The sequence below is a fragment of the Dawidia cretensis genome, assembly GCF_018598175.1.
GTDB classification, from domain to species: Bacteria; Bacteroidota; Bacteroidia; order Cytophagales; family Cyclobacteriaceae; genus Ohtaekwangia; species Ohtaekwangia cretensis.
The window spans coordinates 288,358-403,700 of sequence record NZ_JAHESE010000001.1 but is presented as its reverse complement, the minus strand read 5'-3'; the positions used below and the strand labels follow the sequence as shown (position 1 = coordinate 403,700).

Sequence of the window (115,343 nt, the reverse complement as noted above, 5' to 3'; positions counted from 1 at the left end):
GAGATTAAAACCAATCCGGCGATTGATGCGCGTGAGTACGGTGGGTCGGTTGCGCGATAACTCCTCGAATACGTCGTTATTTTCAAAATAGTCCCAGCTGTCGAAACCCACGTACGGTTCGAGGTACAACGGCGTAGGAAAGTCTATTCGTACTTTGGCTACGCCCGATTTATAAAAGCTGCCGGTTTGAAAGGACAGGTAATAATGCTGCAGGGTGTTGGCAAAGTGATAGAAGTTAAGCCCTACAAATACATTGCTGATATCACGCGAGGCAATGACGCCGCCGAAGTCTACCTGGAAATTATGCTGCGGCCGACGTGATAATTGCAGCGAGAAGGCGCGCCGTGTGCTATCGTATAGAATGGTAGGGTGTGCGTTGGAGAAGAAGTCTTCGGCCACCAGGCGGAAGTATCCTCGTTTAATATCGCTGTAGGGATAAAGCCGCTCTTCACCCGGGTGTGTGTTGAAGAGGCGTCGGATGTATTGACGGCGCTTCGAGTTATATCCTTTAAACACCAGCCCGTCAAACAGCATGGGCGGGTTCTTATCATTAAAGGCATTGCGCTTAACCGCGATGGTATCGCATGGTACGCGGCGGGCGATCTTGCCTTTGACCTCTTCCAGTTGTCGCAGTGTTTGCCGGTAGCCGCTATCGATCAGGCTTTTTGCGCGGGTAAAGTCGAATGCCGTGTAGCCATTCAGGTTGGGCTGGATAAAGACGCCGTGCTCATCAATCTTTTTTGGATCGGTCTTGTCCATGAGCATGTATAGCAGGGACTTGGATATGAGCTTGTCATCGTCTTTGTACGGATAGCCTTCGAAGACCTTTGACGAAACGTTCACGCCGATGATCACGTCGGGGTTGTGGAACTCACGCTGGGCGACATCAACAGGGAAGTTGTTGTAGATACCGCCATCAAAGAGGTATTTGCCATCCACCCGAATGGGTGTATAAAAGAATGGTACCGTTTGGGTAGCGCGGAGCGCGTCGCTCATGGAGCCTTTCGAGAGGATCACTTCGGTTTGTGTGAAGATGTCGGCGGCGACGACCCGTAGCGGTACAAAGAGGCGGTCGAAGTTATTGCCGGCAATGGCTGAGGCCTGGGCGGTTCGTTCGGTCAGGGCAAAGTTGAGCGATACGTCCCGGGCCAGACTGGAGTTGAGCTGAAAGTTAAAGGTGGAGTCGAGGCCGAGGTTGACCTTGAGGAAAGAGGGAGTGACGTCGTGTTGGTGGTAGAAATAGTTGAAGCCTTGCTCGGGCGTGCCGTTGACCCAGCCCATAAACTGGTCGGAGAGGATCATGGCCTCGATTTGGTCGGGGCTCATACCGGCTGCGTAGCAGCCGCCAATGATGCCGCCCATGGAGGTGCCGACAATGTAGTCTACGGGGATGTCATTTTCTTCGAGCGCCTTCAGCACGCCGATGTGGGCAATGCCTTTTGCGCCGCCGCCGCTGAGCACTAAACCAACCCTCTGCGCGTTGGCCAGCGCCGGTAACAAAAGCAGAAGGAGCAGGAAGCAGCGCGTCATTAAAAGCAACAAGACCTTTTCACTGGCAAATAACGTCAGAGAAAAGGTCTCGGATTCTACCGAAGTAGAAAATAATTAAAGCGCTGCGATCGGCTCTTGCTTGTTTTGGTCCGGGAACGGAATTGCCTGCAGGCGGCTTGTGAGGTCTTGTTTAACGGTTTCGAACTGCGCCACGTATTCTTTCTTCACAGGTTCAGACGGCGGCAGGTCAATCTTGAGAGCGTCTACCTGTACGCCGTTTTTCCAGAAGCGGTAGCACAGGTGCGGACCAGTAGCCAGGCCCGTGCTTCCTACGTACCCAATGGTTTGGCCTTGACGCACCCGCGTGCCGGCACGTACGCCATCAGCAATGCGTGACATGTGCAGGTATTGAGTGGTATAGGTGCCGTTGTGACGGATCTTTACATAGTTGCCGTTGTTTGATTTGTATTGGGCTTCCTCGATCGTGCCGTCGCCCACCGAACGGATGGGTGTGCCGGTGGGGGCTGCGAAGTCAGTGCCGAGGTGGGCTTTCCAGCGTTTTTGAACGGGGTGGAAGCGGCTCATGGTGTAGCGTGAGCTGATGCGGGTAAATTCGATGGGGTATTTCAGCAGAGCCTTGCGCAGGCTTTTGCCATCCTGGTCGAAGAAGTCGACGCCATCGCCCTGGTCGAGCGGAAAGGCATAGTATGGGCTGCCGACATGCTCAAAGTAAATGGCTTTGATCTTGTCGATGCTGACGGTCACGCCTTCCACCTGGCTTTCTTCGTAGATCAATTTGAACTTGTCGCCTTTCTGGAGGCGGGCAAAATCTACCTGCCAGGCAAAAATATCGACAAACTTGTTGGTCAGCTCGTGGCTGATGCCGAGCTCTTCAATGGTTTCTGACAGGTTGGAGCGAATCTCGCCGGCAATGCCTTTCTCTACCGTTACCACGTCGCGTTTGCATACGTCGATGGTCAGGGAGTCGCCAAAGCGGAAGACGATGTAATCGATGGGGTTCGGCTCATACACGAAGGCTTGCGCCGTCTTCAGGGAGTCCTGGTTGCAGATGAGCGTATACTTTTTGTTCGGAACGATCTTGCGTACGTCGAAGATGTTGCGCGATACTTGTGATACCTGGTGGATCAGGCGGGCGGGAACGTTGTACTCGAGGAGGATGTCGCCGAGGCGCTCATTGCGTTTGATTTTGTCTTCGATGACGAGGAAGTCATCTACGACCATGCCGTACAATACGCTGGGCTCGTTCAGCTTCAGCGAGAAGTTACCGACGGAATCTGCTGCGTTGTCCTGATAGGCGAGGCCCGGCAGGTAATAGCGATTGAAAGCTACGGCAGCGACGATGAGCATCACGATTCCAAAGAATCCTAACCAGCGTTTTTGCATGTTCTTAAAAAGTTTTAAGCCGTCCACGGGTGACGGGGGGTTTTTAAAAAATGAAGCAGTAAAGATAGTCAGTTCAAAAAATAGAATGGAGCTCGTGTACCAAAACCGCTAAGATGTAAATATAACACGCAGGGTCGACAAGGCAAACAAAAATGTTGTGGGATAAACGCCACATCCGTTAAAGTGCACGTGGGGAGGGGTTACCTAATTTTTGGCCAGGGCACTGTTCCCTCCCTATACTATAGTGGAGAGAACAGTACCCGCCCTGGTCAATTGTTCTTTTTGAATTGGTCGAAGCGACTTTCGACGGTCCTTTTGGGGAAGACGTTATTGGCTGTCTCTACATCCGCCAACTCTGCATTGGGGTCAAGTAAGATATTGACTACTTCCTTTTCTTTTACAAATACCTTGCTTACCTCACTCTCGTTGGTGCGCCAAATTTCTGCCGGCAGGCGCTCGATCTCTTTCGAGCCGTCCTTGAATGTCCATTCGATTACGACGGGCGACACGAGGCCGCCTACATTCCTGAGGCGGACCTGGTATAGGTTCTTACCGTCTACTTGCTTCCGGATGTCGGCGTCGTTCAGGTTGCCACGGAACTCGCCATAGGCTTTGGGATCCGTGTTGAGTATGGTAAACTCTTGCGGGCCGCCGCTGAAGTCGGTGCCATTGTTTGTCTGCTGTGATGTCGAGAGGTCACCCTTTTTTGTGCGGGGTGTTTTCTTTTCCGGGTCTACTTGCAGGCTCTTTACGCGGAACCACTTCACATCGTCCACGGCAAGGTCGACGTTGTCGGTGGAATAGAACCAGCCTCTCCAGAACCAGTCGAGGTCTACTGCTGAGGCGTCTTCCATCGAGCGGAAGAAGTCGCCGGGTTTGGGATGTTTGAAGGCCCAGCGCTGGGCATATTCCTTAAAGGCTTTGTCGAAAAGCTCAGGGCCCATGACGGTTTCGCGGAGCAGGGTCAACGCGGCGGAAGGCTTGGTATAGCCATTGGCGCCAAATTCGCTCGGGCGCTGGTCGTCGCTGTTCGCCATAATGGGTCGCATTTGGCTCTTTTCGCCTTTCATAAAAGGAACGATGCCTTTGGGTGTGCCGTGGCTTTCGAACAGATCGGGGTACCGGGTGCGAATGGTTTCTTTTTCCAGGAAGGTGTTGAGACCTTCGTCCATCCAGGTCCACTGACGCTCGTCTGAGTTCACGATCATCGGGAAGAAGTTGTGGCCCACTTCGTGTACCACCACGCTTACCATGCCTTCCAGCTTTTGTTTGGAGTAGGTGCCGTCTTTGTTCGGGCGGCCGTAGTTAAAGCAGATCATGGGATACTCCATGCCCTGGTTCGCTGCGTGTACAGAATAGGCTACCGGATACGGGAAGTTAAAGGTGCGCTCGGAGTATAGCTCCAGGGCGTTCCTGATCGCTTTGGTCGATTCTTTTCCCCACAGCGGGTTGCCTTCCTTGGGATACAGTGACATCGCTATTGGCGTTTTGTCACCGATCTTTACGGCCTGGGCATCCCAAATGAATTTACGGGACGATGCAAACGCGAAGTCGCGAACGTTCTCTGCGGCAAATTCCCAGGTGGCCTTTTTCTCGGAGTGGGTCTTTTCTTTTTGGGTGGCCTCCTCTTGTGTTACGATGACGACGGGTTTGTCGAAGGTTTTCTTAGCACGTTCGTAACGCTCTAATTGATCTTTTGTCAGCACTTCGCGGGCGTTCTGGATGGTACCGGTGGCGCCTACAATGTGGTCGGCCGGTACGGTGATGCGGACGCGGTAGTTACCAAAGACCAGGGCAAACTCGCCCTGGCCGAGGAACTGTTTGTTTTGCCACCCTTCGTAGTCGTCGAACACACACATGCGCGGGAACCACTGCGCAAAGGTATAGACGTAGTTGCCGTCGTCGGGAAAGTATTCATAGCCGCCACGCTCGCCAAAGATCTGGCGGTTGTATTCGGTGTAGCTCCACGCGATGGAGAACGTATACTTCTCACCGCTTTTGAGGGGGGCAGGCAGGTCTACGCGCATCATGGTATTGTTGACGACGTAGGGCAATGCCTTGCCAGCAGCGTCTTTTATATACTTAATGGTATAGCCGCCTTTGTAGTCGGAGGTTTTTACGCCGGCCATTCCCGAAAAGAAACCTGCGGGTACGGAGTCGCGTACCGCGCCGGTGCGGGTTTGATTTGTGATGCTGTTATCGGCCAGGATGTTCTGGTCGAGCTGCAGCCACAGGAAGCCCAACGCTTCGGGCGAGTTGTTGTGATATGTAATGGTCTCCGTGCCGGTTAGCAATTGCGTCTTGTCATTGACTTCTACGTCAATGGTGTAGTCTGCCTGTTGTTGCCAGTAGCTGGTGCCGGGGGCACCGGAGCCTGTACGATAGCTGTTCGGTGTCGGCAACAGGTTATCCAGCTGCTCGAATTTGCCTTTCCAGCCGGCCGGCTGATTTTGAGCCGATGCGTAGCCTACTATCAATAGCAGGGCAAGCGCGGTTAATACACGCGTGGTCATGTTTCCCACCTTTATTTATTTGGTCTTCTTTTTAAACTCCTCAAACTTCGAGGGTGTCTGTGTTTTGGGGAACACGTTGTCTTGTGTATTGATGTCCGTGAGTTCTTTTTGCGGATCGAGTACGATGCCTGTCACTTCTTTGTCTTTCACAAACACCTTGGTCACCTTCGTTTCGTTCGTTCGCCAGATCTCGGCGGGCAGCCGTTCGATCTCTTTCGAGCCGTCTTTGTAGGTCCACTCGATCACCACGGGCATTACCATTCCACCTTTGTTGCGGAGGCTTACCTCGTAGATGTTTTTGTCTTGCAGTTTAGCCATGACAGCCTTGTCGTCAATCTGACTTCTGAATTCGCCATACATGCGCGGGTCGGTGTTGGTGAGCGAGAACGGCTCGGCGCCGCTGCTGAAGCTCTGATATTTCTCTTCGTTCTGGGCCAGGTCGCCGGGCCTGGTCTTCACGTTTTTCTTTTCCGGGTCGACTTCGTCCTTGCGCATTTTGAACCACTTCACCTGCTCGATGGATTGGTCTACTACGTCTGTTGAATAGAACCAGCCTCTCCAGAACCAGTCGAGGTCTACGGCAGAAGCGTCTTCCAGTGTGCGGAAGAAGTCGGCCGGCTTGGGATGTTTGAAGGCCCAGCGTTGTGCATATTCTTTAAAGGCTCTGTCAAAGAGCTCGCGGCCCATGATGGTTTCGCGCAGCATGAAGAGGCCGGTGCCGGCTTTTGCATATTGTTCGGCACCAAACTGAATGACCTGCTCGGAGTTCACCATCAGCGGACGCATGTTGCCGGGGTCGCCTTTCATGTAGGGCACCAGGGCGGCGGGTTTGCCGCGGTCGAAGTCGATGTCGGGGTAGCGTTCGATCTCTGTGACAAGCTGCACAAAGGTGTTTACACCTTCGTCCATCCACGTGGTCTGGCGCTCGTCGTTGTTGATGATCATCGGGAAGAAGTTGTGGCCCACTTCGTGTACCACGACACCGACCATGCCTTTGCGCACGGCCGCGCTATACGTGCCGTCTTTTGCCGGGCGGCCGTAGTTGAAGCAGATCATGGGGTATTCCATGCCCTGGGCGGCGGCGTGCACCGATATAGCGACCGGGTACGGGTAGTCGATGGTCATGCGGGAGTATACTTCCAGCGCATTTTTAACGGCGTTGGTTGATTCTTTTTCCCACAGGGGGTTGCCTTCTTTTGGATAGAACGACATGGCCAGGGGTGTGTAATTGCCGATCTTCACGGCCTGGGCATCCCAGATGAACTTACGGGAGGTAGCAAAGGCAAAATCGCGTACGTTCTCGGCGTGGAATTCCCACGTCTTTTTCTCTTTTACTTTGGTCTTCTCGCGTTGTACGGCTTCGTCTTGTGTGGCAATGATTACCGGTTTGTCGAACGTGGTTTTGGCTTTTTGCCAGCGCTCCAGCTGGGCTTTGCTCAATACCGCGTCAGCGTTTTTCAGCTGGCCCGTAGCGCCTACGATGTGGTCGGCAGGAACGGTGATCTTTACTTTATAGTCGCCGAAGGTCAACGCGAACTCGCCCTGGCCGAGAAATTGTTTGTTTTGCCAGCCTTCGTAGTCGTCGTATACGCACATGCGTGGGTACCACTGGGCGATTACATATGAGTAGTTGCCATCTTCGGGGAAGTATTCAAACTGTGTACGTTCGCGGAAGCGGATGCCGTCGTTGATGTTGTAGCCCCAGTCAATGGAGAAGGTAAATTTCTGACCTGGTGCGAGGGCCTGGGGCAGGTCGATGCGCATCATGGTATAATTGATCATGTGCGGCAGTGTTTTGCCGGCAGCATCTTTTACGGATTTGATCTTAAAGCCACCATCGAACTCATAGAGGTCCAGGTTTGCAGCCGCCGTGCGGGTATCGACGGAGTCTTTAATGGTGCCACCTTTTGTCTTCTGCGTCATGTTGCCGTCGGCCAGTTTGTTTTGGTCGAGCTGCAGCCACAGGTACTTCAACGCGTCGGGCGAGTTGTTGGTGTAGGTAATGGTTTCATTGCCGGTTACGCTTTGGTTGTCGTCGTTTAGTTCGACGTTGATGACGTAGTCGGCTTTTTGTTGCCAGTATTTGGGGCCGGGAGCACCCGAGCCTGAGCGGTATTCGTTGGGGGTTGGCAGGAGCTGGTCCAGCTGCTCGAACTTGCCTTTCCATTTGGGAGCGTCCTGCGCCTGGAGTCTTGTTAGGACCAGGAGGGCAAGGCAGGACAAGCTTAGGATACGTGTCATATTAGGTTTTTTGAGTTAGTCAATCCAATAGCCAATAGGCTTTCTCTTTCATGAGCATTAGCGCGATGCCGGCGATGGCCGAAGAAATTATCATTTTCCAATCGCGACGGTTCACGCTAAATAAATCTACCATAATAAAGGCGGCCACCAGAAAGATGACAACGATAATTATCTGGCCAACCTCCAAGCCCAGATTAAAGGCTAATAGTTGGGATACGATCCGCTCGTCTTTGCCAAGGATGCCCCGCAGGTAGTTTGAAAATCCAAGGCCATGAACCAGGCCAAAGATTGCGGCAAACAGGTAGTTTAGCTGCAGCGGGCCGGTGCTTAGATTTTCTTCATCTTTGAACAGGTTCGAGACCGCCGTGATGAAGATGGTAAGTGGAATGAGAAATTCGATCAGTTCGGGTTTCACCGTGACGATGTCGAGCACCGACAGCGCCAGCGTGATGGAGTGGCCGATCGTAAAAGCTGTTACCAGTACAAGAATCTGGCGCCAGTCGCGCATGAGATACAAAGCACACAAGGACACGACGAACAAAATGTGGTCATAGCCGTCTTTGTAGTCCAAAATATGGTCCCTGCCAATCTCGAAATAAACTCTAAACTCACTCATCGTTTGTGATAAAGGGGCACAATTATAGGGGATAAGTTTGAATTGTGCATCGTCCGGATGAATTGCACGGAGCACGGCTACCTGAATATGGGGGGCGAAATAGGGTTTTTATGGAGGCTTGCTATGGGGTGATGTATGTCTGGGATAGCTGAAGTACGGCTTTGGTAGGGGTTTGATACGGGTAATCCATAGGTTTGGGGTAGGTGTTGGATGGGGTTGGAATGGGTTTGCTATGGCTTATTCTGTGTTACGACGTGACCTCGATGGCAGTCTGAAGACTGCCATTAGACAGGTCACAAGTCACCCTCCCTTCGGTCGGAAGACCTTGCGCCAGCACCCGTTGTCAACCCATCGTGCCAACAACGGGTCGGCTTCTTCAATCGCCGATCTGCCTCCCGGCCTTTTGTTTCTTATTCGTTATTTTTGGCCTTTTAAAAAGTGCGCGGATGGTTTCAAGTGTTCTTTCTTTTGTTCAATGGGTGCTGCTGGTTGTTATGGCGCATCCGTTGCATGTGTCGGTGACGGAGGTGGCGTTTGATGAGAAGGACAAGGCACTGGAGATTATGATGCGGGTTTTTGTTGATGACCTGGAGGTGGTTATGCGCAACCGGCTTAAACAGCCGGAGCTGGACATTACGGTGCCGAAGGGTATTACGGTGGACGAGATGATGGGACCGTATCTGGCGGAGCATTTTAAAATTCAGCTTGACGGTAAGGCGCAGAAGGTTAAATACCTGGGTCACGAAAAGGAAGGCGAGGCGTTTATTTTTTATGTGGAGGTAAGCCCGGTGAAACGGTGGAATAAAATTCAGGTAACGAATTCCATCATTATGGAGACTTACCGCGACCAGTCCAATTTGGTGCATGTTACGGTGCAGGGCAAGGTGAAGAGCCTGCGACTGACGGGTGACGAGTCGACCGGACAACTGGATTTTTAGACGACAGTAGCATAACACTGAATATTTTACACGGATTATGAGGAGCGCATTGATTGGCTTGTTTGCCGCCTTGATTTTTTTGAGTGGTTGTAGTGACAAGGAACGCGAAGAAGGCTGTGTTTTTGAGCCCAATCTCGCGGGCGAAGGTGTGGCCATCACGTTCGATCAATTACAAGATGCACTGGTGCAGGTGAAAAGCAAGGAGGAGCTGGTGGCGCTGCTCTCGCGTGAGCCGTTGGTGCGCGATTATATGTTCCGGCGCACGGAGTATCCCGACGACTCGGTCTTTATCAATGAGCTGTACGCGCGGTTCACTAATCCACACCTGGATACGCTGGCCCTCGAGGTTAAGCGGGTGTTTGGCGATGGCAGTGCGTTACGCAAAAGTTTTGAAGATGCCTTTGCACACATTCAATATTATTATCCTGGCTTTAAGGCGCCGAAGGTCAAGACGCTGATCTCGGGCCTCGATACGGACTTGCTTGTGTCGGATACACTCATTCTTGTCAGCCTCGACTTTTACCTTGGTGCGGGCGCCAAGTACCGGCCCAAAACGTACGATTACCTGCTGCGCAAATACGATCCGGACGATATTGTTCCTTCGTGCCTGTTGATGTTTGGCATCAGCGACCAGTTTAACAAAACCTCTTTGCAAGACAAGACCGTGCTGGCCGACATGATTGCTTACGGTAAGTCGTTTTATTTTGCCAAACACATGATGCCGTGTTTGCCCGACAGCACGTTGATCTGGTACACGCCAGCGGAGATCAATGGGTCGCGTGCGCACGAGGACCTGATTTGGGCGCGGTTTATTGAAAGCAAGGTGCTGTATGAAACCAGTTACGTGGTGAAGAAGGACTATCTCGGCGAACGGCCGATCACCGTACAGGTGGGTGAGAAATGCCCGGGCCGCATTGGCCAGTGGGTGGGTTGGCGCATTGTCAACAGCTATATGAAAGCCCACGCTGACAAGACCCTGCCGCAGCTTATGGCGACGGAAGATGCTCAGCAGCTTTTCAAGGAGTCGCGGTACCGTCCTCAATAGAGGGTTGGGAAAACAGGGGGAAAAAAATATCTTTGGGGCCTCAAATCTAAATCTACAGAACTATGCGTCAGAAAATCGTAGCCGGCAACTGGAAAATGAACAAGACTCTTGAAGAAGCAAACATTCTTGCTTCCGAGGTAACGGGTATGGTGGCAGACGAAGTTAAAGGTGATGCGAAAGTGATTTTTTGCGTGCCCTTCCCCTATTTGCTGCCGATCAAAAATCAGTTGGGTAACAACACACGTATTTTTGTAGGCGCACAAAACTGTAGCGAGCACGAGTCGGGTGCGTATACCGGCGAGGTGTCGGCACCGATGCTCAAGTCAATGGGTATCCCCTATGTTATCCTGGGTCATAGCGAGCGCCGTCAATACTTTGGCGAAGACGGCAAGTTGCTGGCGAAGAAAGTGGACGTAGCGTTGAAGCACGGTTTGTCGCCTATCTTCTGCTGCGGTGAGCCACTGGAGGTGCGCGAGGCGAACACGCATGAAGCGCTGGTGAAGAAGCAAGTAGAAGAAAGCCTGTTCCACCTCGATGCTGACGCGTTGAAGAAAGTGGTGGTTGCTTACGAGCCTGTATGGGCTATCGGCACCGGTAAAACAGCTTCTGCGCAACAGGCACAAGATATGCACGCGGTAATCCGCACGCATCTGGCCAGCAAATACGGTCAGGCTGTAGCCGATACCATCATTATCTTATATGGTGGTAGCGTAAACGCTGCCAACGCTAAAGAGCTTTTCTCCTGTCCCGATGTAGACGGTGGCCTTGTAGGTGGCGCATCTCTCAAGTCGCGCGACTTCACGGAAGTGATCAAAGGAGCTTAAGCAGTTTTCATTCGATTTCCATTCGTTACGCATGTACTACTCGCGCTTTCAGGTGACCTGTGCTCCGGAATATTCGGAGATCCTCATGGCTGAGATGGCGGAGGCAGGCTTTGATTCTTTTCTCGAGACCGACACTGGTTTCGAGGCGTATGTTACGTTAGAGAATTACGATAAAGAAAAACTGGAAGAGATCAAGACGCGCTACGGCGCGCAGACGCCGCTTACTTTCGAACAAGATAAGATCGAGAAGCGTAACTGGAACGAAGAGTGGGAACAGAGCTATCAGCCCATTATCGTCGACAACCGTTGCCTTATACGCGCAGCGTTCCATGCACCCGATGCGGCGTATCCATACGAGATTGTCATTACTCCCAAAATGTCGTTTGGCACGGGCCACCATCAGACCACGTACCTGATGGTGAAGAGCCAGCTGGACATGGACCATCGCGACAAGCGCGTGATGGACGCCGGCTGTGGCACGGCGATCCTGTCGATTATGGCGTGTAAGCTAGGCGCGACTTCGGTGGAGGCATTCGACATTGACGAGTGGAGTGTCATCAACGGTCAGGAGAATATCGAGGTGAACGGTTGCACGGGCATTCATCTTCAGCAGGGTAAGTTTGAGGATTTGCAGCCGCAGGGGCCGTTCGACATCATTCTGGCCAATATCAACAAAAACGTATTACTCCAAGAAATTAAATATTACCAGGGCTGCCTGGCGCCCGGTGGCCTGCTGCTGTTAAGTGGCTTTTACACGCACGACATTGCCGACATTGCCGAAGAGGCGGGCCGTTATGGCCTACGTCCGGTGCGTGATGATGCGCGTGAGTCGTGGGCAGCGGTACTTTTTAAGAAGGAAGCAAGCGTCGGCCAGTAGCTTGCGCCATTGCCACATCCTTTCTATCTTTAATTCCGGCGTGAGATTTTTTAGCGTGAATGACCTGCTGGGTCAGAAATTTAAATAAACGTCAACATGCGAATCGCTGTTCATGGGAAGGAGTTTAATCGTCAGTCAGCGCCTTTTATTGCCCGTATTTTTGAGATCCTTCAGCAGCAGAAAGTTGAGATCTGGGTTTCGGCCAGGTTCGGTTCGTATCTAAAGACAGCGGCTTTTAAGAAGATAAAGATCAAAAAGACATTCAACCCGGACGACTCGCTGAAGGGCGTGGATGTGTTTATCAGTGTAGGGGGCGATGGCACACTTCTTGAAGCCGTTACGCACATTGCGAAGCAGAAGATTCCTGTGCTGGGGATTAACACGGGTCGGCTAGGGTTTCTGGCGACCATCAGCAAGGAGGAAACCGAACAGGCTTTACTGCAGGTTTGCCAGGGCGCTTATACCACCGAAGCCCGTTCTATGCTGAAGCTCGACACGAACTCAGATGCCTTTGGCAAGCAGAATTTCGCATTAAATGATTTTACGCTGGTGAAAAAGGACACGTCGTCGATGATCACGATTCATACCTACATCGACGGTGAGTTCCTGAACACGTATTGGGCTGACGGCATTATTGTGTCGACTCCCACGGGTTCTACAGGCTATTCCCTGAGCTGCGGGGGGCCGTTGATTTTTCCCAGATCTGGAAATTTTGTTATCACTCCGGTAAGTCCGCACAATTTGACTGTGCGGCCGATCGTGGTTCCCGACACGTCGGAAATCACGTTTCGTGTGGAAGGTCGGAGTAAAAAATTTCTGGTTTCGTTGGATTCGCGTGTGGCGTCGGTCGATGCTTCGGCGGTGATGAAGGTATCGAAATCGGATTATGTTGTGCATTTGGTTCAATTGGAAGGGCAACATTACTTCCGTACCCTTCGCCATAAGTTGAACTGGGGCCTGGACATCCGTAATTGAAATTTTAGTAGTTTTGTAATTCTCTGATCTATAGAAGCTTATTTTTACCAACATGAGGAAGCTAATCTTTGCCGTACTCGCTTTTGTTCTTCTGGCTGCGAATGCAGAAGAGGCCGTCGCCCAAATGAACAGAAGATCCATCAAACGCAACAACAAACGTATGATGAGCTACCGCGGCAGAAAATCTTCCTTTGAGAAGACCAAGTCGTACAACATGGTGTCTGTATCGCTTAACGGGCTGAACTATTATGGTGACCTTGCACCGACACCCAAGCGTCTTAGCACCGATATCAGGTTTACACGCCCGGGCCTTGGTATTTCGTTTGGTCACCGCTTTGGTCCGCGGTACACGTTGACAGCTTCGTTCATGTATGGCACGCTGCGAGGTGATGATGTTGAATCTGCTGATCCCGGGGATTTCGATAACGGTATCTTCCGCTATTTCCGCAACTTGTCTTTCCGCAACCGCATTAAAGAACTTTCGGTTGTGGCCAGCATCGACCTTTTTCCGAACAACGACACGTACATCAGCCGCGTGCGTTGGACGCCGTACGTGTTTGCCGGTGTGGCAGTATTCCACCACAATCCGCAGGCGAAAGCTCCTGCGTTCGACATCGATGGCAATCCGCTGCCGGAGGCCGGTAAATGGGTAGACTTGCAACCGCTCGGTACAGAAGGACAACACTCCACGCTGCCGGATTCGGCGGTTAACTATGGCATAAAACCTTATAAGAAAATTCAGATCGCCATACCAATGGGCCTGGGTGCACGTTTTAGATTGAACCAGCTCATGGATCTTTCGGTAGAGCTCGGGTTCCGCTACCTGTTTACGGACTACATCGACGATGTAAGCCAGCACTATGTGGACCTGGGGGTGTTTGGTAACAACGAGCTGGCCAAAGTGATGTCGTATCGCTCCAACGAGCTCTTCCCACAAGGGTTCGAACCGAATCCACCGTATGTCAGCCCGATTGACGGGCGCACATATCAGGTGCTGGATGGCTACGGTCGCGAGAATCCGGAGAACCTTCGCGGGAACAAGAAGGACAACGATTTTTTCATGGTGACGACGGTTAAACTTACTTATATACTAGGCAAAACATTTCACAGGGCTAAATTCAGATGATCCGTTATACGTTGACAAGGCTGTCTTTTGGGGTTATAATCTTTCTGTTGTCATGGGATTGGGCGCACGCCCAACGCTCGGAAGTGGGGTTCGGCATTGGCACGTTTAATTACACGGGAGACCTCGTACACAATTATAATTTTAAATATTCGCGTCCGGCGGCAACGGTCTTTTACCGTTCCAACCTCAGCAACGTGGTGAGCTTTCGCACCAGTCTGACTGGCGGCCAGCTCAGCGCCTCTGAAAAACCGCTCGATGCTTTTGCTCAGCAGCGGGATGCTTCGTTCGACATCTTTTTGATGGAAGTGTCGACGGTGTTGGAATATCACTTCCTTGACTGGCGCGACTCCAAGCGCTTTGTGCGGTTGAACCCTTACCTGTTTGGCGGCGTGGGGCTGTTTGGTATTTCGGGCAATGGAGAAAAGACCGAAGAATACAGCAATGTGCAAGTGTCCATACCGTTTGGGCTGGGCGTAAAATATGTGTACAACCCCAAGTGGTATTTCGGTCTGGAGCTTGGCGTGCGCAAGACTTTCTTTGATAACCTCGACAATATTTCGGGTGGCGACCTTCGTTACAAGAATTATCAATACGGCAATCCGAACGACAACGATACTTTCTACTACCTGGGAATTAGTCTGACACGGACTTTTTACGAAATTCCCTGCCCCAGAAGCCCTTATAAATAGTCCTTCTGTCGCTTTTCTTTTAACCCATACGGCTTTTTACTACTTTTGACCTCTTGTGGCTTCTCTAAAGGAACATATAGATTTAAATAATCTTCCCCAGCACCTTGCAATCATCATGGATGGCAATGGCCGATGGGCTAAAAAGAAGGGCGCTATGCGCATTTTCGGGCATCGCAATGCCATCCAGGCTGTAAAAGATGTGACGGAAGGTTGTGCTGAGCTCGGGGTAAAATATCTGACGCTGTACGCCTTTTCGACCGAGAACTGGACGCGTCCGAAGGCCGAGGTAGATGGTTTGATGGAGCTTTTGGTTAGCACCATCAAGGGCGAGATAAAAACCTTAATGGACAACAAGGTTCGGCTGACGACGATCGGCGAGACGTCGCAACTGCCTCCGGACTGTCAGAACAACCTGGCCTGGGCTATGAACCAGACCAAAAATAATACAGGGCTTACCCTGATCCTGGCGTTGAGCTATGGCGGCCGCCGGGAGATTATAAATGCAGTGAAGCAGCTGGCGGCAGAGGTCAAGAGCGGGAAAATGGCGCCGGAGGAAATAAATGAGCAGGTCCTTGAGAACTATTTGCAGACTTCGGGCATCCCAGACCCAGAGCTGTTGATCCGCACCAGTGGTGAAATGCGCGTGAGCAATTTCCTACTGTGGCAGATTGCTTACACCGAGCTTTTTATCACACCCACACTTTGGCCCGATTTCCGCAGGGAACACCTGTATGAGGCCATTTGGTCGTATCAGCAGCGCGAACGAAGATTTGGAAAAACTAGCGAACAATTGAATCCCGTAAGTTGATGAAGAAAGTTTTATTCCTGGTGATCCTTTTGGGTTTCACAGTTGATACATGGGCTCAATTCAGACGAAATCGCGAACGTTCCGGGGCTGGCGCTGAAAATAACCTGAACTACGCCAACCCGGCGGAGTATACTATTGCGGGCATTGAAGTGACCGGCTTGAACATCCTGGACAAAAATGCCATGGTGTCGCTGACGGGTCTGAAGGTGGGCGATAAGATTAAGATTCCGGGTGATGCTATCACGACGGCCATTCGCAGCCTGTGGAAACACGGTTTGGTGGGCGATGTTACCATCAAGGTAGACCGTATTGAAGGCGAAAACGTGTACCTCAACATTGTGCTGGCCGAGCGACCCCGCCTGACCAGTTTTTACTTTACCGGCATTTCCAAGTCACAAGAGAGCGGTCTGAAAGAAGACCTGACACTTATACGCGGTAAGATTGTAAACGACGCCATGGTGCGTAACACCGAACTGGCCGTTAAGAAATACTTTGTCAAGAAAGGCTTCCTCAATACGGAAGTAAAGATCACCCAGGATGCAGACACATTGCGCGATGGGATCATCATGCGGATCGCGGTTAATCCAAAATCGAAGGTGAAGATCAACCATATTGCGTTTACCGGTAATGAGAACATCGACGACGCCAAGCTCAAGAAGAAAATGAAGGGCACGCATGAGCGTCCCCGTTTTGCGTTGCACCGTACGCTGCTGAAAGAGATCGCGGGCATCAAGCCGAAAGAGTTTATGGACTCCAGCTACAAAGTGAGCTGGAAAGAAGCGAAGGAGTTTCTGAACAACAACGTTAAGCTGAATATTTTCAGCAGCTCGAAGTTTATTCAGAGCGACTATGAAGACGACAAGAAGGCTGTGGTCGCCTACTTCAATACAAAGGGTTATCGCGATGCGGAGATTGTGAGTGATACGGTCTATGCACACGACGGTCGCACGATCAACATCGACCTGCAGATATATGAAGGTCCCAAGTACTACTTCCGCAACATCATCTGGACGGGTAATTATATCTATACCGATAAACAGCTCGGCGCGGTTCTCGGCATCAGCAAAGGCGATGTCTATAATAAAGAGATGATCGATAAAAAGCTTCAGTTCAATCCGAAAGGGATGGACATTAGCGGTCTGTACATGGACGATGGTTATCTGTTCTTCCGGATTAACCCCGTGGAGGTAGCGGTAGAGGGTGACTCGATCGACGTAGAGATGCGCATCTTCGAAGGTGAGCAGGCTACGATCAACGAAGTGACGATCGCCGGTAATGAGCGTACGAGCGACCACGTAATCCGCCGCGAGCTAAGCACTATTCCCGGTCAGAAATTCAGACGTTCGGATATCATCCGCACGCAGCAGAAGCTGGGTCAGCTTGGTTATTTTGCGCCTGACAAGATCGGCCAGAACCTGGTGCCGAATCCGGCGAACGGAACGGTGGACATTCAATGGACTGTCGAGGAGCAATCAAACGACCAGGTGGAGCTCTCCGGTGGTTGGGGTGGTTATTATGGCTTCGTGGGTACGCTGGGTCTGACCTTCAACAACTTTTCATTGCGGAACATACCGCACTTTGAACACTGGCGTCCGCTGCCGGTGGGTGATGGTCAGCGTCTGTCGTTGCGTGCGCAGGCCAACGGCCGTTCTTTCCAAAGCTATAGTTTCTCGTTTACCGAGCCCTGGCTGGGTGGCCGCAAGCCGCACTCGCTGTCGGTGAGCTTTAACAGCTCGTTCCAGCGTTACCCGTATGGTATCACGACCAGCGACAACGACTCGCGTCTGCAAGTGCACAGCGTGACGGTGGGTCTGGGCCGTTTGCTGGAGTGGCCTGACAACTACTTTACACTGACAAACTCGGTGTCATACCTGCGTTATATTCTGCAAAACTGGAACTCCGGTCTGGGGTATACGGACGGTGTTTCCAACAGCTTTACGTTCAACACCACGCTGGCGCGTAACAGCATCGACAATCCGATGTACCCAGCGCAAGGTTCAACCATTTCGTTGAGTGTTACGCTGACACCGCCGTTCTCGCTGTGGCGCGACATCAACTACTCGACGGCCGAGCCGGCTGTAAAATATCAATGGATTGAATATCACAAGTGGATGTTCGATGCGAAGTATTACCTGCCGCTGGACAACAAGAAAAAACTTGTGCTGGAGGCGAAGGCGCACTTTGGCTTCATTGGCAAATACACCGACAAGGCGGGTATTGGACCGTTCGAGCGATTCTACCTCGGTGGCGATGGTTTGGCGGGTGGTTTCAACTCGTTCCTGTTAGGTCAGGAAGTGATCGGTCTGCGCGGCTACCAGAACAACTCCATTACGCCTCCGTACTACGACCAGAGCCTGAACAGTGGCCAGGGTGTGCTGGCGGGGGGTATTGTATACGACAAACTTGGTCTTGAATTGCGTTATCCGGTAACGACAGGCAATGCCGCCACGATTTATGGTTTTGTCTTCACAGAAGCGGGTAATAACTGGAACAATTACGATGATTTTAATCCGTTTAACCTGTATAAATCTGCCGGGTTTGGTGCCCGGATCTTTATGCCGGCATTTGGGTTGATTGGCTTGAACTGGGGGTATGGTTTCGATCCGGTGCCGTTAAATGGAAGAGGGCCTGTTAGCGGGTCACAATTCCACTTTACTATCGGTCAGCAACTCAGATAATTATGCGGGTCTATATTATTACGATATTTTTTCTCATTTTCGGCCTGAATTTTGTCAACGCTCAGAGGTTCGGATACATTGACACGAACTACATCCTGGAGAAAATGCCTGATTATAAAAAGGCTCAGGATGAGATCAGCCAGTTATCGGTCGCCTGGGAAAAGGAGATCGCAGACATGGACAAAAAGATCCAGGCCATGTACAGCGCTCTTCAGGCGGAGCAAGTGCTGCTGACGGACGCTATGCGGAAGGAGCGGACAGATGAAATTCACAAGAAAGAAGTTGAGCTAAAGGACTACCAGAAGAAGGTGTTTGGATTTGGCGGCTTGTTCTTCCTGAAAAAACAGGAGTTGACGAAGCCAATCCAGGACAAGGTGTGGGATGCGGTAGACAAAGTCGCCAAGCAAAAGAACCTGCATATTGTCTTTGACAAGGCGGGCGAGCTGACGATGATCTACACCGACCCGCGGTACGACTATACCGACTTCGTATTGGATGAGCTTGGGTTAGGTGACCCGAATGATGAGATTAAAAACTAAAAATTGAATACCGTAATGAGAAAACTCGTTTTACTTGTGGTGCTGGGAATGACAGCTGCTGTCGCTCATGCACAGGCTCCTGTGAAGGTCGGCTATGCAGATGTAGACTACATATTTGCCCAAATGCCGGAGTCCAAGCAGGTCGATGCCGAACTGAAGTCGCTGCAGACACAGCTCAAAAATCAAAGTGATACCAAGGTACAGGAGTTTCAAAAGAAACTGGCCGACTACCAAGCCAATATCAATACCATGCTGGAGCCTGTGCGTGTAAACACAGAGCGCGAACTGCAACAGCTGCAACAAAACATTGAGAAGTTCCAACAGGATGCTCAAACTACTATTCAAAATAAACAGACCCAGCTGATGGATCCTATTTACAAGAAGGTAGGCAAGAACATCGAAGAGACTGCAAAGGAGAATGGCTTTTCGTTCATTCTGAACCAGCAGATCGGCGGCCTGGACGTGATTCTGTATGGTGACGAGAAGATGGATATCTCTGACCTGGTGTTGAAGAAAATGGGTGTAACGCCGAAGCCGGCGACTACTACTGCGCCTGCTACAACAACGCCTGCACCAAAGAAATAATATTTGCGTTTGCGCGCAAAAAGAAAGAGCCTCTCATGTTTGTGAGAGGCTCTTTCTTTTTCTATTGGCAACGCTTCGAGGTGCTGCGCCGCATTGTCTATTATGAGACTTTATTGTTTCGAACGCGTGTTTTGAACTTATCGAGCTGCATGCGCAGGGCGTCTGCGGCTAATCCGGCAGCGGCTTCAAATGATTTTGCCTTTTCTGTGGCGAAGAGCATATTACCGGGTACACGCAGCTTGATCTCTACTGTTTTGTTCTCAGCACCTTCATTATTCAGTCGGAGGAACACCTCACCATCCACCAGGCGATCATAAAATGTATCGAGCTTGTCGAGCTTTTTCTGGATGAAGTTGATCAGCTTGCGATCAGCGTCGAAATGGATGGAATGAACTTGTAACTTCATAATTGTTGAATTTTAAAGTGAACAATAGAATTATGCCGGTTTTTTGAAAGTCCGGAGCTTTCGGTAAGTAATTATGCTGTCATGCGTGGGTGGTTATAGTCATACAGAGTAGAGTATAATGATGGTGGGATGCGGCCTTACGCCTTAGGGTGCGCCAGGTCGAATGCCTTCTTAAGCTTCTCGATGGAATTGTGAGTATATACCTGTGTTGCTGCGAGGCTACTGTGGCCGAGCAGATCCTTTACGGCGTTTATTTCAGCGCCCTTGTTTAACAGGTGGGTGGCATAGGTGTGACGCAACACGTGCGGGCTTTTTCGTTCGGCTGTAGAGATTTGCAGATGTGTCTTCACAATGCGATAGATCATCATTGGGTAACAGGGCTCGCCAGAATCTGTTACGAGTAACAGGCCGTGTCCGCTATTTTCAACTTCCCGGTTTCTCACGTTCTTATAGTCTTCTATTATTGAAACGAGGTTCTGCGAAAATGGGATGATTCTTTCCTTGTTTCTTTTTCCCAGGACTTTTACAGTCCTGTTTATCAGGTCGATTTGATTTTCGCGCAGGTTGAGTAATTCGGACAAACGCATACCTGTACCGTAGAAAAGCTCGAGGATAAGCTTTGTGCGCTGACCGTCTAGTGTATCTTCAAATACCTTGTTGTCGAGCACGCGCACCATGTCGGCTTCTTTCACAAACGAGGGAATACGTTTGGGTGTCTTCAGTGGCTTGATCTTGACGGTAGGATCTTTTTTGATGACCTCGCGGCGCATGAGGAATTTGTAGAATGAGCGGAGGCATGCAATCTTGCGGTTGACGGATGTAGCGCCGAGGCCATCTTCCACCAGCTGGACAATCCAGTAGCGAAGCTCATTGTAGTCTGCATTTTCGGCGGCTGTACCGGGAAAGGTTGTTTCGAGAAATCCTAAGAATTGAGCGAGGTCGCTTTCATACGCCAGGATTGTGTTAGCACTGAGCCTTTTCTCGGATTGAAGATATGTAAGAAAGGATTGTACCATGCTGCCTCACCAAGTCTCGCTACTTGCCGGTGTAGAAGCAATGTAAAAAAAATAATCCCCATAAGCACGGGCCTATGGGGAATGTTTATGCAATGGGGATACTTTGTGGACAACTAATTATCCACAGAATCCCGGTAAGAGCTCTAGAAGCGGAATTAACCGTTAGTTTCCAGCAGTCGTTGCTGTTCTCTGTATGCAGCACGGATGATTTGATTCCGGCGACGAACAGAGGGTTTCTCAAAAGATGTGCGGGCACGCAGTTCTTTCAAAACGCCTGTTTTCTCAAATTTCTTCTTGAAGCGCTTCAGTGCCTTGTCGATTGACTCGTTTTCTTTTACGTTGATAATAAGCATATTCCTTATTTAGGGCTGCAAATATAGGTGAAACACACTGACTATCCAAGCGTTACTTCAAAAGTGCCCGCGAAATGACCAGTTTTTGAATTTCAGATGTTCCTTCGCCGATGGTGCACAGCTTGGCGTCGCGGTAGAATTTCTCCACTGGGAAGTCTTTGATGTAGCCATACCCGCCAAAGATCTGCACGGCGTCGTTGGCAACCTCTACCGCGATTTCCGACGAATATAGCTTCGCCATGGCCGATTCTTTGGTCACTGGCTTGTGGTTGTTCTTCAGGTCGCCGGCGCGGAAAGTGAGCAGGCGCGCCGCTTCTACTTTTGTGGCCATGTCGGCCAGTTTAAAGGAAATGCCCTGGAAGCTGGAGATTGGCTGATCGAACTGTTTACGCTCCTGCGAATATTTCAGCGCCGCTTTAAATGCGCCTGTGGCAATGCCGACGCCCAATGCAGCAATGGAAATACGGCCGCCGTCGAGAATTTTAAGTGACTGCACAAAGCCGTCACCTTCCTTTCCCAGCATCTGGGACTTGTGTATACGGCAGTCTGTGAAGATGAGCTCGGCTGTTTCCGAGGCACGCATGCCCAATTTGTTTTCTTTTTTGCCTGATGTAAAACCGGGCGTACCTTTCTCGAGTATGAAGGCGCTCATGCCGTGTGCATCGCCTACGTCGCCAGTGCGCACGATCACCACGGCAACATTGCCCGTGCGGCCGTGGGTAATAAAGTTTTTGGCGCCGTTCAGGACGTAGTAGTCGCCGTCGCGCACGGCGGTCGTGCGCATGTTGCCGGCGTCAGAGCCCGTGTTGGGTTCGGTCAGGCCCCACGCACCGATCCACTCGCCCGAGGCAAGCTGGGGCAGGTATTTGCGTTTTTGCTCTTCGTTGCCGAATTGCAAAATGTGGTTTGTACATAAGGAATTGTGTGCCGCCAGTGACAGGCCTATCGAGCCATCTATGCTGGCGATCTCAATAATGGCGGTGATGTATTCCGTGTAGGTTAGTCCGGCTCCGCCGTATTCTTCCGGCACGAGCACGCCCATGAGCCCCAGGGCGCCCATTTTACGAAAGATGTCGATGGGAAACTCCTGGCTTTCGTCCCAGGTCATGATGTGAGGTACGATCTCACGTTGGGCGAAGTCGCGTGCCATCTGCGCGATCATTTTTTGATTTTCAGATTCGCTAAAATCTAACAACCGATGGTTCTCTGTAAGCACATCCATAACAATGTCGTTTTTGAGGGTTAAGAGGACTAAGGTAAGAAGAAGAAGGGAATTAGCAAACGAATGTTAGGTTGTGAAAATAAGGTACAAAGAATTTGCGGTGCCGGAAAGTCTTAGTAAATGACTAAATCCGTCTAAAAGTTATATTTTCGCAGATTGTAAAACCCATAATCAATGAAAATAGCTGTAGTTGGCACTGGTTACGTTGGTCTCGTAACCGGAACTTGTTTTGCTGAAACCGGGAACACGGTGACGTGTGTGGACATCGACAAAGAGAAGGTTAAAAAGCTTCAGAATGGTACCATTACCATCTACGAGCCGGGCCTGGAACAACTCTTTGAGAGAAACATTAAGCAGGAAAGATTGTCTTTCACCACCGATCTGGCGGAAGGCATCAAAGATGCGAAGATCATTTTCCTGGCGCTCCCTACGCCTCCGGGCGAGGATGGTTCTGCTGACCTGAAGTATATTCTGAAGGTAGCAGATGATTTAGGACCGTTGCTGTCCGATTATACTGTGATTGTCGACAAGAGCACAGTGCCTGTTGGTACGGCCGACAAGGTGCACGCGAAGATCGCGGCTCATGCAAAGGTCGATTTCGATGTGGTATCAAATCCTGAGTTCTTGCGTGAAGGTGTGGCGGTAGAAGACTTCATGAAGCCCGACCGCGTGGTGATCGGTACAACGTCGCCTCGTGCGCGGAAGATCATGGAGACACTGTATGCGCCGTATGTACGTCAAGGCAATCCGATCATCTTTATGGATGAGCGTTCGGCCGAGCTGACGAAGTATGCTGCAAACGCTTTCCTGGCGACGAAGATTACGTTCATGAATGAGATTGCCAATGTGTGCGAGCTCGTGGGCGCGGACGTTGACGCCGTGCGCAAAGGTGTTGGTACCGATAGCCGTATTGGTAAGCGTTTTCTCTTTCCGGGTATTGGTTACGGTGGTAGCTGTTTCCCGAAAGATGTGCAGGCACTTGCCAAGTCGGCGCAAGATGCGCAGTATGACTTCCGTATTTTGCGTTCGGTGATGGATGTGAACGAAGATCAAAAGACTCGTCTCATCGCCCGTGTAAAAGAGCATTTCAAAGGCCATCTGAAAGGCAAGAGCATTGCGTTCTGGGGTCTGTCTTTCAAACCGCACACCGACGATATCCGCGAGGCGCCGGCACTGTATAACATCGAAGCATTGCTTCAAGAAGGTGTAACGGTTCGTGCGCACGATCCGGAAGCGATCGAAAACGTAAGACGTATTATGGGTGATAAGATCCAATACTTTGAAACGCCTTACGATGCCGCTGAAGGCGCTGACGCGATCTTCATTTCGACCGAGTGGCCTGAGTTCCGTACACCGGACTTCGAGAAGCTCAATACTATTTTAAAAGGTAAAGTCATTTTTGACGGCCGTAACCTGTACGACCTTGATTTGATGAAAGATCAGGGCTATGCATATTTCAGCATCGGAAGGGAGGTCATCAATGGCAAATAAGGGACGCGTACTCGTTACCGGCGGCGCTGGATTTTTAGGATCACACTTGTGCGACCGCTTTATTAAAGAAGGCTATAGTGTTGTAGCGATGGACAACCTGATCACGGGTGACCTGCGCAACATCGAGCATCTTTTCAAGCACGAGGATTTTGAGTTCTATAACCACGACGTGTCTACGTTCGTACACGTGCCCGGCGACTTGCAATATATTCTTCACTTTGCTTCACCGGCCAGCCCGATTGATTATTTAAAGATACCTATTCAGACCTTGAAGGTAGGCTCTCTGGGGATCCACAATCTGTTGGGCCTTGCCCGCGCGAAGAAGGCCCGGATTCTGATCGCGTCTACGTCGGAAGTATACGGTGACCCGTTGGTTCACCCGCAGGTGGAAGAGTACTATGGTAACGTAAACCCCATCGGTCCACGCGGCGTGTACGACGAGGCAAAGCGTTTCCAGGAAGCTATCACCATGGCGTACCATACGTATCACAAAGTGGATACGCGCATTGTGCGTATTTTCAATACCTATGGTCCGCGCATGCGCCTGAATGACGGTCGTGTATTGCCCGCATTCATTGGCCAGGCACTCCGTGGTGAGGATCTGACAGTATTTGGCGACGGTAGCCAGACGCGTTCGTTCTGCTACGTAGACGACCAGGTAGAGGGTATCTATCGCCTGCTCATGTCCGACTATAACCTGCCAGTGAACATCGGTAACCCGGATGAGATCACTATCGGTATGTTTGCCGAAGAGATCGTGAAGCTGACCGGTACCAAGCAGAAGGTTATATACAAGCCGCTGCCGCAAGATGATCCGAAGCAACGCCAGCCGAACACTACCAAAGCCCGTGAGATTTTGGGCTGGGAGGCGAAGGTGTCGCGTGCCGAAGGTCTGAAGATTACGTATGAGTACTTCAAGTCACTTCCGCAGGAAGTGCTGTACCAACGCGATCACAAGAATTTCGAGAAATATATTCGATAGTATTCCTGGCGATGTCTATACAGAAACTTCTGATCACCGGTGGGGCCGGCTTTATTGGTTCGCATGTCGTGCGCTTGTTTGTAAACAAGTATCCGGAGCGAACTATTATCAACCTGGATAAGCTGACTTATGCGGGCAACCTGGAGAACCTGAAGGATGTCGAAGGAAAACCGAATTACCATTTTGTTAAAGGCGATATTTTAGACAATGCTTTCCTGGTGGAGCTTTTTAAAGAACATGCCATTGAAGGCGTGATCCACCTGGCGGCGGAGTCGCATGTAGACCGCTCGTTGCACAACCCCGGGGAGTTTGCGCATACCAACATTGTGGGTACGCTAAACTTATTGCAGGTGGCCCACGGCGCCTGGAAAGGTGCCGCCGGCAGGCGGCGGTTTTACCATATCTCTACCGATGAGGTATATGGAACGGCCGATCAAGGAGAGTTCTTCACAGAAGAGACTCCCCTTGATCCCCGGTCGCCATATTCGGCCTCCAAGGCCAGTAGTGATCACTTCGTTAGTGCCTATCATCACAGCTTTGGCCTGCCGACATTGATCAGCCGTTGCTCGAACAATTATGGCCCGTTCCACTTTCCGGAAAAGCTTATTCCGCTGATGATTCACAACATCCTCAACAGTAAACCGCTGCCGGTGTATGGTAAGGGTGAGAACATTCGCGATTGGTTGTTTGTAGAGGACCATGCGCGAGCGATCGAGGCAATCTTTAAAAAAGGGAAAGTTGGCGAGGTGTATAACATTGGCGGCAACAACGAGTGGAAAAACATCGACCTGGTAAATCTGCTTTGTCGTATTCTGGACAAGAAGCTGGGCCGGGCCGACGGTACGTCGGAAAAGCTGATTGCTTTTGTAACAGACCGGCCGGGACACGACCTTCGCTATGCTATTGATGCGTCGAAGCTCATCAGTGAAACCGGTTGGCGACCCAGTGTTACCTTTGAGGAGGGCCTGGAGCAAACCGTTGACTGGTATCTAAACAATCCGGAATGGTTACAACATGTCACTTCGGGCGATTACCTGAAGTACTATAGCGATATGTACGGCAAGCGTATTTAGCAACCAAACCAAGAAAGCGCATGAAGGGCATTATTCTGGCCGGAGGATCGGGAACGCGGCTGCATCCGCTCACCCTGGCAGTGAGCAAGCAGCTCATGCCGGTGTACGATAAGCCGATGATCTATTACCCCTTGTCAGTGCTGATGATGGCCGGGGTTCAAGACATTCTAGTCATCTCCACTCCGCACGATATGCCTATGTTTCAGAAGCTGCTGGGCGACGGTACGCAGTTGGGATGTTCCTTCACGTATGCCGTGCAGCCTTCGCCGGATGGCCTTGCGCAGGCTTTTATTATTGGCGAGTCCTTTATTGGCAAGGACACAGTAGCCCTTATTTTAGGCGATAATATCTTTTACGGTTCGGGCATGCAGCGCCTGCTGCAGTCGCACCGCGACCCACAGGGCGGCGTGATCTTCGCGTATCATGTGACGGACCCGGAGCGGTATGGCGTTGTAGAATTTGACGCCAATAAAAATGCCATTTCGATTGAAGAGAAGCCCAAACAGCCGAAGTCTAACTATGCGGTGCCGGGCTTGTATTTTTATGATAACGATGTGGTAGAAATTGCCAGGAGTCTCAAGCCGAGTCCCCGGGGCGAGCTGGAGATCACCGATGTGAACAACACCTATCTCAAGCGCGGCAAGCTGACGGTGGCGCCGATGAGCCGCGGCACGGCGTGGCTGGATACCGGCACGTTTGATTCGCTTATGCAGGCTTCTAATTTTGTACAGACCATTGAGCAACGCCAGGGTCTGAAGATCGGTTGTATCGAGGAGGTGGCGTATCGCATGGGGTATATTACCAAAGAAGCCTTGCTGGCATTGGCTAAGCCTCTTGAAAAAAGTGGTTATGGCACGTATTTGAAAAATCTGCCCACGTATCTCTAGCGCCCCATGACGTTACGAGAGGCCTTTACGGACGCAGTACAACGCTATGGCAGTGATCGTACCGTGGCGGATGCCCTCTGGCAGGAGGCGATGCGGCATTATCAGTCGCGCGGGCGTACCTACCACACGCTGGCGCACCTGGAACAAGTGTACCGCGTGCTGATTCCTGTACAAGACCGCATAGACGATTGGGACAGCGTACTCTTTGCCATTTTGTATCACGACTATATTTACGATGTGTACCGGCACGACAATGAAGAGAAAAGCGCCGACTTTGCCCGGGAGCGATTGGCCCGGTTGAATTTTCCACCCGAGCGTATTGCGCTTTGTGCCGACATGATCGTAGCGACCAAAGGCCATGTGGCAGCCGATGTAAGCGATATTAATTATTTTACCGACGCCGATCTTTGCATCCTCGGTACCGACGGGCCCACCTACTCGGGCTACGCGATCGCGGTGCGGCAGGAGTATTCTATTTATCCTGATATGTTATACCGCCCGGGGCGGCGGAAGGTATTAGAGCGTTTCCTGAAAATGGACCGTCTCTTTAAGACTGTCGAGTTCTACGAGCAATACGAAGCTCAGGCCCGGATCAACCTGGCGCGCGAGCTGGGTGGCGGAATTGTGTATTGATTTGGGTGCTGTCGGGAATTTTTTAGCACTAAATCTGTTTATTTAACTGTTGATCCTTCCGGAAGACCTCAGGCCTCGAAAAAAGTATTTCTTCAAAAAGGCCCGTTTTTAATCATTTTCAAAGAATTTTGCTATAAAAGTAAAAAATCATACTTTTGCGAAAGTTTCTGAGTATTCTTTTGGAGGGGACCGGTTAGTCCCCTCTTTGTTTATAGAATATTTTTCAAATGGATATAGCGGAAGAGATCAAGCGGATTGCCACATCGAAGTTGACGGATTCAAACCAGTTTGTCGTCGATGTTATTGTTTCTTCCAAACGCGGTCCCCGCAAGGTGCTCGTGCTTCTGGACGGCGACAATGGCATCAGTATCGATGCCTGTGCTGAACTCAGCCGTGCGCTGGCGCAAGATCTTGACGAGGTGTCCTGGCTGGAAGAAGCTTACACGCTGGAAGTGTCGACACCTGGTGTTGATCATCCGCTTAAGTTGCAGCGTCAGTATCCGAAGCATATCGGGCGTTCGCTGCGCGTGAAGCTGGCCGACAAGACCGTAGAGGGGAAGCTGGTGGCGATCGAGGGCGAGAAGATGACGCTGGCGGAGGAGACGGGAAGCGGCAAAAAGAAGGTAGTAACGAACATAGACATCGTCTTTTCCGAAATAGAAAAAGCTTTGGTGTTAGTTAGTTTTAAATAAGACAAAACCATGGATGCACATGAATTAATTCAGTCGTTTGCTGAATTTGCAAAGCAAAAGAACATCGACCGGCCCACCATGATCCGGATCCTGGAAGATGTATTCCGGAACATGATCCGTAAGAGATATGAGTCGGATGAGAATTTTGACATCATCATCAATGCGGACAAGGGCGATCTCGAGATTTACCGTGTCCGGGAAATCGTCGAAGACGACTCGGAAGACATCTGGGATTTTGACAAGATAAGTCTCTCAGATGCTCACAAGATCGAACCCGATTTTGAAGTGGGTGAAGAAGTTTCTGAGCAGGTGTACATTGAGGACTTCGGTCGTCGCGCTGTGACCACGGCCCGACAGACGCTGATCCAGAAGGTGAAGGATCTTGAAAAAGATATCCTTTTCCAAAAGTACAAAGACCTGGTGGGCGAGATCATTGCCGGCGAGGTCTACCAGGTTTTGAGCAAAGAGGTACTGTTGACTGACGCCGAGAGCAACGAGATCGCGATTCCGCGTGGCGAGCAGATTCAGAAAGACCGTTACCGCAAGGGCGAGAACGTACGCGCCATTGTGCACAAAGTAGACATGGTTAACGGTAATCCGAAAATCATCCTGTCGCGTACTTCTCCGGTGTTCCTGGAGCGTTTGTTCGAGCAGGAAGTTCCGGAAGTTTACGACGGTCTGATCACCATTAAAAAAGTTGTACGCGAGCCAGGCGAGCGTGCCAAGGTAGCGGTAGAGTCTTACGACGACCGGATCGATCCTGTAGGCGCTTGCGTGGGTATGAAGGGATCGCGGATTCACGCGATCGTGCGCGAGCTGCAGAACGAAAACATCGACGTGATCAACTTTACTGAAAACCTGGAGTTGTATATCCAGCGGGCACTGAGCCCCGCGAAGATTTCATCGATCAAGGTGGACAAGGATCACGGCCGGGTGTCGGTATACCTGAAGCCCGACCAGGTTTCTCTGGCCATCGGTAAGGGTGGTTTGAACATCAAGCTGGCAAGCCGACTGGTAGGATATGAAATTGACGTATTCCGCGAACTGGCGGAAGGTCAGGTAGAAGAAGACGTTGACCTGGACGAGTTCTCAGACGAGATCGAGAGCTGGGTAATCGACGAGCTGAACCGTATTGGTCTCGATACGGCAAAGAGCGTACTGGCACTCTCAAAAGACGAGCTGGTTAGACGCACCGACCTGGAAGAAGAGACCGTAGAAGGAGTTTTAAGCATTCTGAGACGTGAGTTTGAATGATGTTGCTGCGGAGCGCCCCTGCGTTTTTCATGAATGTAGGGAGTAGTCTGTGAACAATGCGTTAAATTACGCCCGAATGCCACTTTAGATTTTAAAGTCTTTAAAAAACAGGGATATTTGAATATGGCGGAAGAAAAGTTGATTAGGTTGAGTCAGGCAGCGAGGAAGCTTAATGTTGGCCACAACACCATTTTGGATTTCCTCGGAAAGAAGGGTTTTTCCATCGAGAATAACCCTAATGCTAAGCTTACGCCTGAGCAATTCAATCTTTTGTCCAAGGAGTTTGCCTCTTCGGCCACCGACAAGCTTGAAGCTTCCAGTCTTTCCATTGGGGTGAAGCATGTCGATAATGCGCAAGCAGAGAAAGATGCTGTTAAGAAGCGTAGCGAAGAAGAAGAGCGCATTATGATTAAGAACCTCGGCTCAAAAAATGAGGTGAAAGCCAAAGAAGAGCCGAAAACGGAAAAGGTTACGAGCGACAAGCCGAAGCTGGAAGGCATTAAGGTGGTTGGCAAGATCGACCTGGAGAAAAAGCCTGCTACTAAAGAGCCTGAAGAGAAACCGGTCGTTGAACCTGTCAAAGAGGTTGTGACTCCTCCGGTAGCCGAAGTTGAGAAGCCAAAGGTGGTAGAAACGCCGAAGGTGGAAGAGAAGCCTGTCGTAAAAGAAACAGTGGCAGAAGAGGCGCCGAAGAAAGTTGTCGAGGTTGAAAAACCAGTAGTGCCTGTAGCAGAAGTAGCGCCGCCGGTAGTAGTAACACCCGTGCAGACAACACCTCCTGTGGTTGTGCCGCCGGTTGTTGAAAAGCAACCAGAGCCGCAACAAGCACCAGAATCCGAAGTTATCAAGGCACGTGCAGACCGGTTGAAAGGCCTGAAAGTGGTCGATAAGATCGAGCTGCCGGTAGATAAGAAGAAAGATGCCCCTGTGGCATCGTCTGACACGAAGGATGATCGCAAGGGCAAACGTCCGCGCAAGCGTATTGCGACCGATGAAAAAGGTCCAGGCCAGCAACAAGGTCAGGGACAAGGCCAGGGTGGTGGTGTACGTCCACAGCAAGGTGGTGGACCACGTCCCCATCAACAAGGTGGTGGCGGTCCACGTCCTCACCAGGCGGCAGGCGCCGGCCGCGGTCCGCACCCCGCACGCGTTCAGAAAGAAGAGCCTTCGGAAAAAGAAATCCAAGATCAAATCCGCGCTACGCTGGCCAAGCTGAGCGGTGGTAATAAGAAAACCAACAGCGCGAAGTATCGTCGTGAAAAACGGCAGGCGAACTCCGATGCGCAAGAGCAGCAAATGCTGCAAGACATGGAGGCATCGAAGACGCTGCGCGTGACCGAGTTTATCTCGGCAAACGATTTGGCGTCGATGATGAACGTGTCTGTGAACGAAGTCATTTCGACTTGCTTGAGCCTGGGTATGTTCGTGTCGATCAACCAGCGTTTGGATGCTGAAGCGATCACGGTTATCACCGATGAATTTGGTTACGCTGTACAGTTTACTTCTGCGGAAGAAGAGCTGGAAGTGGAGCAAGAAAATGAGCCGGAAGAAAACCTGGAGCCGCGTGCGCCGATCGTTACGATCATGGGTCACGTCGATCACGGTAAGACTTCGTTGCTGGATTACATCCGCAATACTAAGGTTACAGCTTCGGAAGCAGGTGGTATCACGCAGCACATTGGTGCCTATGATGTAACGACCAAGAGCGGTAACAAAATCGCGTTCCTCGATACACCGGGTCACGAAGCGTTTACTGCGATGCGTGCACGGGGTGCCAAGCTGACAGACATTGCTATCATTGTGGTGGCGGCCGACGACGATGTCATGCCGCAAACAAAAGAGGCGATCAACCACGCACAGGTGGCGGGTGTACCTATTGTTATCGCGATCAATAAAATTGATAAACCTACCGCTAACCCCGACAGGATCCGCGAGGGACTCTCGAAGATCAACGTGTTGGTGGAAGAGTGGGGTGGTAAATATCAAAGCCAGGAGATCTCGGCGAAATCCGGTAAGGGTATCGACGACCTGCTGGAGAAAGTACTGCTCGAAGCAGAGATTTTGAACCTGAAGGCAAACCCTAATAGACATGCTACGGGTTCTATTATCGAGGCTTCGCTTGACAAGGGACGTGGTTATGTAGCGACCCTGATGGTACAAACCGGTAAGCTGCAAGTCGGTGACATTGTATTGGCCGGTGCAAACTACGGTCGTGTAAAAGCAATGTTCGATGACACGGGTAAAAAAGTGGCGACGGCCGGACCTTCTACACCGGTGGTATTGCTCGGTCTCGATGGTGCGCCGCAGGCGGGTGAGAAGTTTTCTGTTATGGAAACTGACCGTGAAGCCCGCGAACTTGCTGCCAAGCGCAGCCAGCTGTTACGCGAGCAGAGCATTCGTACGAAGAAACACATTACACTGGACGAGATCGGTCGTCGTCTCGCGATCGGAAGCTTCAAACAACTGAACGTGATCGTAAAAGGCGACGTGGACGGTTCTGTGGAAGCACTCTCCGACTCGTTGTTGAAACTGTCAACGCCGGAAATTCAGGTGGCGATCATCCACCGCGGTGTGGGTCAGATCTCCGAATCCGATGTATTGCTCGCATCGGCTTCCGATGCCATTATCGTCGCGTTCCAGGTGCGTCCTTCGGGAGCGGCCAAACGCCTGGCAGAGAACGAAGAAATCGAAATCCGTCATTATTCGATCATCTACGATGCTATCAACGATGTGAAGGCTGCCATGGAAGGTATGTTGGCGCCCGAAACTGAAGAAATTATCGTGGGCAACGCAGAGGTTCGCGAAGTATTCAAGATCTCGAAGATCGGTACGATCGCAGGCTGTATGGTTACCGATGGTTCGATCAAACGGAGCAACCCGATACGCCTCATCCGCGATGGTATTGTGACCTATGCCGGCAAGCTCCACTCGCTCAAGCGTCATAAAGATGATGCCAGCGAGGTACGCTCAGGCTTTGACTGCGGTATTGGTATCGACGGCTTTAACGACATCCTGGAAGGCGATGTAATTGAAAGCTACGAGCAACGCGAAGTGAAGCGCACGCTGAAATAGAATGTTAACAACGCGTGGGCAGTCGTAAGAAGCCTATGAAAATATGAAGAAGCCTGATCCTTTTCGATCAGGCTTTTTTTTCGAAGCCGTGTGAAGGGAATAACAGTTTAGTTGAATGGAGTTTGTCGAGCAATACTGGGTTTACGGGTTGGGCTTTTTTGCCCAGTCGCTGTTCGGGTGCAGGCAGTTGGTGCAGCTTTTCTATTCTGAAAAGCAAGGGCGCGTGGTATCGCCTACACTCTTCTGGCAGCTTAGCTTGTTGGGCTCTTTTCTCTTTTTAATATACGGCATCATTCGCGACGACGCGGTTATTATTCTTGGCCAGACCTTATCGTATTTCATTTATATCCGCAATCTGCAGTTGAAAGATAACTGGAAGGTCATGCCCGTTGTGCTTAGGTTCTTTTTGATCATGCTGCCCATCTTTACACTAGTATGGGTGTTGGTTGTGTCGGAGGAGGCGATGACCAGCCTCATGACGAAGACGGACTTTACACACCCGCTGCTGATCTTAGGTGCAATCGGTCAATTGTTGTTGAATCTGCGGTTTGTATACCAGTGGTATTATTCCGAGAAGTATAAACAGTCTATTTTACCGTTGGGCTTCTGGATCATTAGTCTGGTAGCCTCCGTCATGATTATTCTCTATGCGGCCTATCGCATACCAATCGATCCCGTGCTGTTGATAGCGCAGAGCATGGGCATTTTTGTGTATGTACGAAATATCATTCTTCACGGTCGTGCTAAAGCGCGGGCACATGTTACTCCCTAATGGCAAACAGCAACGATTATACTTCGCTTCTTACACCTGCCGTTCAGGAGTTTATTCGTGCGCATGAGCACGATGATGAACGACAGCTTGTATTAAGACACAAGGAGATTGAGGGCGTGCCGGCGGCGCGCTTGGCTGAACAGATTGCCGCGCGCAGGAAGGCGAAGGATAAGTTGCCGACATATTATCAGACGGAGGGCATTGTATATCCTCCCGGGATTAACCTGGAACAGTCTTCTTCCGAACAGACGGCGCGCTACAAACAGACCATCCTTCAACTGGAAGAAGTGAGAACAATAGGGGCCATCGATCTTACCGAGGGTTTTGGTATCGATACATTTTTTCTCAGTCGGTCCTTTGTGGTAGTGAGTGCAGTCGAACCGGATGAGTCACTACAAGCGATCGCGCGGCACAATCACAAACGCTTAGGTGCGAAAAATATCCATTATTATAACAGAACGGCCGAAGCATTCCTGGCGAATAGCATGGGGCTTACCAACCTTATCTACATCGATCCATCGCGCCGTGCAGGGTCGCAGAAGGTGTTTAAACTAAGCGACTGTGTGCCCAACGTGGTGGCATTGCAAGGGCCGATCTTTAAAATGTCAAGGGACTTGTTGGTAAAGGCGTCGCCCCTGTTAGACATACAACAGGGACTGAAAGAGTTGTCGTTTGTAACGACCGTTTACATTGTGGCGGTGAACAATGAGTGTAAAGAGCTGTTATTTTTTTGTCGCCAGAATTACACGGGTGTGCCTTCGATCGTCGCCGTCAATTTGAAGCACGACGTGACGGAGACCTTTCCTTTTACCTTGCCAGAGGAACAACATGCGGAAGTGATCGACACATCGCCCGCGACATACTTGTATGAGCCCAATGCGGCAATATTGAAAGCTGGGGCCTTTAAGCTTATAGCCAGTCGGTATGGCGTATCGAAAATACAGATTAATACACACGTTTATACCAGCGACACGCTTGTGGAAGATTTTCCGGGACGCGTGTTTAAAGTGGAGGCTTTTGTGAAAAGCGATGCCAAAGAGGTGTTACCTTTCTTCCCCGACGGCAAAGGGAATGTTATCACTCGGAACTATCCGTTAGCAGCAGAGGCGTTAAAAAAGAAGGTAGGATTGCAAGACGGTGGCGATAAATATCTGTTGGCTTTCTCTGGCGCGGGAAGAAAGTTTCTGGCGGTTGCCACGCGTATGAAATAGCGATTAATTTTGAGGGTTAATAAGTACTATGGTTCAATCGGGAACAGTCATTTTAAAGAAAGGAAAAGAGCACTCCATCGAGCGGTATCACCCCTGGATCTTTTCCGGCGCGATACAAGAATCTACCGGTTCACTGACGGACGGCTGTTGGGTGGAAGTGTTGAGCTATAAAAGCAAACGGCTTGGTTTTGGCCACTATCAGAAGGGCAGTATCATGGTGCGTATGCTACAGTTTGGTCCTGATGAGCTGGGTGAGCATTTCTGGGAGAACAAATTCCGCCAGGCGTTGCAGCTGCGGAAAAGCGCGGGGCTGCCGACGGAGGCAACCAATGCCTTTCGGCTGATACATGGCGAGGGCGATGGCCTGCCGGGCCTCATCGTTGATTATTATGATGGTGTAGCTATTGTTCAGGCGCACGATGCCGGCATGCACGAAGATCGCCACCGCATTGCGGAGGCGCTGCTAAAAGCACTAGGCTCAGGGTTGCAGACCGTGTATTACAAGAGCCATGGCACGTTGCCTGGAAAGCTGCGCGACGAACATCATAACGAGTACCTGTCGGGTATGAGCGCCGTGCCGCATATTGTTGTCGAGCACGGGAAGAAATTTTATATTGATTGGGAAGAGGGTCAGAAGACCGGATTCTTTTTAGATCAGCGTGAGAACCGCCGGCTCCTGGGAGAGTTCAGCGCCGGTAAGACTGTATTAAATACATTCTGTTATACGGGGGGCTTTTCGGTGTATGCGCTGGAGGCAGGCGCACACGTGGTGCACTCCGTCGATGCTTCGGAGAAGGCTATTCAGTTGACGCGGAAAAATTTGGAGCTTAACGGCTTTGATGCGGAGAAGCATGCTTGCTATGCCATCGACACGTTTGATTTTCTGGCGGACAAACATCATGCGTACGATGTCATTGTACTGGATCCGCCGGCGTTTGCCAAACATCGCGATGCGCGCCACCAGGCTGTGCGTGGTTATCAACGGTTGAATGCAGAGGCGATGAAAGTGATTCGCCCGGGTGGTGTCATCTTTACCTTCTCCTGCTCGCAGGTTGTCGACCGGCAACTCTTCTACGATACCATTGTGTCGGCGGCCATACAGGCCGGACGCCAGATAAAGGTATTGCATCATTTGTCACAACCGGCTGACCATCCGGTTTCGATCTTCCATCCGGAGGGTGAGTATCTTAAGGGATTGGTGTTGTTTGTGGAGTAGCGGGGAAACAGAGTGAGTGTGAGAGCGGGAGCGACCATGCTCACTCTGTTTTTCTTTGTGCAGCTTTAAATATCGCAGAGCTTTACGGCAGCGGCTAGTGATGTCATGGGGTCTTTGGCAGGGATGAATTCCTGTGCAACAAACCCTTTGAAGCCGGTGGCGGCAATGGCCCGCATAATGGCCGGGTAATACAACTCCTGCGACTCGTCTATCTCGTGGCGGCCGGGTACCCCACCCGTGTGATAGTGGCCGATATATTTTTTGTGTTTATTGATGGTGGCAATCACATCCCCTTCCATGATCTGCATGTGGTAGATGTCGTATAGTAACTGGAAGTTATCCATGCCGGTCTTTTCGGCCAGCTTTACTCCCCACTCGGTGTGGTCGCACTGGTAGTCCTTGTGATCTACTTTGCTATTCAACAGTTCCATGCAGAGTGTGATGTTGTGTTTCGCGGCCAGCTTTAGTACAGGCTCGAGTCCGCGGGCGCAGTTTTCCAGTCCCTGTTCGTCCGTCAGTCCGTTACGATTGCCGCTAAAACAAATGACATTCTTGAGGCCGGCGTCGGCTGCTTTGGGAATGTTCAGGGTGTAGTCTTTGAGCAGCTGCGCATGCAGCGAAGGGTCGTTAAATCCTTTTGTCAGGCCAATGGGGCTGCCGTAGGCCATGGCGCACGTCAGGCCATGTTTCAGAGCAATGGGCCACTGCTCGGCGTTGAGGAGCTCGACCGATTTTATGCCCATGGCTTTCGCGGCTTTGACAAGGTCTTCCAGGGGCATGCCGTTGTAGCACCACTGGCATACGGAATGGTTGATGTTTCCTTTCATGGGTATGGGTTCAAGGGGTTGAGCAGACGATCCGAATGCCGGCAGCGCGAGCGACCCGATCCCTGCCACGGCCATGGTTTTTAATGCTTCTTTACGGTTCATGGTTGTAGGATAAGATATACGATTTACTACTTTACGTTTGAAAACCCAATGCCTGTGCCAAAAATGGAACGAGTTCCGGAAACGTTATTTTAACGGCGGCCATGCCGGCAGATTAATGGTTTGTATTTAAAAGAATGGCCCTAACTTGCACGCTGCTTAGAAGACTATGATCCGAGTATACACCCTTCGACAAGGAAAGCTGGAGCAGCATAAAAATCTGCCGCACGAGGAGATCATGAAGTTGTCCAATATCATTTGGATAGACTTGCAATCTCCGTCGCAACAGGAGAAGGTCTTTGTGGAGCGTAATTTTAAGATCGAGTTCTTTACCCACCAGGAGGCACAGGAGATCGAAAGCAGCTCGCGGTTTCTCGAAACGGAAGAAACCATTGAAATTAACCTGGGCTTCATCTCCAGTGACGTGGAGCTTTCGGTGCAGAACGTCACATTCATTTTAAAGGGGAATATTCTCTTTACCTATCGCCAGGGCGATCTCAAGACATTTGCGGAAGCGGTACGCAAGCTGAAGTCCATGAACGCCGAAACCAAAGAGCACGGCCTGGATATTTTCCTGACAATCTTAGAGAGTCGTATCGACAGCGACGCCGACTTGATCGAAAACATCAATCGACGAGTCAATGCCATCAGCAAGGAGCTTATTGCCCGCGAGTCGCTGAAGGAGGATATGCTGCTGAACATTGCCCAGTTGCAAGAGAACACCATGCTGCTACACGAAACCATTACGGAAAAGCAGCGGGTGGTAAGCTCACTCATTCGTATCCCGGAATTCAACAAGATTGAGAACGAGCGCTTGAAAGTAATTATCAAGGATATTGGCTCGCTGCTGCAGCACGCGCAGTTCAGCTCCGAGCGTCTCGAATACTTGCAGAATACTTTCCTGGGTCTTGTCAACATCGAGCAGAACACGGTCATTAAGATCTTTACGGTGGTGACGGTTGTGTTTATGCCGCCCACGCTCATTGCGAGCATTTATGGCATGAACTTTAAAGTTATGCCCGAGCTTGGGTGGACTGGCGGCTATCCCCTAGCCATTGCGTTGATGATCTTCTCATCGCTCGGCTTCCTTTGGTATTTTAAACGCAAGAAATGGCTGTAAGCCGGCACCGATCTGTATGCAGGAACTGAAGCATATTGCCATTTGTGGTAACATCGGGTGTGGCAAGACCACCCTGTCCCAAAAACTCGCACGACACTATGGATGGGAAGCGCTACTTGAATCAGTGGAAGACAACCCCTATTTGCGCGACTTTTACGGCGATATGCCACGGTGGGCGTTTCATGTACAAATCTATTTCCTGACAAGCCGCTTCAAGCAAGTAGCCCGGATACGCGCCAGTGAGAAGATCACGGTACAAGACCGCACCATCTACGAAGACGCCTATATATTTGCGGCGAACCTGCGCCGCAGTGGCTTTATGTCGGAGCGTGACTATGCCTGCTACCTGGACACCTTTCAGTCGATGATCGCGTTTGTGCAGCCGCCTGATTTGCTGATCTATTTAAGGGCCGACATTCCCAAGCTGGTGCGTCAAATCGAAAAGCGGGGTCGTGATTATGAATATTCCATCCGACTTGACTATCTGAAGAATCTCAACACACATTACGAAAACTGGATTCAACACTACAAGCCGGGCCGTTTACTAATAATCGATGTGAACGAGCTGGACTTTGTTGAACGTGTAGAGGATTTTTCTTTTATCGTCAATAAGATCGATCTTGAGCTGAACAGCTTATTTCATGTTTGATGCCCATACCCGGTATGATCTCTCTTTTTTCATTTGAGCTATCGGTTGCCGATCTTTTTATATTTTTCCTGGTAGCGATCTTTATTGGGATGTCCAAGGCAGGCGTGCATGGTATGGGAATGATGGCGGTACCGTTGCTGGCATCGGTGTTTGGCGGTCAGCTTTCCAGCGGTATTATGCTACCTATTCTTTGTATGGCGGATATCCTGGGCGTGTTATACTATCATCGTCATGCCGAGTGGAAATACTTACGCAAGCTTTTTCCCTGGGCGGTAGTAGGGACCATCCTTGGCACGATTGTCGGCAAAAGTATACCTGACGATGTATTCCGGCTGATCATGGCAGTGATCATTATTCTGACGGTGATCATCATGATCTGGTTGGAGTACGGGCGGAAGGAAGATGTTCCGGATAGTTCCTGGTTTGCTGGATTGGCAGGCACGACGGGTGGGTTTACGTCGATGGTGGGAAACCTGGCCGGTTCTGTTATGGCAATATACTTTCTCTCCATGCGTCTACCCAAGAATTCATTCATCGGTACGACGGCGTGGTTCTTTATGGTCATGAATTGTTTTAAGATCCCCTTTCATGTATGGAGCTGGCATACGATTACCTGGAATAGCATCTTGCTTGATCTCATCGCGCTGCCGGCGATTGCCGTGGGCGCATATATTGGTATCGTCATTGTAAAGCATTTAAAAGATAAAACGTACCGTTGGTTTATTAAGGCCATGACAGTGCTGGCGGCGGTGCTTATGCTATTGCGCTAGCCGTTTCCCTGGAGCCCGCCCGTGTGGATCGCGAGGATTCTGCTGCCGCGCGCGAAGTAGCCTTGTTGAACGAGATCATAAATACCCCATATCATCTTTCCAGTATAAACGAAATCGAGCGGGATGTTGTGTTTAGCCTGGAAGCTTTTTATAAATGCAATCAGCGTATCATTCTTTTTTGCATAGCCACCCATGTGGTATTGATCATTGATGTGCCAAGGGCGTGCAGGTTGATCGGTGTTCAGTAACGTCGTTACATCCTCTGTGAGGAAGCTTCCTTTGAGCGCTGAAAATCCGATGATCTCTCCGTAAGCAGCGCCTTGTATAATTCCTGCTATTGTACCGCCGGTTCCTACGGCGAGGCATATATAGTCGAAAGGCTCGACGGGGAATGTCGTTGCAAATTCGCGTGTGCCTTTTATGGCGAGTGCGTTGGTGCCGCCTTCGGGGATAGTATAGAACTTGCCGAACTGTTTCTGCAGTGTTTTCAGAAAACCCTCTTCCGTCTTTTGACGATATTCTTCCCGGCTACTGTAGTGCATATGCATGCCCATGGCTTGCGCAAATGCCAGGGTGGGATTAAGCGGTGTAGTTTCTTCGCCGCGCACAACGCCTATGCTTTTCAGCCCCAGTGCATGTGCGGCGGCAGCGGTAGCGTAGAGATGATTCGAGTAAGCACCGCCGAACGTAAGCACGGTGTTATGTCCTTGTTGTTGTGCGGCTTCCAAGTTGTATTTTAACTTCCACCATTTGTTGCCGGAGATGTGTGGGTGGTTTAGGTCTTCGCGCTTTATGTGGAGCGTGACGTCGGCGGCGGCCAGCGTGTCGTCGTAGATTGGGATGACGGGAGTAGAATGATACGTTAGCAAGCCGAGGAATTTGAGCGAAAATAAGCAATTGGAGAAAGCGGGGCAGGATAATTTATTCTAATGAAATTAGTTGACAATACTAATTAAATTAGATAACTATGTGGTGTTGGTTACGGGTTATCAGAAAGGAGGACGAGCATGGATGACGAGTATTTCAAAGGCCGGGGTGCACAAATCAGAACAGGTAATAAATTTCTGAAGGCTCAGTATGTCACGGACCACGTGGAGGGATTGGACGAGCCGCTGATGGAGGCGCCCACCACGCAGGTGTTCTTTGAGACGTCAAAGACCATTGTGAACAAGGTGACCAGTCCGGATCTGGGCATGATGTATTCAACCAATCCCTACCAGGGATGTGAGCACGGTTGTATCTATTGTTATGCGCGCAATACGCACGAGTATTGGGGCTTTAGTGCAGGAATTGATTTTGAAAGCAAGATCATTGTAAAGAAGAATGCTCCGCAATTGTTGGAGAAAATGTTGTTGAGTCCGACATGGCAGGCTGTGCCGATCAGTGTATCGGGTAATACGGATTGTTATCAGCCGCTCGAGCGTAAGATGGAAATTACGCGCAATATGTTAAAGGTATTTGCGCGCTACCGCCATCCGTTGGGAATGATTACAAAGAACGGGTTGATACTACGCGATTTGGATTTACTAAAAGATCTGGCGCAAGATAACCTGGTGCATGTATACATTTCTATTACTACGCTGGACGAGAAATTGCGCAGTGTGATGGAACCGCGTACGGCAAGCGCGATCAAGCGGCTCAAGACTGTGGAAGTATTGGCGAAGGCGGGGATACCGGTCGGGGTTATGAATGCACCCATTATACCGGGCTTGAATCATCATGAAATTCCGCAGGTACTAAAAGCAGCAAGTGAACACGGTGCATTGAGCGCGGGGATGACCGTCGTGCGGCTGAATGGTTCGATCGGTCAGATCTTTGAAGACTGGTTGCGTAAGAATTTTCCAGATCGTTTCGAGAAGGTGTGGCATCAAATCTGTGAGATGCATGGCGGCAAAGTGAACGATTCAAACTTTGGACGACGTATGACTGGCGAGGGAAATTTTGCACAGGTTATACATCAATTGTTTCGGGCATCGAAAAAGAAGTATTTCGGAGACAAAACGATGCCGCCAATCGATCTGACAAAGTTTAGGAAGGGTGGGAATTTGAGTTTGTTTTGATTGGGATATTCCGGAAGGATATACAGTGTATTCTTTCAAGAGAATGAGAAATGGTAGAGATTGTGATATGGTTTAAGTGTCGTAGTCCTGAATGTCGGGGCGAGGAGACAGGGAAAAATGGAAATAGTTAGGCGTGAGGTGGTATAGTTCAGGTGTTGCGTGATGGGCTTGCGGTCGGAGACACCTGGGCACGGCGTGGCGGTTCCGAGAGGTCGGGACTAAACGGAAAGTTTCGGTGATGGGGAATGGTGTGTGTTGGGTAGAGAGAAACTCTCTTGTGAGCTGGTTCAGATGTTGTGCGGTGGAAATATGGAGGAGACATCTGAACGGAGCATGACGGTTCTATTTTATAGGACCGTGGAGGAAGCTAATAGGATAAGTAATCGCGTGTTTGAGCGGAAGCAAGTTTTCTCCTAAACAAAAAGCTCCTCCCTTCGAAAGAAAGGAGGAGCTTTTCTTTTACAGCCTTTGCTGCGGGTTATTTCTTTGCGTAGTGTTTGTAGAACGCCACAATGGTTTCAATCCCTACCAGGAAGTTGTTCACTCCATAGTGTTCATTGGGTGAATGCAGTGCATCGGTGTCGAGTCCGAATCCCATCAATACTGTATCAAGTCCCAGCTCTTTTTTGAACAGTGCCACGATCGGGATACTTCCACCATCGCGTGTCGGGATGGGACTCTTACCAAATACTTCTTCAAAAGCTTTGCTTGCGGCACGGTATGCGTCCGAGTTTGTAGGCGTTACCGCGGGCTCGCCGCCGTGATGTGCCATTACTTTAACCTTTACGTACGGTGGAGCGATTGCTTTGAAGTGGTTTGTGAAGAGCTCCGTAATTTCGGCGCTGACCTGATTTGGTACCAGTCGCATGGAAATCTTGGCGCTTGCCTTTGACGGCAACACAGTCTTAGCCCCTTCACCGGTGTAGCCGCCCCAGATGCCATTGACATCCAATGTGGGTCTTACGCCGGTGCGCTCGAGTGTGGTATATCCTTTTTCGCCTTTGATCTCGTCGATGCCCAATTCCTTTTTGTAGTCGTCCAGGCTGAACGGCGCTTTATTGAGGTCTGTGCGTTCGGCTGCGGTGAGCTCGGCAACTTTATCGTAGAAGCCGGGAATGGTCACCTTGCCGTCTTTGTCGTGCAACGAGTCGATCATGTTGCAGAGCACGTTGATGGGGTTGGCAACGGCACCGCCATACACACCCGAGTGCAGGTCGCGGTTGGGGCCGGTTACTTCCACCTCCATGTAGCTCAGGCCGCGCAGGCCGGTTGTGATGGAGGGGTGCTCCAGGGAGATGAGGGCTGTGTCGGAGATCAGGATGACGTCGGACTTGAGCTTGGCTTTGTTTGCTTTTACAAAGTCGCCGAGGTTGTCGGAACCAACTTCTTCTTCGCCTTCTACCATAAACTTGATGTTGCATGGCAGCAGGTTCAGTTTCATCATGGCCTCGAAGGCTTTCACGTGCATGTATACCTGACCTTTGTCGTCGCAGGCGCCGCGCGCGTAGATCTTTTCGTTGCGGATGACCGGTTCAAAGGGGGGTGTATCCCACAGGTTGAGCGGGTCGGGCGGCTGCACATCGTAGTGGCCGTACACCAGTACCGTTGGCAACGAGGGGTCTATCAGTTTTTCGGCGTATACAATGGGGTGACCCTTTGTTTCGTTGATCTCCACGTTGTCTACGCCCGCGGCTGTGAATTTTTCTTTTAAAAACTCGGCCGCTTTTCGTACGTCTTGCTTGTGTTTGCTGTCGGCACTGACAGAAGGAATGCGTAGCCAGTCGAATAGCTCGGAGAGAAATCTATCCTTGTTGGCGGTAATAAATTCTTTTGTTGTCATGTTGGGTTAGTTGACTGCTGCAAACTTAACCCTTGCGTCGGATTGTCGCGCATTTTTCCTTTAAAAAACAACCAATTCAACGTCTCGCGGATTGGAGAGGTACGAATTAACAACGTTTTGTACAATCGGTGTTTCGGGGCTTACCCGTACGTAGGTGCGCGCGGATTCAAAATCAGTGATGGCTACGTCGCGGCCGAAATAGCCAAAGCCACAATACACACCTTTGTCTACCAGCACAAGCGACTGTTCTTCTATATTGCGACCTCTGCCAATAAGTGCTACGCTGCTGCCTGAAGCTTTAAAGGATACAACGGCTTGCGTTAAGCGATTGTTATAGTCTGCTGCACCTTCGACTCCTTCGCAGGCACCGCGACATTCGCCTGTCTGATGGGCGAAGCAGAGTCCCTTTGCGATCTGTAGTCCGGAAAGCTTGGGGCAGAGCTCAAATTCGCGTACTTTCTCCCACAGAAAATTCCAGGCGTCGCTTTTGTTGCCAAAACGGATCAGCGGAAAAGTGCCTTTGGTAATAATGTTTGCTGTAAATCGAAGGTATCCGTTGCGATCTTCGTAGCTGAAAAGGCCCCACTCTTCTACTTTCTGTTTTTGTGCCTGGTTATACTTTGGCCACAGGCGGCGAATTTCCTGCGACTCCAGAATGAGGGCAATCAATTCGTTGCCGGTAAGCTCGAAGGTAACATGGTGTATTTCGTTCCGGATCTTCGAGCGGCTCCACTCACGGGCGTCGCCGGAAAAGTGTCCGGCAATACGTTTCTTGATGTTGATGGCTTTGCCGACATAGATCACTTGTCCGCGTGCGTTCAGAAAATAATATACACCCGGTAGCGATGGTAATTTGTCAAACTCTTCTTTTGGCAGGTTGGGCGGCAAAATGGTTTCGCCTGAATTTTTCTTAAGCGCCTTTAGGATATGGCCTTCACGATCGCGCTCCAGCAGCTCGTGAAAGATCTTCACGGTGGCATGTGCGTCGCCGTCTGCGCGGTGGCGGTTTTCAATTTGTATGCCGAGGCTTTCGGCCAGGCTACCTAAACTGTACGAGCGCAATCCCGGTACGATCTTACGACTCAAGCGCACGGTGCACAGTTTGCGTGGTTGCCAGTTCACACCGACCATCTCAAATTCCTGTTTGATGAATGAATAGTCGAAGTGCGCATTGTGTGCGATAAATACGCGTCCGTCGAGTTTCGCGAACACCTCTTCGGCAATTTCTTCAAACGAAGGCGCATCCATCACCATTTCTGTGGTGATGCCGGTAAGGCCTGTGATATAGTATGGAATTTCGCGGCCCGGGTTTACCAGTGACCGGTAGCTGTCCGTAATGCGAATGCCGTCGTGGTGATAAATCGCGATCTCGGTAATGCGATGACTCGCCGCAAATCCTCCCGTCGTTTCGATGTCAACAATCGCGTACATGTTCAAATTTAGAGTTTGACATCTAAAGGTAAAAGCAGAACTTCAACCAAATTTTTGAAGCCCTAAAATGAACGGAATCATCGGTTTTTTGTTGAGCGGACTGGCAGTTTTAATTGGTGCGTACCTGTTGCCAGGTGTGCACGTAGATCATTATGGGTACGCGCTGCTGGTCGCCGTCGTGCTGGCGCTGGTGAACGCTATCGTAAAACCCATTCTGGTTGTGTTCACAATACCTGTCACTGTCTTTACACTGGGGCTTTTTCTGTTGGTGATCAATGCGCTCATGATCCAGCTGGTAGACTTCCTGACACCCGGCTTTCGCGTCGATGGTTTTTGGTGGGCGCTTGCGTTTAGCCTTCTACTTTCCCTGATCAACAGCATCCTGGGTGACCTGAGCAAGGAAAAAAAAGATCGCCGTTAGGCTTGTAATGGCTTGGTGCTCAGGCCCGATCCAACATGTTTTACAACTGGCACTGCGTTTGCATTTGTAGGGTCAAGGGGTTTACCTCCGAGATTAAAAACGAGTACTTATGAAAACGACGATCTTTTTACGCGCAGCATCGATAGCGTTGTTGGCCGGTTCCAGTGTAGGCGTATATGCACAAGGTAATCGTGGCGGCCATCATCATGGTGAGCATCATCATCACGACAAGCACCCTGTGCACCATCACAACCGTCACTGCGGCCACGAGGTGCGCGTCGTCCATCACCATCACCATGCGCCGGTCGAGCGTCGTGTTGTTTATCACCATCCCCGCCCGGTGCGGTATGTCTACTACCAGGACTATAACGTATATTATGATTACCAACGCCAGGTATATATATCGTTTGGCGGCAGAAACTGGAACGTAAGCGCGGGTTTACCGGTGGCCATGCGTCACGTAGATGTACACCACGCTACCCGTGTGGAAGTAGACGAGTACTATGACGATGATTTCAATACGTACCTCGATACGAACAGACCTGGTGGCCGTGTTTATGTGAGACGTTAATACACCGTAGTGTGGGGTATATGGGGACGTTGGCCGAAAGAAAGTGAAAAGATATCTCACACTGCCTACAACTTTCCAGACACTTGTTGTGTCTTCAGATGCAAACCCTTCCGCATACATTCATGAAAAAGAAGATCTTACTGATTGTGGGCATCGTTGTCGCTATTGTCATAGGTCTTTACTCCGGTCTGTTGGCTTGGCCCTGATGGCTATTTAAGCTTCTCGCGAAGAAAATCAGCGGTAAAGCCCTTTCCTTTTTTCACCATGTCCTCTGGTGTGCCTTCAAACATCAGGGTGCCTCCTTTCTTTTCGCCACCTTCCGGGCCCAGATCAATGATCCAGTCCGCGCATTTGATGACTTCAAGGTTGTGCTCAATGACGATAACGCTATGGCCAATGTCTACCAGGGCGTTGATCGCTTTCAGCAGCTTGGCAATGTCGTGGAAGTGTAAGCCGGTAGTCGGCTCATCAAAGATGAAGAGGATGTGACCTTCGGTCGAGTTCTTGCCCAGGAAGGACGCAAGCTTCACGCGTTGTGCTTCACCCCCACTCAACGAGTTGGAAGACTGACCCAGCTTGACATACCCCAAGCCTACATCAAATAGCGGAAAGATCTTGTCATGGACGGCTTTCTTGTCCTGGAAGAATGTCAGAGCATCTTCCACCGTCATATCCAGGATGTCGGCAATGTTCTTGCCATTGTATTCCACTTCCAGGACTTCTTGCTTGAAGCGTTTGCCGTGGCAGCTTTCGCATTTCAGGAAGATGTCGGCCATGAACTGCATTTCTACCCGAATCTCGCCTTCACCCTCGCAGGTGTCGCAGCGCCCGCCCTCTACGTTAAAGGAAAAATGCGCGGGCTTGTAGGCGCGTTGTTTGGAGAGCGCTTGCTCCGCAAACAAATTACGGATGGCGTCGTAGGCTTTTACGTAGCTGATCGGGTTCGACCGCGACGACTTGCCAATGGGGTTTTGATCCACAAATTCCACCTGCGTGATCTTGCTAAACTCGCCTTCGATCTTATCGTATTTGCCCGGTGTTTCTGATACGGAGCCACTCAAACGACCCAGCACGGGGTACAAGATCTTTTTGATCAGGGTAGATTTTCCCGAGCCGCTTACACCAGTAACGACGGTCAATGCCGCCAGCGGGAATTTCACCGTCAGGTTCTTGAGATTGTTTTCACGCGCGCCAAAAACCGTTACGGAGTCTTTCCATTTGCGACGCATTTTGGGCGTCGCAATTTCTTCGCGGCCGGAGAGGTAGTCCGTTGTATGTGAGCGCACTTTGCCATTGAGATCTTTTAACGTGCCCTGGAAGACGAGCTCGCCGCCGTGGCTTCCTGCGTCGGGACCGATGTCGATGATCTGGTCGGCTGCGCGCATAATCTCTTCTTCGTGCTCTACAACGATCACCGTGTTGCCCAGGTCGCGTAGGGTTTTTAGTACCTGGATCATGCGATCGGTGTCTTTGGGATGCAGACCGATGCTGGGTTCGTCGAGTATGTACATCGAGCCCACCAGCGCGCTACCTAATGACGTCGCCAGCTTGATGCGTTGGTATTCACCACCAGACAATGTAGAGGTGATCCGGTTCAGGTTTAAGTATCCCAGGCCGACCTTCGTCAGATATTCCAGGCGTGATTTTATTTCAGTCAGGATGCGATCTGAAACCTTTTGGTCGTGTACCGGCAGTTTCAGGTTGTTGAAGAAGACCAGTGCGTCTTCAATCGGTAGCAGCACGATGTCTGTAATGGATGTGTCAGCAATCCGCACGTATTGTGCATCTTTCCGCAGGCGTGTGCCTTTGCAGTCGGGGCAGTTGGTGCGGCCGCGGTAACGCGACAGTAGCACGCGATATTGAATCTTGTGTGTTTTCGACTCCAGGTAGCGGAAGAATTCGTGAATGCCCGAGAAGTGACTGTTGCCATTCCACAACACTTCTTGCTGTGCTTTTGTGAGCTCGTTGTAGGGACGGTGAATGGGGAAGTCGAACTTGATGCCATTTTTGACCAGCGGCTTTTGCCATTCGCCCATCGTTTCACTTCGCCATGGGGCAATGGCACCTTCGTACACCGACAGTGATTTGTCGGGAACAACCAGGTCTTCGTCAATGCCGAGCACTTTGCCAAACCCTTCGCAGGTCTGACAGGCACCGTAGGGGTTGTTGAAGCTAAAGAAGTTGATTGACGGCTCGGTGAAGGTCATGCCGTCCAGTTCAAAGCGGTCGGAGAAGTGCGTTTTTTTCGATCCCTCTGCATAGATAATGCAGTCGCCTTCGCCTTCAAAAAAGGCTGTTTGCACGGAGTCGGACAGGCGGAACGTGGTGTCTTCGTCATCCGGCTGTACGCTGGCGCGGTCGATCAGAATTTCAATCTCGCCCGTAATCTTAGCCGCCTTGGCGGGTGCTTTTTTCTTGCCTTCTGGTACTGGGGGCGTAAGAACCTCTTCAATGAATTTCATCTCGCCGTCTACCAATATGCGGGCAAAGCCTTTGCTGAGCAGCAGATTGAGCTCGTCGTGAAGCTTCCGTCCTTTTTTGATCAGCAGTGGGCAGGCAACCATGACACGGGTGCCCTGGGGCAGGCCGTTGATATAATCCACGGCGGTGCTGACCGTGTCGCGCTTCACCTCTTTGCCGCTCACGGGCGAATAGGTTTTGCCGATGCGGGCGAACAGCAGCTTGAGGTAGTCGTAAATTTCGGTGGAGGTGCCGACAGTGGACCGGGGGTTGCGGGTGTTGACCTTTTGCTCAATGGCAATGGCAGGTGAAACGCCCTTGATGTAATCCACTTCGGGTTTTTCCATCCGGCCCAGGAACTGGCGTGCGTATGAGCTGAGGCTTTCTACGTACATACGCTGTCCTTCGGCGAAGAGGGTGTCAAACGCAAGCGATGATTTTCCGGAGCCGGAAAGGCCTGTAATGACCACCAACTTGTTGCGGGGAATGGCGACGCTAAGATTCTTGAGGTTGTTTACCCGTGCACGTTTGATAATGATGTATTCGCGGGGGTCGAGGTCTTCGATTTGTTTTTCGGTTGCAGTCAGTGCCTGGCTCAAAGTTTCGTCTTTAAGGTGTCAAAGTAATCAATCTATCCAAAAAACAAACACCATCCGTGGGGATGGTGTTCCGGTCTTTGTGCAATATTTTTTAATCAGCCGATCAGGCATCAAAATCAGGATCGTAGCTGGCTTCCCGTCGTTTGCCGCCACCTTCTTCGTCATAGTCGTCGTCATTGCTGGCGCCGCTGCTGCTCTCGAAGTCGTCTTCATTGTTGTTGAAGTCGCTGCCGGCATCGTCAGAATTATCGAATTCTTTTTCCGTTTTGGATGATTCGACATCGTATTCACCTTCACTGTTCTTCGTGACGGGCACTTTGATCAGGTAGGTAGAATCCTCAGTTTCCAGCGGAAATACGAAGATAGGCTCTTTCTTCGCATTGGTGATGCGGGTGATGCTCGCTTCGTATCCGTTCGGATATTGCTCATGAATTAAATCCTTCAAATCTTCTGAAAGATTTTCAAGGCTTTTGATAACTTTTTTCTTACTAACTGCCATACTTTACGGTGACCAAATCTTCGAGCAAATAGCTAAAGAAATAGTATGAGAGGCAAGAATTTTTAGAAATTTTTTTGCGCTTTTACGGGAAACCATCTATCTTTTCATTCTAATTCCAACTAATTCTAAATCTAACCCCTACAATATCGACAGAGATCTCTACGTTACCTAAATGAGACAGAATGATTGACAGCAGATTCAGCGACAGCCAGTTAGTGTCGCTCTATCGTAACGGTAACGAGAAGGCTTTTGAGATGCTCTTGCACCGCCACAAATCGAAGCTCTACACGGCTATTTACTTAATTGTAAAAGACCGCTACACTGCAGAAGACTTGTTGCAGGAGACTTTCGTGAAAGCGATCAATACCATCCGTAGTGGACGGTATAACGAGGAGGGGAAATTCCTGCCATGGATCAGTCGCATTGCCCATAACCTGGCAATCGACCATTTCAGAAAAGACAAACGCTACCCGGAGATAGTACTGGAGGATGGAAGCCGCGTATTCGATTCGTTGAAGTTCGCGGAAAAGTCCATGGAGGATCAAACTATCCGTCGTGATACGCGGATGAAACTCCGGGATTACATTAAGGACTTGCCGAAGGAACAAAAACAGGTGTTGATTATGCGTCACTACCTACAGATGAGCTTTCAGGAGATCGCCGGCCGCACCGGAGTGAGCATTAACACTGCTCTGGGCCGTATGCGGTATGCGTTGATAAACCTGCGTAAGAAGATGATCAATAACAGAGCCTATGATAAAAACTTTTACGCAAACCGACCTGGTGAGGTACCTATACCAAGAGATTACGGAGGAGGAGAGCCAGGAAATTGACCGTGCACTGCTGTGCGACAACGAGCTCAAGTCGTTGTTCAATGAATTGCGTAGCATGATGGACGAGATCGACACTGCCGACCTCCAACCCTCGCCCGCTACGGTGCAGAACATTTTAAGCTATTCGCGCAGCCTGCAAGAAAAGCAGCGGTAGCTTTTTTACAGCGCCTTCAGGTGCACCTTGCGCCACCGTACCTTCACGCCGCCGCCGTCGTGGATTTGCAGGGCTATTTTGCCGCTGCTGGCGCCTATTTTGTCGTCCTTTAAAATAATCACCGGATGCCCGTTCAGGTGGGTTGTCACCTGGTCGTTCTCTACACGGACGACCATCTTATTCCATTGGCCTTCTTTTAAGAGCTTTTCAGCCTGTGCATCGGGCTGAATCAGCCAACCGCGCCCATACGACTCATAGATGCCGCCGGTGTGTTTGCCGGCCGGCGCTACTTCTGCTTGCCAGCCAGTTACGCGCGTGCCTTCGATCGATGAATGAAAGAATATTCCGCTGTTACCGTTTGATTCCTGCTTGAATTCGACCGTCAACTCAAAGTTCTTATATTCTTTTTGCGTTGCCAGGTAGCCGTATTGTTTGTCGGGGCCGCTTTCGCAAATAAGCTCGCCATTTTCAACATACCATTTCTCCGTGCCGTACACATCCCAGCCCGTAAGGTCTTTTTTGTTGAAGAGATCCTGTGCTTGCACGCCGGCAACCGTGAGGATACAAAACAAGAATGCTTGTATTTTTTTCATAACGATGATGCCGGTTTTTTCCATACGAGTGTATTAATCATGTGCATGATATCTTTTTTCATGTAGTCGATGGCCGGTGCGAGCGAGTCGTTGGCGACTCGGGTGTTGAAGTATAGTGCTCCGCGCATGAAGTTGTCAACGGAGTCGGTAACGGTAAATTGAAATTGGCTGGGCACTTCGCCTTCCAACTCGGCAATGACGGCCGTCTTGCCACTGGGTGTTGTTGTAATAACTTCGTTAATAGCCGATGCTTTGATCTGGTGTTTCGCTGTAAGAGTGTATGCGTCATCCAATAGTTCCTTCAATAACTTTTCGTCGTGACGCAATGGCTTGTACGTAACGTGCACGTTTGCTTTTAACATCGGATAGTAGATCTCTACCCAATATTTTTCGCGTATGCGCGAGGAGTCGGGCAGCAGCCGTGCGTGTTTGGAATATTCGAACGTATAGGGCAGTGAGTCGGGCAGCGAAATGTACGACTGTTCGGGCAGCTCCAGGCGATTGTAGCCCAAAGGCTTGGGAAGATACTCACGCGTACAAGAATTGACGAATAATACGGTGATCAGGCCGAGGCCGAAAATGTTAATGTTTTTGCCGCTCATGAATGTAAACCCGAACCTGTTTGATCTCCTTGTATTCGAGTGATTCTACGGTAAAGGTAAATTGTTCATAACGGATAACATCACCTGAGACCGGCATTTTACCGTGCCATTCGAGCAGTTGCTCGTGCAGCGACTTATTTGCCGGTTCCACCAGCGGTATGGGCTCAGTCTCCGGCAGCAGCATCTTGTACAGATCCGTCATCGAGACATCGCCGGCAAACAGACAGGTATGGTCGTCCACACGGCGATAAAAGGCGACCGCGTGATCGAACTCATTGTTAATATCACCGACAATTTCTTCACTCAGGTCATGCAGCGTTACTAACCCCACGGTGCGTCCGGCGGTGTTGGTGACGATGGCCATTTTGATCGCTTTCTCCAGCAGTTCTATTAAAAGCAGGTCGATTTTTTTTGACTCCCGCACAAAGGTGGCCGGACGAATCAGGTTCTGCCAGCCAAAGTCAACCGACTCGTGTGTAAACGGCAGCAGGTCTTTGACATATAAAATACCGACGACCTTGTCGGCGCTTTCGGCATACACGGGCAAGCGCGCATAGCGCGCCCGGGCTATGTGGTTCTGGAGCTGTGTGAAGGTCAGCCGGCTGCTAACCGCTGAAGCATTTTTGATCGGGATCATAACATGCCGCACGCTGAGCCGGGTAAATGTCAGCGCGCCCCGTAGAATTTCTTTTTCGTTGTCTTCTTCTGCATTGTCTCCTTTCATGGAAAGACCCAGCACTTCTGCCAGTTCTTCGGCTGTAGGTTCTTTACTCTCTTGCTGGAGTAAGCGTTGCATCCACGAACGGAATCTGCGCAAGGGCCAGGTACCCGGCTTGCAAAGACGCGTTAATACGAGCCAGGTAGGGGCAGCGCGCAGGGAGAGCCGCATGTTGTGTTTGACAGCATATACCTTTAACAACGTTTCGCTGGTAAAAGCGATCAGGGCCACCACGGGTATTACCCACAATGCTGCGGTCATATAATTGCCCAGGAACACGATAAAGGTGAGCCAGACGGCGGTGTTCACCCACGTAACAGTGGTGATAAATAATTCGGGTCGCTCTAATAAAGTCAGTGCAGCATATGCGCGGCGGCCGGGCTGCAGACGAAGCGTGAGCATATCGTCCGTGGTCAGTGACAGCAATGCGGTCTTTGATAGCGTGATCATGATGGCCAACAGGAGCAGCACCAACAAGCCTGCGCTATATAAAAGTATACTCACCAGCTCGGGGCCGGTGAGTATATCTAGAAATTCGATATTCCCGGGAGGTTCGTCCACGTAAAAAGTACTCAGTGACGAATTAGAACGGGAGGTCGTCGGTGCTGGTATCGGCGGGTGCCGTGACGCGCATGTTGTCACCCGTGGGACGGTCCGACGAACCGTAGTCGGCGCCCATGCCACCACCGCCACCGTTGCCTTTGGGCGAAAGCATGTTCATGTTATCACCGACGATCTCTGTGGTGTAGCGCGTTACGCCTTCTTTCTCCCACGAGCGCGTGCGCAGTTTCCCTTCGATGTATACCATGTCGCCTTTGTGCAGATACTTCTGTGCGATCTCCGCCAGTCCGCGCCACAGCACGATGTTGTGCCATTCTGTTATTTCCTTTTTTTCACCGGTCGTGCGGTCCTTATAACTTTCAGAGGTGGCAATACTAAAGTTTGCTACTACCGCACCGTTTTCAAGGTTGCGTACTTCGGGATCTTTACCAAGGCGTCCAACTAAAATTACTTTGTTTACTCCTGACATATATGTTATTATTTATTTACAGCTTTCATCCCTCCATACGGATGTGCGGTACAACCGATATCATGTGGTGCATGGAGTAAACAAAAATACCAATCTTGGGTCAACTATAAAAGCTGATAGTCTTCCAGGAACCGACTAATCAACACCGGCTTAGGCAGATCAGAAATTTTTTGGGAAGAATAATATTTTAGCCCATCGGCACCCGATGCCTGCGACTTCTGCTCGGCCAATGTGATGAACGTGGCGTGAATGATCTGATGGCTCAGGACGTGTTTGTATTTTTTCGAGACGGTGACGTCGTCCGGATTGAATTTTTTGAGCAGCGGATCTTGCGCCATCAGTTTTACCGGGTTGGCGGGTTTTACTTTTTCGACCACATAAAAATCGTACAGCCCGTGCCAGATGTCTTTTTGGTCGCGCTTTTTCATCAGCATCGACTTCCCTTTGCGAATCACATAATAATAGAAGTACCGGGGCCGTGCTGCTTTTGCCTTGGTTTTGACGGGTAATACGCCTTGCAGCTCGTTTTTGGCGGCAAAGCAGGTGCCGATGAAGGTGCACTCCGGGCACTCCGGTTTGCCGGGTGTGCAGTACAAGGCACCAAACTCCATGATGGCCTGGTTGTGCTGGTCGGGTTTTTTTGCGCTAATCAGTTCATTCGCCAGTGCCGCAAAAACCTTTTTTCCTTCCGGACTGTTGATTTCTGTATCAATGCCAAAGATTCTAGAGAGCACGCGGAACACATTGCCGTCCACCACGGCTACGGATTCGCGAAACGCAAAAGACGCAATGGCGGCGGCGGTGTAATCGCCTATGCCGGGGAGGGTCTTAAGTGTTTGAAAGTTGTCGGGGAAGACGCCCTGAAATCGAGCCACCACTTCTTTGGCGCATTTGTGCAGGTTCCTGGCACGCGTATAATAGCCCAATCCTTGCCATAAGCGCAGTACTTCCTGTTCAGAGGCGGCGGCCAGGGCCTGGACGGTGGGGAATTTTTCGATGAACCGGAGGTAGTAGGGCAGTCCCTGGGCGACCCGCGTCTGCTGCAGAATAATCTCGGATAACCATATTTTATAGGGGTCTTGAGTATCCCGCCAGGGCAGGTTACGTTTACGCGTTTGATACCATTCAACGACTTTATCAGAGAAATATCGTTTGTCCATCCTCCTGATTATCAGATTTTTTCAATATTCATTTTTAAATCTACGAGCGGCATATAAATTTGCCAACCCAAAAAATTCGACATAAAAATATAACACAGTGACCAAAGCAGACATCATCAACGAAATTGCTGAAAAGACCGGAGTAGATAAAGCAGATGTCACCGCATCGGTGGAAGCTTTCTTCAGCGTGGTTAAGAATTCCATGGCCAATGGTAACAATATTTACATCCGGGGTTTCGGCAGCTTCATCAACAAAAAAAGAAAGAAGAAGATTGCCCGTAACATATCGCGAAATACGGCCCTGGTGATCGATGAGCACTATGTTCCCAGCTTTAAGCCTGCAAAAATCTTTGTCAGCAAAATCAAAGGCAGCGAGAAAGTTAAGCAGTTGGCCGATACGGCGGAGAAATATAAAGAAGAGGACGTCGACTAAGATCAGGACTCGTTCCTGAGACGTTCCCAGGAATTCCTTCCAAAACATGCTAAAAACGCGTATATTCTTAATAGTCGCCAGTGTGGCGGTCATCATAGCTCTTTTTCTGCTGCCTAAAGTAGTAGTAGAGAATGACGGTACCGTGGCAACAGGCGCCCAAGGGGCTGATTCTGTAGGTCAGCATGCCGATGTGCATGCCGCCGCACCCCGTGCTGTGGTTCAATCCATTGCATCTTTGCGCATTCAATATCAAAGAGGCTCGGAAAAGGAAAAAAATGCTATCTTTGCCGACTCTTTGGCGGGCCTATACCGAATTGCTGGCAAATTTGACAGTGCGGCGTGGTTTTCTGAAGAAGCAGCGAAGTTCTTTAACACGACGGGAAGCTGGATCGAAGCTGGTGATGATTACTACCAGGCCTTCGGTTTTGCGACGGAAGAAGCCAAACAAAATCGGCTGGCAGGGAAGGCACAGGAGCTTTACAAAAAGGTGTTGGATGAAAATCCCAAGAACCTGGATGTAAAAACAAAACTGGCCATGACCTACTTAAGCTCGACAAACCCCATGCAGGGCATTATGTTGCTGCGGGAGGTATTGGCAGAAGATCCTAAGAATGAGTTAGCCCTCTATAACATGGGGATGCTTTCCATTCAATCCGGACAGCACGAGAAAGCCGTGGAGCGGCTGGAAGAGCTGTTGAAGGTAAATCCCAATCACACACAAGGTCAATTACTGCTTGGCATTGCGTTGATGAATACTGGAGACAACCAGCGGGCGAAAAAACAATTTGAACGCGTAAAAGAAATGGACAAGGATCCAGCCGTACAAGCGACGGTAGATTCTTATCTGAAGGATTTGAAATAATAGCACCATTTAAAGCATTACTATGCCAAGCGGAAAGAAAAGAAAGAAGCATAAGATGGCCACGCACAAGCGTAAGAAGCGTCTTAGAAAAAACAGACATAAGAAGAAATAATCGGGCCACCGATTAGCACTGCTTCGCAGAAGTGAAGCAGTGTGTCTATACACATCATTTTTTTATTTAACAATTTCTTGTTTTGAGTAATGAACTAATCATTAGTGCCACTCAGAACGGATGTCGTATAGCCCTTCTTAAAGACAAGACGCTGGTTGAATTCCATAACGAGGAAGAAGGCAGCAAATTTACAGTAGGCGACATTTATTTAGGTTCTGTCAAGAAAGTAGTGCAGGGCCTGAATGCAGCATTTATAGATGTCGGCTACGATAAAGATGCCTTTTTGCATTACCTCGACCTGGGTCCGCAGTTCAGTTCACTTTCAAAGTTTACCAAGCTGGTCCGGGCCAAGAAAATCAACGGCGCCAAGCTCGACAAATTCAACCTGGAACAGGACATTGATAAGCACGGGAAAATAACCCAACAGCTTACCAAGGGTCAATTAATTCCTGTACAGGTTGTTAAAGAGCCAATCTCAACAAAGGGCCCCCGATTATCCTGTGAGTTATCCTTAGCCGGTCGTTACCTGGTGTTGGTACCTTTTTCCAACGCTGTCAGTGTATCGAAGAAAATAACCTCCAACGAGGAGCGTAAGCGCCTGCTTCGCCTGATCCAATCCATCAAGCCGGAAAAATTTGGTGTGATCATCCGCACCGTGGCCGAAGGCCGCGAGGTGGCTGAGCTCGACCGTGACCTGCGCAACATGGTGAAAACCTGGGAAGAAGGCATGGAACGCCTCGTGACAGCACAACCCCGCGATAAGGTAATCGGCGAAATCAATAAGACATCCTCTCTGTTGCGCGACATGCTAAACGAGTCTTTTGACAACTTGCATGTCGACGATAAAAAGATCTTCGAAGAGGTCAAAGCCTATGTACACACGATCGCTCCCGACAAGGAAAAAATCGTAAAGCTTTATACAGGCAAGGCCAAGATATTCGAGCACTACGGTATCGAAAAACAGATCAAGTCGGCCTTTGGGACGACTGTCAGCCTCAAAGGCGGCGGGTACCTGATCATCGAGCATACCGAAGCACTCCACGTCATCGACGTCAACAGCGGTAACAAATCCAACCGCGAAGAGAACCAGGAGACCACTGCGCTTTCTGTCAATATAGAAGCCGCCAAGGAGATCGCCCGCCAGCTGAGACTCCGCGATATGGGAGGTATCATCGTGATCGACTTTATCGATATGCGCAATATCGATAACAAGAAGCTCATCCAGAAGATCATGAAGGATGAGATGGCCGATGATAAAGCCAAGTCGACTGTGTTACCCTTGTCTAAGTTTGGTCTGATGCAGATCACACGCGAGCGTGTGCGTCCGCAGATGAATATTGCCACCAAAGAGGTTTGCCCTACCTGTAACGGTACTGGTAAAATTACCGCCTCTATCCTGGTGTCCGACCTCATCGAGAAGAACGTCGAGCACTTGCTGGTGAAGCAAAATGAAAAAGACCTGGTATTGGCCCTGCATCCTTATTTGCACGCCTATTTTACCAAGGGCATTATCTCTCAGCGCATGCGTTGGTACTTCAAGTACAAGCGCTGGGTGAACATCGTCATGGACTCCTCTATGGCCGTGACAGAATTTAAATTCCTGAACAAGGAAGGCGAAGAAATTCAGCTCACTGCGAGCTAATCATTAAGAGATCATAAGCCTGGCATATTGCCGGGTGTAAAAGGCCGCTTCATTATTTGATGCGGCTTTTTTGTTGGCTTAGCTTGCTTGTTTCAGGCGATGCACAGCCCCTGCGTTCCTGACTGGCTTATGAGATATGAGTGAGATGTCCGGGTCATGTCCTAGTCCTTATAGGACTAGCTTAACACTAGCTTAACACTAGCTTAAGTCTAGCTTAAGACTAGCTCAAGACTAGGAGAACCCCCTTCTAGCCGGCGTCCGAAAAGCAGAAAGGCCATCTTAAAAAGATGGCCTTTCCAGATCTTTAGCGGTATGTGCTAGTTCTTTTTCTTCTTCAGAAGGCCTTTGATGAGGCTCTTGGCATCTTCCACTTGTTTTTCCTGCGTGGTCGTCTTGGTGGTATCGGCTTTAGCTGTTGTTTTGGCGGTGTCTTTGCCTAACAGTTTGCCGATCACTTTTTCAGCTTCGGTGCCTTTTACAGCTTTCTCCAGGGCCTTGGTCCCTTCTTCTTTCGCTGCGGTAGTGGCAGCGTCCTTCACTTGCTGTTTCTGATCGTCCATGACCAGCTTGGTCGACGGGTTGGCGTAGTTACCCCCCACACCGATCGTTACGGGTATAGGCGCATTCGGATCGGACTTGGTGCCGCTATATTTCGACACCAGGCTGTTGAATTGTGTACCCAGCTTGCCGGCGGGTACATCCATCTTCAGGGTATAGTCGAGCGAGCCGTCCAGGCCTGTGCTGCCGGCCACGACCGTTTTATAGGTACCGAACTTCACGTCGAATGGTTCTACGGTCAGGCGTCCGTTTTTGATGGATGCTTTCATCAGTACGTCTTTCAGTGTTACCTGGTCGGTATCGTTCAGTTTGGTGATGGAGGTGATGCCCGACACGAGCTTAGAGCCGGTCAGCGCCGCTTGCGCGATCTTGATGTTACCATCGCCGAAGACCGTTGCCATGTTCGGCATCATGTCTTGCAGCAGCTCGCCGCTGAGCTTAAAGTCGGTCGAGAAGTTGCCGTTGACCAGGCCGGCAATCGGCGCGTAGGTAGTCACGAGTGACGACGCGCTAGAGGCTTCCTTCATCGATACGTTGTTGATGTTCAACACCATGTCATACTTGGGGTGGGCCAGGTCTTTGGTATTATAGGTACCGTTTACGACGAAGCCACCACCCAGCATGTTGAACTTCAGGCCGCTCATGTTGGCCACACCGTCTTTCACGACTATGTCGCCACTGGCATTGGTCATGGTAAAGTTCATGAGCTTCACCGTTTTGATGTCTGACTTCAACACAAAGTCGATGTTCTGCGGCACCGGAATGACACTGAGTGCGGCAGTATCCGTGGTGGTCGTAGTCGTTTCTGATTCGGTCATGAACTCGTTCAGGTCGAACAACGTCGAGTTGAAGTTTACGACACCTTTGATGGTGGCATTTTCACTAAAGACATATGCGATGTAATTCAACACAGAACCTGTAACGGCAAAATCGCTTTTACCGATCGTGCCTTTGAGGTTTTGCAACTGGATCTGTTTCGGGTCGAAGCTCATCGTAGCCTGCGAGATACCTACTGGTGGGAGGTCTTTTGTCAGGTATTTAAAGTTTTGCAGCGACGCGCTACCACTGGTCGGGAGGCGATCGTATTTCGACGCTTGCACGTCGGAGTATTTACCTTTTGTTGCGATATCAGCTTTTACTTTACCGGCGAGTGTCATGCCTTCCAGCGGGAAGATCTTCGTGATCTTCTCGAGGTCTACACCGCCTTTAACGTTCATGTCCCAGGTATAGTCGTCCAGGTTTTCCAGTGCCAGGTTGGCGTTGAAACGCTCGCCGTCGAGGAGCAACGACAGGTCTTTTACCGTCATGATGGTCTCGGCCATTTTGCCAGAGGTGTTCTTGATCGTCGACAGGAATTTCAGGTCTTCGAGGGGCATCGGGAAGTCGGCTGATTTCACAAAGCCGTCGGCCAGCGACATCGTTGCGTCGATGGCCGGGATGGTTTTCTTCAGGCTGTCGTATACACCTTTGGCGTTTACGTTCAGCGCATAGCTGCCCTTCATGTCCAGGCCTTGCATGGGGAACATCTTGTTCAGCTCGGCCAGGTTGAATTTTGCAGACACGGTAGCGTCTACGTTGGTGGGGTACATTTTTGTCACCAGGGCTCTTGCATCGATGGGGTTCGAGCCCAGGTCGAGGTGAAGCTTTTTGAGGTCGATGATGGTGTTGTCAATCACGCCGTCTTTGTTGTCTACCAGCAGGTCTACATTGATGTTGTTCACGGGTGTCGGCAGGTCGGGGTATTTAAACATCGCGTCTTTGACGAGCAGGTTCAGGTTGAACGCCGGCATCTGGGTTTCGCTATAGGTACCTTTGGCGAAGCCGTTAAAGGCCAGCTCACCTTTGGTCTCGATGTTCTTAAAGCTTTCCGAGTACATGCCTGGAATGAGTGAAAGAATGTCTTTGAACTCTGTCTCGGGACTCTTAAAGCTGATGTCCATGCCAAAGTCCTTTTCGTTCATTTTAAACCAACCGTCGAAGCTCAGGGCAAAGTCGTTGAGCCTGGCGGTGTTTTCCTTGAAGGTATACCTGGTGTATTGCTCGCTGATGGAAATGGTAGCGTCGATCTCTACGCGTTTGTCGCTGAGGTATTCTGCGCCGCCGTACTCCATGGTAAGTGTGTCGGCTACAGTTTTGGTGCGCAGGTCGAATACATCTTGAGTAAAGTCGCCGGAGCCGGAGTGATTCAGGCCTTTCAGTGTCATCAGGAATGGCAACGATTTGTCGTCGTAGATCACTTCGCCGTTTACAATTTCCCAGTGGTCAATACCGAATGAAAAGTCACCACCGGGCTCTTCCGTTGTTGTTGTTGTGTCGGTCGACGGAACGGCAATATCATAGTTGGCTTTGCCGTCTGCCAGCACGTGAATCTCCACGATGGGATTGATGATCGATATACCCTTTACCCGCAGCGCGTCGCCAAAGAGAATATCTTTCAGGTTTACCTCTACTTCAAATTCTTCGGCAACAAAAAGCGGTACTCCCTCGAACGGCGCACGGTTTATTACACCAAACTCGCGCATTTGCGCGGTGATGTTAGGAAAGTTCTTGAAGAGGGTCAGATCGAATTTATCAATGTCAAACAATACATCGGCGTTGACAGACTTAGCGATTTCTTTGTCAATGGCAGCTTTGATATCGTCCTTAAAAACGATCGGAACGATGAAGGCTGCCGCCAGGAGCAACACGACAAGTCCGCCGATGATGATGAATGTCCATTTCAGTGCTTTTTTCATACCTAATGATTTATCCCTTACTAAATTTGACAAGAGGAGGCCAAATTTACTAAACGGCGGCTGTCTTTTTTGTCCGATTGGGGAAAGCTTCTGCCAAAAGAATATTAGGGGGTTAGATTGTGGTAAACGTATAGAAATGTTTATAATGCCCCCGACTTTATACCTGTTCCATGATCACTTCTGCCACTATTCTTACCGCCCATGCCCGTATTCGGCCCTATATTCATCGTACCCCGGTCATGACCTCCGGGGGTATGGACCAACTGGCGGGTGGGTCGCTGTTTTTCAAGTGCGAGAATTTTCAAAAGGTCGGCGCCTTTAAGGCGCGGGGTGCTATGAATGCGGTGTTACAATTGTCGCCCGAGCAACGGGCGGCGGGAGTGGCTACACACTCGTCCGGTAACCATGCGCAGGCCATCGCCCGGTCGGCCAAGCTGCTGGGTATACGCGCCTATATTGTCATGCCCCGCACGGCACCCGCCGTCAAGAAACGCGGTGTGGAGGGTTATGGCGGCGAGATCTTCGAATGTGAGCCTACGCTACAGGCACGCGAAAGCATGTTGCAGGATGTTATTGCCAGGACCGGTGCGACAGAGATACATCCCTTCAACAACTATGACGTCATGGCCGGCCAGGCTACGGCTGCGCTGGAGCTATACCAGGAGGTGACGGACCTAGACATCATTCTGGCGCCTGTGGGCGGTGGCGGATTGCTGAGCGGTACCTCCATGGCTACACGGTATTTCTCGCCTCGTACAGTGGTGATCGCAGCGGAACCTGCCGGAGCTGACGATGCTTATCGCTCGATGCTCAGTGGGCAGCCTGAAGTATCACAGGCAAATTCTATTGCCGACGGGTTGTTGACTTCCCTGGGTGATAAGACCTTCCCCATTGTACGCGAAAACGTACAGCAGATCATTACTGTTACCGACGATGAGATCGTGCGGGCTATGCGCCACGTATGGGAGAAGATGAAAATTATCATTGAACCGTCCAGTGCCGTTCCCGTGGCGGCCGTGCTAAAGGCAGGCGACGTGTTTCGGGAGAAACGCACCGGTATAATTCTATCGGGCGGGAACGTGGATCTTGAACGGGCGCTGCAGCTTTTTCAGGAGCAGGGTAAATAGTTACGCTTCGTTGTTATCGGTATCGGCTTCCGGTTCGTCTTCGTCCTCCTCCTCGTCAGCGTTTTCACTGTCGAGCACGGCATCGCTGTTCGCCGAGGCGATAACATCGGATTGCTCGAACGGAACATTGTCCTCTTCCACAATGCTGGAAATTTCCAGCTGGTCGCCTTGATACTTGGTAATCCAGAAGTTGTTAAAGCCCTCTCCGACCTGGACGGCCAGGAGCTGGATTGCCAGCATTTCCAGGATAGCCAGAAAGTTAAAGATCAGCCCTAAGCGGGTAGGAAATGTCTCCAGCAGCTCGGCAAAAGACAAACGGCCGTGTTTGGTCACTTCGCTTATCAAATACTTCTTTTGGCCGTCTACCGTGTAGGGATATTGCACCACGTGGTGCACGGGTTTATTCTTCTCTGCCTCGAAGCGCTTTACCACACGCTCAAAGATCGTCATCAGCTTAAAGATGGTTACGTCTTGCAATTCGGCTTCGACGTTGGTGGTTTCGGACAGCGCTTTGAGCTCTTTTGCCAGGTTGCCACGCTTTTCTTTTTGCAGCTCGGTTTCCTCCATCTGGTGGAAGATATCTACCACCGATTTGTACTTTTTGTATTCCAGCAGGTGGCGTACCAGCTCTTCGCGGGGATCAATTTCGTTGCCCTGCTCATCCAACTGCGGACGCGGCAGCAGCATTTTGGATTTGATGCGCATCAGCGTGGCGGCCACGAGAATAAACTCGCTGGCAACTTCGATGTTGAGCTCTTCCATCTGCTGGATGTACGCCAGGAAATCGTTGGTGATGGTAGAAATCGGAATATCGTAAATATCCAATTCATCCCGTTCAATGAAGAACAGCAACAGATCGAACGGACCCTCGAAAAGGGGGAGTTTCACCTCAAAATTTTCCTGTGTCGTCATAAGCGTAGCCGGCAAATTTATTTATAATCCTACAAAAAGCCCCGATCGAAAAGAAATACTAATTTTGCGTATAGGTTTTCCCCAAAAAGCGGCATTCCGGGCCATTTTTCTCGTTTCCGGTCAACGTGCGGGGTTGTGTTATAAAACCCTTATCTTCGTTTTACGTGTTAAAGGAGCTATAATTTGTCTATAATTCCCTCTATGCTGATAACTCCGGGAAAATTGCTGGCGCAGATCAACTCACCAGACGATTTAAAGAAGTTGGACCAAGCACAATTGGTCCAGTTGAGTGACGAGCTCCGCCACTTTATCATTGATAACGTTTCCGTTTACGGCGGCCATTTCGGCGCCAGCCTCGGGGTAGTTGAGCTGACGGTTGCTCTTCACTACGTTTTTAACGCGCCGTACGATCAGCTGGTATGGGACGTAGGCCACCAGGCTTATGGCCACAAGATCCTGACCGGCCGCCGTGACGAGTTTCATACAAACCGTGTGTACAAGGGCCTTTCCGGATTCCCACGCCGCCACGAAAGCCCGTATGATGCTTTTGGCGTAGGCCATTCGTCGACATCTGTGTCGGCCGCCCTGGGTATGGCCGTAGCTTCCAAATACAAGGGTGAAGACCGCCAGCACATTGCCGTCATTGGCGACGGTGCGCTGACCGGAGGTATTGCCTTTGAAGGTATGAACCACGCCGGAGTGTCAGATTCCAACATTCTGATCATCCTGAACGATAACTGCATGGCGATCGACCCTAATGTGGGTGCGCTGAAAGATTATTTGACCGACATCACCACATCGCGTGCTTACAACAAGCTGAAAGACGAGGTGTGGAACCTGCTTGGTAAGCTTTCCAATTTTGGGAAGAGTGCTCAGGAGATTGCGTCGAAGGTTGAAACCGGGATTAAGTCGACCTTGCTTAGCCAGAGCAACTTCTTTGAGTCGCTTAACCTGCGTTATTTCGGTCCGGTAGACGGCCACGATGTAAATCATCTCGTGAACATTTTTGAGGACCTCAAGAATATCAAAGGCCCCAAGATCCTTCATTGTGTGACGGTGAAAGGCAAAGGCTACGCGCCCGCCGAAAAAGGCAACGCCACAACCTGGCATGCGCCGGGCACTTTTGACAAGATCACCGGTGAGATCTTCAAGAAAATACAAGACGTTCCGCAGCCGCCCAAATACCAGGATGTATTTGGCCATACGCTGGTGGAGCTGGCGCGCGCCAACGACAAGATCGTCGGCATCACACCCGCCATGCCTTCCGGTTCGTCGATGAACATCATGATGAAGGAGATGCCCGACCGCGCCTTCGACGTGGGCATTGCCGAGCAGCATGCTGTTACGTTTTCAGCGGGTCTTGCAACGCAGGGGCTAATCCCATTCTGTAACATCTATAGCTCGTTTATGCAGCGGGCCTACGACCAGGTTATACACGACGTGTGTATTCAAAACCTGCCCGTGAACTTCTGCCTGGATCGTGCCGGTTTTGCCGGTGCCGACGGCGCCACGCATCACGGCGCTTACGACCTTTCATTCTTCCGGTGTCTCCCCAACATGATCGTGTCGGCGCCGATGAATGAAGAAGAATTACGCGACCTTTTATATACTGCTCAGCTGCCGCGCGCCGAACAAGCATTCTCTATTCGTTACCCCCGTGGGCAAGGCGTGATGCCGGAATGGCGCACAGCCATGAAAGCTATTACCATTGGCACGGGCCGGATTTTGCGCGAAGGTCATGATCTGGCAATCCTGTCGATAGGCCATGTCGGCAATTACGCCGCAGAGGTTTGTGACGCGCTGGCGGAACAGAACATCCGCATTGGCCATTATGATATGCGGTTTGTGAAGCCGCTGGATGAAGCGCTGCTGCACGCCATCTTTGCCCGTTACAAGAAAGTGCTGACGATTGAAGACGGCTGCCTGCCGGGCGGCTTTGGCAGTGCCATTCTCGAATTCATGGCCGATCATCACTACAACGCAGAGGTACGGCGCCTGGGCATTCCCGACAAGGTGGTGGAACATGGAGAGCAGTCCGAGCTGCACCACGAATGTGGATTTGATGTGGCTGGCATCGAACGCGCCGTGGCCGAAATGTTGGAATTAGTGTCGCGTTAGTACTGTTGAAAAGCGACGGATCATTTTTTCATTCATCCTACAAAAATCGCTAAAACTGTATTAAATTGTGTTGATTTCTCTGTTAACGCACTTTTCGCGCTAGGTTTAATAAAAACCGACTTTTATATTTGCTATCAGGAACAATAATAACCAACCGATAATCATGAACGAAATAGTAGATCCACACCAGTATGATTCCTGGAATGAGATGGCCCGAAATATTGCCTTTGCGGGCTGGGCGATTGCCATCCTGATCATCTTGTATCATGTGGTCCGTCTGTTGACGATGAGCGATGCCAAATCGAAGTATGATTACATCAACAAAAGCGAGATCCGTACGCTGTGGATTGCAGCGGTTATTCTGGTCATCGGCTGCTGTTTCTATGCCAACGCCAACATCGTAGAGTTAGGCCCCCTGTGGATCTTCGTGCGCGGCTTCACTACCTTCGCCATGGGTATGATCGTAGCGTTGATCATCCAAAACCTCCTGAAATTCTACTATCCGTTCTTTATCGAAAAACGTCTTAAAGTACTGCGTTATAAGCCCCGTGTTTCTCCGAAAACAGGCAAGGCGATGAAGCTGCTGAGCGAAGAAGAAGAAGATGCCTACCTCGACGAAGGTATGCAAGCGGAAGAGAACGTATTCTCCATCGACTATGACGTGTGGAAAGACGAAGAAACTGGCTACGTGAAAATCGAGCGTTACTCGGGTCACCTGCACGCCCTGCAATGCCCTGAGTGTAACTACCAGACCTTTAAAGTGGTTCGCGAAGAAATTCTGAAGAACCCTACGCCGGTTGAAGAAGGCGAGCTGCTGAAGCACTATCAGTGCGGCTACTGCGGTTATAAGGCTAAGAAAACTGTCACGCTGAGAATCTCTGGTAAATTCGAAGAGTCTTCTGCTGCGACGGTGTAAGCTGTCGAGTATATACTATCAAAGACCCGAAGGATTTTCCTTCGGGTTTTTTTGTGTCTTTTGGGGCGTGACAACCGTGGGTCTAGCAGTTAAGATTGTCTTGATGACAATTTCGGTGGATTTGTCGGTGTGGATGGGTGCGAACCTGTCTGCCGGTGGTATTAAACTGCCGAGGTGCCCGACGCCAGTCTTCAGACTGGCATTGGGGTAGGTCCAAGTCGCCCTCCCTTCGGTCGGAAGACTTGAACCAGATGCCGGTAGAACAAAACCGGCCCATTCCAGAAGGAATGAGCCGGCGATTTAATTGGGTTGTTTCAAATTCTTGTTGCCACTTACTTTAGCAGTGCGCCTTTCAATCGGAGCAGCTCTGTCTCGGCGGCCTTGGAGAGGTAGCGCGCATTGATCAGGCGGGTATAGGCTTCGGCCAGGCTTTGCTGTGCTGTACGTAATTCAATGTAAGTAATAATGCCACGTTTGAAGCCTTCCAGAGCAATGAAGACGTTGTCTTTCGCAAAGAGGATGTTCTCCTCTTCCACCAGCAGCACCTTGCGCGCATTATCGTAGTTTACGTAGGCGTTGCGGACAGAGAAGTCTATGACCACCTTGGCCTGGCTGTATAGCACGCGCTGGCGGTCCAGGAAGATGTTGGCCTGTTGAATGTTGCGGCGTGTGACGAAGTTGTTGAGGATTGGCAACGTCAGCGTAAAACCATAGTTATAGCCGTTGCTTCTGCTGAAGAGGGCTGAGAACGGGTTGATGAGAAGTGTATTGTTGGTCTCTGACCAGTTATAGGCAGCATTGAATGCCAGCACGGGCGACATCTCTGCGCGACGTTCGTGCAGTGACAGGCGGGCTGCTTCCGTGTTGAGGTTTAATGTCTGTAGCGCGAAGTTGGTGGTCTCAATATTGGTCTGAATATCTTCCAACTTCAACTCGAGGTTTACGACAATGGTATCTGCCACCTCGTATACCGACGGCAGCTGCTGGCCTACCATTGTATTGAGTTGTTCCTTCAGGCTGGTGATGGCGGCCTCCTGTTGCAATGCCTGGGTTCGCTGCGCATTATAGTCGACACGCGCTTGCAGCAGCTCCGGTTTGCCGCCGGTGCCGACCTGCAGCTTGCGGTCTGCCAGTTTTACGCGCTCTTCGCTGACAGCCATTTGCTCCAGGATGGCTTTGAGCTGTTGCTTTTGCCGCACGATGTCGTAGTAGCCGGTGATGACGTTGGCGATCGTGTTTACCATTTGGTCTTTGATGGCCAGCTGACCCATGGCGTTGATGGTTTTGATACGATCGAGCGTAGCAAACATCCTGGTACCGTCAAACAGTGTCCAGTTGAGCGCAACGGATGCTGCTGTATTTTTTGATTCGGCTTTACCGCTGTTGTTGCGGGTGGCGTCTTCAAAGCGCAGGCTTTGCTCGTTATTGTTCCAGATTACGGCGCCCTGTGCGTTCAGCTGCGGAAGGAAAGCTCCATTAGCATACCGGCGATCGGCAGCGTATGATTCGGCTGTGTTACGCGCGAGGATAACGTCGAAGTTACGCTCGAGCGCCATGCCAATGACCTGGTCGAGCGTTACCTGCTCAGCCTGTGGCCCGGCCTGTTGTGCGTACAGACAGCCTGTAAGAAAGAAGTATGTTAAAAGCGATGCCGGAAGTTTAATTTTCATATACCAATTCCTTATGCGAAGGTGTTGTGGGTGTGTTGCTGCCAAACTCTACATGCTTTCTGGCACGCGAGAGATACGAGTATACAGCAGGAATAACAAACAGTGTGAGAATGAGCGAGAACATGATACCCCCGACAATAACAATGCCCAGGGGCTTGCGGCTCGTGGAGGCTGCGCCCAGCGACAGGGCCAGTGGCAGCGAGCCCAGTGCCATGGCAAGGCTTGTCATGAGAATGGGGCGCAGACGCATGCGCGATGCTTCCAGCACCGCTTCGATCTTGCTCATGCCCTCTTCGCGTTTCTGGTTGGCGAACTCTACAATGAGGATGCCGTTCTTCGTTACCAGACCGATCAGCATGATCATCCCGATCTGCGAGAAGATGTTGTTGGTTTGATCAAAGAGATACAGCGACAGGAATGCGCCGCAGAACGCCAGCGGCACCGTGATCATGATGATCAGGGGATCAATAAAGCTTTCAAACTGCGCTGCCAGAATGAGGTAGATCAGCAGCAAGGCCAGGATCAATGCAAAGGAAGTATTGCCCGAGCTCTCCGCGTAATCGCGCGAAGCACCGGAAAGGGACGTCGTAAAGGTCTCGTCGAGAAGTTCGTCGGCGATCTTTTCCATCTCTTTAATGCCATCACCAACGGTCTTGCCCGGCGCAAGACCCGCTGAGATCGTAGCGGATTTATAGCGGTTAAAGTGGTAGAGGGCTGGCGGCGTGGTGGACTCCACTACCGATACGACGTTGTCAAGTGAAATAAGCTGACCAGACCCCGTGCGTACATACAGGTTCTTGAGGTCGTCTGGATCGTCACGGTCTATGCGCATTACCTGGCCCATCACCTGGTATTGTTTACCCTCTTTGGTGAAGTACCCAAAGCGCAGGTTACTATAGGCGAGTTGCAGGGTCTGGGCAATGTCTTGTACGCTAATGCCCAGCTGTGTGGCTTTGAGGCGATTGATTGCCACGCGCAGTTCCGGCTTATTAAATTTGAGGTCGGAGTCTATACCCTGGAGTACGGGGTTTGCAGACACGGCCTCCAGAAATTTGGGAAGCACTTCCCGTAACTTATCGAAGTTATTGTTCTGGACAACAAACTGTACGGGTAAACCACCCCGGCGGTTTACCGCGATGGTTTGTTCCTGAATGGCAAAGGCCCTGCCGCTGGGAAACTTGTTGAGGTTCTTGCTTACGGCTTCCACGATTTCCTGCTGGGATCGTGCTCGCTCGTTAGGATCTGTTAGGGTAACGCGTACAAAGCCGCTATTCACCGAGCCGGCGCCCGAGAAGCCGGGAGCGGTAACAGACAAGGCTGTTTCATACTCGGGCACGGAATCCTGAACATACGTTACCATCTGCTGCACGTAATTGTCCATGAAGTCGTAGGATGTACCCTCTACTGCCTGCAGTGTCAGTCGGAACTGGTTGCGGTCTTCCATCGGGGCGAGCTCCGATTGCATGGTCGAGAAGATCAGAAAGAAGACACCCACGCAGGCGAGAATGACGATGAACGACACCCAGCGGAAGCGCATAAAACTCGCTAAGATGCGTCTATAGCCATCTTCCATGCCCGTGAAGAAAGGTTCTGTTACGCGATAGAACCAGGAGTGCTCGTGGTGTGAGCGAGTCAGCTTAACGCTTAGTACCGGCGTGAGCGTAAGCGACACGAAGCAGGAGATCAATACCGCACCTGCGACAACAATACCAAACTCGCGGAACAGTCGGCCAACAAAACCTTGCATAAACACCACAGGCAGAAACACGACGGCCAGCGTGATCGACGTGGCGATAACGGCAAAGAAGATTTCCTTTGAGCCTTCCGCTGCTGCCTGGTATTTGTTCATACCCTGCTCCAACTTTTTATAGATATTTTCCGTCACCACAATACCATCGTCCACCACAAGGCCCGTGGCCAGTACGATGCCGAGCATGGTTAGTACGTTTATCGAGAAGCCGCACAAATACATGATAAAGAAGGTGGCGACGAGTGACACGGGTATATCAATCAGCGGACGGATGGCAATGACAAAGTCGCGGAAGAACAAGTATATGATCAATACCACCAGCAGGAAAGATATGAGCAGGGTTTCTTCTACTTCGGAGATCGAGCGGGTAATGAATATCGTCTGATCCATGGCGATGGAGAGCGTAATGTCTTCCGGCACTTCCTTCTTGATCTGCTCCAGGCGTTTATAGAATTCGTCGGCGATTTCGACATAATTAGAGCCTGGTAGCGGCACCAACGCCAAACCGACCATGGGGATGTTGCTTTCGCGCAATACTGATTCTTCGTTCTCCGGGCCGAGCACCGCCTGGCCTATATTTTTCAAACGTATGTCTCCTTGCGGTGTAGAGCGCACGATGACGTTGTTAAAATCTTCTTCGGTATATAACCGGCCGAAGGTGCGCACGGTCAATTCCGTAGAGTTGCCTGCAATCTTGCCCGAGGGCAGCTCTACGTTTTCTTTGTTTAACGCGGTTTGTATATCGAGCGGTGTAAGGTTGTATGCGCTAAGCTTGCCGGGATCAAGCCAGATGCGCATGGCATATTTTTTCTCACCCCAGATCTGAATGCTGCTGACACCTGGTATAGTCTGCAGGCGTTCCACCAGCACGTTATTACAATACTCGGTCAGCTCCAGCGGGTTCTTCGTATTGCTTTGCACCGTCATGGTAATGATGGCGTCGGAATTAGCGTCGGCCTTTGATACGATGGGCGGGCCGGGAAGATCGTCTGGCAGCGAGCGGCTGGCTTGTGATACTTTGTCGCGTACGTCGTTGGCAGCGGCCTCCATGTCCACACCCAGCTCGAACTCAACGTTGATGTTGCTTCTGCCCATGCTGGAAATGGAGGTCATATTTTTGATACCGGCAATGCCGTTGATGGATTTCTCCAACGGCTCGGTGATCTGTGACTCGATGATGTCAGCGTTGGCACCCGAATAGTTAGTGCTGACGTTTACGTTAGGCGGGTCGATGGCGGGATAATCGCGTACGCCCAGGAAGTTAAATCCGATCACGCCAAACAGCACTAGGATGATGTTCATCACAAACGCCAGTACTGGCCGGCGAAGGCTTATTTCAGAAATGTTCATTGCGAGTAACCGTGTTAGAGCGTCTTAACCTTTCCAATCTTCACTTTCGAGTTGGGCCGTATGGCCATCAGTCCTGATGTGATAACGGTATCACCGACCTTTAGTCCGTTCAGGATCTGCACATAGGCAGAGTCGCGCAGACCGGTTTCCACCACGGTATACTGCACGCTGTCTTTTCTCAATACAATAACCTGCTTGTCGCGCGCTGTGGGTATGATCGCTTGCGAGGGCACCATCAGGGCCTGGTTATCTTTACCCAGTTGCAGGTTCACACGGGCAAACACGCCCGGCACCAATTCGGGGTGGCGAGCGTTTACCACGGCGCGTACTTTCAGGGTGCGCGTGTTTTGGTCTACGCTGCTCTCTGTTGCGAGCACAGTTGCTTTATGTGTTTGTTTGCCACCATCCACGGTAAATTGTACGGTATACCCTTTAGTGATATCCTTCGCATATTTCTCGGGCACGGAGAATTCAAGTTTGAGCTGATCTACCTGGCGTAGCGTGGTGATGATGTCTGCGGGTGCAATAAATGCACCCAGGCTGATCGTACGCAGGCCGATGCGGCCGGTATACGGTGCGCGGATTTCTGTTTTGGCAATGGCAATGCGTGTGGTCTCGATGTCGGCTTTGAGATTCTCCACATCGAGCGCGGCGAGGTCGTAGTCTTGTTGGCTGATGCCGTTGATCGCTACCAGCTCGCGGTTACGCTCTTCGGTTTTTTCTTTGATCTTGAGCTGTACTTCGAGTTTGCGCAGCTGTGCTTGCAGGTCTTCGTCGAAGAGCTTTACCAGCAGCGTTCCTTTGCTTACCAGGCTTCCTTCCTGAATGTTGAGCTTGACAATGCGGCCGTCCACCTCGGCGCGAATCTGTGTTTCCTCAAAGGGCAGCAGCGAGCCCGGTACTTCGATCTTTTCGCTCACGGAGCTTACGCCTACGAGAAATCCGTCGGCCAGGACAGGGCCGCTATTGCGTCCGCGTCCGCCCGCGCCGGGGGCGTCTTTCTTTTTCGAATGGCAGGCACCGGCGATAAGGGCTCCGGCGATCAATACGATTGCTATATTACGTTTCATGCTGTAAGTGTCGGTACTAAATGTTGGCGGTCGTCACACTAATCCTGCCGGGATTAAAGTGTGTGTACGGTCAGGCATTCCCCTGTAAAAGGCGATGGTGTAATGCGAGCACCTGGGGAATGACAAGGATCGAGTCATCGTTGTAAATTATATCGTCGGCAAGGGCCTTTTTTTCTTCTTCTGACAGCTGCTTCCGGATGATGGCCCGCACTTGTTCTTCGGGTCTGTTGTCGCGTTTCATCACCCGGCGGATGCGTACATCTTCCGGTGCATACACCACAATGGTCTGGTCCAGCAGCCGGTACACACCGGTCTCAAATAACAGCGCGGCTTCACGAACGACATAGGGCTTGTCCCTATACCGATCAGTCCATTGAGCGAAGTCATGCCGCACGCGCGGGTGTACGAGGCCGTTGAGTATATCCAGCTTCTTTTGCTGGTTAAAGACCACTTCGCCCAGGTACTTGCGGTTCAGCGTACCATCGCTTACGTACGACAAATCACCGAATTCTTTCTTTATCTGCGATATGAGAATTCCATCGGTGGTCATTAGTTCTTTCGCATGGCTGTCAGCATCATACACAGGAATTCCCAGGCATGCGAAGATTTTGGTGACCAGGGATTTCCCCGAGCCAATGCCGCCGGTAATGCCGATCTGCAGAGGTTTGTGCACAATATTAGAATTTAACGACGATGGAATCCACCGACAGCACCCGACTGTATGGCGGCAGCCCCTGTATAACCGGTAACACCCGCTTAACACCTTTTGAAAAGCTCTTCAAATCTACAACGGCATTGACCGAGTCGTGGTTATAGCTTTTTAAAAAACGTTGGGGAATGGCCAGTGTGCAGGGCAGCTGGTGGACACCCAGCGACGGCCGGGCACCTTTCGGCAGGTTGATGATCTTTAAGGTAATAGAATCTTTGATGACGGTGAGCGGGTCAACGTTAAACCGTACCGCCACGGTCGGTGGGTCGCGGCGAATGAGGTCTTCGTTTACAAATTTCACTTCTACATCTTCCGAAAAGTTTTCGTCGATGTTGCGTTGGGATAATTTCAGGTATACGGGCTCCGACAGCGCCATGACCAGTTTCCAGGGGCCTTCGATGAAGATCGAGTCGGGCGAGATTGTTGCATTACTTGTTATGGCATAACCCTTTCGAAACAGAATGTTTGGAGAGTCGAGGGCAAGGCTTATCCAACGTGTGCCTTTCGGCTCCAATGCAATGCGGAGTGTATCGGACAACACGAAGTTGATCTCGAAGCGTTCGAGCTGGTTGGCAAACAACGGCGGCAGTGTGCTGCCTACAATTTTTCTGATCTCCGACGGGCGTTCCAGGGGAATCACCAGTGGCGGCACTTTCAGTCCGAGGCTGCGGCGAAAGAGATCCCAACCCGGACCGGTAACATTGATGCGGACGCTCCTGGGGAGCGGGTGTATCGCTACGTAGTCCTCTTCCACATAGTCGAACGACAGTGGGAAGCTGATGTTGGTAGTATACTTTTTGTTGAGCGCATTAAAAAACCAGAAGACCGTGGCGGCGAAGACGCATAACACCACGGGCTTCCAGTTTCTCCGGTTAAACCGTAAAAGATTGAATATGGAATTGATGACGCTCATTCTTTTGCGCAGTATCCCTGCAACACCCGTGCCCGGCGCGGGTATCGACCGGGTGGTGAGGTCAACGGGTTAGGATGCCTTCTTGGTTGTGTAAGCTTTGGTTGCTTCCATCGAGATGGCCGATTTGTTAAAGCGAATGCGGCCGCCTTTTTCAACTTCGAGAATAAAGGTATCGCCTTCTGTCTCGGCTACCGTGCCGTGGGCACCGCCGACGGTGATAACATAATCGCCACGTTTGACTTCTTCATTGAATTTCTTTTGGTCCTTTTGCTTCTTTTGCTGCGGACGGATCATGAAGAAATAGAATATGACGATGATCGCGCCGAAGACAATGAGGCTCTGTGGTTGGAATCCCTGTGCTTGTGCCAGAATTGAATACATAAGAATTTATAAGTTTTAAGGGCTCAAAGGTATCCTAATTACGACAAACATACCAGCCCGCTCGCGGGAATTGGGGGCGCCGTGCTTTCCGTAAAAAAAGAACCCGGCGGGCGCAAAGCCCGGCCGGGTGTCTTTAACCTGTAAATAAAAATCGTCAGACCTTACTCCTGATCGGCGGCGTCTGCCTTTTCGAGCTCCTCGTCGACGATCTTCTCGATGGTCTCGCGCTGCCGCTCGTCGATGGTCTTGTCTACTTTCGCCTGCTTTTTCATAAAACGCAGCATGGCGTTCTTCTTGATCTCGTAAGCGATAAAGACGGTATATTCGTTAGACTTGCTGTTGAAGTATTTCTTCTCGTCCATCTTGCGCAGGTCGGCCATGTTGGTGTTCATGACCTGCCGCACCAGGCTTTGAAATTTATCTGCTACGTCGGCGGCATTGGCATTTTCGGTCTGGCCGAGGTATTGGTCGGCTACCTGCTTCATGGTGGTGTTTATCTGGCCTGCCAGCTCGGCTTTGGCGTCGATGTCGGCCTTGCCGTGGGCAATGTTATCCTGCGAGCTGACGCCCTTGCCGGAGGCCCGCCAGAAGCGATTGTTGGATTGGTAAGCATTGCCTTGAAAAGGCTCTTTTACTTTCGTGCCGAACGGGCTCGAGGCGCAGGCTGTGAGCAAGGCCAGGGCCAGCACGGTGGTTAATCGACAAAGCGTCTGCATAAAGCTGGTTTATGCGTTTAAAAGTACGAAAAATTGTGCCAGAGATGGCAAGTTCTTGGCTGGCTGGAAAAATTGGAGTAAATCGCATAAACATTCAGCCCCGCGCCTGCCATTGTTTGTTTTGTAAAGATTGATACTGAACTGTAAAAACTTTTTTTCTTGACTTTCGAGGACTTTAAATTCGATGAGAAGCTGCTGGACGGCTTGTCGTCGATGGGTTATACCAAACCCACACCGATTCAGGGACAGGCCATTCCGATGATCCTGGAGAATCACGACGTGATAGCCTGTGCACAAACCGGCACTGGAAAGACCGCTGCCTACATTCTGCCCATCCTGAACAAAATACTGCACGCAGATCACCGGCATCTGAATACGCTCGTCATTGCGCCCACGCGCGAGCTGGCACAACAGATCGACCAACAGATCGAAGGCTTTGCTTATTTCCTGGGCGTAAGCTCCATTCCCGTTTACGGTGGTGGTGACGGCGCTACGTGGGACCAGCAACGGAAAGCGCTCGAGCAAGGCGCCGACATCATCATTGCCACACCCGGCCGGCTCATTGCCCTGCTGGCTGCCGGCACCATTAAGTTCGATCACCTCGAGCACCTTGTGCTTGACGAGGCGGACCGCATGCTCGACATGGGCTTCTACGACGATATCGTGAAGATCATCAATTACCTGCCCAAGAAGCGGCAGACACTGCTGTTCTCCGCCACGATGCCGCCCAAGATCCGCACGCTGGCGACCAAAATCTTACAAGATCCCAAAGAGATCAGCATCGCTATTGCTAAACCTGCCGCCGGCATTTTGCAGCAGGCATATGTGGTACACGATGCTCAGAAAAGTGCTGTGTTGAAGCACGTGCTCAAGACGGTAGCGTGGAAAAGCGCTATCCTCTTTGCCTCGACAAAAGAGACTGTTAAAAAACTCGACACGGTATTTCAGCGCAGTGGCTTGCAGGTCCGTGCGTTTCACTCCGACCTTGAGCAACAAGAGCGTGAAGAAATTCTCCGTGCGTTTAAGAATAAACAAGTAAACATACTCATCGGTACCGACGTGTTGTCACGGGGTATTGACGTAGAAGGAATCAGCCTGGTGATAAACTGGGATGTGCCGCCCGATCCGGAAGATTATGTTCACCGCATAGGTCGTACGGCCCGTGCCGAGACCACCGGCACCGCGGTGACGCTGATCAACGAACGCGATCAGCGCAAATTCTATAGCATCGAAACGCTTATCGACACCGTTATTCCGAAATTGCCGTTGCCGCCTGAAGCGGGCGAAGGCCCGGAATACGAGCCCCAGAAAAAGAGGGCCATCTCGGGTCACGGCCGCGGAGGTGGCGGTGGTCGCTCGGGCGGTAGTGGTGGTGGCCGGGGTGGACACGGCGGTCATGGCAAGCCCCGCGGCGAAGGCAATGCCAGTGGTGCCAGCTCGAAAGCCAACGGTAGCGATAGCGGCGGTCGTCGTCGTCCGAATCGACGCCGAGGTGGAAATGGCGGCGGAGATAACAAAGGAAATACCGGCAATGCCGGAGGGAATACAGGAAACACAGGGGCGGTATAAGCCCCTTTATTTTTTTAGTACGGTAATCAGATCGTTCAGCTTGAGTAGTGCCTCTACAGGGCTGATGGTATTGATATCGATCTTAGCAAGCTTTTCTTCGATCTCGGCGAAGCGCGGATCGGCCGCGAACAGGCTCATTTGCGGTGTGGCCACCGGTATATTTTCCATTCGCTTTTTGTCTTCGTTCTTGTGCTTGTCCTTTTCGAGGAAGTGCAAGATCTCATTCGCGCGCAGCACGATACGGTTCGGCATACCCGCCAGCTGCGCTACGTGGATACCAAAGCTGTGCTCGCTTCCACCTTCTTTCAGCTTGCGCATAAAGATGATCTTGTCGCCCACTTCTTTTACCGATACGTTAAAGTTACGCACGCGCGTCAGGTCTTCTTCGAGCTGGTTCAGCTCGTGGTAGTGTGTGGCGAAAAGCGTCTTAGGCTTAAAGTCTTTGTGGTTATGTAAATATTCTACGATGGCCCAGGCAATCGATACACCGTCGTAGGTGCTGGTGCCACGGCCGATCTCGTCCATCAGGATCAGGCTGCGGTTGCTGAGGTTGTTCAGAATGCTGGCGGTCTCGATCATTTCCACCATAAACGTCGACTCTCCTTTCGACAGGTTGTCGGACGCACCCACGCGTGTAAAAACTTTGTCGACAATACCGATGGACGCGGCCTCTGCGGGCACAAAGCTACCTATCTGTGCCAGCAGCACGATGAGCGCCGTCTGGCGCAACAAAGCGGATTTACCGGCCATGTTCGGCCCCGTGATGATCAGCACCTGTTGCTTTTCGCTGTCGAGGTATATATCGTTTGGAATATAGGGCTCGCCTACCGGCAGTTGCTTTTCGATGACCGGGTGACGCCCCGCTTTGATGTCGAGAATATAGGAGTCGTTGATCTGCGGGCGGGTATAACGATTGGCGCGCGCCACAACAGCAAAGGATAGCAGGCAGTCGAGTTGTGCCAATACCCGTGCGTTGAGCTGGATCTGTGGAATAAACGCAGCTGCCGCGGCAATGAGGCCGTTAAAGATGCGCTGCTCGATCACGATTAGCTTATCTTCTGCGTTCAGGATCTTTTCTTCGTATACTTTCAGCTCTTCGGTGATATACCGCTCGGCATTCACCAGCGTTTGTTTCCGGATCCAATCCGACGGCACCTTGTCTTTGTTGGCGTTGCTTACTTCGAGGTAATAACCAAAGACCTTGTTGTAGGAAATCTTGAGGGAGCCTATGCCGGTGCGCTCTACCTCGCGCTTCTGGATCTGCAGCAGGTAGTCTTTGCCTGAATAAGAGATCTTTTGCAGCTCATCCAGCTCAGCGTCGATACCTTCTTTGATGAGGTTGCCCTGGTTGATGGCGATGGAAACATCTTCGCGTAACTCCTGCTCGATCTTCGCTACCAATGATTCGCACAGGTGCAGCTGGCTGGCCAGGCGTTGCAGGCCGGGCGTGCTCTGCTGGCTAAGCTCATGGAGGATGGGCTCGATTGCTTTTAGCGAGCGCTTCAGCTGCAGCATCTCGCGTGGGTTGATGCGGTTTACGGCTACCTTCGAGATGAGTCGCTCCAGGTCTGCAATCTGCTTGAGCGGCTCCACGAGTGCTTCGGTCAGGTTGTTGTCGGCATAAAACGTGTCCACTATCGCCAGGCGCTCTTCAATGGCATCTTTCTCTTTCAACGGCAGGATCATCCACTTGCGCAGCTGACGCGAGCCCATGGGGGTTACCGTGCGGTCTACGATGTCGATCAGCGGCACACCGCCGTCTTGCTGAGACGTAACGATCTCCAGGTTGCGTACGGTAAATCGATCAAGCCACACATACCGATCTTCGTCAATGCGGGCGATCGACGCAATGTGTGATGTATCTTTGTGCTCGGTGTCTTCGAGGTAATGCAGTATGGCGCCGGCTGCAACGATGGCTTCTGTATAGTCTTCTACGCCAAAGCCCTTCAGCGTGGTGGTCTTAAAATGCTTCGTCAGCTTTTCATATCCATAGTCGTAGCCATAGATCCAATCTTCCAGCGCATATGTGCTGTAGTCGTTGCTGAAGAGGCTATCGAACCTGGCGCGGAACTGTTTGCAATAAATTACTTCCGACGGCGCAAAGCCTTGAATGAGCTTGAGAACATACGTTTCGTTGCCTTGTGCGGCATAGAACTCTCCGGTAGACAGGTCGAGGAAGGCCACGCCAAAAGCGTCTTTTGTACAAAAGACGGATGCCAGGAAGTTGTTTTGCTTGCGGTTGAGTACGTTGTCGTTAAATGACAGGCCGGGTGTTACCAGCTCGGTCACGCCGCGCTTCACAATGCCCTTTACAAAGCGGGGGTCTTCCAGCTGGTCGCAGATGGCCACCCGGTAGCCGGCACGTACCAGCTTGGGCAAGTAGGTGTCAAGGGCGTGGTGGGGAAAGCCTGCCAGGGCGGTTTCGGAGGCCGAGCCGTTGCCGCGTTTGGTAAGTACAATGTCGAGTACCTTGCTGGCCGTCATGGCATCATGTCCGAAGGTTTCGTAAAAATCACCCACACGGAAGAGGAGGACTGCACCGGGGTACTTTGCCTTCAGGGCATTGTATTGCTTCATCAACGGTGTTTCAGCAGAGGTCTTGGTTTCGGCCATGGGGCAAATTAAATACTTTTTCTTTTGTTTGCGGAAGGATTCACTCGTCTGATCTGCATGAAGAAGCTAATACTGGAAGAACTTGGAAGAATGTCTGTTGCGGAGTTTCAGGAAGCACCGAAGCTGCCGATATGTCTTGTGCTTGATAACATCCGCAGCCTGCACAACGTAGGCGCGGCCTTTCGCACAGCGGATGCTTTCCGCATTGGTAAGATTTATCTCACCGGCATTACCGGTACGCCGCCGCACCGGGAGATTCAAAAGGCCGCGCTTGGGGCGACGGAGTCTGTGCAATGGGAGTATGTGGCGGAGACGGTGGATGCTGTGAGAAAGTTGAAGGAGGAGGGATATGCGATCGTGGCGGTGGAGCAGACGACGGATAGTGTTTCGCTGGAGACGTTTAAGCCTTCTGCTGATGCACGGTACTGCCTGGTGTTTGGAAATGAAGTGAATGGGGTGAGTGAGGAGGTGCTGCCGTTGACGGATGTGGCATTGGAGATTCCGCAGGCGGGAACGAAACATTCTTTGAATGTTTCGGTTTGTCTGGGGATTGTGGCGTGGGAGTTTTTTAAGCAGTTGCGGTAGAATAAGCAGCAACAAAAAAGCCGTCCCGGGAGTCGGGAACGGCTTTTTGTTATTGTGAAACGTGTGAATCAGGCGATTTTGAAGGCTTTTTTCACGGCGTCTACGTGGTCGAGTTTTTCCCAGGGGAATAGCTCTACTTTCACTGTTTTCTCAGAGGCTTTACCTTTGTTAAAGACTTTCTCCACCACTTGGGGCTCGCGGCCCATGTGTCCGTAGGCAGCGGTTTCGGCGTAGATCGGGGTGCGGAGGGCGAAGCGCTGCTCGATGAAGTACGGACGCATGTCGAAGATCTTCGCAACCTTCTGCGCGATCTCGCCATCGTTGAGCTTCACTTTGGAAGTGCCATAGGTATTTACGTACAGCCCTACTGGCTGGGCTACACCGATGGCGTATGCTACCTGCACCAGTACTTCGTCGCACAGACCGGCTGCTACCAGGTTTTTGGCGATGTGACGGGTAGCGTAGGCCGCTGAGCGGTCAACCTTTGAGGGGTCTTTGCCGGAGAAGGCACCACCACCGTGGGCTCCTTTGCCACCGTAGGTGTCAACGATGATCTTACGGCCTGTCAGACCGGTGTCGCCGTGGGGACCTCCGATTACGAATTTGCCTGTAGGGTTGACGTGATACTGAATTTCGCTGTTGAAAAGCTTCTGTACGTGCTTCGGCAGCTTCTTCTTCACGCGGGGAATAACAATGTTGATCACATCGTCTTTGATTTGCTTCAACATGACAGCGTCTTTCGCGAAGTCGTCGTGCTGCGTAGAAATTACGATGGTGTCGATGCGTTGCGGCTTGTTGTCGTCGCTGTATTCAATGGTTACTTGCGACTTGGCGTCGGGGCGCAGGTACTTTATCGCCTTGCCTTCACGACGGAGGATCGCCAGCTCGCGGAGCAGCAAGTGGGCAAGCTCCAACGGCAGGGGCATGTAGTTGTCGGTTTCGTTTGTGGCGTAGCCGAACATCATACCCTGGTCACCAGCACCCTGGTCTTCTTTCTTCTTGCGTACAACGCCCTGGTTAATGTCGGGCGACTGCTCGTGAATAGCCGAAAGGATACCGCACGAGTTGGCTTCGAACATGTACTCGCTCTTGGTGTACCCGATCTTGCGGATAACTTCGCGGGCAATGTCTTGAACATCCAGGTAAGCTTCTGATTTTACCTCTCCTGCCAGTACAACCTGGCCAGTGGTAACGAGGGTTTCGCAGGCGACTTTGGAAGCAGGATCGTAGGCAAGGAAATAATCGATTAGGGCATCAGAGATCTGATCTGCTACTTTGTCGGGATGGCCTTCGGACACCGACTCGGAGGTAAATAAATACGGCATAAGGATTTACACTGGGTTTTAAATTTTAGCGGCAAATTTGGTTGAAACTGTAAAAGAAATCAAATCAAACGGCGTTACGCCAAAAATAAAAATACCGCTGGTACTTTAGGCAATTCAGGCCGCAGGTTTTTCCATTTACTTACCGGCAACGTTTTAATGCTCTCTTCTTTGCCTGTAAGGTCTATGGCAATACACAGTAGTGTATCGTCCTGCAGGTTCCGCAGCAGGTTTTGCAGCATGGCGTTGTTACGATAAGGCGTCTCAATAAAGAGCTGTGTTTGCCGGCGGCTCTGCGACTCTTTCTCCAGCGCCCTGATCGCCGTGGCCGCTTCTTTGCTATCAATCGGCAGATAGCCATGGAAGGTAAAGCGCTGGCCATTCAGGCCCGAGCCCATTAACGCCAGCAAAAGCGATGATGGGCCTACCAGCGGTGCTACCTGAATACCCTGCTCATGCGCGTACTTCACGGCCAGCGCACCCGGGTCGGCTACACCGGGGCAACCCGACTCGGAGATCACGCCCAGGTTGTGCCCTTCCAGCAAGGGCTGAAAAAGGGCTTTGAGTTCGGCCGGTTTTGTATCTTTGTTGAGAACTTCGAACTGCAGCGGCTCGATGGACGCGTAAAGCTTCAGGCTGCTGAGAAAGCGGCGGGCTGTGCGGACGTCCTCGGCCAGAAAATGACGTATGCCGGGCAGGGCCTGGCGCACGTGCTCCGGGATGACGGTTTGCTGAGTTTCTTCTGCTATGCTGCTGGGAACCAGGTACAGGACGCCTTTTTTCATGTGTTTTAGCTGACGGGGGCGCTAAGTTCGTAAGAAAACAACACTATGGGCAAAATCCTGATCGTTGTAGGTTTAGTTTGTATTATTGCCGGCCTGGTTGTGTTGTATGGCCCCAAACACTTGTGGCCTGGACGCCTGCCGGGCGATATCCGGATCGAACGCGAAAACTACAGCTTTCATTTTCCCGTTGTAACGTCCTTGTTGTTAAGCGTGCTGCTTTCGCTGATCCTGTATTTTGTTAACCGGTGGAAAAACTAACCCCGGTTGGTCCAGCGTTAGTTTATTATTCAACTATTATTTCCGAATTTCAAGGTTTAGTTTTTGTGAAGCAGGTACGATCATATTTTTTCCTCCTGTCTTTTTTGCCCGCCCTCGTGGTGTCGGCCCAGAAGAGATCAGAAAGTGCTATTCCGCTGAGTTTCCCAGACAGTATCCGGGTGGTGTTTGAGAACACCCGTAACGTAGACGCGTCCGTGATCGGCGCGAGCTTTGCTTCCGCATGGGGCAATTTGTCGCCCGACCAGCAAGACATGGTGCATCGCCAGGCCTTCCAACTGCGTAAAAAGAAATATCCGCTCAAGCCGGCTATGATCCATTACTTCGGGGCGATTGCCAACGCTGTTACCGTTGAGCATGCCGATCCTGCCAAGCTTACAGCGTACCTGACGGTAGCCGGCCAGGTCATTGCCCAGGAGTCGTCTACCCGGGCGCAGAATTTCTTTCGCCTCAGTCGCACGTTCTTTCAATATCACGCGCTGAATTACGAGCGCCCATTCCGCTTGTATGCCAGCGACGACGATTATACGTTTGAATACATCACGTCTGCGCCGACGTTTGATATGAACGACACGACTTCCATCGCGTCGTCGAACACCGACCAGGTATATATCGACCCCGTGCAGTCCGACCCGAATGAAAACTTCGATGCGGGCAGCGGCGCCGACTCTATTTTCTCCGAAGCACCGCTCTGGATGAACCCTCCTCCCCCGCCGGTGGTAGATGGGCCCGTGCTACGGTTCAACCGGGTGACACTCAATTTTGTCACGAAGTACGATTCTATCTTTGTCAAGAATACCAAGGGCGTCGTCTCCCTGCGCAACGGCCTGTTTGTGGGCGAGTCGGGTACGGTCGACTGGACCCCTGCGCTGCTGAGCCCCGACAGTGTATACTGTAACCTGGGCACGTATAATTTCCCGGTCAACAAGCCCGAGTTTAAGTCCGACCTGGTGCGGTTTAATTATACCGGTCACACGCCTGGGTTGATTCCCGGCACGTTTGAGTTTAAGTCCGTTACACGCAAAGATTCGGTGGCGTCCAGTTATCCGCGCTTTAAGTCCTACCAAAGCAACCTCAACATCACCGGCCTCGGCGATGAGAATGTGAAATACCGGGGGGGCTTCTCGCTTACGGGTCGTAAGATCTCCAGCGCCTCGGTGGGTGGTGATCCTGCCATAATCGAGATCTCGCATAATGGCGATAAAAAATTTGTAGCGCGCTCGTCGGAGTTTTTGTTTAGCGACTCGACGATCACGTCTAAAAAAGCATCGGTAATACTGCAGCAGCGTCGTGACTCCATCACACACCCGGCGGTACGGATGCGCTATGCGTTTGGTCGTGACAGCCTGCAGCGGATCATCATTCAGAAAGATAAGGGCAACATGAAACACACGCCCTACTCGTCTTCTTTCTTCAAAGTGGATTTTGCCGCCGACGTGATTCGCTGGAACCTGTACTCCGACAGTCTTGATATTTATACCGACGGCGGGCGTAATACGGTACCGATGGTGATCGAGTCGGCGGACTTCTACGATCAGGAAGATTTTCGCCTGTTAAAGGGTGAAGGCTTTTCATTCCATCCGCTGGGCCTGGTCGCGAACTATTGCGTAAAGAATAAAACGCGCGAGTTTTACTCGGGTGACCTCGCCCAATTCTCTGGTAAGGAAATGCGCGACATCAAGGCTGCAATCGAGTTCCTGCGGGAGAAGGGCCTGGTGTCGTACGATCCCAAGACCGACATTGTACGCGTGAAAGAAAAGGCTATTCTGATTTACAAAGCCTCGAAGGGCGAGATGGACTATGATAACCTGAAGATACATTCTGTCATTGACAGCTCGGCCAACGCTACCTTGAACTTTGAGAAAGGCTATATGACCGTGCGCGGCGTAGAGGAGTTTAAAATAAGCGACTCACTAAACGTACGGATTCAGCCCGACAGCGCCATTATCACGCTGTTGCAAAATCGTGATATGAAATTCGACGGTACCATCAACGCCGGTAATTTCGAGATCAGCGGCAAAGGCTTTACGCTGAACTACGAAGGGTTCTATATCGACCTGACGCGCATCGACTCCATTAACTTCTTTGTGATGGAGCGGAATGCCAAGGGCGTGATGGTCCGACGAAAGCTTAACAACAACATGGTGGGGGCCGATTCGTCTACCGCGAAGGTGAGTGGTCTGGGCGATGCCTCGCAGAAATCGGGTACGTTGTATATCAGCAAGGCGGGCAATAAGTCGGGCATGAAAAAGATCCCCAACTTTCCGCGTCTTGACGCATCCGGTGGTGGTGCTATTTATTTTGATCGACCCGAAGTCTTGGGCGGCGTGTACGATCGCTCGATGTTCTTTGCCGTGCCGCCGTTTAAGCTCGACAGCTTGAACGATGCCGATCCGGCGTCTATCAACTTCGACGGTACGTTTGTGTCGAACGGCATGTTCCCCGCTTTTAAAGAGAAGCTACATTCGCAGCCCGATAAGTCGCTCGGTTTTGAGCATTATATACCGAAGGGGGGCTACCAGCTATACAACGGCGATGGTAAAATGCACGGCGCGGTTTCGCTGAACAACCGCGGTCTGCGTGGTACGGGTAAGATTGAATACCTGGCTGCTACGGTAGCGTCGCACGACTTTGTGTTTTATCCCGACTCGGTTGTGGGCCGTGGTGAGCGAGCTACGATTTCCGAGAAACAATTTGGCAATGTGCGCTTCCCGCAGGCGTCACTGCCCGACTATGAAATGAAGTGGTTGCCCAAGCAGGACCAGATGCGACTGAAGAACCAGAAGTCGCCGTTTAACTTCTACGATTCTACCGCTCAGATGCGTGGTACGCTGACGATATCAAAAGAAGGTGTTGCCGGTACTGGTAAGTTAGAGACCCGTGGCAGCGAGCTGATCTCACGCAACATGAACTTTACTGCCGACGATTTCAGCGCGCGCCACGCGCGGTTCACTGTAAAGTCGGAAGACGTCAACAAACCGCTCTTGTATGGTGTGGACGTACGGATGAAGTTTAACCTGAAAGAAAACTATGCCGACATCAGTCCGGAAGTAGAAGGGGTGGCGGCGATCGCGTTCCCGTTTGCACAGTTCAAGACATCCATCCCGAAAATGCGATGGGATCTTGATGAGCAGAAGATCACCATGAGTAAGGACCCCGATGTACCCATCGAGAAGTCATATTTTTATACTACACGCAAAGACCTCGATTCGCTGCACTTCAACGCCGAGCGTGCGGAGTACAACCTGAAGACGCAGGAGCTGAAGGTAAGCGGCATTCCCTATATTACTGTAGCGGATGCAAGGATTACCCCCGAGAACAACGAAGTACTCATTCTCGAGAATGCCAAGATCGGTACGCTGAAAAACACTACGATCATACTCGATACGCTCAATGGCTATCACCGCCTAACGGAGGGCGTGGTAGATATTATTTCGCGGAAGCAGTTCAGCGGTTATGCTACTTACCAGTATGTAAATTTCCTGCGCGATACGTTTGCCATTAAAATGACGGACTTTCACCTCGAAGACATCGCGGTAGAGGAGACGTCGCGCCGGTCTAAGTCGCGCAAGAACTCCGTTGCATTGCAACAGACGGTAGGCACCGGTGCTGTGGAGGACAAAGAGAAGCTGGTGTTGGGTGCCGGCATGTTCTATAAAGGTAACATGACGATGTATGCCACGCGTCCGGCGTTGCAGCTTACCGGCTTTGTGAAGCTCGACATCAAAAAGATCAAGGACTATAATACGTGGATCGAGTATGCCCAGACCGGTGATGAAACCGAGGTACATATCGACTTCGACAACGCCGTGACCGAGGACGGTAAAAAAATCAATGCCGGCCTGCACTTCTCGACCGACAACGATCTGTACATCACGTTTGTCAATGACAAGAAGAGCGAAGAGGATGAAGACTTTTATACGCCGAGTGGTGCCCTGCATTATGATACTGCGTCGCATGAGTTTAAGATTGAGAGCCTGGAGAAGGCTGCCGGTACCTCGCTTTCCGGAAAGGTGTTTGCCTACAATGACGACAATATGCAGGTGCGGTTTGAAGGGCCGGTCAAGCTTTTCCCAGGTATGAAAGACTTTAATCTTGTGACGACCGCACTCGGCCAGGGTAACATGGAGACGAATGAGATCCGCATGAATACGTTCATGATGATGGAAAGTAATGTACCGATAGGGGCGTTCGACCTCATGGGTAAGCAGATTCAAGAGGTCATTAAAAACGAAGGTGCAGACGAGGGTCTGGGCGACCAGACCGAGCTGTTGTATAAGATCGCCGACATTGTTGGCGAGAAGGTTGTTAAAGATTTTGAGCAGCGCAGCTTGCAAGGGTATGTGTCGCTGAGTACCATCGCTGCGCTGGCGAAGCCGCTGGTCATTTCGAATGTCAACATGAAATGGTCGGAGAAGCGGAAGGGGTTTTATAGTGAAGGTACGATTGGCATCTCCAACATCGGTCGCAACGACATCAATGGAGCTTTTGAAGGCTTTATCGAGATTCGTAAGAATGAAGACGGCGCGCCGGTGGCCCACATTTTCTTTAAGGCGTCACCGGATGCCTGGTATTATTTCGGCTTCGAAGACAACCGCCTGATGGTGCATTCATCCAACAGCGACTTCAATACTATCATTTCGAAGAAGAGCAATGCCGGCAAGGCCAAGATCGGCGAGGTGGCTTTCATACCCGGTAGCGACGACGAGACGCTCACTTTCATCAACCGCTTCCGTGCGCAGTATTACGGCATCGATGTACCGTATAGCTTGAGCGAAGGCTCTTCTGTGGCCAAGGAGAAACCGGCCGAAGAGGAGAAGAAGGAGCCGAAGAAGGAAGACGACGGGTTCTGATGATCGGATCAGAGGCTATTGCTATACCGCAGGAAGGTGCGCAGAATGCGCGTTTCTTCTACGTGGTGGTGTCCCTTTACTTTCCATTGTCCATCCACTAATGTGCCCAGGATAGCCGAGCTGTCGGAGGTATATACAATGGCCGGCAGCCAATGCTCACGTCCCGCTTGTGCGAGCAACGGTGTGCGGGCATTGTACACCACAGCATCCAGGGGCTGGCCTATGGCAAAATAGTCGGTGGCTTCTACGCCCATTGCGCGACGCCCGGCTGCCAACGTTTTATATACCAGGGTGCTCGCGCCATCATCAAACGTATTGCGTTTGTGTGTGGTGAAGCGCTGGGCGTAATCAAGCCAGCGTAGATCTTCCAGCGGGTTGAGGCTGATGTGGCTATCGGTGCCGATAGACCAGCTGCCACCTTGCGTAGCAAAGTCTGTTAGACGGAAGATGCCGTCGCCGAGGTTGCCTTCTGTGCCCGGGCAAAGAACAACGTTCGCTTTGCTGGCTGCCAGTCGACTCACTTCATCGTCGCCCAGGTGCGTGCAGTGTACGATGTGTACCCGCTCATTCAGGGGTAGATTATTCAACAGCCACTCTACGGGACGTTGTTTCAAGTGGGCTATACTGTCGGCTACTTCCTTGCATTGCTCGGCTGCATGCAGGTGGAAGGGTATAGTCTTAGGCCCTTCCTGCATGACGCGTATAACATCCTGCGCTTCCACCGCCCGGAGGGAATGTACGCCAAAGCCCAGACGTGCCTGCGGGTAGGCGGCCACGGCGTGGGCGGAGTCATCCAGCAATTGGAAGTATTCGTCGGTTGTGTTGGAGATAAATCGAATCTGTCGCGGCTGCGGCGGTGCGCCAAAGCCACCTTTCTGATACATTACGGGCACGAGCGTGATCTTGATACCGGTGGTCTTTGCCGCGGCAACGAGTCGCTCTCCCATCTCGGCCAGGTTGTTATAAGGCTTGCCGTTCTTGTCGTGGTGAAGGTAGTGAAATTCGGCTATGTGGGTATACCCGCGCTTGAGCAATTCTGCGTATAGCATGGCTGCGACGGCTTCCATTTGATCAGGGTCCATCGTGAGCGCACAACGATACATGGCCTCGCGCCAGCTCCAGAAGTTGTCGTTCGAACCGGCGGGATGTTTTTCGGCCATGCCGGCCATGGCAAATTGAAACGCATGCGAGTGTGCGTTTTGAAAGCCGGGGATCGCCAGGCCTTGTACAGCTTCGATGGCTGCCGTCTCTGCCGGCGCCTTGTCGGCTAGGTATTGAATGATGCCTTGCGCATCAATGCCTACTACCGCCGGCGAGCGCCAGCCACTTTGTAGGAGCAAGCCGGTGAATTGATAATATTTCAGATCGTGTTTCATGCCTTATTGCTGGAGCTGTATGGCAAGATTTTCAAGCGTACGCTTTAAGACCTTCTGCATGGCTGTGGCCCGTTGCAGGTCGTAGCGCAGCTCGGTGTCGTCCATATAGTGCACTTTGGTCATTTCCAGTTGCAGAGCATGACGACCGTTGGCCGGCGCGCCGAAGTGGCGGGTAATGGTGCCGCCTTTGAACGGATGGTTGTGATTTACCTGGTATGTTGTGCTGCGAAGCGATTGCAGCGCAGTCTGGGTAAGGGCTGCATCTGTTGCACGGCCGTCGACATCGCCGAGGATCAAGTCGGGAAGGGCGTCCGGTTGGATGGTGGGCACTACCTGGCGGATGGAGTGACAATCCCACAGTAATATTTTTTTGAACTTTGCCTGTAGCCGGGTCAGGTGCTCATTCAACTGGTGGTGGTACGGTTTATAGTATAGATCCATACGCCGGGTTACTTCGTCCGCGGCAACGTCTTTACGTTCGTCGTTATATAGTGGGTTGCCGAGAAAGTCTGTCGTGGGGCATAGGGCTGTGATGATGCGGCCGTCGGTGTAGAGCGGCTTGCTATCGGGGTCGCGGTTCAAGTCGATCACCCATCGGCTGTAATTGGCCGAGATCATGGTGATGCCCAGGGATGGAACAAAGCCGTATAGCTTGTCGACGAACCAGTCGGTGTCGTCGGGTTCTTCGATCAGCGACGATTTATACTGGTCTTTGATGTCGTCCGGGAAGCTTATGCCGCAGTGCGGCACGCTGACCAAAATGGGCAGCTCTTCTCCTTCGGCCGGGTGAATCGTAAAAGCATTCATACTATGTGTGGCTTAACGATCAGACTTACGTTTCTTCTTTTTCTTCTTAGATGATTGCTCTTCGCTTTGCTGGCGTTGGCTTTCTTGCGTGGCTTTTTGCAACGCTGCCTGTGCTTGTTCAAGCTCTTGTGTCTTCAGACGAAGTGCATCCTGGCTTTTGGCCAACTCGGCGTTCAGCTTGTCGAGCTGCTGCTGGTTGCTGGCGGCCATTGTGTTTAGCGAGAGGCGTTTCTTCAAGGTCATGATGCGGCGGAAGCTTTCGTCGATCCGCTGGCGGGGAATCTCACCGCGTTCTACCATGCCACGAATGATGGTATGTACTTTGTCCACTGTACGCTGGTCGCTGCCGGCGATGTTGTTGGAGAAGGTCATGATGTCGACACCCCCCAGTATGGCCATTTTGATGGCTTGCTCAAAGCCGTAGTGTTTGGTAATCGCCTGCATCTGCATGTCGTCGGTAAAGATCACGCCTTTGAAGTGATATTGGTTGCGCAGCAGCCCCGTCAACACGTCGGTTGACAGTGTGCCCGGGTAGCCGTTTTTGTCGAGGTTGCGGTTTACAATGTGCGAGGTCATGATGGCATCTACATAGCCCGAGTCTATTAGTGTTTTATAGGGCTTCAGCTCTTTTTCATTCCAGGTGTTTGTAACATCGGCCATCCCCAGGTGTGTGTCGTCTTTTGAGCTGCCGTGGCCCGGGAAGTGTTTGAGCGACGTGAGCACGCCGTATCGCCGGTGCATCTTTATTACTTCTTTGGCCATCCAGGCTACGGTGTCTTCGTTTGCCGAGAAGGCCCGGCCGTGTTTGGCGATAATGGGATTGGTGGGGTTTGAGGCGAGGTCTACCACCGGAGCAAAGTTTACGTTGATGCCCAGGCCGGCCAGTGTGGAGGCCGTTGACTCGCTGTAGAATCGCACGGAGTCGAGGTTCTTTGCCTTCGCCATGTCGGCGGCTGTGATCGACTTTGGGAATCCGTATTTGTCTTTCAGCCGGTTCACCTTGCCGCCTTCCTGGTCGATGGTAATAAACAACGGGATCGGTGCTGCTTGTTGATACGTCCAGGTAATCTTTTTCAACGCATTAAAAGAATTCTTCTGCGGAATGTTCTTTTCGAAGATGAGGATCGAGCCCACTTTGCCCTGTCGTATTTCGCGCAACACTTCCGAATCGACGTCGGCCTTTGGAAAGCCGATGAGGATCATCTGCCCGATCTTGATATCGAGGCTATCGGTTTGTGCGTAGGCGCGGGGTGTTGCCAGGAGCACCGTGAGGCACAGGCATAGATAAGATATGTGTCTTTTCATCTCAATAATTCTCATAGATTTTCTTCAGGGTTTCCTGCATGTGCTGCCGGATGATGGCAGTCGATGCGGTATAATTGTTGTGCATGAACGAGAAGATCAGCAACCGGCCGCTTTTTGCGACCAGGAATCCGCTCAGGCAATGGTTATTGCTCAGCGTGCCGGTCTTGCCATAGATATAGGGCGTGCCGCCTTTGTAATAACTTCGGATGGTGCCTTTGGAACCACCGATTGCGAGGAGCGGAAAGAGTCGCTCTCGTGGCACCGTGTGGTATATCTTTTCCCATAGTTGCACGATCGCTCCTGGTGTAAACAGATTGTAACGCGATAGACCGGAACCGTCCTTCCACACGGGATCGTCTACCAGGTCGTGGAGGTCGTGCTGTTTCATGTAGTTGATGGCGATCTCGGGCTTCAACGTATCGCTGATCATGCCGGCGCAAGCCAGCAGGAGCTGTTCCGCTATAAAGTTGTCGCTGTCTTGCATCATGACGCGGTACAGGCTGTCAGTGGGTATTCCTTTCAGCGTCTTTGTGCCCAGGCGGGATACCGGTTTTTCCAGTACGGTTATCAGGCGTTTAAGGGTATCACCCAGCAGTTGGGCTGTCAGCACGGAGCTGGTTTTAAAGGGAATGGTAAAGGTCCTGGTCGAAGGCTGCGCGCCGGGGTGATATATAAATTGATTTTGGTCGAGGTTGCGAATGATGGCTGGTTTTTTCTGAAGGGCTTCTGGCAGTATGCTGGTGCGGAAGAAGGGCGGCTCTACTTGCACGGCGCTGCCGGCAGTAGTAAAGGTAGCCAGGTTGCCATAGATCGGAAGGGGGCTTCGTTCAGCCGCATAGTAGTCGTTATAGTCGTCCCATGCCCACCCCGGACCGTAGAACGCGGTCGGGAAATTGTCAGCTGCGAAATATAGTTGTTGGGGAGCGCCTTTGAGAAATGTATAAGCGGTGCCGTTTGTGAAAACAAAGGGATATAAGAACGATGGGTCACCCGTGCCCCAGAAGATAAGCGAATCACCACGCACTACGTACTTCAATGCGGGGATGGAGTCGCCCAACAGCTTCAAGCTTGTAAAGAAGGTAAAGATCTTGGTGTTCGAGGCGGGTGTAAAATATGTGTTGCCGTTGTAGTCGGCGAGCTTTTCTTTTTTAAGCGGATCGTACAGAACAAACCCGACATGTTCTTGCAGGGCAACTTCCGTTTGGCGAAAGTTTTTTTGCAGTGCTTTGGGTGATACAGGCGAGCAGGCGTAAAGCGTCGCGACGATCGCTGGGAGTAAAAAATGGCGTATTGCCGTGCCGGTGAGGGAGCGAACTCTATGCTGCATGCCAGGCTATTGCAGGTATCGCTCCCGCAGGATGTTATAGTGGTGCAGCTCGTGGCCGGCAATGACGTAGCCCAGGTGGAATACGGACAATGTCTTGCCATTTGCGGTTCCCGATCGTTGCAACATCTCTGGTGTGAAGCTCTTGTATAGATCGACGGTCGACTGGCGTACGTGCATGGCTTCTTGTGCTATTTCGGCCAGGGTGCGTCCGTGGGCGTTGGCTTCGGGGGCGTAGTCGTTTTCTTCAAAGCCGTGCAGGGCGGTCTTGTCGTTGCGGGCAAAACGCAGGGCGCGGTAGGTAAAGATGCGCTCGGCGTCGATCAGGTGACAAAGCAGCTCTTTGATCGTCCACTTGTCGGGACCATACCGATATTCGCCTTTGGCTTCGGGCAGTGCCTGTACCAGTTCGTCCATGCGCTTGCGCGCGATGTCGAGGGCGTCGAGGAAGTCGTACTCTTTTGCCAGGGTCACATAGCCTTTGTAGCCCTCGGGAATTACCGATAGATCTGGTCTTGCCATGTCCAAAAATAGCGAAAGAACATGAACACAAGAAGCCGGACGGCAGCGCTTAGTCTTTTTTGTCGTCGGCCGGGGCGGCCTCGGGTGTCAGGAAGCGTTGCAGCCTGCCGGCGAGCGTACCTTCCTTCAACATGAGGTTGCGCAAGTAGCCTTCTACGGGCAGGATCATGAAGGCGACCACCACCTGTATAAAGAAATCAATGACCGGACTGGTGCGGGTCTCAAAGGTTTCGGCGATGACTGTCTGAATGAACTGCAACAGCATGATAATGGTGAGCAATGACAGCACCCGGCTGATAATGCGGAAGCGACTGCTCAGGCGCATCGAGAGCATCACGAGGGCTGAGAAGACAAAGAACTCCAGGGCATAGAACCAGGGGCGCTTCCAATAGGGCGGCAATACTTCAAAGGCTACGGTGGGCAGCTCACGAATCTTGCCAAAGATGTCGCGTGATTGTACCATCAGCACATAGTCGTTGGAAGGCAGGTAGGCAAAGTTGATGATGTTGTTGCTGACGGACCAATCGGACCATTCGTCTTCCAGGCCGCCCAATTGATAGCGGTACTCAATGGACTGCGGTGCGAGATAGTCGGGCTGAATAACGTCAAAGGTCAGCGAGCTTTTGGTCTCGTCCAGGGCGAAGTCGCTCAGGTCCATCGTTTCGTTTTCGTTGCGGGCGGCTTTGAGGAGCGGCTTGTTGCCGATTTCATAGGGCGTCAGCTTTTCACCATAGAATTTATATAGCTCGTTGTTGCCGGTTACAACCCAGAGGTTTTCGCCATTCTGGTCAATCGTCACAAAGCGTAGGTTTTGCAGCAGGTTTAACAGTTGCAGGTTGCTTTGCCCATGTGTCTTGCCAAGGATGTTCCAGGTGCGTCCGTCGTTGTAGAGAATGTCTTCGCCGTCGGAGAAGTGCAGCACGGGTTTGGGCAGCGAGTCGATGCGCACAAAGGTATGCTGCGGCTCATCGAACCGGAAGAAACCATCTTTGTGGGCGAGCACGATCTCTTTGTTCCAACGTACACATGCAGTCTTGTTAAGGGTGGGGTTGCTGATGGGCAATCCTTCAACATTCTTTAACGTGCCGGTCGCGACGTCGAGGTGGTATACTTTGTCGGGTGCGCACAGCCAGAGGTCCTGGTTGTTACCATCCGTGATGGCTTCAATGTCGTCGTTGACGGTGCTGAGGATAGATGACGGTGCCCACCCTGTTGCGTCGGGTGTGAAGGCACGTATTTCGTCGTCGTAGGTCGACACCAGCAGCATCTTCAGGTTGCGCGAAGCATAGGCTACCCGCACGGGCTCTTCCAGGATGGGCCGGGCGGTTAGGCCTTCAATCTCAAAGGCGCCGCCCAGGCCAACGGCAATCAGCTTGTCGTTGACGATTACCAGCTGTGTGATCTTGGCATTTATACCCTGTACTTTTTTATACCGGTACGTGGTGGTGCGGAGTACGCGCTGACTCTTTTTAATCCTGCGTTTGACGGTTCCTGGCGGTGGTGTCACTGACGGATTCGGTGTGGGCGCTGTGGTAGTTTCAGCGGGCCTGGCGGGTGTTACGACCGGTGCACTTTCTTTACTGCGATTTTTCTTCAGGAAACGGAGCAGTCCTTTGCGTTTAGACTCCGTGGCGGGCTGGGTCGTTTCGGTCGTTGGAGTGGTTGGCGTTGTTTGTGTAGCGGGTGCCGGTGTCGTCGCTTGCGTTACGGTGGTCGCCGGTTTCTTTTCTGTCACTTCCGTGAAGTACGTAATCTCATCGTAGAGTTCTTCTTTCTCCAGCTTGAAGAGTCCCACCGACGTGCCTGCATAGACGTTTCCTTGAAAGTCCCGTGCGCAGTGGAGGTTGCCGGCCAGTCCGTTGTAGTGACTAAACGAGCGGAAGGGCAGATACGGTGACACGCGCGTAAAGCCATATTCATGGGCTGCCCAAATGCTTTGGCTCTGATCACTCATCAACGCATATACTTCGTTGTCGGGCAGGCCGGTATTATAGTTTACGATCTCTTGTGTTTTACCGGTGCTCGCTTGTACGAAGATGAGGCCGCCGCGCAGCGTGCCCAGCACAAACATATCTTTGTTTATCCATGTGCCGCTCACAATCACGCTTGCGCTGGCATACATTTCGTCTTCCAGAACGATCAAACGGGGCTTGAGATTTTCGCCAACCAGGTATACGTTGTTATCAGAAAGGCCAATGAGGTATTGATTGTCGTAGCCTTGCGAGAAAACCACTTCTTCGGTGTTCGAGAAGTTTAATCGCGACCGCACCAGCTTGTTGCCGTCGACTTTGAACAGGCCCATGTGGGCGGTGTTGACATATACTGCGCCAAAGATCTCAAAGATGCTGCCGAAGGCACCCGTCTGTTTGGTGGCGCTTACGGTAAGCGTAGCCTGGCCGGGTGTTTCAATGTAGAGCGAATTTTCACCCACGAAGTAGGATTTCTTTTCCTGGATGAGGCATTGAAAGACATCGGTAACGCCTTTGGGTGAAATAACGGTGGTTTTACGATTGCCGATGTTGCGGGGGGCAATGGTGCCATAGCCGGCCGCGCCGGCCCAATAAAGCTCGCCCGAAGGAGTTATTTGAATGGAATATACGGCGCCGTCATTCAGCAGTGTGTTCCAGTTGCGGCCGTCAAATTCGAGTATACCGCGGCGTGTGGCAAAATATACCAGGCCGCTTTTTTCCTGGGCAATATCAAAACAGACCTCGTCAAACCGATCTTCACCAGGAGTATAGTGCGAAAGGAAATAATTGCCTGTCTGGCTATATAGCTGAAGCGACGCCAGCAGCAGGAGGGTGAACACAGTAAATTTCATATAAAGCCAGGTGCCTCAAAGTTACGGAGTGTAGCCCGTGAAAAGTAGTGACCGGTTAAAAAAGAATCGCGATGTAATATTCATAAACAGATACTCCAAATTAGTAGCTTTATAGATGGTTTTTAACTATGGCACTATGCACTTGAAACGGTTGTTTTTCTGTTTACTGCTACTGGTTCCCGCGTATTGCGGATGGGCCCAGCAGGATGCGTACACGTTTGTTTTCCTGACAAAAAACGTCAACGCCGATAAAATCTCACAGACTTTGTCGGATTCGCTCATGAAGGGTCACATGGCCAATATCAACCGCCTGGCAGCGGAAGGCAAGCTTATCGCGGCGGGTCCCTTTGATGGCGGCGGGGGTATTTTTATTCTGCGCACGGCTTCGACGGACAAGGCCAGGGACTGGCTCAGCACCGATCCGGGGATTCGTGCACGCCGGTGGGAGGTAACGTTATCTCCCTATAAACCTTTGATCGGCTCAGTCTGCGTGGTAAAGGAGCCGTACGAAATGGTGAGCTATGCTTTTGTGCGTTTCGACATGGTCGTCACCAAATTTACGGCACAAAGCTACCCCGATATCCTGCGGCGTCACGAAGAGTTTGTCAAGAAGCTGGCCACGACGGGCAACGTCGTTACCTATGGTATATTGGGTGAACATGATACGGGCATCCTGGTTATGAAAGGCGAGGTGCAGCGTGCGGTCATCGAAGCTGATCCTGGCATACAGGAGGGGTTGTTTGAGGTGCAATATAAAACGCTGTGGATCGCCAAGGGTTCGTTCTGCGAGCCGAAGGAGTAATTTATTGATGCAGCTCGATAGGCCCCGGCCGCTCATCTCCCAACGAAGCAGTGGGGTCGAATAGGAATTCCCGGAAAGGCTCCCAGATTTTGCCACTGTGTTTTAACAGCACGAAGCTGCCAACATTAAAGCGCGCGGAGAAGGTGCGTTGTTGAAATTCCTCCCATGCCTTTGCAAACAGGGGCTTCTTCAAATCGCGGAACGCCAGCGTCAAATGTGGATGGAAGGGCAGGTCTTTATAATCGGCATTAAAGAGGTTCAGGCTGCGTTTGCAAAAGCGGTGCAGGTCTTTGTTCAGCGTATTGAGCAACGGGTTTCCCTCCACGTCAATGAAGATCACGCGTGGCGGGAAGGCCTTAAAGTTTACCAGCTCTACCTTGAAGGCTTCGCGGCCTGTGGCAAACTGTGTCAGGGCTTCCAGCAGGTCGCCTTCCTTTTCTTCCTTCCACTTAAAGGGCATATGCAGCGTGATGTGCGGCGGCGAGTTAAGGGAGGCTTTGCTGTTGTACTGGTCGCGGAAATAATGCTTCAGTCGTAAGGCATCATCGGACACCGGGGGGGGTGGGATAATCGCAATAAAGTATTGTCTTTCCTGTCTTTCCATGCACTTTTCAGACCCGGAAATTCGAAAACAAATTCTGTATCTAATAGTCTTTCCCCATAAACTTTTCTAAAAGCCCAGGTGTGGGAGGAAGCCTTTACCCCGTTCGCTTCTTTTCAGGATGCCGTGCCAGGTAATGCTATAGTAGCCGATTGCCAGGATCCACGCAGGTATCGTCAGAAGAAGAAGACGCGTGTGTTTATTCACGAAGTCTGCCTGGAGAAGTGGAATTAGAACAGCCAGGTACAACAGGGATGCAAGGAGGTGTATGCTTTTAAGCTTTCGAGATTTTGTCTTCCGGAAAACGGATACAAGGGAGCCCATTAGCTGCCAGGGTCCCAGGATGACCTGAATAAACAATATGGCCAACGGCCAATCGCGGTCGTGAGGATTAGATTCAATACCCACGGCCACCAACGCTATCAATATGCACAGGCTCTGTATAACAAGATCGATATATTTCCAATAAAGGCGCATACCCTAAATATTTAAGTGTCCAATGTTTCCAAACTTTCAATATTTCCTGAAATCATAAGGCAAATAAAAAGCTACTTGAGTAGCTTTATGATCGAATTCCAGAACCAGCTTTCTTCTGCCTTGATAAATGTCTCGAGCAGGTTGTCTGACTTCTCGGCGAAGTTCTTCAGGTCTTTTACCACCTTGCGGAATTCTTTTGTTTCGTCGGTGCCATCGTTGGATACTTCGCTCACCTCGCGCAGTATTTTCAAGATTGGCTCCAGCTCGCGTTTTCTCCTTTCGCGCGCTACCTGTCGGGCCAGGCTCCATGTGTCCTTCTCCGACTTGAAATACTCTTTTCTCTCGCCCGGTATGGACACGCGCGACACGATGCCCCAGTCCAGTAAGGCCCGGATGTTCATGTTCGCGTTGCCGCGGGAGATGGCGAGCTCCTGCATGATCTCTTCCGTCGAGAGAGGTTTAGTCGAGATCATGAGCAAAGCGTGAATCTGCGCCATGGTCTTGTTGAGGCCCCAGCTGTACCCGAGATTGCCCCACGCCTGGATCAGTTCTTCCTTTGCTTCTGTGTATTTCATACGTACCAAAGATAGCAAGAGTTTCGAAACTTTCAGGTTTTATTGAAACATGTTACAAAAAAAATACCCCGGTTTGTGGCCGGGGCATTTTTCTATTCGTGTTAGCTCGATTACAGCTTGCCAGAAAGCTCTTTGCTAGCTTTGAATTTGGCAACTTTCTTAGCTTTGATTTTGATGGTCTCACCGGTGAAGGGGTTACGGCCTTTGCGGGCAGCACGCTTCGACACAGAGAATGTACCAAAGCCAGTCAGGGTGATTTTGTCACCTTTCTTCAGCGTTTTTTCAACAGCTTCCATGAAAGAAGACAAGGCAGTTCCCGCCGCTACTTTAGTGATACCAGCGTCATCGGCAATCTTGCTAATTAATTCAGCTTTCGTCATAGTTTTACTTAGTGTAAGTTTGTTGGGACGCAAATATAAAGGCTTTTTGTTTCCGGCAAATGCTTTGCGCATAAAACTCCGCTATTCCTCGGCGTCTTTTATACCCTACATTGTATATACAGGATATAAATAACACTAGTGTGCCTCGAGCCAGTTGTCAGCAATGCCTACCTCTACTTCCATCGGTACTTCAAGATTTACAGCGTGTTTCATCAAATAGACGACGCGTTCTTTTACCCGGTCTTCTTCGTTTTTGTGTACATCAAAGACCAATTCGTCGTGTACTTGCATGATCATACGAGACTGTAATTTTTCTTTTTCCATCCAGTGGTGAATGTTGACCATGGCGATCTTAATGATATCGGCAGCGCTACCCTGGATGGGTGCGTTGATGGCATTTCGCTCGGCAAACTGCCGTGTCGTAACGTTGCGGGAGTTGATGTCGCGCAGGTAGCGGCGACGGCCCAACAATGTTTCTACATATTCTTTCTCCCGCGCGATATTGATGGAGTCGTCCATGTATTGCTTAATGGCCGGGAACTCCTTAAAATACGAGTCAATGATCTCCGACGCTTCTGTACGCGAAATACCGATATTCTGTGATAACCCAAAGGCCGTGCTACCGTACAGAATGCCGAAGTTTACTTCTTTCGCCTTGCGGCGCATGTCGGGTGTGACCTGGTCGAGTGCTACTTTAAAGACTTTCGCCGCGGTGGTAGTATGGATGTCGCGCTTGTTGCGGAAGGCATCGATCATGGTTTGGTCTTTGGCAAACGAGGCGGCAATACGCAGCTCGATCTGCGAGTAGTCGGCCGACATAAAACGATAGTCTTCGCCACGCGAGACGAAGGCCTGGCGGATCAACCGGCCCTTCGCCGTACGGATCGGGATGTTTTGCAGGTTGGGATTGTTCGAGCTCAGGCGTCCCGTGGCGGCCACGGCCTGGCGGTAGTCGGTGTGTATCCGTCCGTCGGTCTTGCTGATCATTTTGGGCAATGCGTCGACGTAGGTAGAGCGCAGTTTCTCGAACTCGCGATAGTCCAGAATCTTGCGTGCGATGTCGTGCTTGGGCGCCAGGGTAAGTAGAATTTCTTCGCCCGTAGCGTATTGACCCGACTTGGTTTTCTTCGGCTTTTCAATGAGCTTCATCTTTTCGAAGAGCACTTCTCCCAGTTGTTTCGGCGAGCCAATGTTGAACTCGGAACCTGCCAGTGTATATACATCGCGTTGCACCTTCTCGCTTTCCTGACGCAGCTCGTCCGACATTTTGCCCAGGGCGTCGGTATTCACCTTCACACCTTCGTATTCCATGGCGGCCAGTACCAGGGTCAACGGCATTTCCGTTTCGGCCATGAGCTTGACATGGCGACGGCTTTCGAGCGTTGCACGCAGCTTGGGGCGCAGCTGAATCAACAAATCGGCGCGCTCACACAACCGCTCGCGCAAGTCGGTGTGATGGTCGGGTAGTATGTCATAGTTGAGGTATAATGAGGCAATGCTGTGCAGATCGTGTGAGGCTTCGGGCTCGATAAGATAGTGTGCCACCATGCTGTCAAACAGCGGGCCTTTTACCTCGGCGCCGGCTTTCTTCAGGGCCAGCACGGTATGTTTTATGTTGTGACCGATTTTCAGGATCTTATCGTTGTGTAAAATCTCCTGGAAGTTTCGGATGACCTCGTCGCGCAGCTCGTCTGTGCCGGCTTGCAGAAAATAGGCTTCGTTCTCGCGATAGCTAATGGCCAGGGCCTTGAGTGTATAGTCGAAGTTGGTCAGATCGTCGGTGATGGTTTCGATCGCGAACGCTGCCTGGTCTTTCAGTTTTTCGACAAGGGCTTTCTGTTGCTCACCGGTTTCAATGACCTGGTATTGTATAGTGCCTTGCGCCAGTGTACGTTTTTCGGAAGGGACGCCTGCCGCTATTTCGGTTTCAGCGCTACCGCCGAACATCGACAGTTGTGCATCCTGGGGCTTGGCGGCGGCCTGCGTGCCAGGCGCCGCGTCGCCATACGCGCGTTGGGCAATATTCTTAAACTCCAGCTCGTCAAAGATCGGCTTCAATATTTCTACGCTGGGACCTTTGTAACGCAGCGCTTCTTCGTCGAAGGCCACCGGTACATCGGTGATGATAGTCGCCAGCTTTTTGGAGAGCAGTGCCTGGTCGGCGTATTGTATGACGGATTCTTTCTGTTTTCCTTTCAGCTCGTCGGCATGGGCGATAATACCCTCCACACTACCATATTTTTTTAGTAAGACGGCTGCTGTCTTCGGGCCGAAGCCGGGTATGCCGGGAATGTTATCCGACGTATCTCCCTGCAGGCCCAGCATGTCGATGACTTGCGAAACGTTTTCGACATCCCACTTTTCGCATACCTCCTTCACACCGAGTATATCCACGGCGTTGCCCATGTAGGCGGGCTTATACAGGAATACGCACTCGTTCACAAGTTGGCCGTAGTCTTTGTCGGGTGTCATCATATACACCTCAAAGCCCTGGCGGCAGGCTTGGTACGACAGCGTACCGATCACGTCGTCGGCTTCGTAGCCATCCATTTCGAGAATGGGTATGTTAAAGCCGCGGATGATCTCTTTGCATTTTGGAATGCCATACCGGATGTCTTCGGGTGTCTCCTGGCGGTTGGCTTTATACTCTGCGAAGATCTCGTCGCGAAAGGTTTTGGTGGGTGTGTCAAACGCAATGCCAATGTGTGTCGGCTTTTGTTTTTGCAGTACTTCCAACAGCGTATTGGTAAAACCAAACGGTACCGATGTATTGATTCCCTTCGAGTTGATGCGTGGCGTTTTTGTAAAGGCGAAGTGCGCGCGATAGATCAACGCGTAGGCATCCAGCAGGAAGAGTTTTTTGTCAGGGCTACTCATAGCCTGCAAAGTTGGAAAAGATGACTAAATAATCACGACCGGGCGAGAAATAAAAAACGGCCGGAAAAATCTACTACGTCGGAGATTACAAGTGCCTCAATTCGGCGACCTGATCGAGCATCCAACCGGTAAGACTGCGGCGTTCGCGGGTGGCGGCGATCACTTCGTGCTCAATCTGGTCGCTGCGGAAGCACACCAATCGGCCTGCCAGCGGAAGAAAGTCCACGGTTTCGTTGGGCAGGTGCATGCGCAATTGGCCGCCGTGCTCTTCGTGCCAGTCTTCGTTCAGGTAACAGATCACCGACAGCTTGCGGTGGTCGTCTTTCTTGAACTGGTCGAGATGACGTTTGTAGAAACTACCGGGCGGGTACACGGTCATGTGCACTTCGTAGTCTTTCAGGCTGAGGAAGAGCCCCCGGTTGACGGCCTGAATTAATGTCTGAAGCTTGTCAAGATATACTTTCACGGACGCCGGCGCGGTGTTGCGGTCTATCCACTGAATGTAATCGCCGCGGATGGCTTCATTGATTTGGAGGTCCTGGTTTTTGCCGATGCCAGCTTTCTTAAACGAGGCGGCGGCATCCTGAAAGGCGTCGAGGACCAGAATGGCCTTTACTTCTTCCGGTTCCAGGAAATTGTCAATGACGGCATATCCCTGCTCTGCCAGCCCGTCTACAATGCGTTCCAAGGTCTCATTCATGGGTGCAAATGTACATCCCTTGTGTTATTGTCCGACGACGAAAACCGCGTTGGCAAATAACATTTTTCCGTCTTCCCAGAAACTGCGGAACAGCGGGTTATCGGCCAGGTATACAATGTTGCCTCTTCGACGCTCTTCCACACCAAATACCAGGCTATTGGTCACCCGCTGATTGGCACGTGCGCCGGCGAAGCCTTGCACGGGACGAGCCTTTCCGGGCAGGATCCCTACGTTCCACCCGTGTTCCAGGTAGGCGTAGTGTAACTCGTTGGTTTTAAGAGAATAGTACACAGGGCCCAACCCAAAGGCCAAGGGATGCGAGTTGTCGAGCTGGAGCTTGTATATAGCACCGGAGATAAAATTGGATATATCGCGACGCTCCACTGTCTCAAAGCGCAGTAGGGCGTCTTGCTTTTCTAGTTTCTCTTCCGACTTCTCCGCTTCTTCGCGTTCTTCGTCAGAAGCAAAGGTTTTTAGGGCAAAGCCTTTTTTGTCTTCAAAAGTGGTGAGGCCATTCCCGATCACAATCAGCTTTCCTCCTTCACCGACCCAGGCTGAAAGCACCTCAAGGTATTTTTCGTCGAGCGAGGCATAGGATCCTTCGGGGAGGATGAGTACGGTATACTTGCTGAGGTCCGTGCGTTTAAAGTAGTTGGTATGTAACAGCGTGAGTGGGTAGTGCAGCTGCTGTTCAAAGAAGTGCCATACTTCGCCGGTTGACAGCGAGTGTGTTTCGTCGCCGGTAAGAAGCGCCACCTTTGGCGGCTTGAGGTAATGCACGAATACTGAGCCAATGTCTTTGCCGCGATCCATAAATCCGGTGGTGGTGGTAAAGAGGCGACGGCCCATGCGGGTAGCCAGGTTGACGATCAGGCTATCGAAGTGCTCGAGCTTCTCGTTGTTCTTGCGTGTGACGACCAGTGTGCCCGGCTCGAAGTCCTGACCGCCGGTACTGAAGGCCAGCGCCGACGAGCGGACTTTAATGCCTTGCTGCATCATGGCCGACAGGAAGGCCACATCTTGCATGCTTTGGTATTTGACGATATAGGCATATGGCTTGCCCGCCGGCGCAGCGGGTGGCTGTACCGGTGCTTTGTAGGGCTTCCCTATCGTCAGGCGCTCAGGTAGCGCATAGGCTTTCAGGTTGCTGGCGTAGAAGGGATTCCAGGCCGTGATGTCGTAGGTCAGGGAGTCGGCCAGAGCCGACTGTGGCTCGAATACGGCGGTAATAAAGCGTGACTTGGGTTGGTAGATGTTAAACACCAGGTCCTCGGCAGCGATGTTTACTGCGCCGTTGCCTTGCGTTTGGAAATCAAAGCCCCGCGTACTACGGCCTCCGGTTACGTGCCCGTAACGGATGCCATGTACGTCCAGCCACCGTATGAGCCGGTCCAACTTGTCAGCATTGTTGGTGGCTTTGACGACGTAGCTTTTGTACAGCGCGGTGGGTGTAGTATTGTTCTCGCGGAAGTATTTTTCAAACTCATCTACCACGCGTATAGCATTCTGCGATGTTACTTCTACGGTCGACAGGCCCGTGGTGACGTGATGTGTCAGGCGGTCGTGGAGCGTGAGGATGTCTTCGTCCCTGGTATGGATGCTTAGGCCGCGTTGCCCGCCTTGCTCATAGGTCATGCCGATGGCGCCATTGTACGTGGGGTATGTATCGCCGTAGCTGGGATAGTATAGATCGAATACTTCTTTGGTGAAGTAGAGCCAGCCGTGCTCATCGAAATATTTTGCGTGGTTCTTGCCGATCATGCCCTGAAAGGTGCGTTGCCATCCCGAGATGACTTCGTGAAAGGGCTCGGCGGCCGGGGCAAAGAAGTATGGGTTGTTATACCCTTGCTCGTGGAAGTCCACGTGTACGTGCGGCATCCAGGCATTGTATAGTTTGACGCGCTGTTGCGTTTCTTGTTGTGTGGCCCACGCCCAGTCGCGGTTCAGGTCGAAGAAGTAGTGATTGGGGCGACCGCCTGGCCAGGGCTCATGGTTCTCTTGTGCCTCGGGACTGGGGTTGGGCGGAAAGTTGCCATATTGATTATAGAAGTTCACGTATCGGTCGCGACCGTCGGGGTTCAGGCATGGATCGAGAATGACGACTGTGTTTTTGAGCCAGGCTTGCGTTTGTTGGTTCTGCGGGTTGCTGAGCGCATACAATGTTTCAAGCGCTGCCTCGGTGCCGCTGGCTTCATTGCCGTGTACGTTGTAGCTAAGCCATACAATCGCTTTTTTTTCGCCCGTGGCGCTGCCTTCGGCCAGGCCCGTGCGCCGCAGGTTGTTGGTGCGGATTTGTTCCAGTTGCGAGAAGTTCTCCGGTGCGGTTACGATGGCGTAGATCAGCGGGCGATGTTCATAGGTTTCTCCGTATTGCACCACGTCTACGTTGGGCAACGCTTCGGCCACGTGCTTGTAATATTCCACCACGCTGTGGTGATAGGTAAAGCGGTCGCCGGGCTCATATCCTAAAAACTCGCGGGGGCTTTGAAGACGTATCTGGGCAGTGGCTGCCAGGCATAGCCCTACCGCGGCGAGGCTGAGCAGGCATTTCATCAAGCGAAAGAGGTTCATGTAGCGAAAATATGTAAACGTTAACATCGTTGTATACGAATTGTTTAAAAGGCGATCTGTCACAGGCTGCGGCCGTGTACGTGGATGGTCGTACCGGCTTCTTGTACAAAGGTGAGCGTGGCGCCGATCGCCCCTGCCCGCCGCTTCATGTTGCGCAGGCCGTGGCCTTTGCCGGAACTGTCGGTTGGCAGTCCCTTGCCGTTGTCCTGGATCGTCAGCGTTAGCGCTCCTTTGTCGTCACTGAAAAGAATGGCAACACGGGTGGCATGGGCGTGCTTGACGATGTTGTTGACGGCCTCTTTGAAAATGAGGTATATATTCTGTTTGGTGGCGGGGTCGAGGGTTTTTGTTGGATCGAATTTGCCGGTGTGAAACTCCAACGTGATGTTCCGCGCCTGCAGCATTTCACTGGCAAAGTCTTTCATGCGCAGGATCAGCGCTTCGACTGTATCGTACCGGTTATCGATAGACCATACGATGTCGCTCATGGTGCTGACCACTTCGCGGCTCAGTGTCCCGATGTTTTTTAAGTAGCCAATGCTTTCGGTGCCGGCGGTTGTGCCATTTTGTACCAGCTCGGAATAAATGGAGATGCGCGTCAGGCTCGAGCCCACTTCGTCGTGCAGGTCACTGGCGATCTTATTGCGCAGGCGTTCTACTTTGAGTGACTGTTCCAGGCGGTAACGGTGGCCTGCGTAGATCAGCAATCCACAAAAAACGACGGCCAGGGTAATGAACCAACCTGTTTTCCAAAAGGGTGGATGAATGATCAGATTCATGGTAGCGCCGGGCTCCGTCCAATAGCCGTCTTCGTTGGCCGCTTTGACGCGGAAGGTATAGCGGCCCGGATCGAGGTTGGTATAGTGTGCCAGGCGAGCGGTGCCCGCGTCGATCCAGTCGGCATCGATACCTTCCAGCTTGTAGCGATACCGGATCTTTTCCGGGGAGGAGAGCTCCAGCGCAGCAAAGCGGATGGTTATATAGTTCTGATCGTAGTCCAATGCCAGCGAGGGCCTGGGGATAAAAACCTTGTCGAAAATGGAATATGATTGAATGATCAGTCGGGGCGGCACCGTGTCTGGTTGGATCTGTGCCGGATCAAAGACCGAGAAGCCTTTTATACCGCCGAAGTAAAACTGGCCACGGCGGCTGCGCAACGAGGCGTTGGCGTTGAACTCGTCGTCTTGCAATCCATCCTCTTTGGTATAATTCCGGAAGGTATAGGTCTGCGGGTTGAACTTGCTAAGGCCTTTGTTGGTGCTGATCCAATAAAAGCCGGCAGGGTCGTGCAGCATTTCGTAGGCGACGTTGTTAGCAAGGCCGTCTTTCTCAAAGAAGTGCTGGAACCTGCCTGTGTGTACGTTCAGGCGGTTTATACCGGAGTGCGTACAGATCCAAAAGATGCTGTCGCTCTCTTGCGTAATGCTTGATACCATTTGGTCGCTGAGGCCGTTGGCATTTTTGCGATCGTATCGATAGTGTGTGAAGGCGGAGGTCTTTTTATCATAGACGCTAATGCCGCCGCCCATAAAGCCGATCCAGATGTTGCCCTGGCGATCCTGCATGATGGAGTTGACGAAGTCTGAGCCGATGCCGCTGGGGTCGGTCTTACTCACGCGGTAATGTGTGACGGCCTCTGTGCGTGGGTCGTAGTGAATGAGGCCTTCGTCGTATGTACCTACCCACAATGTGCCGTCGCGGTCGCGGAGCACTTCTTTGATGAAAGCGGTCTTGCCCAAGGCAGAGGAATGGCTGCCCAGAAAGAACCGGGAGCGCCCGGTGTATTTGTCGTACCGGATCAAGCCGTTACTGAACGAGGCGATCCAGAAGACGCTGTCTGCATAGATGAGGCGTTGCACGTTGATGGCGAGGTTGCCCCGGTTGTCGTGTATGGTGACGTTGCGAAACTTTCCTGTGATGGGATCGTAGACGTTTAGCGGCCCGCTCTCACCACCGATCCAGATCTTGCCTTCGTCGTCTTCGCAGAACGACCACACACTGTTTTCGCCCAGACTATTGTTATTGCCGGGCTCGTTCTCGTACGAGCGGAATATATTCTTGCGCGGATCGTATTTATCCAACCCGTTGCCGGCTACCCAGACCATGCCGTTGCGATCTTGTAGTAGCGCATAGATCGTATTGCTACTGATGCTGGAGGCCTGGTTGGGGTGATGATGGTAGGTACGAAAAGCCTGCGCGGTGGCATCCCAAAACTTCAGACCGTTGTTGGTGCCGATCCAGATGTTGCCTTGCGCATCGCCGAGGATTTTGTTGATGTCGTTGGCGACAAACTCCGGCACGCGCCGGAACTGGTTTGTTTTTTTGTGGAATTGAAAGAGCCCGCCCTGGTAGCTGCCGATCCACAGGTTGCCTTGCGTGTCTTCGGCAATCGATGTGATCTGGTTGCCGCCCTGGAACATATTGTTTTCCGTGGAATAGTAATGCTGGAAAGAAACATTGCCGTTGGCGTCTTCCACTACGCGGTTCAGGCCGCCGTTCCATGTGCCAACCCACAGGGTACCCTCGCGGTCACAGAAGATGACGCGCACGTAGTTGTCGCTGATCGTGCGCTGATCGTCGGCGTTGTGGCGGAACTGCCGGAAGGTGTTTGTCTTGTCGTTGTACAGGCTCAGGCCGCTGCCCCACGAAGAGACCCAGAGCCGCTTTTTGTTGTCGCGCAAGACATAGTTTGTGCGATTGCCGCTGACGGTGGTGGTGTCGTTGGGCTTGTTGTAGTACTGCACAAAGCGATTCTCTTTGCGTACATATTTGCAAAGGCCCTGGAAGGTACCGATCCACAGGTCGCCGTGGCGATCTTCTTCCACGCTCCAGATCCAGTTATGCGTGAGGGTGGTGCTGTCGAATGGGTCGTTTTTAAACACCGTGAACTCGCTTCCATCAAACCGGTTCAGGCCGTCTTGTGTGCCGATCCAGAGATACCCTTCGCTGTCGTGCAGCATGCAGTAGGCTTGCGACTGCGAAAGGCCTTCGCGGCCGGTGACGTGATCAAACCGGAAAGATTGAGCAATGCCGTGCAGGTGCAGCACGACGGCAAGTAAAAACAGTAGCAGGGAGTGTTTCGGGTTCACGGTATGTACATGCGGAACAACGAATTTACGCGATCAAGATTAGGAAAGGAATTGTCGGAGCACGGAATTTACTTGGGAAAGATAACTTTTCCCAAAAAGATTAACGTGCACGAGCAACGGGTATAGATTATACAGGTTAAAACGGTCGGGGTAGCCGGGCAACAGCAGCCAGGCTTCGTGGTAAGCTTCCAGGAAAGCAGGCTCAAACCCACCAAAGAGCGTGGTCATGGCCAGGTCCACTTCCCGGTGTCCGAAATAAACGGCCGGATCGATAAGACACGGTATACCCTGTTGCGCCGCCATGATGTTGCCACTCCACAAGTCGCCGTGCAGCAGCGACGGTTTTTCTTCGGGTAATAAGTCGGGCAACCGGGTGTATAACGTTTCAAACTGTTTCACCAGCGTAGTATCGGCCAGGCTCGCCTGCCTGGCACGTGTCAGTTGTGGTTGCAGGCGTTGGCGGATGAAGAACTCTATCCATGAATCATGAAGCGTATTCGCTTGCGGTAGCGAGCCAATATAATTAGCCAGATCGAGGCCAAACGAAGGCCCTGTGGTTGCATGAAGCTGCGCAAGCTCCTGTCCCGCGCGTTCCCAGTAATCTTTCGGGCGGTGTGCCGGCTCCAAATATTCCAGTAAGAGAAATTGATAGCTGCCGCTCTCTCCAGCGGCCATGACATCGGGTATGTAAAGCGTGCGTGTGTCGCGAAGGAGTCTGAGTCCTTTCGCCTCCGCGGCAAACATGCCCGGCAATGTATGAGCATCATTCCACTTTAGAAAGAAGGTGCCGACGGAAGTACTAAGCTTCCCTCCAGGGTTGATACACCCCCCTCCGGCAAGTATAAAATCTTTTAATACAACGTTACCAGCGTATCCTCCGGGGTAGGCCTGCTGCAGGGCGGCCGTCGCGCCTCGCTGAACGTCGCTGGGAATATTGACTGTCATGTCTATAAAAAACTCCAACCGAGCTTTACCCCTGCATAATAATTCACCGGCATGGCGGTGTTATAGTAGCGCGAGCCCACGGCGTTGAGGTCGTTGCCCAGGCTGTAGCGCTCATCCAGGGCGTTGTCAATGCCCGTGAAGACATCCAACGTCAGCTGATTCCAGGTCTTTTTATAGCCCAGCTTGCCGCCGATCAGCATGTAGCTGTCAGCGTAGGCGGTGTTGGCATCGTCCAGCGGAATGCGGTCGGTATAGGTGCCGGTGGCATTCAGATAAAGGCCCGCACGTAATGCGATGTCGAAGCCTGCTACTCGCACGTTGGGCGATACACCGGTCAGGTCGTTGCCGTCGAGGCTTACGTTGTCTTTCACATAGTCCTCGAAGGTATAGCGGTTCCAGGTCAGGCTGGTCCAGGCACGTATGTTTGAGAGCGCGGAGGACGGATTGAGATTCGGTGTCCATGCGATCACGACTTCAGCGCCCTGCTGCGAGGTCTTGCCGGCGTTGATGAAATATTCGCCGCCGTCGTCGGTATGGCGGATCACGATTGTTTCACGCAAGCCAAAGTTATATACGACGGCGTCTACCGACAGCGTTTTGTGGAACCACGCGCCGCGGATGCCGGCTTCGAAGTTGGTGCCGCGCTCAGGCTTCAAACTTGTGTCGAAGAAGCCGGCCGACGGGTAGAGCTCTTGCACCGTGGGTGGTGAGTAGCCCTGGCTAAAGCTGCCGTGGAGCGACAGGTTGTCGCTTAGCTTTTTGAGCAAGGCAATGCGCGGCGAAAATACCGCATCAAAGTCGCTGTCGCCGGTTACATTGGGTACGTCGGAGTAGCGTTTGAAGTCTACCTTCAGTTTGTTGATGCTACCACCGAGGGTCAGGAAGAAATTGGCCGGTAAAAAGAACTCGGTTTGTGCGAAGGCAAAGTAGGTGGTGATGGCAATCTCATCGTCGGTTTGCAGCGCACCGCTTTGTCCTTGATTGTTGTCGTATACCCGTACAGGCGAGAAGCTGTGTTGGAACTCGCCGCCAAAGGTGAGCTTGCCTTTGACAAAGTTGTAGGCGGTGCTGGTGCGGCCGCCAAAGCCCTGCTCGGCGCGACGCTCATAGTTCCGGATGGTGGGGTTATCGAATTGCGTAAGGGTGCCATAAAAGCCTGTGCGGTTGGACCAGCGATTGTTCCACTGGTGCTGGTAGCTCAGGCCCGAGTAAAAGGTTTTGTTGTAGATGGTCGCGTGTTGATCGATTGCGCCGGGGTTCGGGCCTCCTGCCGGGCGTGCTTGCTTCGGGTCTTCGTCGTATTGTTGTTTGGTCAGCGCCCCCGGTGTTTGGTAGAGCAGGTCGGAATATAGCATGTATACGGACAATGCAGACTTGTCGCTCAGCGTGAAGTTACTTTGCAATTGTACTGCATCGCGAGCCATACCGGTTTGTTGACGATAGCCGTCGGCTTCCTGGTGAGCGTAGAGCAAGCGGCTATAGGCTTTGTCCGATTTTACCCGTGCCTGTACGTCGTACCGACGCAAGCCGTAGCTGCCTACCAGGGTAGAAATATCTACACCACTTTGGACGGGCGGGGCATTGTTCAACATCAGCACGCCCCCTGTGCCGGCGCCGTATACACTTGTGCCCGGACCTTTGATGATCTCGGCTTGTTGTACAGCCTGCAGATCAAACAAGTTGAGGTATGTATTACCGCCGGCGTCGGTAAACGGCAGGTCGTTCCAGTACACTTTTACATTGCGGACGCCAAAGGGCGAACGGACGGCGCTGCCGCGGATCGCCAACCGGTAGCTGCCGGGTGATCGCTCTTCCATCCGCACACCGGGTACGGTATTTAACGAAGAAAGCAGGGAAGCGTCGCTGAAGCGTGCCAGGTCGCGCTGACCTAAAAAGGCGACGGAAGCAGGAATTTCCGACAAAGGCCGGTCATATTGATAGGCTTGTATCGTGACCTCTCCCAGTACCCTGGTGGTGTCTGCAAACGTGTTTTCGTGCTGGGCAACCGCTGAAAGGGAGAGGGTTGTACATAAAAAGATAATAAAACGGCGTATCATTGTGTTCGATTGAAGAAAATAGAAGGGAAAGATAGCGGAAATTAGGTCGCTGCGGCAGGGTTTTTGATGGAAGGTCAGAACCAAATGCCTCATTATCTGGTTATAACAGTATAATTAACAAAAGTATTATCATGGGAAGACCTCCAGTATTACCGAAGAAGAAAAAGGACGGATTCTGGCTCGAGTTGAGAAACAAAGGAGCCAAGACGGGGATTATTATCATTCGAGATACGGAAGAAGCAATGATGCAGGCTGCCCGTCAATATCAAAATACCAAAGATGTTGTCATCCTCGGTGAGCACCGTAATGGTAAAAAAGTTGAGGACGCCTCAGGCGGCGCTAAAAAGAAGAAAACCTTATCAAAAGCCGCCTAGCAAGGGCGGCTTCTTTATTTTCCTCCGAAGCCTTGTAATACCGCTTCTACCGGCCGTGCCCCCGGAAAGAACTCTAGTACACGCAGCATAACCCGATCTACCAGCGTGTCCGGACAGGATGCGCCACTCGTTAAGACAATCTTTACGGGATTCTTGTCGGGCAAAAAGTCTGTTGTGACTACCTTCTCTTTTGCGAGGTAGTGATAATGATGGATCTCGCGGGGCGATTTTATCTCCTGCTCCGAGTTTATGAAATAAGTGTTGAATTTACGTTCGCAGAGCTCTACGATGTGCGATGTGTTCGAGCTGTTGTATCCGCCTACCACAATGGCCAGGTCGGCATCGGTTTCGAGCAGCTGGTAGGTAGCGTCCTGGTTGTCGTTGGTAGCGTAACACAGGGTATCGCGCGTGTCGGCAAAATGCTCGCGCACGGTATCGACACCGTATACATCGATCATGATACTGCGGAAGTAATCGGCGATGGCTTGTGTCTCTGTCGCCAGCATCGTTGTTTGATTGACCACCCCAATACGGCGCAAATCTGTAGCAGGATTAAAACCGACCGAATGTTTGCCTTTAAACTCCTCCAGGAACTCCGCCGGCTGTTTGTGGCCAAGCATATACTCGCCCAGCGCGCGAGCTTCTTCCATATCGCGTACAATCACTGACGGCGCGTTCTGCGCGCTATGTGAAAACGTGGCGCGTGTCTCTTCGTGGCGCGGCTTGCCATGAATGATCACGGTATAGCTATCCTTGCCCAGTTTTTCGGAGCGGTTCCATACTTTCTCTACAAAGGGACAGGTGGTATTGTATTTCTGTACTTCGATGCCTTTGTCGAGCAACAAGTGTTCAATCTCCACGGTGGTGCCAAAGGCGGGAATGATCACGACATCTTCCGGGCGCAGGGCATCCCACGGAATGAGCTGGTTGCCGTCGGTGTCCATGATGAACTCGATACCACGGCTTTGTAAATCGTTGTTTACTTCCTGGTTGTGGATCATCTGGCTTAAGAGAAACACGCGTTTATGCGGGTTTTCTTCCAGGGCACGGTAGCTGATCTCAATGGCATTTTCCACGCCATAGCAGAATCCAAAATGGCGTGCGATGTAGAATTGAACCGGTCCGAAGTCCAGTACAGTGGGGGTAAAATCCTGTTTGCGCAGGTCTTTTATTCGGCGTGCTTCTTTGATCTTGCCTGTGATGGAAGACCGGTAATACGCGGGAATTTCAAACTTTTTTATAACAATAGCTTTTTACTCTAACTGCAAAGTTAGGGATGTTGCGGGTAAAAAACGGAGTAATTACCCGTTAATAGTTGTTACGGATGAGAACATCCTGGTATGTGGCTATTAACGGGTAAAGACTATAGTTTCTATGCAGCTTTTGAGAGCTTGTCTTCTTTGATCTTGTTGGTGTGGATCTCCTTTGTTTCGAGATCAAACCATTTTACTTCAACGAAGTTGTTCTTAATGTACTTTAAAACTTCCACCACTTTCCCGTCGATCTTGCTGCGAACACGTTCGCCTTTTTTAAAAAGTCTCCTCATATGTGTGTGTTACCTATAAGATTACATCCTAAAGGCGTAATTGAACTCTCTTGGCAGGTCTTCGTAGATGCCGGAAAGAATTACCATTTCGCCCGGTTTTTTCTTCTTCAGTAGTTCGTTAAACTCTTTAACGGATTTCACCTGCACTTCGTTGACTTTCGTAATGATGAAGCCTTCACGAATATCGGTGTGCTTGGCTAGTTTGCCGTTGCTGAGTTCTTTTACCCGAACACCGTTCTCAATATCCAATTTTTTTAGAACATTTCCATCAATATTTTCTACCTCCAGCCCAAGTGCCGTAAAACCATCACGCTCTTCCGGTTTTACCGCGACAGTGTTACCGTCGCGGTTCTTTAATGTTACGGGAAGCGTAATTTCTTTGCCATGGCGGTTTACCACCATGTTCACTTTATCGCCCGGGCGGTGACGACCGATGTATTCAATCAGCGCGGCGCTGGACCGAATAGGTGTTTCGTCAATTTTAGTGACCACGTCGCCTTCTTTCAATCCGGCATCTTTGGCAGAGCTTTTTTCAGCAAAGGCAGAGACGTAAGCACCTTCGTTTACAGTCAGGTCTTTTTCTTTCACCAGGACGCTGTTTACGCTTGCAATTGATACTCCTAACCAGCCGCGCTGCACGGCCCCGAATTGAATGAGGTCCTCGGTGATCTTGCTCACGATGTTAGCCGGTACTGCAAAACCATACCCGGAGTACGAACCGGTCGGGCTGGCAATGGCTGTGTTGATACCGAGCAGGCCGCCGTTGAGGTTTACCAGTGCGCCGCCGCTGTTGCCGGGGTTGATGGCCGCATCGGTTTGAATAAACGATTCAATGGCGGTGTTACCTTCCTGCGAGTTGCGTTGCAAAATGTTGATGTTCCTCCCCTTTGCGCTGATGATACCTGCCGTTACGGTCGAGTTCAGGTTGTAGGGGTTGCCTACGGCCAGCACCCACTCGCCTACCTTCGATTTGTCAGAGTCGACAAAAGAAAGGTGCGGTAAACCGGTTGCCTCAATCTTGATCAAGGCGATGTCTGTATCCGGGTCGGTACCGACTACCTCGGCTTTCAGCGTACGGTTGTCGGAGAGTGTTACTTCCACCACGTCGGCATCTTGCACTACGTGGTTGTTGGTCACGATATAACCCTTTTCATTGATGATAACACCCGAGCCGGAGCTTTGGCTGGGGCCTTGCGGAGCGCGGGGACCAAAAAACTCGCGGAAGGGATCATACCCCTCGGCGGGTGCTTCGCTGCGACGTGGCGCGTCTTGCGTAGACTGAATGAATACGACTGCGGGCGTTACGGCTTCGGCAATTTGTGTAAAATCCAATGGAACGGCTTGTCCATTTTCATCGACCCGGTAGGCGACCTGCGACGTCGGCACGCCGCTCATATACTCCAACTTCACGGGTTTGTTGTTGTCAAGCCACTGTACGATGGCCACTGTGCTGGCACTTCCGAGCACAGCGGCTAAAAAAAGAGATGCGAATCTTTTCATAATCACGTTTTTTATTAGCGGTTCAAGCATATCAAAAATCAGGCAACAAGCCCTCGTCAGAAATTTTGTCAGCACGTCCGTGTCATGAGCGACTTTTTTGCTGATTTTTTATGCAGTAGTACTATCTACGAAACTTTTCGGATTTTGGTTCAAGGATCTTTTCAAACGGTTTTTTGGGTGTTTTTGGGTTGATCTGTTGAGGATGCAATGGGGCTTCGGAAAGTTGAATGCGTGAGGAGTTTTGAGGGAAAGTTGGGACCTGAGTGTTATGCACCAGATTGGCAAAGCTATAGTCGAAATAGGCCTTAGCTATGGTCCAGCTAGGGATTACCCGTATCAAAGCTATACCATAGCCATACCTTAGATATACCTGACATATAGGCGACTTTAGCATAAGCCCAATTAGGCCAGGGTAAAGTGGTCGGAAATAACATAGAATTAATATTCCGGCCTGCTGATTCAGGTCGGCAGAGGTCATAATGAAGGAGCGGGTACAACTGGCCGCGAAGGCCGTTTACGTCTAGACGCTGAGCGAATACCAAAGCACTGTAGCCATTAACGAAATCAACCAGATCAGTAATAAAATACGCAAGCGTCGGAGGCTTCTATTGGCAGACTCCTTTACATCATGGTTAGACCGCATGGGGTGGGGATACGATTGTTCCATATTTATACCCTCCGTTACGGAACTCGTTAGCTTTATGTTTGGCCCAATTTGGGTGATTTTTTGGCTATGACATGCTTTTTAACAAACTCTTCACACATTGTTGCGAAGCTTCACATCCGTGTGCCCGCACAGAAAACGAACTGTTGTTTGGGTTGGGGGATGCATTGGGTTAGTGGTTGCGTCGGTTAGTTAACCCTTGTTATTAGCGTCGGCATTGTTCAGGAGACTGCCGGCAGTTAATGGTCACAAGTCCCCGGCCCGGGCCGGGCCTCAGACTTGTGCCAGCAACGCACTTTTACTTTGTGATTGGGGTAGTTTGCGGCCTTCCTTTACGACGATCTGTGATCCTTCGGCCAGGAAGACGGAGGCTGGGGTGGCATTTGCTAAGTGGGCGAACTCAGGGCCGTAGAGGGGACCGAAGTCGACGTTAATGCCGTATTGGGTTGCGGGTGGGTAGACAAGCCAGGCGGGGTGCTCGACGCCGTATTCGGTGCTGCGAGCGGCGCCGATGCGGGTGTAGCCCCAGTAGTGCTCTGTGATAAACTCTTCTTCAGTGCCGGGTTGTAATGGGGCGGGGGTATTTGCCGTTGTCAGGCTGATGCTGTTCCATTCTTTGTGGCGCCAGCGATATTCCACGGTGAGGGTGTCGTCTGTCTGTTCCCAACGGTGTACCATGGGCATGGTTTCATAATTTTCGCGATAGATGGTGTTGGCTACAAATGTGAGCGCTGGCTTTGGTACAATCTCTTTGATGAACACCACGCCCCGGCGCCAGCCGTCCACTGGGTGTTTGTAGCGCACGTAGAAGCGCAGGTTTACTTCTTCGAAGTTGCTGTGAAATGGAATGCGAAAGCCGCGCAGGCGCGTGTTGACGAACATAAAACCTACTACGCTTACGTAGCAGCGGCCTTGCCACAGGTCGAGCTCGGTGCCGGCCGGTACGTGGGGTTGTAAAATAGCAGGGTCGACGACGTAGTTCGCCATTAGGAGCTTTTTCCACTCGGCGGTCAGGAATGTGCCGGCCATGTTACAAGTGTCTTTTTACTACAATAATACTGGTCTCGCCGTTAAACTTTTGTATCAGGTGGCCGTCGGCACCATAGATGTACAACGAGGGAGTTTCGATCGGGCCGTACGTGCTGAGAATGTCGCTGAGCGTCGTTGTGCCGAAGTGTACGTTGCGATACGTGTTTAATTTATATTCGACGGCGAACTTTTTGATCTCGACCGCTGTAGCAGTGGTGATGAAGTATAGTTGGTAATTTTTAAACCAGTCCATGTGTTCCTGGATCGATTCCGCTTCGCGCTGGCAATGGTCACAGTCGGGTTGATACATTACGATGACCGTTTTGCCTTTCAGACTTTTGACGGAAAAGGATTTGCCGTCGAGGCCATTGACTTTCATGGCGGGTAGGTCGGAGGTGATCTGTGCATGCGACACAACCGTCAGCAGAAACGTTGCCAGGAGAAGAATTGCAGGTTTTATCATACGAGGAAAATCGTGAGCCAATATACGAGATAAGCGACCACGGCTACGCTGCCGTACAGCTTAATTACTTTGCGACGGTTTTGCACGTCTTCCCACCAGAGCATGATCCATGGCCGGAAAAGACCGATGAGCAGGAACAACCCGGCGGTGATGCTGATGTACAGAAAAAGCTGGCGGATAAAAAACATACTACTCGCAGCCTTAAAAATATCACTTGTATGCACTGGCACAAAATTTTCGAAAGCCATTATCTTTGCGTCTTCGTTTTTACCGACGGGTCACGTTGCAGGCAAAACATTCAGCGCACATTAACGTTTTAAACGATTCACGGATCAGGATTACAGTGAAGGCGACCGATTTCATAAGTATTTACAAGGCGGATGGATTTGTTAAGACCGTAGCCGCAGGGATAAAAGCGTCTCAGGCGCAAGCTGTACGCATTAAAGGACTGGCTGGAAGCCTTGACGCCGTCATGGTAGCGGCCACTTTTAAACTC

Annotated in this window: 97 protein-coding genes (2 of these 97 only partly in view); 43 read left to right on the top strand and 54 right to left on the bottom strand. The window is 51.3% G+C overall.

Translation table 11 applies throughout. From position 1 onward, the window contains the following. From KK062_RS01730 to KK062_RS01710, 5 genes are all read right to left on the bottom strand, one after another. A protein-coding gene (locus KK062_RS01730; protein WP_254082504.1) for a patatin-like phospholipase family protein crosses the window boundary here: on the bottom strand, nt 1-1,530 show its 5' portion. 774 nt of this gene lie to the left of the window's left edge; only the first 1,530 of its 2,304 coding nucleotides appear in the window; it begins with the start codon at nt 1,528-1,530; the stop codon falls past the left edge of the window. Nucleotides 1,531-1,605: 75 nt separating this feature from the next. Continuing rightward, entirely contained in the window at nt 1,606-2,895 is a 1,290-nt protein-coding gene (locus KK062_RS01725) for a M23 family metallopeptidase (RefSeq protein ID WP_254082503.1), read from the bottom strand. Nucleotides 2,896-3,164: 269 nt separating this feature from the next. Further along, entirely contained in the window at nt 3,165-5,408 is a 2,244-nt protein-coding gene (locus tag KK062_RS01720) for a M1 family metallopeptidase (RefSeq protein WP_254082502.1), read from the bottom strand. A 15-nt stretch (nt 5,409-5,423) separates the two neighbouring features. Then, a complete protein-coding gene (locus KK062_RS01715) occupies nt 5,424-7,649 on the bottom strand; it encodes a M1 family metallopeptidase (protein WP_254082501.1) in 2,226 nt (741 codons plus the stop codon). 19 nt (nt 7,650-7,668) lie between these two features. After that, nucleotides 7,669-8,265 carry a HupE/UreJ family protein gene (locus KK062_RS01710; RefSeq protein WP_254082500.1) on the bottom strand — a complete coding sequence of 199 codons (597 nt, stop codon included), beginning with the start codon at nt 8,263-8,265 and terminating at the stop codon, nt 7,669-7,671. Nucleotides 8,266-8,711: 446 nt separating this feature from the next. Between KK062_RS01710 and KK062_RS01705 the strand changes: the two genes are divergently transcribed. The 11 genes from KK062_RS01705 (at nt 8,712) to KK062_RS01655 (ending at nt 19,349) form a co-directional block, all read left to right on the top strand. After that, nucleotides 8,712-9,203 (top strand): DUF6702 family protein, encoded by a 492-nt coding sequence (locus KK062_RS01705; protein ID WP_254082499.1) that lies wholly within the window; start codon nt 8,712-8,714, stop codon nt 9,201-9,203. A 37-nt stretch (nt 9,204-9,240) separates the two neighbouring features. Then, nucleotides 9,241-10,248 (top strand): gliding motility lipoprotein GldB, encoded by a 1,008-nt coding sequence (gldB, locus tag KK062_RS01700; protein WP_254082498.1) that lies wholly within the window; start codon nt 9,241-9,243, stop codon nt 10,246-10,248. Nucleotides 10,249-10,310: 62 nt separating this feature from the next. Beyond that, a complete protein-coding gene (gene tpiA, locus KK062_RS01695) occupies nt 10,311-11,072 on the top strand; it encodes a triose-phosphate isomerase (RefSeq protein WP_254082497.1) in 762 nt (253 codons plus the stop codon). A gap of 31 nt (nt 11,073-11,103) precedes the next feature. Next, a complete protein-coding gene (prmA, locus tag KK062_RS01690) occupies nt 11,104-11,949 on the top strand; it encodes a 50S ribosomal protein L11 methyltransferase (RefSeq protein ID WP_254082496.1) in 846 nt (281 codons plus the stop codon). 96 nt (nt 11,950-12,045) lie between these two features. Then, entirely contained in the window at nt 12,046-12,924 is an 879-nt protein-coding gene (locus KK062_RS01685; RefSeq protein WP_254082495.1) for an NAD kinase, read from the top strand. A 52-nt stretch (nt 12,925-12,976) separates the two neighbouring features. Then, complete coding sequence (locus KK062_RS01680) at nt 12,977-14,050, top strand: DUF6089 family protein (RefSeq protein ID WP_254082494.1); 1,074 nt, start codon at nt 12,977-12,979, stop codon at nt 14,048-14,050. After that, nucleotides 14,047-14,739, top strand: a complete 693-nt coding sequence (porG, locus tag KK062_RS01675; RefSeq protein WP_262899118.1) for a type IX secretion system protein PorG — start codon at nt 14,047-14,049, stop codon at nt 14,737-14,739. The genes KK062_RS01680 and porG overlap by 4 nt, the downstream gene beginning before the upstream one ends. Nucleotides 14,740-14,854: 115 nt before the next feature. Then, a complete protein-coding gene (gene uppS / locus KK062_RS01670) occupies nt 14,855-15,547 on the top strand; it encodes an undecaprenyl pyrophosphate synthase (protein WP_254082883.1) in 693 nt (230 codons plus the stop codon). Then, a complete protein-coding gene (locus KK062_RS01665) occupies nt 15,547-18,225 on the top strand; it encodes a BamA/OMP85 family outer membrane protein (RefSeq protein ID WP_254082492.1) in 2,679 nt (892 codons plus the stop codon). Before uppS ends, KK062_RS01665 begins: the two co-directional genes overlap by 1 nt. 2 nt (nt 18,226-18,227) lie before the next feature. Beyond that, entirely contained in the window at nt 18,228-18,764 is a 537-nt protein-coding gene (locus KK062_RS01660) for an OmpH/Skp family outer membrane protein (RefSeq protein WP_254082491.1), read from the top strand. 15 nt (nt 18,765-18,779) lie between these two features. After that, a complete protein-coding gene (locus KK062_RS01655) occupies nt 18,780-19,349 on the top strand; it encodes an OmpH/Skp family outer membrane protein (RefSeq protein WP_254082490.1) in 570 nt (189 codons plus the stop codon). A gap of 100 nt (nt 19,350-19,449) precedes the next feature. On the opposite strand, the gene hpf is transcribed toward KK062_RS01655, so the two are convergent. The 4 genes from hpf to KK062_RS01635 form a co-directional block, all read right to left on the bottom strand. Further along, entirely contained in the window at nt 19,450-19,755 is a 306-nt protein-coding gene (hpf, locus tag KK062_RS01650) for a ribosome hibernation-promoting factor, HPF/YfiA family (RefSeq protein ID WP_254082489.1), read from the bottom strand. Nucleotides 19,756-19,892: 137 nt separating this feature from the next. Beyond that, nucleotides 19,893-20,771: a phage lytic cycle repressor MrpR family protein gene (locus KK062_RS01645; protein ID WP_254082488.1), complete on the bottom strand. Its 879-nt coding sequence runs from the start codon at nt 20,769-20,771 to the stop codon at nt 19,893-19,895. Between the two features lie 155 nt (nt 20,772-20,926). Beyond that, on the bottom strand, nt 20,927-21,124 hold the full coding sequence (gene rpsU / locus KK062_RS01640) for a 30S ribosomal protein S21 (RefSeq protein WP_254082487.1): 198 nt from the start codon (nt 21,122-21,124) through the stop codon (nt 20,927-20,929). Between the two features lie 52 nt (nt 21,125-21,176). Then, complete coding sequence (locus tag KK062_RS01635) at nt 21,177-22,346, bottom strand: acyl-CoA dehydrogenase (RefSeq protein ID WP_254082486.1); 1,170 nt, start codon at nt 22,344-22,346, stop codon at nt 21,177-21,179. 174 nt (nt 22,347-22,520) lie between these two features. Between KK062_RS01635 and KK062_RS01630 the strand changes: the two genes are divergently transcribed. The 11 genes from KK062_RS01630 to KK062_RS01580 all read left to right on the top strand — a co-directional run bounded on the left by KK062_RS01630 (nt 22,521) and on the right by KK062_RS01580 (nt 35,629). Next, the gene (locus KK062_RS01630) at nt 22,521-23,837 is read left to right on the top strand and encodes a UDP-glucose dehydrogenase family protein (RefSeq protein WP_254082485.1); all 1,317 of its coding nucleotides are present in this window, start codon (nt 22,521-22,523) and stop codon (nt 23,835-23,837) included. Next, the gene (locus KK062_RS01625) at nt 23,827-24,819 is read left to right on the top strand and encodes a UDP-glucuronic acid decarboxylase family protein (protein ID WP_254082484.1); all 993 of its coding nucleotides are present in this window, start codon (nt 23,827-23,829) and stop codon (nt 24,817-24,819) included. Before KK062_RS01630 ends, KK062_RS01625 begins: the two co-directional genes overlap by 11 nt. An 11-nt stretch (nt 24,820-24,830) precedes the next feature. Beyond that, the gene (gene rfbB / locus KK062_RS01620; protein ID WP_254082483.1) at nt 24,831-25,892 is read left to right on the top strand and encodes a dTDP-glucose 4,6-dehydratase; all 1,062 of its coding nucleotides are present in this window, start codon (nt 24,831-24,833) and stop codon (nt 25,890-25,892) included. 20 nt (nt 25,893-25,912) lie between these two features. Beyond that, complete coding sequence (gene rfbA / locus KK062_RS01615; protein ID WP_254082482.1) at nt 25,913-26,779, top strand: glucose-1-phosphate thymidylyltransferase RfbA; 867 nt, start codon at nt 25,913-25,915, stop codon at nt 26,777-26,779. A 6-nt stretch (nt 26,780-26,785) separates the two neighbouring features. Then, nucleotides 26,786-27,412, top strand: coding sequence for an HD domain-containing protein (locus KK062_RS01610; RefSeq protein ID WP_254082481.1), 627 nt, complete (start codon nt 26,786-26,788; stop codon nt 27,410-27,412). A gap of 227 nt (nt 27,413-27,639) precedes the next feature. Further along, nucleotides 27,640-28,104 carry a ribosome maturation factor RimP gene (rimP, locus tag KK062_RS01605; protein WP_254082480.1) on the top strand — a complete coding sequence of 155 codons (465 nt, stop codon included), beginning with the start codon at nt 27,640-27,642 and terminating at the stop codon, nt 28,102-28,104. Nucleotides 28,105-28,113: 9 nt separating this feature from the next. Next, a complete protein-coding gene (gene nusA, locus KK062_RS01600) occupies nt 28,114-29,358 on the top strand; it encodes a transcription termination factor NusA (protein ID WP_254082479.1) in 1,245 nt (414 codons plus the stop codon). Between the two features lie 123 nt (nt 29,359-29,481). Further along, a complete protein-coding gene (gene infB / locus KK062_RS01595; protein WP_254082478.1) occupies nt 29,482-32,430 on the top strand; it encodes a translation initiation factor IF-2 in 2,949 nt (982 codons plus the stop codon). A 115-nt stretch (nt 32,431-32,545) separates the two neighbouring features. After that, nucleotides 32,546-33,202: a lipid-A-disaccharide synthase N-terminal domain-containing protein gene (locus tag KK062_RS01590; RefSeq protein WP_254082477.1), complete on the top strand. Its 657-nt coding sequence runs from the start codon at nt 32,546-32,548 to the stop codon at nt 33,200-33,202. After that, a complete protein-coding gene (locus KK062_RS01585) occupies nt 33,202-34,413 on the top strand; it encodes a THUMP-like domain-containing protein (RefSeq protein ID WP_254082476.1) in 1,212 nt (403 codons plus the stop codon). The genes KK062_RS01590 and KK062_RS01585 overlap by 1 nt, the downstream gene beginning before the upstream one ends. Before the next feature lie 28 nt (nt 34,414-34,441). Next, nucleotides 34,442-35,629: a class I SAM-dependent rRNA methyltransferase gene (locus KK062_RS01580; RefSeq protein WP_254082475.1), complete on the top strand. Its 1,188-nt coding sequence runs from the start codon at nt 34,442-34,444 to the stop codon at nt 35,627-35,629. Nucleotides 35,630-35,694: 65 nt separating this feature from the next. Here the strand turns inward: KK062_RS01580 and KK062_RS01575 are convergent, their stop codons facing one another. Continuing rightward, complete coding sequence (locus KK062_RS01575; protein ID WP_254082474.1) at nt 35,695-36,558, bottom strand: hydroxypyruvate isomerase family protein; 864 nt, start codon at nt 36,556-36,558, stop codon at nt 35,695-35,697. Nucleotides 36,559-36,724: 166 nt separating this feature from the next. Between KK062_RS01575 and corA the strand changes: the two genes are divergently transcribed. Genes corA through KK062_RS01560 form a run of 3 tightly spaced genes read left to right on the top strand, consistent with a single transcriptional unit; the run spans nt 36,725 to nt 39,094 of the window. After that, nucleotides 36,725-37,675, top strand: a complete 951-nt coding sequence (gene corA / locus KK062_RS01570; RefSeq protein ID WP_254082473.1) for a magnesium/cobalt transporter CorA — start codon at nt 36,725-36,727, stop codon at nt 37,673-37,675. 16 nt (nt 37,676-37,691) lie between these two features. Continuing rightward, on the top strand, nt 37,692-38,324 hold the full coding sequence (locus KK062_RS01565; RefSeq protein ID WP_254082472.1) for a deoxynucleoside kinase: 633 nt from the start codon (nt 37,692-37,694) through the stop codon (nt 38,322-38,324). Nucleotides 38,325-38,338: 14 nt separating this feature from the next. Then, complete coding sequence (locus KK062_RS01560; RefSeq protein ID WP_254082471.1) at nt 38,339-39,094, top strand: sulfite exporter TauE/SafE family protein; 756 nt, start codon at nt 38,339-38,341, stop codon at nt 39,092-39,094. Here the strand turns inward: KK062_RS01560 and KK062_RS01555 are convergent. Beyond that, a complete protein-coding gene (locus KK062_RS01555) occupies nt 39,091-39,963 on the bottom strand; it encodes a 1-aminocyclopropane-1-carboxylate deaminase/D-cysteine desulfhydrase (RefSeq protein WP_254082470.1) in 873 nt (290 codons plus the stop codon). The genes KK062_RS01560 and KK062_RS01555 overlap by 4 nt on opposite strands. Before the next feature lie 138 nt (nt 39,964-40,101). Between KK062_RS01555 and KK062_RS01550 the strand changes: the two genes are divergently transcribed. Beyond that, nucleotides 40,102-41,154, top strand: a complete 1,053-nt coding sequence (locus tag KK062_RS01550) for a PA0069 family radical SAM protein (protein WP_254082469.1) — start codon at nt 40,102-40,104, stop codon at nt 41,152-41,154. A 478-nt stretch (nt 41,155-41,632) separates the two neighbouring features. Here the strand turns inward: KK062_RS01550 and KK062_RS01545 are convergent, their stop codons facing one another. Both KK062_RS01545 and KK062_RS01540 read right to left on the bottom strand, forming a co-directional pair. Beyond that, on the bottom strand, nt 41,633-42,994 hold the full coding sequence (locus KK062_RS01545) for a dipeptidase (RefSeq protein ID WP_254082468.1): 1,362 nt from the start codon (nt 42,992-42,994) through the stop codon (nt 41,633-41,635). Nucleotides 42,995-43,054: 60 nt separating this feature from the next. Beyond that, complete coding sequence (locus tag KK062_RS01540; RefSeq protein ID WP_254082467.1) at nt 43,055-44,425, bottom strand: exonuclease domain-containing protein; 1,371 nt, start codon at nt 44,423-44,425, stop codon at nt 43,055-43,057. A gap of 67 nt (nt 44,426-44,492) precedes the next feature. Between KK062_RS01540 and KK062_RS01535 the strand changes: the two genes are divergently transcribed. Both KK062_RS01535 and KK062_RS01530 read left to right on the top strand, forming a co-directional pair. Continuing rightward, complete coding sequence (locus KK062_RS01535; RefSeq protein WP_254082466.1) at nt 44,493-44,846, top strand: phage holin family protein; 354 nt, start codon at nt 44,493-44,495, stop codon at nt 44,844-44,846. Nucleotides 44,847-44,955: 109 nt separating this feature from the next. Further along, a complete protein-coding gene (locus KK062_RS01530; RefSeq protein ID WP_254082465.1) occupies nt 44,956-45,417 on the top strand; it encodes a hypothetical protein in 462 nt (153 codons plus the stop codon). Nucleotides 45,418-45,626: 209 nt separating this feature from the next. Here the strand turns inward: KK062_RS01530 and uvrA are convergent, their stop codons facing one another. Together uvrA and KK062_RS01520 are read right to left on the bottom strand one after the other, a co-directional pair. Next, the gene (uvrA, locus tag KK062_RS01525) at nt 45,627-48,476 is read right to left on the bottom strand and encodes an excinuclease ABC subunit UvrA (protein WP_254082464.1); all 2,850 of its coding nucleotides are present in this window, start codon (nt 48,474-48,476) and stop codon (nt 45,627-45,629) included. 103 nt (nt 48,477-48,579) lie between these two features. Continuing rightward, nucleotides 48,580-48,975, bottom strand: a complete 396-nt coding sequence (locus KK062_RS01520; RefSeq protein WP_254082463.1) for a hypothetical protein — start codon at nt 48,973-48,975, stop codon at nt 48,580-48,582. A gap of 182 nt (nt 48,976-49,157) precedes the next feature. Between KK062_RS01520 and KK062_RS01515 the strand changes: the two genes are divergently transcribed. Together KK062_RS01515 and KK062_RS01510 are read left to right on the top strand one after the other, a co-directional pair. Next, complete coding sequence (locus KK062_RS01515) at nt 49,158-49,808, top strand: RNA polymerase sigma factor (protein WP_254082462.1); 651 nt, start codon at nt 49,158-49,160, stop codon at nt 49,806-49,808. Next, complete coding sequence (locus tag KK062_RS01510) at nt 49,759-49,962, top strand: hypothetical protein (protein WP_254082461.1); 204 nt, start codon at nt 49,759-49,761, stop codon at nt 49,960-49,962. The genes KK062_RS01515 and KK062_RS01510 overlap by 50 nt, the downstream gene beginning before the upstream one ends. 5 nt (nt 49,963-49,967) lie before the next feature. Here the strand turns inward: KK062_RS01510 and KK062_RS01505 are convergent, their stop codons facing one another. From KK062_RS01505 to mutY, 5 genes are all read right to left on the bottom strand, one after another. Beyond that, on the bottom strand, nt 49,968-50,555 hold the full coding sequence (locus tag KK062_RS01505) for a 3-keto-disaccharide hydrolase (protein ID WP_254082460.1): 588 nt from the start codon (nt 50,553-50,555) through the stop codon (nt 49,968-49,970). After that, nucleotides 50,552-51,157 (bottom strand): gliding motility lipoprotein GldD, encoded by a 606-nt coding sequence (gene gldD / locus KK062_RS01500; RefSeq protein WP_254082459.1) that lies wholly within the window; start codon nt 51,155-51,157, stop codon nt 50,552-50,554. Before gldD ends, KK062_RS01505 begins: the two co-directional genes overlap by 4 nt. Beyond that, entirely contained in the window at nt 51,138-52,436 is a 1,299-nt protein-coding gene (locus KK062_RS01495) for a CNNM domain-containing protein (RefSeq protein ID WP_254082458.1), read from the bottom strand. Before KK062_RS01495 ends, gldD begins: the two co-directional genes overlap by 20 nt. A 22-nt stretch (nt 52,437-52,458) precedes the next feature. Then, on the bottom strand, nt 52,459-52,905 hold the full coding sequence (locus KK062_RS01490) for a single-stranded DNA-binding protein (RefSeq protein ID WP_262899117.1): 447 nt from the start codon (nt 52,903-52,905) through the stop codon (nt 52,459-52,461). Nucleotides 52,906-53,009: 104 nt separating this feature from the next. Then, nucleotides 53,010-54,065 carry an A/G-specific adenine glycosylase gene (gene mutY / locus KK062_RS01485; protein WP_254082457.1) on the bottom strand — a complete coding sequence of 352 codons (1,056 nt, stop codon included), beginning with the start codon at nt 54,063-54,065 and terminating at the stop codon, nt 53,010-53,012. Between the two features lie 97 nt (nt 54,066-54,162). Here mutY and KK062_RS01480 point away from each other — a divergent pair, with 97 nt between their 5' ends. From KK062_RS01480 to KK062_RS01470, 3 genes are all read left to right on the top strand, one after another. Further along, the gene (locus KK062_RS01480) at nt 54,163-54,498 is read left to right on the top strand and encodes an HU family DNA-binding protein (RefSeq protein WP_254082456.1); all 336 of its coding nucleotides are present in this window, start codon (nt 54,163-54,165) and stop codon (nt 54,496-54,498) included. Nucleotides 54,499-54,544: 46 nt separating this feature from the next. Further along, nucleotides 54,545-55,360 (top strand): tetratricopeptide repeat protein, encoded by an 816-nt coding sequence (locus KK062_RS01475; protein ID WP_254082455.1) that lies wholly within the window; start codon nt 54,545-54,547, stop codon nt 55,358-55,360. Between the two features lie 194 nt (nt 55,361-55,554). Further along, nucleotides 55,555-57,114: an Rne/Rng family ribonuclease gene (locus KK062_RS01470; RefSeq protein WP_254082454.1), complete on the top strand. Its 1,560-nt coding sequence runs from the start codon at nt 55,555-55,557 to the stop codon at nt 57,112-57,114. Nucleotides 57,115-57,431: 317 nt separating this feature from the next. Here KK062_RS01470 and KK062_RS01465 read toward each other — a convergent pair whose 3' ends face one another. Continuing rightward, the gene (locus KK062_RS01465) at nt 57,432-60,407 is read right to left on the bottom strand and encodes an AsmA family protein (protein ID WP_254082453.1); all 2,976 of its coding nucleotides are present in this window, start codon (nt 60,405-60,407) and stop codon (nt 57,432-57,434) included. A gap of 170 nt (nt 60,408-60,577) precedes the next feature. Here KK062_RS01465 and KK062_RS01460 point away from each other — a divergent pair, with 170 nt between their 5' ends. Further along, the gene (locus KK062_RS01460) at nt 60,578-61,534 is read left to right on the top strand and encodes a pyridoxal-phosphate dependent enzyme (protein WP_254082452.1); all 957 of its coding nucleotides are present in this window, start codon (nt 60,578-60,580) and stop codon (nt 61,532-61,534) included. Here KK062_RS01460 and KK062_RS01455 read toward each other — a convergent pair whose 3' ends face one another. After that, nucleotides 61,535-62,446: a segregation and condensation protein A gene (locus KK062_RS01455; RefSeq protein ID WP_317195729.1), complete on the bottom strand. Its 912-nt coding sequence runs from the start codon at nt 62,444-62,446 to the stop codon at nt 61,535-61,537. Nucleotides 62,447-62,647: 201 nt separating this feature from the next. Between KK062_RS01455 and dxs the strand changes: the two genes are divergently transcribed. Both dxs and KK062_RS01445 read left to right on the top strand, forming a co-directional pair. Then, nucleotides 62,648-64,564 carry a 1-deoxy-D-xylulose-5-phosphate synthase gene (dxs, locus tag KK062_RS01450; protein WP_254082451.1) on the top strand — a complete coding sequence of 639 codons (1,917 nt, stop codon included), beginning with the start codon at nt 62,648-62,650 and terminating at the stop codon, nt 64,562-64,564. A gap of 163 nt (nt 64,565-64,727) precedes the next feature. Further along, nucleotides 64,728-65,480: a DUF2975 domain-containing protein gene (locus KK062_RS01445; RefSeq protein ID WP_254082450.1), complete on the top strand. Its 753-nt coding sequence runs from the start codon at nt 64,728-64,730 to the stop codon at nt 65,478-65,480. Nucleotides 65,481-65,812: 332 nt separating this feature from the next. Here the strand turns inward: KK062_RS01445 and KK062_RS01440 are convergent, their stop codons facing one another. From KK062_RS01440 to KK062_RS01410, 7 genes are all read right to left on the bottom strand, one after another. Continuing rightward, entirely contained in the window at nt 65,813-67,150 is a 1,338-nt protein-coding gene (locus KK062_RS01440; RefSeq protein ID WP_254082449.1) for a TolC family protein, read from the bottom strand. Next, nucleotides 67,140-70,250: an efflux RND transporter permease subunit gene (locus KK062_RS01435; RefSeq protein WP_254082448.1), complete on the bottom strand. Its 3,111-nt coding sequence runs from the start codon at nt 70,248-70,250 to the stop codon at nt 67,140-67,142. The genes KK062_RS01440 and KK062_RS01435 overlap by 11 nt, the downstream gene beginning before the upstream one ends. 14 nt (nt 70,251-70,264) lie before the next feature. Then, nucleotides 70,265-71,320: an efflux RND transporter periplasmic adaptor subunit gene (locus tag KK062_RS01430; protein ID WP_254082447.1), complete on the bottom strand. Its 1,056-nt coding sequence runs from the start codon at nt 71,318-71,320 to the stop codon at nt 70,265-70,267. A 70-nt stretch (nt 71,321-71,390) separates the two neighbouring features. Then, nucleotides 71,391-71,993 carry a dephospho-CoA kinase gene (gene coaE / locus KK062_RS01425; protein ID WP_317195728.1) on the bottom strand — a complete coding sequence of 201 codons (603 nt, stop codon included), beginning with the start codon at nt 71,991-71,993 and terminating at the stop codon, nt 71,391-71,393. A gap of 4 nt (nt 71,994-71,997) precedes the next feature. Then, on the bottom strand, nt 71,998-72,942 hold the full coding sequence (locus KK062_RS01420; RefSeq protein ID WP_254082446.1) for a YbbR-like domain-containing protein: 945 nt from the start codon (nt 72,940-72,942) through the stop codon (nt 71,998-72,000). Nucleotides 72,943-73,011: 69 nt separating this feature from the next. Then, nucleotides 73,012-73,323, bottom strand: coding sequence for a preprotein translocase subunit YajC (yajC, locus tag KK062_RS01415; protein ID WP_254082445.1), 312 nt, complete (start codon nt 73,321-73,323; stop codon nt 73,012-73,014). Nucleotides 73,324-73,484: 161 nt separating this feature from the next. Continuing rightward, nucleotides 73,485-74,039, bottom strand: a complete 555-nt coding sequence (locus KK062_RS01410) for a hypothetical protein (RefSeq protein ID WP_254082444.1) — start codon at nt 74,037-74,039, stop codon at nt 73,485-73,487. Between the two features lie 159 nt (nt 74,040-74,198). Here KK062_RS01410 and KK062_RS01405 point away from each other — a divergent pair, with 159 nt between their 5' ends. After that, nucleotides 74,199-75,608, top strand: coding sequence for a DEAD/DEAH box helicase (locus tag KK062_RS01405; RefSeq protein ID WP_254082443.1), 1,410 nt, complete (start codon nt 74,199-74,201; stop codon nt 75,606-75,608). A gap of 6 nt (nt 75,609-75,614) precedes the next feature. Here the strand turns inward: KK062_RS01405 and mutS are convergent, their stop codons facing one another. Next, entirely contained in the window at nt 75,615-78,221 is a 2,607-nt protein-coding gene (gene mutS / locus KK062_RS01400) for a DNA mismatch repair protein MutS (protein ID WP_254082442.1), read from the bottom strand. A 57-nt stretch (nt 78,222-78,278) separates the two neighbouring features. Between mutS and KK062_RS01395 the strand changes: the two genes are divergently transcribed. Beyond that, the gene (locus tag KK062_RS01395) at nt 78,279-78,806 is read left to right on the top strand and encodes an RNA methyltransferase (protein ID WP_254082441.1); all 528 of its coding nucleotides are present in this window, start codon (nt 78,279-78,281) and stop codon (nt 78,804-78,806) included. 68 nt (nt 78,807-78,874) lie between these two features. Here the strand turns inward: KK062_RS01395 and metK are convergent, their stop codons facing one another. Beyond that, nucleotides 78,875-80,131, bottom strand: coding sequence for a methionine adenosyltransferase (gene metK, locus KK062_RS01390; protein WP_254082440.1), 1,257 nt, complete (start codon nt 80,129-80,131; stop codon nt 78,875-78,877). Nucleotides 80,132-80,205: 74 nt separating this feature from the next. Next, on the bottom strand, nt 80,206-80,913 hold the full coding sequence (locus KK062_RS01385; protein WP_254082439.1) for an SAM-dependent methyltransferase: 708 nt from the start codon (nt 80,911-80,913) through the stop codon (nt 80,206-80,208). A gap of 45 nt (nt 80,914-80,958) precedes the next feature. Between KK062_RS01385 and KK062_RS01380 the strand changes: the two genes are divergently transcribed. Beyond that, nucleotides 80,959-81,171, top strand: coding sequence for a DUF2905 domain-containing protein (locus KK062_RS01380; RefSeq protein WP_254082438.1), 213 nt, complete (start codon nt 80,959-80,961; stop codon nt 81,169-81,171). A gap of 65 nt (nt 81,172-81,236) precedes the next feature. Beyond that, a complete protein-coding gene (locus KK062_RS01375; protein WP_254082437.1) occupies nt 81,237-86,042 on the top strand; it encodes a hypothetical protein in 4,806 nt (1,601 codons plus the stop codon). Between the two features lie 8 nt (nt 86,043-86,050). Here the strand turns inward: KK062_RS01375 and hutF are convergent, their stop codons facing one another. The 6 genes from hutF to KK062_RS01345 are packed head-to-tail and all read right to left on the bottom strand — an operon-like array spanning nt 86,051 to nt 94,197. Then, nucleotides 86,051-87,418 carry a formimidoylglutamate deiminase gene (gene hutF, locus KK062_RS01370; protein WP_254082436.1) on the bottom strand — a complete coding sequence of 456 codons (1,368 nt, stop codon included), beginning with the start codon at nt 87,416-87,418 and terminating at the stop codon, nt 86,051-86,053. A 3-nt stretch (nt 87,419-87,421) separates the two neighbouring features. Further along, a complete protein-coding gene (locus KK062_RS01365; protein ID WP_254082435.1) occupies nt 87,422-88,225 on the bottom strand; it encodes an N-formylglutamate amidohydrolase in 804 nt (267 codons plus the stop codon). Between the two features lie 12 nt (nt 88,226-88,237). Further along, nucleotides 88,238-89,530: a glycoside hydrolase family 3 protein gene (locus KK062_RS01360; protein WP_254082434.1), complete on the bottom strand. Its 1,293-nt coding sequence runs from the start codon at nt 89,528-89,530 to the stop codon at nt 88,238-88,240. Nucleotide 89,531: 1 nt separating this feature from the next. After that, the gene (locus KK062_RS01355; protein WP_254082433.1) at nt 89,532-90,857 is read right to left on the bottom strand and encodes a D-alanyl-D-alanine carboxypeptidase/D-alanyl-D-alanine-endopeptidase; all 1,326 of its coding nucleotides are present in this window, start codon (nt 90,855-90,857) and stop codon (nt 89,532-89,534) included. A 6-nt stretch (nt 90,858-90,863) separates the two neighbouring features. Next, nucleotides 90,864-91,376, bottom strand: coding sequence for a DinB family protein (locus KK062_RS01350; protein ID WP_254082432.1), 513 nt, complete (start codon nt 91,374-91,376; stop codon nt 90,864-90,866). Nucleotides 91,377-91,425: 49 nt separating this feature from the next. Beyond that, entirely contained in the window at nt 91,426-94,197 is a 2,772-nt protein-coding gene (locus tag KK062_RS01345) for a triple tyrosine motif-containing protein (RefSeq protein WP_254082431.1), read from the bottom strand. 142 nt (nt 94,198-94,339) lie between these two features. Here KK062_RS01345 and KK062_RS01340 point away from each other — a divergent pair, with 142 nt between their 5' ends. After that, nucleotides 94,340-94,999 (top strand): YciI family protein, encoded by a 660-nt coding sequence (locus KK062_RS01340; RefSeq protein WP_254082430.1) that lies wholly within the window; start codon nt 94,340-94,342, stop codon nt 94,997-94,999. A 1-nt stretch (nt 95,000) separates the two neighbouring features. Here the strand turns inward: KK062_RS01340 and KK062_RS01335 are convergent, their stop codons facing one another. From KK062_RS01335 to KK062_RS01290, 10 genes are all read right to left on the bottom strand, one after another. After that, complete coding sequence (locus tag KK062_RS01335; RefSeq protein ID WP_254082429.1) at nt 95,001-95,603, bottom strand: 2'-5' RNA ligase family protein; 603 nt, start codon at nt 95,601-95,603, stop codon at nt 95,001-95,003. A 66-nt stretch (nt 95,604-95,669) separates the two neighbouring features. Then, nucleotides 95,670-96,077: a hypothetical protein gene (locus KK062_RS01330; RefSeq protein ID WP_254082428.1), complete on the bottom strand. Its 408-nt coding sequence runs from the start codon at nt 96,075-96,077 to the stop codon at nt 95,670-95,672. Between the two features lie 71 nt (nt 96,078-96,148). Next, complete coding sequence (locus KK062_RS01325) at nt 96,149-96,652, bottom strand: GbsR/MarR family transcriptional regulator (protein ID WP_254082427.1); 504 nt, start codon at nt 96,650-96,652, stop codon at nt 96,149-96,151. A gap of 110 nt (nt 96,653-96,762) precedes the next feature. Continuing rightward, nucleotides 96,763-97,104, bottom strand: a complete 342-nt coding sequence (locus KK062_RS01320) for an HU family DNA-binding protein (protein ID WP_262899116.1) — start codon at nt 97,102-97,104, stop codon at nt 96,763-96,765. A gap of 63 nt (nt 97,105-97,167) precedes the next feature. Beyond that, nucleotides 97,168-99,909 (bottom strand): DNA polymerase I, encoded by a 2,742-nt coding sequence (gene polA, locus KK062_RS01315; RefSeq protein WP_254082426.1) that lies wholly within the window; start codon nt 99,907-99,909, stop codon nt 97,168-97,170. Nucleotides 99,910-99,994: 85 nt separating this feature from the next. Then, nucleotides 99,995-100,609, bottom strand: a complete 615-nt coding sequence (locus tag KK062_RS01310) for a 2OG-Fe(II) oxygenase (protein WP_254082425.1) — start codon at nt 100,607-100,609, stop codon at nt 99,995-99,997. 24 nt (nt 100,610-100,633) lie between these two features. Beyond that, entirely contained in the window at nt 100,634-103,180 is a 2,547-nt protein-coding gene (locus KK062_RS01305; RefSeq protein WP_254082424.1) for a M14 family metallopeptidase, read from the bottom strand. Between the two features lie 59 nt (nt 103,181-103,239). Then, complete coding sequence (locus KK062_RS01300) at nt 103,240-106,269, bottom strand: two-component regulator propeller domain-containing protein (protein WP_254082423.1); 3,030 nt, start codon at nt 106,267-106,269, stop codon at nt 103,240-103,242. Between the two features lie 39 nt (nt 106,270-106,308). Beyond that, nucleotides 106,309-107,214 (bottom strand): fructosamine kinase family protein, encoded by a 906-nt coding sequence (locus tag KK062_RS01295; protein WP_254082422.1) that lies wholly within the window; start codon nt 107,212-107,214, stop codon nt 106,309-106,311. A 2-nt stretch (nt 107,215-107,216) separates the two neighbouring features. Continuing rightward, nucleotides 107,217-109,271 (bottom strand): TonB-dependent receptor, encoded by a 2,055-nt coding sequence (locus KK062_RS01290; RefSeq protein WP_254082421.1) that lies wholly within the window; start codon nt 109,269-109,271, stop codon nt 107,217-107,219. A gap of 131 nt (nt 109,272-109,402) precedes the next feature. On the opposite strand from KK062_RS01290, the gene KK062_RS01285 reads away from it, so the two are divergent. Then, nucleotides 109,403-109,645, top strand: a complete 243-nt coding sequence (locus KK062_RS01285; protein WP_254082420.1) for a hypothetical protein — start codon at nt 109,403-109,405, stop codon at nt 109,643-109,645. Nucleotides 109,646-109,659: 14 nt separating this feature from the next. Here the strand turns inward: KK062_RS01285 and KK062_RS01280 are convergent, their stop codons facing one another. The 6 genes from KK062_RS01280 to KK062_RS01255 all read right to left on the bottom strand — a co-directional run bounded on the left by KK062_RS01280 (nt 109,660) and on the right by KK062_RS01255 (nt 115,035). After that, nucleotides 109,660-110,886 (bottom strand): 4-hydroxy-3-methylbut-2-enyl diphosphate reductase, encoded by a 1,227-nt coding sequence (locus tag KK062_RS01280; protein WP_254082880.1) that lies wholly within the window; start codon nt 110,884-110,886, stop codon nt 109,660-109,662. A gap of 131 nt (nt 110,887-111,017) precedes the next feature. Next, entirely contained in the window at nt 111,018-111,191 is a 174-nt protein-coding gene (locus KK062_RS01275) for a hypothetical protein (RefSeq protein WP_254082419.1), read from the bottom strand. 21 nt (nt 111,192-111,212) lie between these two features. Further along, on the bottom strand, nt 111,213-112,691 hold the full coding sequence (locus KK062_RS01270; protein ID WP_254082418.1) for a Do family serine endopeptidase: 1,479 nt from the start codon (nt 112,689-112,691) through the stop codon (nt 111,213-111,215). Between the two features lie 937 nt (nt 112,692-113,628). Continuing rightward, nucleotides 113,629-114,384: a YqjF family protein gene (locus tag KK062_RS01265; protein ID WP_254082417.1), complete on the bottom strand. Its 756-nt coding sequence runs from the start codon at nt 114,382-114,384 to the stop codon at nt 113,629-113,631. A 1-nt stretch (nt 114,385) separates the two neighbouring features. Next, nucleotides 114,386-114,847 (bottom strand): peroxiredoxin family protein, encoded by a 462-nt coding sequence (locus tag KK062_RS01260; protein ID WP_254082416.1) that lies wholly within the window; start codon nt 114,845-114,847, stop codon nt 114,386-114,388. Further along, nucleotides 114,844-115,035: a hypothetical protein gene (locus KK062_RS01255; RefSeq protein ID WP_254082415.1), complete on the bottom strand. Its 192-nt coding sequence runs from the start codon at nt 115,033-115,035 to the stop codon at nt 114,844-114,846. The genes KK062_RS01260 and KK062_RS01255 overlap by 4 nt, the downstream gene beginning before the upstream one ends. 155 nt (nt 115,036-115,190) lie before the next feature. On the opposite strand from KK062_RS01255, the gene mfd reads away from it, so the two are divergent. Further along, a protein-coding gene (mfd, locus tag KK062_RS01250) for a transcription-repair coupling factor (protein WP_254082414.1) crosses the window boundary here: on the top strand, nt 115,191-115,343 show its 5' end (the start). The gene runs 3,222 nt beyond the window's last position; the window shows 153 of its 3,375 coding nt (coding positions 1-153); its start codon is at nt 115,191-115,193; its stop codon lies off the right edge, out of view.

Excerpts from the sequence above, each read along its gene's own strand:
- KK062_RS01725 (WP_254082503.1), bottom strand. The coding sequence starts at position 2,895 with ATGCAAAAACGCTGGTTAGGATTCTTTGGAATCGTGATGCTCATCGTC.
- KK062_RS01720 (WP_254082502.1), bottom strand. The coding sequence starts at position 5,408 with ATGACCACGCGTGTATTAACCGCGCTTGCCCTGCTATTGATAGTAGGC.
- KK062_RS01715 (WP_254082501.1), bottom strand. The coding sequence starts at position 7,649 with ATGACACGTATCCTAAGCTTGTCCTGCCTTGCCCTCCTGGTCCTAACA.
- KK062_RS01710 (WP_254082500.1), bottom strand. The coding sequence starts at position 8,265 with ATGAGTGAGTTTAGAGTTTATTTCGAGATTGGCAGGGACCATATTTTG.
- KK062_RS01705 (WP_254082499.1), top strand. The coding sequence starts at position 8,712 with ATGGTTTCAAGTGTTCTTTCTTTTGTTCAATGGGTGCTGCTGGTTGTT.
- gldB (WP_254082498.1), top strand. The coding sequence starts at position 9,241 with ATGAGGAGCGCATTGATTGGCTTGTTTGCCGCCTTGATTTTTTTGAGT.
- tpiA (WP_254082497.1), top strand. The coding sequence starts at position 10,311 with ATGCGTCAGAAAATCGTAGCCGGCAACTGGAAAATGAACAAGACTCTT.
- prmA (WP_254082496.1), top strand. The coding sequence starts at position 11,104 with ATGTACTACTCGCGCTTTCAGGTGACCTGTGCTCCGGAATATTCGGAG.
- KK062_RS01685 (WP_254082495.1), top strand. The coding sequence starts at position 12,046 with ATGCGAATCGCTGTTCATGGGAAGGAGTTTAATCGTCAGTCAGCGCCT.
- KK062_RS01680 (WP_254082494.1), top strand. The coding sequence starts at position 12,977 with ATGAGGAAGCTAATCTTTGCCGTACTCGCTTTTGTTCTTCTGGCTGCG.
- porG (WP_262899118.1), top strand. The coding sequence starts at position 14,047 with ATGATCCGTTATACGTTGACAAGGCTGTCTTTTGGGGTTATAATCTTT.
- uppS (WP_254082883.1), top strand. The coding sequence starts at position 14,855 with ATGGATGGCAATGGCCGATGGGCTAAAAAGAAGGGCGCTATGCGCATT.
- KK062_RS01665 (WP_254082492.1), top strand. The coding sequence starts at position 15,547 with ATGAAGAAAGTTTTATTCCTGGTGATCCTTTTGGGTTTCACAGTTGAT.
- KK062_RS01660 (WP_254082491.1), top strand. The coding sequence starts at position 18,228 with ATGCGGGTCTATATTATTACGATATTTTTTCTCATTTTCGGCCTGAAT.
- KK062_RS01655 (WP_254082490.1), top strand. The coding sequence starts at position 18,780 with ATGAGAAAACTCGTTTTACTTGTGGTGCTGGGAATGACAGCTGCTGTC.
- hpf (WP_254082489.1), bottom strand. The coding sequence starts at position 19,755 with ATGAAGTTACAAGTTCATTCCATCCATTTCGACGCTGATCGCAAGCTG.
- KK062_RS01645 (WP_254082488.1), bottom strand. The coding sequence starts at position 20,771 with ATGGTACAATCCTTTCTTACATATCTTCAATCCGAGAAAAGGCTCAGT.
- rpsU (WP_254082487.1), bottom strand. The coding sequence starts at position 21,124 with ATGCTTATTATCAACGTAAAAGAAAACGAGTCAATCGACAAGGCACTG.
- KK062_RS01635 (WP_254082486.1), bottom strand. The coding sequence starts at position 22,346 with ATGGATGTGCTTACAGAGAACCATCGGTTGTTAGATTTTAGCGAATCT.
- KK062_RS01630 (WP_254082485.1), top strand. The coding sequence starts at position 22,521 with ATGAAAATAGCTGTAGTTGGCACTGGTTACGTTGGTCTCGTAACCGGA.
- KK062_RS01625 (WP_254082484.1), top strand. The coding sequence starts at position 23,827 with ATGGCAAATAAGGGACGCGTACTCGTTACCGGCGGCGCTGGATTTTTA.
- rfbB (WP_254082483.1), top strand. The coding sequence starts at position 24,831 with ATGTCTATACAGAAACTTCTGATCACCGGTGGGGCCGGCTTTATTGGT.
- rfbA (WP_254082482.1), top strand. The coding sequence starts at position 25,913 with ATGAAGGGCATTATTCTGGCCGGAGGATCGGGAACGCGGCTGCATCCG.
- KK062_RS01610 (WP_254082481.1), top strand. The coding sequence starts at position 26,786 with ATGACGTTACGAGAGGCCTTTACGGACGCAGTACAACGCTATGGCAGT.
- rimP (WP_254082480.1), top strand. The coding sequence starts at position 27,640 with ATGGATATAGCGGAAGAGATCAAGCGGATTGCCACATCGAAGTTGACG.
- nusA (WP_254082479.1), top strand. The coding sequence starts at position 28,114 with ATGGATGCACATGAATTAATTCAGTCGTTTGCTGAATTTGCAAAGCAA.
- infB (WP_254082478.1), top strand. The coding sequence starts at position 29,482 with ATGGCGGAAGAAAAGTTGATTAGGTTGAGTCAGGCAGCGAGGAAGCTT.
- KK062_RS01590 (WP_254082477.1), top strand. The coding sequence starts at position 32,546 with ATGGAGTTTGTCGAGCAATACTGGGTTTACGGGTTGGGCTTTTTTGCC.
- KK062_RS01585 (WP_254082476.1), top strand. The coding sequence starts at position 33,202 with ATGGCAAACAGCAACGATTATACTTCGCTTCTTACACCTGCCGTTCAG.
- KK062_RS01580 (WP_254082475.1), top strand. The coding sequence starts at position 34,442 with ATGGTTCAATCGGGAACAGTCATTTTAAAGAAAGGAAAAGAGCACTCC.
- KK062_RS01575 (WP_254082474.1), bottom strand. The coding sequence starts at position 36,558 with ATGAACCGTAAAGAAGCATTAAAAACCATGGCCGTGGCAGGGATCGGG.
- corA (WP_254082473.1), top strand. The coding sequence starts at position 36,725 with ATGATCCGAGTATACACCCTTCGACAAGGAAAGCTGGAGCAGCATAAA.
- KK062_RS01565 (WP_254082472.1), top strand. The coding sequence starts at position 37,692 with ATGCAGGAACTGAAGCATATTGCCATTTGTGGTAACATCGGGTGTGGC.
- KK062_RS01560 (WP_254082471.1), top strand. The coding sequence starts at position 38,339 with ATGATCTCTCTTTTTTCATTTGAGCTATCGGTTGCCGATCTTTTTATA.
- KK062_RS01550 (WP_254082469.1), top strand. The coding sequence starts at position 40,102 with ATGGATGACGAGTATTTCAAAGGCCGGGGTGCACAAATCAGAACAGGT.
- KK062_RS01545 (WP_254082468.1), bottom strand. The coding sequence starts at position 42,994 with ATGACAACAAAAGAATTTATTACCGCCAACAAGGATAGATTTCTCTCC.
- KK062_RS01540 (WP_254082467.1), bottom strand. The coding sequence starts at position 44,425 with ATGTACGCGATTGTTGACATCGAAACGACGGGAGGATTTGCGGCGAGT.
- KK062_RS01535 (WP_254082466.1), top strand. The coding sequence starts at position 44,493 with ATGAACGGAATCATCGGTTTTTTGTTGAGCGGACTGGCAGTTTTAATT.
- KK062_RS01530 (WP_254082465.1), top strand. The coding sequence starts at position 44,956 with ATGAAAACGACGATCTTTTTACGCGCAGCATCGATAGCGTTGTTGGCC.
- KK062_RS01520 (WP_254082463.1), bottom strand. The coding sequence starts at position 48,975 with ATGGCAGTTAGTAAGAAAAAAGTTATCAAAAGCCTTGAAAATCTTTCA.
- KK062_RS01515 (WP_254082462.1), top strand. The coding sequence starts at position 49,158 with ATGATTGACAGCAGATTCAGCGACAGCCAGTTAGTGTCGCTCTATCGT.
- KK062_RS01505 (WP_254082460.1), bottom strand. The coding sequence starts at position 50,555 with ATGAAAAAAATACAAGCATTCTTGTTTTGTATCCTCACGGTTGCCGGC.
- gldD (WP_254082459.1), bottom strand. The coding sequence starts at position 51,157 with ATGAGCGGCAAAAACATTAACATTTTCGGCCTCGGCCTGATCACCGTA.
- KK062_RS01490 (WP_262899117.1), bottom strand. The coding sequence starts at position 52,905 with ATGTCAGGAGTAAACAAAGTAATTTTAGTTGGACGCCTTGGTAAAGAT.
- mutY (WP_254082457.1), bottom strand. The coding sequence starts at position 54,065 with ATGGACAAACGATATTTCTCTGATAAAGTCGTTGAATGGTATCAAACG.
- KK062_RS01475 (WP_254082455.1), top strand. The coding sequence starts at position 54,545 with ATGCTAAAAACGCGTATATTCTTAATAGTCGCCAGTGTGGCGGTCATC.
- KK062_RS01465 (WP_254082453.1), bottom strand. The coding sequence starts at position 60,407 with ATGAAAAAAGCACTGAAATGGACATTCATCATCATCGGCGGACTTGTC.
- KK062_RS01460 (WP_254082452.1), top strand. The coding sequence starts at position 60,578 with ATGATCACTTCTGCCACTATTCTTACCGCCCATGCCCGTATTCGGCCC.
- KK062_RS01455 (WP_317195729.1), bottom strand. The coding sequence starts at position 62,446 with ATGACGACACAGGAAAATTTTGAGGTGAAACTCCCCCTTTTCGAGGGT.
- dxs (WP_254082451.1), top strand. The coding sequence starts at position 62,648 with ATGCTGATAACTCCGGGAAAATTGCTGGCGCAGATCAACTCACCAGAC.
- KK062_RS01445 (WP_254082450.1), top strand. The coding sequence starts at position 64,728 with ATGAACGAAATAGTAGATCCACACCAGTATGATTCCTGGAATGAGATG.
- KK062_RS01440 (WP_254082449.1), bottom strand. The coding sequence starts at position 67,150 with ATGAAAATTAAACTTCCGGCATCGCTTTTAACATACTTCTTTCTTACA.
- KK062_RS01435 (WP_254082448.1), bottom strand. The coding sequence starts at position 70,250 with ATGAACATTTCTGAAATAAGCCTTCGCCGGCCAGTACTGGCGTTTGTG.
- KK062_RS01430 (WP_254082447.1), bottom strand. The coding sequence starts at position 71,320 with ATGAAACGTAATATAGCAATCGTATTGATCGCCGGAGCCCTTATCGCC.
- KK062_RS01420 (WP_254082446.1), bottom strand. The coding sequence starts at position 72,942 with ATGAGCGTCATCAATTCCATATTCAATCTTTTACGGTTTAACCGGAGA.
- yajC (WP_254082445.1), bottom strand. The coding sequence starts at position 73,323 with ATGTATTCAATTCTGGCACAAGCACAGGGATTCCAACCACAGAGCCTC.
- KK062_RS01410 (WP_254082444.1), bottom strand. The coding sequence starts at position 74,039 with ATGCAGACGCTTTGTCGATTAACCACCGTGCTGGCCCTGGCCTTGCTC.
- mutS (WP_254082442.1), bottom strand. The coding sequence starts at position 78,221 with ATGGCCGAAACCAAGACCTCTGCTGAAACACCGTTGATGAAGCAATAC.
- KK062_RS01395 (WP_254082441.1), top strand. The coding sequence starts at position 78,279 with ATGAAGAAGCTAATACTGGAAGAACTTGGAAGAATGTCTGTTGCGGAG.
- metK (WP_254082440.1), bottom strand. The coding sequence starts at position 80,131 with ATGCCGTATTTATTTACCTCCGAGTCGGTGTCCGAAGGCCATCCCGAC.
- KK062_RS01385 (WP_254082439.1), bottom strand. The coding sequence starts at position 80,913 with ATGAAAAAAGGCGTCCTGTACCTGGTTCCCAGCAGCATAGCAGAAGAA.
- KK062_RS01380 (WP_254082438.1), top strand. The coding sequence starts at position 80,959 with ATGGGCAAAATCCTGATCGTTGTAGGTTTAGTTTGTATTATTGCCGGC.
- hutF (WP_254082436.1), bottom strand. The coding sequence starts at position 87,418 with ATGAAACACGATCTGAAATATTATCAATTCACCGGCTTGCTCCTACAA.
- KK062_RS01365 (WP_254082435.1), bottom strand. The coding sequence starts at position 88,225 with ATGAATGCTTTTACGATTCACCCGGCCGAAGGAGAAGAGCTGCCCATT.
- KK062_RS01360 (WP_254082434.1), bottom strand. The coding sequence starts at position 89,530 with ATGAAAAGACACATATCTTATCTATGCCTGTGCCTCACGGTGCTCCTG.
- KK062_RS01355 (WP_254082433.1), bottom strand. The coding sequence starts at position 90,857 with ATGCAGCATAGAGTTCGCTCCCTCACCGGCACGGCAATACGCCATTTT.
- KK062_RS01350 (WP_254082432.1), bottom strand. The coding sequence starts at position 91,376 with ATGGCAAGACCAGATCTATCGGTAATTCCCGAGGGCTACAAAGGCTAT.
- KK062_RS01345 (WP_254082431.1), bottom strand. The coding sequence starts at position 94,197 with ATGAAATTTACTGTGTTCACCCTCCTGCTGCTGGCGTCGCTTCAGCTA.
- KK062_RS01335 (WP_254082429.1), bottom strand. The coding sequence starts at position 95,603 with ATGGAAAGACAGGAAAGACAATACTTTATTGCGATTATCCCACCCCCC.
- KK062_RS01330 (WP_254082428.1), bottom strand. The coding sequence starts at position 96,077 with ATGCGCCTTTATTGGAAATATATCGATCTTGTTATACAGAGCCTGTGC.
- KK062_RS01325 (WP_254082427.1), bottom strand. The coding sequence starts at position 96,652 with ATGAAATACACAGAAGCAAAGGAAGAACTGATCCAGGCGTGGGGCAAT.
- KK062_RS01320 (WP_262899116.1), bottom strand. The coding sequence starts at position 97,104 with ATGCGCAAAGCATTTGCCGGAAACAAAAAGCCTTTATATTTGCGTCCC.
- polA (WP_254082426.1), bottom strand. The coding sequence starts at position 99,909 with ATGAGTAGCCCTGACAAAAAACTCTTCCTGCTGGATGCCTACGCGTTG.
- KK062_RS01310 (WP_254082425.1), bottom strand. The coding sequence starts at position 100,609 with ATGAATGAGACCTTGGAACGCATTGTAGACGGGCTGGCAGAGCAGGGA.
- KK062_RS01305 (WP_254082424.1), bottom strand. The coding sequence starts at position 103,180 with ATGAACCTCTTTCGCTTGATGAAATGCCTGCTCAGCCTCGCCGCGGTA.
- KK062_RS01295 (WP_254082422.1), bottom strand. The coding sequence starts at position 107,214 with ATGACAGTCAATATTCCCAGCGACGTTCAGCGAGGCGCGACGGCCGCC.
- KK062_RS01290 (WP_254082421.1), bottom strand. The coding sequence starts at position 109,271 with ATGATACGCCGTTTTATTATCTTTTTATGTACAACCCTCTCCCTTTCA.
- KK062_RS01285 (WP_254082420.1), top strand. The coding sequence starts at position 109,403 with ATGGGAAGACCTCCAGTATTACCGAAGAAGAAAAAGGACGGATTCTGG.
- KK062_RS01275 (WP_254082419.1), bottom strand. The coding sequence starts at position 111,191 with ATGAGGAGACTTTTTAAAAAAGGCGAACGTGTTCGCAGCAAGATCGAC.
- KK062_RS01270 (WP_254082418.1), bottom strand. The coding sequence starts at position 112,691 with ATGAAAAGATTCGCATCTCTTTTTTTAGCCGCTGTGCTCGGAAGTGCC.
- KK062_RS01265 (WP_254082417.1), bottom strand. The coding sequence starts at position 114,384 with ATGGCCGGCACATTCCTGACCGCCGAGTGGAAAAAGCTCCTAATGGCG.
- KK062_RS01260 (WP_254082416.1), bottom strand. The coding sequence starts at position 114,847 with ATGATAAAACCTGCAATTCTTCTCCTGGCAACGTTTCTGCTGACGGTT.
- KK062_RS01255 (WP_254082415.1), bottom strand. The coding sequence starts at position 115,035 with ATGTTTTTTATCCGCCAGCTTTTTCTGTACATCAGCATCACCGCCGGG.